At 61.7% G+C, this 114,462-nt stretch carries 105 protein-coding genes (1 of these 105 cut by a window edge); 55 read left to right on the top strand and 50 right to left on the bottom strand.

What is annotated here, in order from left to right; translation table 11 throughout:
- A protein-coding gene (locus HDC32_RS15480; RefSeq protein ID WP_184744611.1) for a hypothetical protein crosses the window boundary here: on the bottom strand, positions 1–50 show its start. It extends 2,140 nt beyond the left edge of the window; 50 of the gene's 2,190 nt are visible here — the first part of the coding sequence; it begins with the start codon at positions 48–50; its stop codon lies off the left edge, out of view.
- Positions 51–280: 230 nt separating this feature from the next.
- Here HDC32_RS15480 and HDC32_RS15475 point away from each other — a divergent pair, with 230 nt between their 5' ends.
- The 4 genes from HDC32_RS15475 to HDC32_RS15460 are packed head-to-tail and all read left to right on the top strand — an operon-like array spanning position 281 to position 5,041.
- Positions 281–1,792: an efflux transporter outer membrane subunit gene (locus HDC32_RS15475; protein WP_184744609.1), complete on the top strand. Its 1,512-nt coding sequence runs from the start codon at positions 281–283 to the stop codon at positions 1,790–1,792.
- A gap of 10 nt (positions 1,793–1,802) precedes the next feature.
- Positions 1,803–3,980: an FUSC family protein gene (locus HDC32_RS15470; RefSeq protein WP_184744607.1), complete on the top strand. Its 2,178-nt coding sequence runs from the start codon at positions 1,803–1,805 to the stop codon at positions 3,978–3,980.
- Positions 3,970–4,170, top strand: a complete 201-nt coding sequence (locus HDC32_RS15465) for a DUF1656 domain-containing protein (protein ID WP_027604741.1) — start codon at positions 3,970–3,972, stop codon at positions 4,168–4,170. The genes HDC32_RS15470 and HDC32_RS15465 overlap by 11 nt, the downstream gene beginning before the upstream one ends.
- A 10-nt stretch (positions 4,171–4,180) precedes the next feature.
- The gene (locus HDC32_RS15460; RefSeq protein WP_167654752.1) at positions 4,181–5,041 is read left to right on the top strand and encodes an HlyD family secretion protein; all 861 of its coding nucleotides are present in this window, start codon (positions 4,181–4,183) and stop codon (positions 5,039–5,041) included.
- Between the two features lie 102 nt (positions 5,042–5,143).
- Here HDC32_RS15460 and HDC32_RS15455 read toward each other — a convergent pair whose 3' ends face one another.
- From HDC32_RS15455 to yaaA, 16 genes are all read right to left on the bottom strand, one after another.
- Positions 5,144–5,545, bottom strand: coding sequence for a nuclear transport factor 2 family protein (locus HDC32_RS15455; RefSeq protein ID WP_145335283.1), 402 nt, complete (start codon positions 5,543–5,545; stop codon positions 5,144–5,146).
- Complete coding sequence (locus tag HDC32_RS15450; RefSeq protein WP_167654753.1) at positions 5,546–6,358, bottom strand: SDR family oxidoreductase; 813 nt, start codon at positions 6,356–6,358, stop codon at positions 5,546–5,548.
- Between the two features lie 14 nt (positions 6,359–6,372).
- Positions 6,373–6,837, bottom strand: a complete 465-nt coding sequence (locus HDC32_RS15445; RefSeq protein ID WP_131698358.1) for a multidrug transporter — start codon at positions 6,835–6,837, stop codon at positions 6,373–6,375.
- A 264-nt stretch (positions 6,838–7,101) separates the two neighbouring features.
- Positions 7,102–8,553, bottom strand: coding sequence for a mannose-1-phosphate guanylyltransferase/mannose-6-phosphate isomerase (locus HDC32_RS15440; RefSeq protein WP_027604735.1), 1,452 nt, complete (start codon positions 8,551–8,553; stop codon positions 7,102–7,104).
- Between the two features lie 149 nt (positions 8,554–8,702).
- A complete protein-coding gene (locus tag HDC32_RS15435; RefSeq protein ID WP_131698357.1) occupies positions 8,703–9,359 on the bottom strand; it encodes an alginate O-acetyltransferase AlgF in 657 nt (218 codons plus the stop codon).
- A 16-nt stretch (positions 9,360–9,375) separates the two neighbouring features.
- Entirely contained in the window at positions 9,376–10,560 is a 1,185-nt protein-coding gene (locus HDC32_RS15430; protein ID WP_145335279.1) for an alginate O-acetyltransferase, read from the bottom strand.
- A gap of 11 nt (positions 10,561–10,571) precedes the next feature.
- Positions 10,572–12,104: an MBOAT family protein gene (locus tag HDC32_RS15425; protein WP_053131362.1), complete on the bottom strand. Its 1,533-nt coding sequence runs from the start codon at positions 12,102–12,104 to the stop codon at positions 10,572–10,574.
- Positions 12,105–12,322: 218 nt separating this feature from the next.
- Positions 12,323–13,432 carry a mannuronate-specific alginate lyase gene (locus HDC32_RS15420; RefSeq protein ID WP_184744605.1) on the bottom strand — a complete coding sequence of 370 codons (1,110 nt, stop codon included), beginning with the start codon at positions 13,430–13,432 and terminating at the stop codon, positions 12,323–12,325.
- A gap of 8 nt (positions 13,433–13,440) precedes the next feature.
- Positions 13,441–14,889: an alginate O-acetyltransferase gene (locus tag HDC32_RS15415; protein WP_131698534.1), complete on the bottom strand. Its 1,449-nt coding sequence runs from the start codon at positions 14,887–14,889 to the stop codon at positions 13,441–13,443.
- Between the two features lie 11 nt (positions 14,890–14,900).
- On the bottom strand, positions 14,901–16,469 hold the full coding sequence (algG, locus tag HDC32_RS15410) for a mannuronan 5-epimerase AlgG (protein WP_184744603.1): 1,569 nt from the start codon (positions 16,467–16,469) through the stop codon (positions 14,901–14,903).
- Positions 16,469–17,956: an alginate export family protein gene (locus HDC32_RS15405; protein WP_131698353.1), complete on the bottom strand. Its 1,488-nt coding sequence runs from the start codon at positions 17,954–17,956 to the stop codon at positions 16,469–16,471. The genes algG and HDC32_RS15405 overlap by 1 nt, the downstream gene beginning before the upstream one ends.
- Entirely contained in the window at positions 17,953–19,344 is a 1,392-nt protein-coding gene (gene algK, locus HDC32_RS15400) for an alginate biosynthesis TPR repeat lipoprotein AlgK (protein WP_184744601.1), read from the bottom strand. The genes HDC32_RS15405 and algK overlap by 4 nt, the downstream gene beginning before the upstream one ends.
- A 2-nt stretch (positions 19,345–19,346) precedes the next feature.
- Entirely contained in the window at positions 19,347–20,513 is a 1,167-nt protein-coding gene (locus HDC32_RS15395) for an alginate biosynthesis protein Alg44 (protein WP_131698351.1), read from the bottom strand.
- A 38-nt stretch (positions 20,514–20,551) separates the two neighbouring features.
- Positions 20,552–22,033, bottom strand: coding sequence for a mannuronan synthase (gene alg8, locus HDC32_RS15390; protein WP_053131348.1), 1,482 nt, complete (start codon positions 22,031–22,033; stop codon positions 20,552–20,554).
- An 83-nt stretch (positions 22,034–22,116) separates the two neighbouring features.
- Positions 22,117–23,433: a nucleotide sugar dehydrogenase gene (locus HDC32_RS15385; RefSeq protein WP_131698349.1), complete on the bottom strand. Its 1,317-nt coding sequence runs from the start codon at positions 23,431–23,433 to the stop codon at positions 22,117–22,119.
- 887 nt (positions 23,434–24,320) lie between these two features.
- The gene (gene yaaA, locus HDC32_RS15380; RefSeq protein ID WP_184744599.1) at positions 24,321–25,100 is read right to left on the bottom strand and encodes a peroxide stress protein YaaA; all 780 of its coding nucleotides are present in this window, start codon (positions 25,098–25,100) and stop codon (positions 24,321–24,323) included.
- 119 nt (positions 25,101–25,219) lie between these two features.
- Here yaaA and HDC32_RS15375 point away from each other — a divergent pair, with 119 nt between their 5' ends.
- From HDC32_RS15375 to moaE, 5 genes are all read left to right on the top strand, one after another.
- Entirely contained in the window at positions 25,220–26,344 is a 1,125-nt protein-coding gene (locus tag HDC32_RS15375) for a polysaccharide deacetylase family protein (RefSeq protein ID WP_145335271.1), read from the top strand.
- A gap of 347 nt (positions 26,345–26,691) precedes the next feature.
- Positions 26,692–28,086: a PhoH family protein gene (locus HDC32_RS15370; protein WP_131698346.1), complete on the top strand. Its 1,395-nt coding sequence runs from the start codon at positions 26,692–26,694 to the stop codon at positions 28,084–28,086.
- A gap of 88 nt (positions 28,087–28,174) precedes the next feature.
- Positions 28,175–28,648, top strand: a complete 474-nt coding sequence (moaC, locus tag HDC32_RS15365) for a cyclic pyranopterin monophosphate synthase MoaC (protein ID WP_131698345.1) — start codon at positions 28,175–28,177, stop codon at positions 28,646–28,648.
- Positions 28,645–28,887: a molybdopterin converting factor subunit 1 gene (moaD, locus tag HDC32_RS15360; RefSeq protein WP_131698344.1), complete on the top strand. Its 243-nt coding sequence runs from the start codon at positions 28,645–28,647 to the stop codon at positions 28,885–28,887. Before moaC ends, moaD begins: the two co-directional genes overlap by 4 nt.
- Positions 28,888–28,889: 2 nt before the next feature.
- Entirely contained in the window at positions 28,890–29,339 is a 450-nt protein-coding gene (gene moaE / locus HDC32_RS15355; RefSeq protein WP_145335269.1) for a molybdopterin synthase catalytic subunit MoaE, read from the top strand.
- A 130-nt stretch (positions 29,340–29,469) separates the two neighbouring features.
- On the opposite strand, the gene rhlB is transcribed toward moaE, so the two are convergent.
- A complete protein-coding gene (gene rhlB, locus HDC32_RS15350; protein ID WP_167654877.1) occupies positions 29,470–30,933 on the bottom strand; it encodes an ATP-dependent RNA helicase RhlB in 1,464 nt (487 codons plus the stop codon).
- Positions 30,934–31,028: 95 nt separating this feature from the next.
- Positions 31,029–31,685 carry an alpha/beta hydrolase gene (locus tag HDC32_RS15345; RefSeq protein ID WP_131698341.1) on the bottom strand — a complete coding sequence of 219 codons (657 nt, stop codon included), beginning with the start codon at positions 31,683–31,685 and terminating at the stop codon, positions 31,029–31,031.
- 345 nt (positions 31,686–32,030) lie between these two features.
- Here HDC32_RS15345 and HDC32_RS15340 point away from each other — a divergent pair, with 345 nt between their 5' ends.
- The 6 genes from HDC32_RS15340 (at position 32,031) to HDC32_RS15315 (ending at position 38,375) form a co-directional block, all read left to right on the top strand.
- On the top strand, positions 32,031–33,062 hold the full coding sequence (locus HDC32_RS15340; protein WP_131698340.1) for an amino acid ABC transporter substrate-binding protein: 1,032 nt from the start codon (positions 32,031–32,033) through the stop codon (positions 33,060–33,062).
- A gap of 72 nt (positions 33,063–33,134) precedes the next feature.
- On the top strand, positions 33,135–34,316 hold the full coding sequence (locus tag HDC32_RS15335; RefSeq protein ID WP_184744597.1) for an amino acid ABC transporter permease: 1,182 nt from the start codon (positions 33,135–33,137) through the stop codon (positions 34,314–34,316).
- A gap of 10 nt (positions 34,317–34,326) precedes the next feature.
- Complete coding sequence (locus HDC32_RS15330) at positions 34,327–35,424, top strand: amino acid ABC transporter permease (protein ID WP_131698338.1); 1,098 nt, start codon at positions 34,327–34,329, stop codon at positions 35,422–35,424.
- 11 nt (positions 35,425–35,435) lie between these two features.
- Positions 35,436–36,200 (top strand): amino acid ABC transporter ATP-binding protein, encoded by a 765-nt coding sequence (locus HDC32_RS15325; protein WP_003171943.1) that lies wholly within the window; start codon positions 35,436–35,438, stop codon positions 36,198–36,200.
- Between the two features lie 260 nt (positions 36,201–36,460).
- A complete protein-coding gene (locus tag HDC32_RS15320) occupies positions 36,461–37,120 on the top strand; it encodes a FadR/GntR family transcriptional regulator (RefSeq protein ID WP_145335262.1) in 660 nt (219 codons plus the stop codon).
- Entirely contained in the window at positions 37,110–38,375 is a 1,266-nt protein-coding gene (locus HDC32_RS15315) for a CynX/NimT family MFS transporter (RefSeq protein ID WP_131698336.1), read from the top strand. The genes HDC32_RS15320 and HDC32_RS15315 overlap by 11 nt, the downstream gene beginning before the upstream one ends.
- Here HDC32_RS15315 and HDC32_RS15310 read toward each other — a convergent pair.
- From HDC32_RS15310 to HDC32_RS15275, 8 genes are all read right to left on the bottom strand, one after another.
- A complete protein-coding gene (locus HDC32_RS15310) occupies positions 38,372–39,019 on the bottom strand; it encodes a DUF1120 domain-containing protein (RefSeq protein WP_131698335.1) in 648 nt (215 codons plus the stop codon). The two genes, HDC32_RS15315 and HDC32_RS15310, sit on opposite strands and share 4 nt — an antisense overlap.
- A 17-nt stretch (positions 39,020–39,036) precedes the next feature.
- The gene (locus tag HDC32_RS15305; protein ID WP_145335260.1) at positions 39,037–40,176 is read right to left on the bottom strand and encodes a DUF1120 domain-containing protein; all 1,140 of its coding nucleotides are present in this window, start codon (positions 40,174–40,176) and stop codon (positions 39,037–39,039) included.
- Positions 40,177–40,187: 11 nt separating this feature from the next.
- Positions 40,188–42,620 carry a fimbria/pilus outer membrane usher protein gene (locus HDC32_RS15300; RefSeq protein WP_184744595.1) on the bottom strand — a complete coding sequence of 811 codons (2,433 nt, stop codon included), beginning with the start codon at positions 42,618–42,620 and terminating at the stop codon, positions 40,188–40,190.
- A gap of 79 nt (positions 42,621–42,699) precedes the next feature.
- Positions 42,700–43,404: a fimbria/pilus chaperone family protein gene (locus tag HDC32_RS15295; RefSeq protein ID WP_184744593.1), complete on the bottom strand. Its 705-nt coding sequence runs from the start codon at positions 43,402–43,404 to the stop codon at positions 42,700–42,702.
- 32 nt (positions 43,405–43,436) lie between these two features.
- On the bottom strand, positions 43,437–44,063 hold the full coding sequence (locus tag HDC32_RS15290; protein WP_184744591.1) for a DUF1120 domain-containing protein: 627 nt from the start codon (positions 44,061–44,063) through the stop codon (positions 43,437–43,439).
- Positions 44,064–44,152: 89 nt separating this feature from the next.
- Positions 44,153–44,773 carry a DUF1120 domain-containing protein gene (locus HDC32_RS15285; protein WP_131698331.1) on the bottom strand — a complete coding sequence of 207 codons (621 nt, stop codon included), beginning with the start codon at positions 44,771–44,773 and terminating at the stop codon, positions 44,153–44,155.
- A gap of 31 nt (positions 44,774–44,804) precedes the next feature.
- On the bottom strand, positions 44,805–45,419 hold the full coding sequence (locus HDC32_RS15280; protein ID WP_131698330.1) for a DUF1120 domain-containing protein: 615 nt from the start codon (positions 45,417–45,419) through the stop codon (positions 44,805–44,807).
- A gap of 42 nt (positions 45,420–45,461) precedes the next feature.
- Positions 45,462–46,088, bottom strand: coding sequence for a DUF1120 domain-containing protein (locus tag HDC32_RS15275; RefSeq protein ID WP_145335255.1), 627 nt, complete (start codon positions 46,086–46,088; stop codon positions 45,462–45,464).
- 629 nt (positions 46,089–46,717) lie between these two features.
- On the opposite strand from HDC32_RS15275, the gene HDC32_RS15270 reads away from it, so the two are divergent.
- The 7 genes from HDC32_RS15270 to dacB all read left to right on the top strand — a co-directional run bounded on the left by HDC32_RS15270 (position 46,718) and on the right by dacB (position 53,878).
- A complete protein-coding gene (locus HDC32_RS15270; RefSeq protein ID WP_145622915.1) occupies positions 46,718–46,966 on the top strand; it encodes a hypothetical protein in 249 nt (82 codons plus the stop codon).
- A 207-nt stretch (positions 46,967–47,173) separates the two neighbouring features.
- Positions 47,174–47,809 (top strand): response regulator transcription factor, encoded by a 636-nt coding sequence (locus HDC32_RS15265; RefSeq protein WP_131698327.1) that lies wholly within the window; start codon positions 47,174–47,176, stop codon positions 47,807–47,809.
- Positions 47,810–47,905: 96 nt separating this feature from the next.
- The gene (locus HDC32_RS15260) at positions 47,906–48,376 is read left to right on the top strand and encodes a nuclear transport factor 2 family protein (protein WP_065938610.1); all 471 of its coding nucleotides are present in this window, start codon (positions 47,906–47,908) and stop codon (positions 48,374–48,376) included.
- A 36-nt stretch (positions 48,377–48,412) separates the two neighbouring features.
- Entirely contained in the window at positions 48,413–48,688 is a 276-nt protein-coding gene (locus tag HDC32_RS15255) for a GIY-YIG nuclease family protein (protein ID WP_090409144.1), read from the top strand.
- Between the two features lie 75 nt (positions 48,689–48,763).
- A complete protein-coding gene (locus tag HDC32_RS15250) occupies positions 48,764–49,699 on the top strand; it encodes a glutathione S-transferase family protein (RefSeq protein WP_131698326.1) in 936 nt (311 codons plus the stop codon).
- 109 nt (positions 49,700–49,808) lie between these two features.
- Positions 49,809–52,226: a TonB-dependent receptor gene (locus tag HDC32_RS15245; RefSeq protein ID WP_184744589.1), complete on the top strand. Its 2,418-nt coding sequence runs from the start codon at positions 49,809–49,811 to the stop codon at positions 52,224–52,226.
- Positions 52,227–52,432: 206 nt separating this feature from the next.
- The gene (dacB, locus tag HDC32_RS15240) at positions 52,433–53,878 is read left to right on the top strand and encodes a D-alanyl-D-alanine carboxypeptidase/D-alanyl-D-alanine-endopeptidase (protein WP_184744587.1); all 1,446 of its coding nucleotides are present in this window, start codon (positions 52,433–52,435) and stop codon (positions 53,876–53,878) included.
- 1 nt (position 53,879) lies between these two features.
- On the opposite strand, the gene HDC32_RS15235 is transcribed toward dacB, so the two are convergent.
- Complete coding sequence (locus tag HDC32_RS15235) at positions 53,880–54,659, bottom strand: IclR family transcriptional regulator (protein ID WP_131698323.1); 780 nt, start codon at positions 54,657–54,659, stop codon at positions 53,880–53,882.
- Positions 54,660–54,779: 120 nt separating this feature from the next.
- Between HDC32_RS15235 and hmgA the strand changes: the two genes are divergently transcribed.
- The 3 genes from hmgA to maiA are packed head-to-tail and all read left to right on the top strand — an operon-like array spanning position 54,780 to position 58,001.
- Positions 54,780–56,063, top strand: a complete 1,284-nt coding sequence (hmgA, locus tag HDC32_RS15230; protein ID WP_184744585.1) for a homogentisate 1,2-dioxygenase — start codon at positions 54,780–54,782, stop codon at positions 56,061–56,063.
- A gap of 3 nt (positions 56,064–56,066) precedes the next feature.
- On the top strand, positions 56,067–57,353 hold the full coding sequence (gene fahA, locus HDC32_RS15225) for a fumarylacetoacetase (protein ID WP_167654766.1): 1,287 nt from the start codon (positions 56,067–56,069) through the stop codon (positions 57,351–57,353).
- Between the two features lie 12 nt (positions 57,354–57,365).
- Positions 57,366–58,001: a maleylacetoacetate isomerase gene (gene maiA, locus HDC32_RS15220; RefSeq protein ID WP_184744583.1), complete on the top strand. Its 636-nt coding sequence runs from the start codon at positions 57,366–57,368 to the stop codon at positions 57,999–58,001.
- A gap of 161 nt (positions 58,002–58,162) precedes the next feature.
- On the opposite strand, the gene HDC32_RS15215 is transcribed toward maiA, so the two are convergent.
- Positions 58,163–58,966 carry a SirB1 family protein gene (locus HDC32_RS15215; RefSeq protein ID WP_131698319.1) on the bottom strand — a complete coding sequence of 268 codons (804 nt, stop codon included), beginning with the start codon at positions 58,964–58,966 and terminating at the stop codon, positions 58,163–58,165.
- 184 nt (positions 58,967–59,150) lie between these two features.
- On the opposite strand from HDC32_RS15215, the gene HDC32_RS15210 reads away from it, so the two are divergent.
- Positions 59,151–60,170: a Glu/Leu/Phe/Val dehydrogenase dimerization domain-containing protein gene (locus HDC32_RS15210; RefSeq protein WP_027604689.1), complete on the top strand. Its 1,020-nt coding sequence runs from the start codon at positions 59,151–59,153 to the stop codon at positions 60,168–60,170.
- Positions 60,171–60,225: 55 nt separating this feature from the next.
- On the opposite strand, the gene HDC32_RS15205 is transcribed toward HDC32_RS15210, so the two are convergent.
- Positions 60,226–60,486 (bottom strand): YebG family protein, encoded by a 261-nt coding sequence (locus tag HDC32_RS15205; protein WP_012722374.1) that lies wholly within the window; start codon positions 60,484–60,486, stop codon positions 60,226–60,228.
- A gap of 248 nt (positions 60,487–60,734) precedes the next feature.
- On the opposite strand from HDC32_RS15205, the gene HDC32_RS15200 reads away from it, so the two are divergent.
- On the top strand, positions 60,735–61,223 hold the full coding sequence (locus tag HDC32_RS15200; RefSeq protein ID WP_027604688.1) for a phosphate-starvation-inducible protein PsiE: 489 nt from the start codon (positions 60,735–60,737) through the stop codon (positions 61,221–61,223).
- Here the strand turns inward: HDC32_RS15200 and HDC32_RS15195 are convergent.
- Together HDC32_RS15195 and HDC32_RS15190 are read right to left on the bottom strand one after the other, a co-directional pair.
- Positions 61,220–61,537 (bottom strand): DUF3509 domain-containing protein, encoded by a 318-nt coding sequence (locus HDC32_RS15195; RefSeq protein ID WP_131698318.1) that lies wholly within the window; start codon positions 61,535–61,537, stop codon positions 61,220–61,222. The genes HDC32_RS15200 and HDC32_RS15195 overlap by 4 nt on opposite strands.
- Positions 61,538–61,874: 337 nt before the next feature.
- Entirely contained in the window at positions 61,875–63,251 is a 1,377-nt protein-coding gene (locus HDC32_RS15190; RefSeq protein ID WP_184744581.1) for an L-serine ammonia-lyase, read from the bottom strand.
- A gap of 137 nt (positions 63,252–63,388) precedes the next feature.
- Between HDC32_RS15190 and HDC32_RS15185 the strand changes: the two genes are divergently transcribed.
- Complete coding sequence (locus tag HDC32_RS15185) at positions 63,389–64,336, top strand: LysR substrate-binding domain-containing protein (protein WP_131698316.1); 948 nt, start codon at positions 63,389–63,391, stop codon at positions 64,334–64,336.
- 213 nt (positions 64,337–64,549) lie between these two features.
- Positions 64,550–64,960: an HPF/RaiA family ribosome-associated protein gene (locus HDC32_RS15180; protein WP_131698315.1), complete on the top strand. Its 411-nt coding sequence runs from the start codon at positions 64,550–64,552 to the stop codon at positions 64,958–64,960.
- Between the two features lie 49 nt (positions 64,961–65,009).
- Here the strand turns inward: HDC32_RS15180 and HDC32_RS15175 are convergent, their stop codons facing one another.
- Entirely contained in the window at positions 65,010–66,521 is a 1,512-nt protein-coding gene (locus HDC32_RS15175; RefSeq protein WP_184744579.1) for an MFS transporter, read from the bottom strand.
- Between the two features lie 104 nt (positions 66,522–66,625).
- Here HDC32_RS15175 and HDC32_RS15170 point away from each other — a divergent pair, with 104 nt between their 5' ends.
- Entirely contained in the window at positions 66,626–67,498 is an 873-nt protein-coding gene (locus HDC32_RS15170; RefSeq protein ID WP_184744577.1) for a LysR family transcriptional regulator, read from the top strand.
- Here the strand turns inward: HDC32_RS15170 and fecA are convergent.
- The 3 genes from fecA to HDC32_RS15155 all read right to left on the bottom strand — a co-directional run bounded on the left by fecA (position 67,495) and on the right by HDC32_RS15155 (position 71,351).
- A complete protein-coding gene (fecA, locus tag HDC32_RS15165) occupies positions 67,495–69,834 on the bottom strand; it encodes a TonB-dependent Fe(3+) dicitrate receptor FecA (RefSeq protein WP_184744575.1) in 2,340 nt (779 codons plus the stop codon). The genes HDC32_RS15170 and fecA overlap by 4 nt on opposite strands.
- A 90-nt stretch (positions 69,835–69,924) precedes the next feature.
- Positions 69,925–70,866 (bottom strand): FecR domain-containing protein, encoded by a 942-nt coding sequence (locus HDC32_RS15160; RefSeq protein WP_184744573.1) that lies wholly within the window; start codon positions 70,864–70,866, stop codon positions 69,925–69,927.
- A complete protein-coding gene (locus tag HDC32_RS15155; RefSeq protein WP_131698310.1) occupies positions 70,863–71,351 on the bottom strand; it encodes a sigma-70 family RNA polymerase sigma factor in 489 nt (162 codons plus the stop codon). Before HDC32_RS15155 ends, HDC32_RS15160 begins: the two co-directional genes overlap by 4 nt.
- Before the next feature lie 183 nt (positions 71,352–71,534).
- On the opposite strand from HDC32_RS15155, the gene HDC32_RS15150 reads away from it, so the two are divergent.
- The 5 genes from HDC32_RS15150 to HDC32_RS15130 are packed head-to-tail and all read left to right on the top strand — an operon-like array spanning position 71,535 to position 75,297.
- Positions 71,535–71,837 (top strand): DUF3649 domain-containing protein, encoded by a 303-nt coding sequence (locus HDC32_RS15150; protein WP_184744571.1) that lies wholly within the window; start codon positions 71,535–71,537, stop codon positions 71,835–71,837.
- Entirely contained in the window at positions 71,834–73,408 is a 1,575-nt protein-coding gene (locus HDC32_RS15145) for a PepSY domain-containing protein (protein ID WP_131698308.1), read from the top strand. Before HDC32_RS15150 ends, HDC32_RS15145 begins: the two co-directional genes overlap by 4 nt.
- A complete protein-coding gene (locus HDC32_RS15140) occupies positions 73,409–73,735 on the top strand; it encodes a DUF3325 domain-containing protein (RefSeq protein ID WP_184744568.1) in 327 nt (108 codons plus the stop codon).
- Positions 73,736–73,744: 9 nt separating this feature from the next.
- Positions 73,745–74,323: an RNA polymerase sigma factor gene (locus HDC32_RS15135; protein WP_131698306.1), complete on the top strand. Its 579-nt coding sequence runs from the start codon at positions 73,745–73,747 to the stop codon at positions 74,321–74,323.
- Positions 74,320–75,297, top strand: a complete 978-nt coding sequence (locus HDC32_RS15130; RefSeq protein ID WP_145335222.1) for a FecR family protein — start codon at positions 74,320–74,322, stop codon at positions 75,295–75,297. The genes HDC32_RS15135 and HDC32_RS15130 overlap by 4 nt, the downstream gene beginning before the upstream one ends.
- Here HDC32_RS15130 and HDC32_RS15125 read toward each other — a convergent pair whose 3' ends face one another.
- Entirely contained in the window at positions 75,298–75,648 is a 351-nt protein-coding gene (locus HDC32_RS15125; protein ID WP_131698304.1) for a glutaredoxin family protein, read from the bottom strand. It abuts the gene before it with no gap.
- Positions 75,648–76,652: a nucleoid-associated protein YejK gene (gene yejK, locus HDC32_RS15120; RefSeq protein WP_131698303.1), complete on the bottom strand. Its 1,005-nt coding sequence runs from the start codon at positions 76,650–76,652 to the stop codon at positions 75,648–75,650. Before yejK ends, HDC32_RS15125 begins: the two co-directional genes overlap by 1 nt.
- A 395-nt stretch (positions 76,653–77,047) precedes the next feature.
- Between yejK and HDC32_RS15115 the strand changes: the two genes are divergently transcribed.
- Positions 77,048–77,329, top strand: coding sequence for an HU family DNA-binding protein (locus HDC32_RS15115; protein ID WP_003188840.1), 282 nt, complete (start codon positions 77,048–77,050; stop codon positions 77,327–77,329).
- A gap of 67 nt (positions 77,330–77,396) precedes the next feature.
- Here the strand turns inward: HDC32_RS15115 and rlmF are convergent, their stop codons facing one another.
- The 5 genes from rlmF to HDC32_RS15090 form a co-directional block, all read right to left on the bottom strand.
- Complete coding sequence (gene rlmF, locus HDC32_RS15110) at positions 77,397–78,413, bottom strand: 23S rRNA (adenine(1618)-N(6))-methyltransferase RlmF (protein ID WP_145335220.1); 1,017 nt, start codon at positions 78,411–78,413, stop codon at positions 77,397–77,399.
- 213 nt (positions 78,414–78,626) lie between these two features.
- The gene (locus tag HDC32_RS15105) at positions 78,627–81,473 is read right to left on the bottom strand and encodes a valine--tRNA ligase (RefSeq protein WP_145335218.1); all 2,847 of its coding nucleotides are present in this window, start codon (positions 81,471–81,473) and stop codon (positions 78,627–78,629) included.
- Positions 81,474–81,623: 150 nt separating this feature from the next.
- Positions 81,624–82,019 (bottom strand): DNA polymerase III subunit chi, encoded by a 396-nt coding sequence (locus tag HDC32_RS15100; protein ID WP_184744566.1) that lies wholly within the window; start codon positions 82,017–82,019, stop codon positions 81,624–81,626.
- A 4-nt stretch (positions 82,020–82,023) separates the two neighbouring features.
- Positions 82,024–82,452 carry a DNA polymerase III subunit chi gene (locus HDC32_RS15095; RefSeq protein ID WP_184744564.1) on the bottom strand — a complete coding sequence of 143 codons (429 nt, stop codon included), beginning with the start codon at positions 82,450–82,452 and terminating at the stop codon, positions 82,024–82,026.
- A 167-nt stretch (positions 82,453–82,619) separates the two neighbouring features.
- Positions 82,620–84,110: a leucyl aminopeptidase gene (locus HDC32_RS15090; protein ID WP_184744562.1), complete on the bottom strand. Its 1,491-nt coding sequence runs from the start codon at positions 84,108–84,110 to the stop codon at positions 82,620–82,622.
- Positions 84,111–84,394: 284 nt separating this feature from the next.
- On the opposite strand from HDC32_RS15090, the gene lptF reads away from it, so the two are divergent.
- The 10 genes from lptF to tadA all read left to right on the top strand — a co-directional run bounded on the left by lptF (position 84,395) and on the right by tadA (position 94,787).
- The gene (gene lptF, locus HDC32_RS15085) at positions 84,395–85,513 is read left to right on the top strand and encodes an LPS export ABC transporter permease LptF (protein WP_184744560.1); all 1,119 of its coding nucleotides are present in this window, start codon (positions 84,395–84,397) and stop codon (positions 85,511–85,513) included.
- Complete coding sequence (lptG, locus tag HDC32_RS15080) at positions 85,506–86,585, top strand: LPS export ABC transporter permease LptG (protein WP_145335212.1); 1,080 nt, start codon at positions 85,506–85,508, stop codon at positions 86,583–86,585. Before lptF ends, lptG begins: the two co-directional genes overlap by 8 nt.
- Before the next feature lie 151 nt (positions 86,586–86,736).
- Positions 86,737–88,536, top strand: a complete 1,800-nt coding sequence (gene lepA / locus HDC32_RS15075) for a translation elongation factor 4 (protein WP_027604664.1) — start codon at positions 86,737–86,739, stop codon at positions 88,534–88,536.
- A 5-nt stretch (positions 88,537–88,541) separates the two neighbouring features.
- Positions 88,542–89,396, top strand: coding sequence for a signal peptidase I (gene lepB, locus HDC32_RS15070; protein WP_131698295.1), 855 nt, complete (start codon positions 88,542–88,544; stop codon positions 89,394–89,396).
- 147 nt (positions 89,397–89,543) lie between these two features.
- Positions 89,544–90,233, top strand: coding sequence for a ribonuclease III (rnc, locus tag HDC32_RS15065; protein WP_027604662.1), 690 nt, complete (start codon positions 89,544–89,546; stop codon positions 90,231–90,233).
- Positions 90,226–91,128, top strand: a complete 903-nt coding sequence (era, locus tag HDC32_RS15060) for a GTPase Era (RefSeq protein ID WP_027604661.1) — start codon at positions 90,226–90,228, stop codon at positions 91,126–91,128. Before rnc ends, era begins: the two co-directional genes overlap by 8 nt.
- Positions 91,129–91,270: 142 nt before the next feature.
- Positions 91,271–91,960 carry a DNA repair protein RecO gene (recO, locus tag HDC32_RS15055; protein ID WP_131698294.1) on the top strand — a complete coding sequence of 230 codons (690 nt, stop codon included), beginning with the start codon at positions 91,271–91,273 and terminating at the stop codon, positions 91,958–91,960.
- Between the two features lie 52 nt (positions 91,961–92,012).
- Positions 92,013–92,756: a pyridoxine 5'-phosphate synthase gene (gene pdxJ / locus HDC32_RS15050; protein WP_131698293.1), complete on the top strand. Its 744-nt coding sequence runs from the start codon at positions 92,013–92,015 to the stop codon at positions 92,754–92,756.
- A 157-nt stretch (positions 92,757–92,913) separates the two neighbouring features.
- Entirely contained in the window at positions 92,914–94,290 is a 1,377-nt protein-coding gene (locus HDC32_RS15045; protein WP_145335210.1) for a multicopper oxidase family protein, read from the top strand.
- A complete protein-coding gene (gene tadA / locus HDC32_RS15040; protein ID WP_131698291.1) occupies positions 94,290–94,787 on the top strand; it encodes a tRNA adenosine(34) deaminase TadA in 498 nt (165 codons plus the stop codon). Before HDC32_RS15045 ends, tadA begins: the two co-directional genes overlap by 1 nt.
- Before the next feature lie 78 nt (positions 94,788–94,865).
- Here the strand turns inward: tadA and cmoB are convergent, their stop codons facing one another.
- From cmoB to HDC32_RS15010, 6 genes are all read right to left on the bottom strand, one after another.
- The gene (gene cmoB / locus HDC32_RS15035; protein ID WP_131698290.1) at positions 94,866–95,822 is read right to left on the bottom strand and encodes a tRNA 5-methoxyuridine(34)/uridine 5-oxyacetic acid(34) synthase CmoB; all 957 of its coding nucleotides are present in this window, start codon (positions 95,820–95,822) and stop codon (positions 94,866–94,868) included.
- Positions 95,819–96,562, bottom strand: a complete 744-nt coding sequence (gene cmoA / locus HDC32_RS15030; RefSeq protein WP_131698289.1) for a carboxy-S-adenosyl-L-methionine synthase CmoA — start codon at positions 96,560–96,562, stop codon at positions 95,819–95,821. Before cmoA ends, cmoB begins: the two co-directional genes overlap by 4 nt.
- Before the next feature lie 35 nt (positions 96,563–96,597).
- Positions 96,598–97,254, bottom strand: a complete 657-nt coding sequence (locus tag HDC32_RS15025; protein ID WP_131698288.1) for a lysoplasmalogenase — start codon at positions 97,252–97,254, stop codon at positions 96,598–96,600.
- 1 nt (position 97,255) lies between these two features.
- Positions 97,256–97,645 carry a protease inhibitor I42 family protein gene (locus HDC32_RS15020; RefSeq protein ID WP_131698287.1) on the bottom strand — a complete coding sequence of 130 codons (390 nt, stop codon included), beginning with the start codon at positions 97,643–97,645 and terminating at the stop codon, positions 97,256–97,258.
- A gap of 190 nt (positions 97,646–97,835) precedes the next feature.
- Positions 97,836–100,256 (bottom strand): endopeptidase La, encoded by a 2,421-nt coding sequence (gene lon / locus HDC32_RS15015; RefSeq protein WP_131697436.1) that lies wholly within the window; start codon positions 100,254–100,256, stop codon positions 97,836–97,838.
- 119 nt (positions 100,257–100,375) lie between these two features.
- Complete coding sequence (locus HDC32_RS15010; protein ID WP_027604651.1) at positions 100,376–101,365, bottom strand: GntR family transcriptional regulator; 990 nt, start codon at positions 101,363–101,365, stop codon at positions 100,376–100,378.
- 336 nt (positions 101,366–101,701) lie between these two features.
- Here HDC32_RS15010 and HDC32_RS15005 point away from each other — a divergent pair, with 336 nt between their 5' ends.
- The 9 genes from HDC32_RS15005 (at position 101,702) to HDC32_RS14965 (ending at position 111,926) form a co-directional block, all read left to right on the top strand.
- A complete protein-coding gene (locus HDC32_RS15005; RefSeq protein ID WP_184744558.1) occupies positions 101,702–103,033 on the top strand; it encodes an amidase in 1,332 nt (443 codons plus the stop codon).
- An 11-nt stretch (positions 103,034–103,044) separates the two neighbouring features.
- Positions 103,045–103,923 carry a polysaccharide deacetylase family protein gene (locus HDC32_RS15000; protein WP_003234086.1) on the top strand — a complete coding sequence of 293 codons (879 nt, stop codon included), beginning with the start codon at positions 103,045–103,047 and terminating at the stop codon, positions 103,921–103,923.
- A 38-nt stretch (positions 103,924–103,961) separates the two neighbouring features.
- Positions 103,962–105,302 carry an MFS transporter gene (locus HDC32_RS14995; RefSeq protein ID WP_065926587.1) on the top strand — a complete coding sequence of 447 codons (1,341 nt, stop codon included), beginning with the start codon at positions 103,962–103,964 and terminating at the stop codon, positions 105,300–105,302.
- 10 nt (positions 105,303–105,312) lie between these two features.
- Positions 105,313–106,074: an SDR family NAD(P)-dependent oxidoreductase gene (locus tag HDC32_RS14990; protein ID WP_145335200.1), complete on the top strand. Its 762-nt coding sequence runs from the start codon at positions 105,313–105,315 to the stop codon at positions 106,072–106,074.
- Between the two features lie 77 nt (positions 106,075–106,151).
- Positions 106,152–106,901 carry an SDR family NAD(P)-dependent oxidoreductase gene (locus HDC32_RS14985; protein WP_184744556.1) on the top strand — a complete coding sequence of 250 codons (750 nt, stop codon included), beginning with the start codon at positions 106,152–106,154 and terminating at the stop codon, positions 106,899–106,901.
- Between the two features lie 13 nt (positions 106,902–106,914).
- Positions 106,915–107,217, top strand: a complete 303-nt coding sequence (locus HDC32_RS14980) for a hypothetical protein (RefSeq protein WP_065938646.1) — start codon at positions 106,915–106,917, stop codon at positions 107,215–107,217.
- A gap of 14 nt (positions 107,218–107,231) precedes the next feature.
- Complete coding sequence (locus tag HDC32_RS14975) at positions 107,232–108,206, top strand: GTP-binding protein (RefSeq protein ID WP_145335196.1); 975 nt, start codon at positions 107,232–107,234, stop codon at positions 108,204–108,206.
- The gene (locus HDC32_RS14970; protein ID WP_184744554.1) at positions 108,203–109,375 is read left to right on the top strand and encodes a PotD/PotF family extracellular solute-binding protein; all 1,173 of its coding nucleotides are present in this window, start codon (positions 108,203–108,205) and stop codon (positions 109,373–109,375) included. Before HDC32_RS14975 ends, HDC32_RS14970 begins: the two co-directional genes overlap by 4 nt.
- 214 nt (positions 109,376–109,589) lie before the next feature.
- Positions 109,590–111,926: a bifunctional diguanylate cyclase/phosphodiesterase gene (locus HDC32_RS14965; RefSeq protein ID WP_184744552.1), complete on the top strand. Its 2,337-nt coding sequence runs from the start codon at positions 109,590–109,592 to the stop codon at positions 111,924–111,926.
- 104 nt (positions 111,927–112,030) lie between these two features.
- On the opposite strand, the gene HDC32_RS14960 is transcribed toward HDC32_RS14965, so the two are convergent.
- A complete protein-coding gene (locus tag HDC32_RS14960; RefSeq protein WP_184744550.1) occupies positions 112,031–114,448 on the bottom strand; it encodes a glucose/quinate/shikimate family membrane-bound PQQ-dependent dehydrogenase in 2,418 nt (805 codons plus the stop codon).
- Positions 114,449–114,462: the final 14 nt, after the last annotated feature.

The following is a 114,462-nucleotide window of genomic DNA, read 5'->3' as shown; positions in this document are numbered from 1 at the left end:
GCATCGACGCTTTCTTGTGTGGACAACCGCGTATTGAGGGCTGAAAGCATGAGGCGCTCCGGGGGCAGTCGGCTGACTACTCTGGTGCCCGGTTACGCGGATCGATGTAGGGCAAGTATGCAGATGCCTGGATAAATATCCGAACCACACGCCCGTCGAACCGGGATTGTCGCTGGAACGGTAATAAAGAATCACAGGAATACCTGCTTATCGTCCTCCGTGCCGCCGCCTAGAATTGCGCCACCTCTCCCCGCAACACCACCTCAGGAATTCGTTCGCCGTGCCGCGTCGCATCAACAGAGAGCTGAAGGCTCTCAGTGTTTGGGCTTTATCGTTAGCAATCAGCGGCTGCATCGGAACCGGAGGAATCGCCCCCCAAGGCCAGGCCCTCAATGCCACTACCCTGGCCACCGACGAAGCGATCCGCAGCGCCGCCCAGGACGCCCACTGGCCCACCGCACAATGGTGGCAGGCCTACGGCGATCCCCAGCTCAACCGCTGGGTCGACCTCGCCACCCAAAGCAGCCCGAGCATGGCCATGGCCGCCGCACGGGTGCGGGAAGCGCGCGCCATGGCCGGGGTTGCCGAGTCGGCCGAGTCGCTGCAGATCAACGGTGATACCACCCTCAAACGCCACAATTGGCCCAAGGATCAGTTCTACGGCCCGGGTGAATTGAGCGGTGCCAACACCTGGGACAACAATGCGTCCCTGGGTTTGAGCTACGCCTTCGACCTGTGGGGCCGCGAAAGCAACGCCACCGAGCGTGCCGTCGACCTGGCCCACATGAGCGCGGCCGAAGCCCGCCAGGCCCAGCTTGAGCTGCAGAACAACGTGGTGCGCGCCTATATCCAGCTGTCGCTGCATTACGCCAACCGCGATATTGTCGCGGCGACCCTGGCCCAGCAACAGCAGATCCTTGACCTGGCCAACAAACGCCTGGACGCCGGCATCGGCACCCATTTCGACGTGAGCCAGGCCGAAACACCGCTGCCGGAAACCCATCGCCAATTGGATGCCCTGGACGAAGAAATCGCCCTGAGCCGCAACCAGTTGGCGGCGTTGGCCGGCAAGGGGCCGGGGGAGGGCGCGACGTTGCAACGTCCGACGCTGTCCCTTGCCGCCCCACTGAAACTGCCCTCGAGCCTGCCCGCGCAATTGCTCGGCCAGCGCCCGGATGTGGTCGCCAGCCGTTGGCAGGTCGCGGCGCAGGCCCGTGGCATCGATGTCGCCCACGCCGGTTTCTACCCTAACGTCGACCTGGTCGGCAGCCTCGGCTACATGGCCACCGGCGGCGGCATGCTGGCGTTTCTCGCCGGCAAGAAATTCAACTACACCGTCGGCCCGGCGATCAGCTTGCCGATCTTCGACGGCGGTCGCCTGCGTGCCGAGCTGGGTGAGGCCAGCGCCGGCTATGACATCGCAGTGGCGCACTACAACCAGACCCTGGTCAATGCGCTCAAGGGTATCAGCGACCAGTTGATCCGCCGCGAGTCCATGGACAAGCAAGCTTCGTTTGCCGCGCAGTCGGTGGCCTCGGCGCAGAAGACCTACGACATCGCGATGATCGCCTACCAGCGCGGCCTCACCGATTACCTCAATGTGCTCAACGCCCAGACCCTGCTGTTTCGCCAACAACAGATCGAGCAACAGGTACAGGCCGCGCGGCTTGGCGCCCATGCCGAACTGGTGACCGCACTGGGTGGCGGCCTCGACGCCGGCAAAGACGTACCGCAAGACGCCAAGACCCTCCCGAGCAAGACCCCGGCGGCGCTTGCCGTGTTTGACCACTGAGTAGGATTTAATGACTCCCTTGCCTGCACCGCTGCGCTGGCTGCATTCCCTTGAGTGGCGCCGTGGTTTTTTTGACTGGGCACGCAGCGACGGCGTGACCTGGGTGTACATCTTCAAGGTGCTGATCGCCGCGTTCCTCACGCTGTGGCTGGCGATGCGCCTGGAACTGCCGCAACCGCGCACCGCGATGATCACCGTATTTATCGTGATGCAACCCCAGAGCGGCCAGGTGTTCGCCAAGAGCTTCTATCGTTTCCTCGGCACCCTGGCGGGGTCGGCGGTGATGGTGTTGTTGATCGCGTTGTTTGCGCAGAACACCGAGTTGTTCCTGGGGGCGCTGGCAATCTGGGTCGGCATTTGCACCGCTGGCGCGACACGCAACCGTAACTTTCGCGCCTACGGCTTCGTGCTCGCGGGGTATACGGCAGCGATGGTCGGCCTGCCGGCCCTGGCCCATCCGGATGGCGCCTTTATGGCGGCGGTATGGCGGGTGCTGGAAATCTCCCTGGGGATCCTGTGTTCCACGTTGGTCAGCGCGGCGATCCTGCCGCAGACGTCCAGTGCCGCGATGCGCAACGCGCTCTATCAGCGTTTTGGTGTGTTCGCGTTGTTTGTCACCGACGGCCTGCGCGGGCGCAGCCAGCGTGAAGGGTTCGAGGCCAGCAACGTGCGCTTTATCGCCGAGGCCGTGGGCCTGGAAGGGCTGCGCAGCCTCACGGTGTTCGAAGACCCGCACATGCGCCGGCGCAACGGCCGGCTCAGTCGCCTCAACAGCGAGTTCATGAGCATCACCACGCGCTTCAATGCCTTGCACCAGTTGCTCGAACGCCTGCGCACGGACTCCGCGGATCATGTGGTGGCGGCGATTAAACCGGGCCTGCAGGACCTGGCCGAAGTGCTCGACGGCTTCTCCGGTCCCGCCCTCACCAGCCCCGATGCCGCACGCCTGGTCAACCAACTCAGCGCCTACAAGGACAGCCTGCCCGCCAAAGTGCGCAGCCTGCGTGCGACCTTCCAGGAGGGCAACCCGAGTGAAGCCGAGCAGCTGGATTTTCACACCGCTTATGAGCTGCTCTACCGCTTCGTCAATGACCTGCACAACTACGCGCAAACCCATGCCTCCCTGGCCGATCACAGCCATGCACGGGAGCAATGGGACGAAACCTTCAGCCCGAAAACCAACTGGCTGGCCTGCGCCGCCTCGGGGATTCGCGCGTCGTTCATCCTGATTGTGCTGGGCAGCTATTGGGTGGCCACGGCCTGGCCCAGCGGCGCCACCATGACCTTGATCGCCGCCGCAACCGTCGGCTTGTCCGCCGCCACACCCAACCCCAAGCGCATGGCGTTCCAGATGGCCTGCGGCACCTTGATCGGCGCGTTGGTGGGCTTTGTCGACATGTTCTTCGTGTTCCCGTGGATCGACGGCTTCCCGCTGCTGTGCGTGATGCTTGCGCCGGTGATCATCCTCGGTGCGTTCCTCGCCTCACGCCCGCAATACGCCGGGGTTGGCGTGGGCTTGCTGATTTTCTTCAGCACCGGCTCGGTGCCGGACAACCTCACCGTCTACAACCCCTACACCTTTATCAACGACTACATCGCCATGATCATTGGCATGCTGGTGTGCGCGGCGGCGGGGGCGATCATCCTGCCGCCCAACAGCCGCTGGCTGTGGCGCCGCCTGGAGCAGGACCTGCGCGAGCAGGTGGTGTATGCCATCAGCGGCAAGCTCAAGGGGTTGGCGTCGAGTTTCGAAAGCCGCACCCGTGACCTGCTGCACCAGGCCTACGGCCTCGCTGTGGGCCAGCCGCAAGTGCAACGCGACTTGCTGCGCTGGATGTTCGTGGTGCTGGAAGTCGGTCACGCGATCATCGAGTTGCGCAAGGAACAGGCGATCCTGCCGGTGCATCCGGCCTATGCCGAATCCCAGCCCTGGCGCCAGGCGATTCGGGTGATGGGCCGCTCGTTGGTGCGACTGTTCCTGCAACCCAGCGCCAGCAACCTGGAGCGTGGCCTGATCGCCGTCGACCACGCGATCAGCCGCGTGCAGGCCACCGACGAACCCTTCGCCCCACACTTCGACACCTCGGCCCTGCGCCGGGTGAAAAGCTACCTGCACTTTATCCGCACCTCGTTGCTGGACCCGCAATCACCGCTGGCGGCCCTCAAAGGAACCCCGAATGCCTCGTGAAATCGCATTCCACGGCATCTATATGCCGACCATGACCCTCATGTTCCTGATCGCGGCCGCGCTGGCCTGGGCCCTGGACCGCTTTCTGGCCGGGTTCGACCTGTACCGTTTTTTCTGGCACCCGGCGTTGCTGCGCCTGAGCCTGTTCGTTTGCCTGTTCGGCGCCCTGGCGCTGACCGTCTACCGTTGAGAATGCCCCGATGAAAAAGTTTTTCAGCCTGCTCGCGACCTTGCTGGTACTGGCTTTGGCGATCTGGATTGGCCGCACGTTGTGGGTGCACTACATGCAAACGCCGTGGACCCGCGACGGCCGGGTGCGCGCCGACATCATCAACGTGGCCGCCGACGTCACCGGCGAAGTGGTCGACGTGCCGGTGCGCGATAACCAGTTGGTGAAAAAGGGCGACCTGCTGATGCAGATCGACCCCGAGCACTACCGCATCGCCGTCAAGCAGGCGCAGTCCCTGGTCGCCTCGCGCAAAGCCACCTGGGAAATGCGCAAGGTCAACGCCCACCGCCGCGCCGACCTCGACGCCTTGGTGATCTCCAAGGAAAACCGCGACGACGCCAGCAACATCGCCGACTCGGCCCTGGCGGATTACCAGCACGCGCTGGCGCAACTCGAAGCGGCCGAACTCAACTTGAAACGCACCCAGGTCGTGGCGGCGGTGGACGGCTACGTCACTAACCTCAACGTGCATCGCGGCGACTACGCACGCATCGGCGAAGCCAAGATGGCCGTGGTCGATATGAACTCGTTCTGGGTCTATGGCTTCTTCGAAGAAACCAAGTTGCCCCATGTGAAGGTGGGTGACAAAGCCGACATGCAGCTGATGAGCGGCGAGACGTTGAAGGGGCACGTAGAAAGCATCTCGCGCGGCATCTACGACCGCGACAACCCGGAGAGTCGTGAGCTGATCGCCGATGTGAACCCGACCTTCAACTGGGTGCGCCTGGCCCAGCGGGTGCCGGTGCGGATTCACATTGATGAAGTGCCGGAGGGGGTGTTGTTGGCAGCGGGGATTACGTGCACGGTGATCGTTAACCAAACGCCGAACTGAAATGTGGGAGGGGGCTTGCTCCCGATTGCTGAGTATCAGTCACTTGATACGTTGACTGAATCACCGCAATCGGGAGCAAGCCCCCTCCCACATTTGACTGAGTCAGGCCTTGATAAATGTTTCATGCAGATGACGCCACAGCAGCGCACCACTGGCCTGTTTCTCAAACACCACGGTCGCCCGGCGATCCGTCCGGGTGCCGCTGGCATCGACCTGATGCTCGCGATAAGTCACCGTGGCCCCGCGTGCATGCCGGTCAATCCCGGTCATTTCACTCAAGGTGATTTTCAACCCGGGGCGCATACCACCCAGGCGAGTGAACAGCGCGTTGACCCCGGCTGCATTGACGCGTGTACCGGTGGCGGGGGCGATCATGCTGAAGTCGGGGGAGAAGCGCGCAAGCAGGCTTTGCAGGGTGCCTTCTGGCGCAACCCCGGCAAACCATTGTTCGATCTCGACGTGGGTCTGGATCACTTCTTCAAAAAAATCGCTGTAGTCGATCATTTACAAACTCCCATTCAAACCAAAGCGTTTTTTCAACACGGCTTCCAATAATCCCTTGGGCAACAACGCCGCCATCAACGGCAACGCCCGGCTGCCATTGCCCGAACGCAACAGGCGCGGCGGCTGTGGTTGTTGCACCGCCTTGAGCACATCCGCTGCAAACACGCTGGCCGGGGTGGGCTTGTCCTGAGAGGCCTGGCTGCGTGCGCGAATGCCCTCGCGCAATGGCCACCACGGCGATTTTTCGTTGATCAACAGCTCGGCCTGGGCGCCGGCGTTTTTTGCAAAGCTTGTATCGATGGCGCCGGGCTGCACTTCCATCACTCGGATACCAAAGGGTGCCAGCTCCATGCGCAATGCATCACTCAACGCATGCACCGCCGCCTTGGAGGCGCAGTAGGCGCCGGCAAACGGGGTGACCAATACGCCGGAAACGCTGCCGATATTCACCACCAGGCCTTTGCTGCGGCGCAGGGCCGGGAACAGCGCCTGGGTCACGCCGACGATGGAAAATACATTGGTCTCGAACTGGCGCTGCATCGCTTCGGTGCCGCCATCGAGCAGCGGGCCCATGGCGCCGTAGCCGGCGTTGTTGATCAGTACATCCAGCTCGCCCAGCTGTTCGGCCAGGCGCTGTAACGCCGCACTGTCATTGACGTCGAGTTCGACGGCATTGAAACCCGCAGCGGCGAGGGCGGTGACGTCTTCCGGGCGGCGGGCGCTGGCCCACACGTTGAAACCGGCGGATTTGAAGGCATCGGCCAGGGCGCGGCCAATACCGCTGGAGCAACCGGTGATGAGTACGTTGGGCATGGATCAGTCCTTTGTCAGTCCGAGAAACTGCCTTGCAGGTGCTCGGCACGAAATTCCAGGGTTTGCGGGCGGTAGCCGGGGCGCAGGGGCGGTGTGGGCAAACAATCGTCCCAGGTGGCGCCGGCCTGCAACTCGCCGGGACCGCGATAGCGTGGAGCGGCGTAGACGTTGTCGGCCAGGTTGACCGTGTCGCCCGGCGCATAGGCGGCGACGCGCCAGCGCAGTTCAGTCAGCGGCACGTCGTTGCCGTTGTTCAGGGTCAGCTTGAGCGGGCGGTCAGCCGGGCATTCCTGCGGGGCGTAGCTGATGCGCAGTTCAAGGCGCGCCAGTTGCGAGGCTTCGCGGCTGTCCAGCCAGACCACCCAGACGGCCACGCAACCCAGGCCTGCCAAGGCAGCCAGGGAAACCGGAAGGGCCTTGGCCGGGTAGCGCAGCAGGAGGATCAGCCAGGTGATGATCAGGAGAACGCCGAAGAACATGGAGACCACCTCGAATAGGGAACGAGCATCCTAACTTAAGCGTAGGTGGGATTGGCTACCTTGAGTGCTGTGGTGGGTGTGCCGGCCTCATCGGGGGCAAGCCCCCTCCCACATTTGAATGTATTCGCAGATCAAAGGTGGGAGGGGGCTTGCCCCCGATGAGGCCGGCACAGCCAGCGCAAAACCCAAACAAAAAGCCCCCACCCAACCCACTGCGGATAGGGGACGCAATGGGCTGGGCGAGGGCTTCTTTTTACGACTGTTTTACTGCGCGATAGTTTTCACCGACACGCCACGTTCAACCGGGGTCGAGCGACCATAGATATCTTCAAACCGCTCGATATCGTCTTCGCCCAGGTAGCTGCCCGATTGCACTTCGATGATCTCCAACGGGATCTTGCCCGGGTTGCGCAGGCGGTGCACCGAAGCGATCGGGATGTAGGTGGACTGGTTCTCGCAGAGCAGGAACACGTTCTCGTCACAGGTGACTTCGGCGGTGCCGCTGACCACGATCCAGTGTTCGGCGCGGTGGTGGTGCATCTGCAGCGACAGGCACGCGCCCGGCTTGACCGAGATGTGCTTGACCTGGAAGCGGCCGCCCATGTCCACCGAGTCGTAGGAGCCCCACGGACGATAGACTTCGCAGTGGTTCTGGGTTTCGCTGCGGCCCTGTTCGTTGAGGGTGTTGACCATCTGCTTGACGCCCTGGACCTTGTCCTTGTGGGCAATCATCATCGCGTCCTTGGTTTCCACCACGACGATGTTTTCCAGGCCGATCACTGACACCAGTTTGCCGTTGCCGTGGATCATGCAGTTCTTGCTGTCCTGGATCACCACGTCGCCCTTGGTGACGTTGCCGTTGGCGTCTTTATCGTTGACCGCCCACAGCGAAGCCCAGCAACCCACGTCGCTCCAACCGGCGCTCAACGGTACTACGCAGGCGCGCTGGGTTTTTTCCATCACGGCGTAGTCGATGGAGTTGTCCGGGCAGCAGGCGAAGGTGGCTTCGTCGAAGGTCACGGTGTCGGCGTCTTGCTGGCTGCGTTCCAGGGTCAGCACGCAGGTGTCGTAGATGTCCGGGTCGTGCTTTTTCAGCTCTTCCAGGAAGCGGCTGGCGCGGAACAGGAACATGCCGCTGTTCCAGAAGTAACCGCCGCTTTTGACGAACTCGACGGCGCGTTTTTCATCGGGTTTTTCCACGAACTGCTGCACGCGGCTCACGCCTTCGGGCAGCAGCGAATCGTTGGTGGACTTGATGTAGCCGTAGCCGGTTTCCGGACGGGTCGCCGGCACGCCGAACAGCACCATCTCGCCACGCTCGGCGGCCACGGTGGCCAGGGCCAGGGCACGTTGCAGGGCTTTTTGGTCGTCGATCACGTGGTCGGCCGGCAGCACCAACATCAGTTCATCACGGCCTTCGTTGACCAGCATCATCGCGGTGAGGGCCACGGCCGGCGCGGTGTTGCGGCCGAAGGGCTCCATCAGGATGCGCTGGCACTCCAGCTTACGGTTGGCCAGTTGCTCGTTGACGATAAAGCGGTGGTCCTTGTTGCAGACCACGATTGGGGAGTCCATGCCTTCGAACACCAGGCGTTCCAGGGTTTGCTGGAACAGCGTGTGCTCGCCGGTCAGGGCCAGGAATTGTTTTGGGAACTGTTTACGGGAAAGCGGCCAAAGACGTGAGCCGCTACCACCGGAAAGGATTACTGGGATCATGTGTTTCTCCTTGAATCAATTTGGGTCAGAGCCTGTGGGAGGGGGCTTGCTCCCGATGGCGGTGATTCAGTCAGTACATCTGTTACTGAACCACCGTATTCGCGAGCAAGTCCGCTCCCACAAGGGGGAGCGTCAATTTCAAAAGCTAATCAGCGGGTCGACACCGGGCGCTTGACCCAAACTGGCGACAAACTCGAACCCGAGCCGGTGACATACAGCACCGCCGCTTCACCACGTTCCAACGCAACCGGCTTCACATCGCCGACTTTCTTGTCACCGTCATACAACGCCAGGCTCACCTTCACCGGGTTGATTTCACGTTCGCCACGGCCTTTGGCGGCCACCGACTTGACCACGTCGGTCTTGCCGTCGGCGGTCTTCAGGGTCAGGGCCTTGTCGCTCAGGTTCTGCACGCGCACCAGGGATTTCTGCTTGTTCTTGAACGGCGGTTCTTCGATCAGCTGCGGCTGGCCGCTGCTGTTGTTGACCAGGGTGTAGTAGTGATCGGCGGCGAGTTTGACCGGCACGGTCTGGCTGCCGATCTTGGCGCTGTAGTCGCCGCCGGGCATGAAGCTGAAGTCGCTGCTGGCCAGTGGGGCCACTTCGTTGAGGTTGGTGCTGCCAACTGTCGCGCTGACTTCCTGATTGGAGGCGTTATAGACGCGTACGAAGCTTGAGCCTTTCGGCGCGACAGGGCCGTACAGGGCGGCGTCACCACCGGCGAAGGCAGACATCGATACAACGCTCATGCCGGCAACCAGTGCCAGGGTCTTGGCGAGACGACGCGGAGTAGTAGTGAAAGTCATGTGAGTTACCTCTCTTTCAGTTTTGCGCCCGGTCGGGCGTCTCGGATTTTGGGTTTTTAGCTGGGGTGTTGATTGCCATGTTTTGTTGGCGCGAACCGGCTTGTTTAAGTTGCGCAACCCACGATGGGTCGGCATCACCGATTTCGTTGTTCACGGGCAGATAACGTTCAGGAAACTCCCAGATCAGCACCTGTGGCGGGCTGTTCTTGAAGTCGTCACTTTTCAGGTAGCTGAGCATCGGCAGGATCGGGCCGTGGCCGTCTTCGGCGTAGCTGACCACGTCGCTGCCAAGGGCTTGCTTGAGGGCGCCGACGAAGTTCCAGTTGGGGTTGGCGCTGTAGCTGGTGCCCACCAGTGCCACCGGGGTTTCGCTGTCGCTGAACAGCGCGTCGTCGCCTTTGGTTTCGGCCAGGTGCGTGACGCGTTTTTGCAGCGGCTCCTTCGGCGGCATCAGGTTTTCGAACAGCGGGTCCAGGGGCAGGAACAGACGCAGGTCGCCTTTATGCGGCTCGGTCTTCTCGGCCTCGGTGACAAAACGCTGCGGCTCGCCGTGGAGCGGGGTCTTATCGGCGATGGTTTGAGCCAACTGCTTAGCGGCGATTTCGGCGCCATCCGGGGTCCAGTGGGTGTCGGTGCGCAGGAACACTTGCTTGCCGCTTAGCTTGGCCTGTTGCAGCGGGCCGAGCAGGTCCGGGGCGATGATCTTATCGGCGGCGACACGGGCGTGGAAGTCCTGGTACAGGTTGGCGTGGATGCTCGCCGGTTTCACTTCACCCAAGTGTTCCGGGTACAGGCGCACCTTGGCCGGCACGATCGCCATCACCAACTGGATGCCCTGGGCCTTGAGCTTCTGGCGTACGCCTTCGACCAGCGCGTAGTTGCCTTCAAGGTTCTGGTCTTCGTTGACGGCGGGGTTGAACTCCTCGTCGCTGTACAGCCAGTGATCGCGGCCCAGCACCACGCCAGGGCGACCTTCATTGAACAGCTTGTAGTCCAGCGCGGCCCAGAGGTTGGTGCCCAATCGCTTGATCGGGAACTCCTCGTCGTAATGGGTCTCGACGGCCTTGGTCCAGCGACCGTTGAGCACGGTCGCGTCGGCGTTGGTGCTGAAGCCCAGGAAGCTGCGCAGCGACCAGGCACCCAGGGCCAGCAGCACCACCAGGAACAGGCCGATATAGAGGACGCGTAATGAACGGGTCATGGTCGGCTCCCTCAGAATTGGAAGTAAAGGAACGGCGAGAAACTCTGCGCCGACAGTTTGAGAATCGACGCCACGAACAGCAGCAGCACCGCAGCGCGCATGGCGTAGCGTGGCCAGTCAGCGGTCCAGTAGGCCGGTTGCACGGCAGCGTCACGACCTACGGTGAAACCTGGCTCGTGGATGCTGCCTGGGTTGTCGCCCGGCACGGCCTTGATCAGGCTCGGGTCGGCCGGCTTGGTTTTCTCGGCAGGGCGGTTGGTGTAGAAGTCGCGCAGGCCGAAGAACGCCAATGTTGCGTACGCCACCACCAGGGTTGCCACTTGCAGGCCGGTGAGGTTGGCGCGGTTGAGTTCCGACAGCGACCACTCGCCAAAGCTGAACATCGCACCGTACATACGGCCGGCGACGTGCAGGTTTTCCGAGCGGAAGATCACCCAGCCCATCACCACCAGCAGGAAAGTGAAAGCCCAGCGGAGGACGTTGAAACTGCGTGGTGCGGTGTTGAGGCCGATGGCTTTTTCAATCGCCAGCCACATGCCGTGCCAGGCACCCCACACGATGTAGGTGATGTTCGCACCGTGCCACAGGCCACCGAGCAGCATGGTCAGGAACAGGTTGCGGTAGGTGGTCAGCGTGCCTTTACGGTTGCCGCCCAGGGTGATGTACAGGTAGTCACGCAGCCAGGTGGACAAGCTGATGTGCCAGCGGCGCCAGAACTCGGTGATCGACTGGCTGATGTACGGCTGCTTGAAGTTTTCCATAAAGCGGAAACCCATCATCAAGCCCAGGCCGATCGCCATGTCGCTGTAGCCGGAGAAGTCGAAGTACAACTGCGCGGTGTAGGCCAGCGCCCCCAGCCAGGCATCGCCGGTGGTGGGGTTTTGCAGGGCGAAGCAGTGGTCGGCCACCACCGCCAGGGTGTCGGCGATGAAGACCTTCTTGATGAAACCTTGCATGAACCGCGTGCAGCCCTCGGAGAACTTGTCGAGGGTGTGGGTGCGGTTATTGAACTGGTCGGCCAGGTCGCGGAAACGCAACACCGGGCCGGCAATCAAGTGCGGGAAGATCGCCACGAACGCCGCGAAGTCGATGAGATTGCGGGTGGCCGGGGTATCGCCACGGTACACGTCGATGATGTAGCTGATGGACTCGAAGATGTAGAACGAGATCCCGATCGGCAGCAGCACGTGGGTGAGGATAAACGGCTCCAGGCCCGCCGACTTCATCATCACGTTGATGCTGTCGACACCGAAGTTGGCGTACTTGAAGTAGCCGAGGATGCACAGGTCGACCACCACGCCGAGCAGCAGCCAGCGCTGGGCCGGCTTAGTGCGCACGCCGGCGGCACCGACCTTGAGGCCGATCCAGTAGTTCCACAGCGTGACGGCCGCAAACAGCGCCAGGAAGTCCACTCGCCACCAGGCGTAGAACACGTAGCTGGCCAACAGCAGCAGCAGGTTGCGATAGCGTTGCCCGCTCAAGTAGTACAAGCCGAGAAAGATCGGCAAGAACAGAAACAGGAACACATTGGACGAGAAAACCATCCCGATCTCTCCATGTTTAACCAACAGTCAAGGGCCAGAGCCCCCCCAAACCCCCCACGAAAAAACGGGGAGGGCGGTACAACATTCCTACTGACGAAACCGGCTCAAAAATGTGGGAGGGGGCTTGCTCCCGATGGCGGTGTAACAGTCGCCATCTGTGTTGAATGACCCCCTGCTATCGGGGGCAAGCCCCCTCCCACATTTTTTACCGAGTTCGCTCAGGAACCTTTGTTGCCTTTTTCATGCGCCGGGTCGTAGACCTTGGTCAGGTCACCCCCGAGGCGGAAGGTCTTGAACGGTTGCATCCCGTGCTTGCGCTCGATCAGATCCGGCGCGCAGGTGTAGAGGGTGCAGAACGGTTCGAGCCAGGCATACTTCATGTCCTCCTTGAGGTCCTTCATATCCTGCTCTTTGCCGTTCTTCTGTTCGAAGATCTCCGGGTCCTTGACCCCGGCCAGCACTTTGTCGCCCAGGCGCTTGAGCGCGCTGTTGTTTTCCTGGCGCAGGTCAACACCGTTGACCAGGGCAAAACTGGCGATCATCGACAGCGGCGGCAGGGCGTAGTTGTGGTACGACAGGGCACGTTGCTGACGTTTCAACTCGTTCGGCAAGAAGCCTTGGTCGTCGACCTGGTTCACGCCGACCTTGTATTCCTTCACGGCCCAATCAAACAGGTCGCGACGGTTGGTGGCGATGGAGGTTGCCATCACCGACCAGGCGGCCCAGTAGGAGTGGTTGTTGGTTTTTTCCAGCGGCAGGTTGTCCCAGTCGCTCACCACCTGATCGGCCAGTTTGTTGAACCAGGCTTCGATCAGTTGCGATTCCTGCTGGTGATTGGCCAACGGGTGCGAGTCGGAGAACTTCAGGCGTACATAGGCCGAAGCCATGCTGCCCAGGGCCCATTTGCGCATGGACTTGCCGGTGTGGTTGAAGTCCTTGGACATCAACGCATCGGCCTTGGCCCAACTGGTCAGCCAGTTGAGCGTGCATTCCAATTGTTCCGGACGACCGTCGCGCATGAACTGCATCACGCGCTTGCTGGTGTCTTTTTCCAGCTTGGTGATGTCGGCGGTGCTGTCGCGAAAGGCTTTTTCCGACTGAACATTCAGCGTGGAACGGGCCTTGTCGGAGCCTTCGTACTTGCTGCGAAATTGCAGCGAGCCGGTGTACGGCGCCGGCATGGCATCGCAGTCATTCTTGAAGTCGCCGGTCTTGAACGCTTCAATCGGTGCGAAGTAGCCCTGGGGCGGACGCAGTGGCGCGGCGGCGTTGGCTGCACCGGCGAAGATCGCCAGGCCCAGCAACGATGGAATCAATAACTTCTGCATAAGTAACCTCATTGCCCGAGTGAGGCAGTCTTCTGACCGCCGCTTGGGAATACGTTGCGTGTGCAAATTTTCGCTTCGACCTTCTGCGCGGCAGCGCCCGCTTCGGGGCCCTGTACTTCGACCGCCAGCAAGTTCTGCGAGGCCCAGTCTTCATCGGTGCGCAGTTCAAAGGCGAAACGCCCGTCTGTATCGGATGTTTCGGGTTTCTCGATCTTGATGTCCTCGTGGCGCCCGTTCATGTACCAGAGGGTGGCTTGCAAGGTTTTCACCGACGGGTCGGCGAAGCGGATATCAACCTGGTGATTGGCGTTACGCAGGTCTTTGTTCGAACTGTTAACCATCAATTCGTTCTTGCCGGGTTTCAAGGTAGTGCTCGCGCTCATCTGCGCGGTCTTGCCTTCGCAGCCGTTGTCGAGCAGCGACATCATCTGGCGGTAGATGGTCTCCTGGTCCAGGCGATACAGCGGCGAGAACTCCCAGATAAGGATTTTCGGCGGGCTCTTCTGGAAATCGTCGCTGCCCAGGTACTGGATCATCGAACCTTCCAGGCCACCGCCGGGGAAGGCGACGTTGAGGATATCGGCGCCGATTTCTTCTTCCAGGAACCCGGCGAAGTTGTAGTTCTTGCCGCTGTGGCTGGTGCCCACCAGGGTGATCTGCGGGTTGCCCGAATCGCCGAACAGGTCGCCATCACCGGCTTCGCCTTTCGGCTCGGTGGTGAACTGGTCCATGTACTGGATCGCGTAGCTGGTGCCGCACAGTTGCCCGGCCATGTTGTGCAGGGTGCCGGTCTTGCCCATGCGCCCGGAGCGCTTGGTCTCGAATTCGCGCTTGGGAATCTCGGCATATTCAGGCATCTGCTTAACCTTGGCCGCGACGATTTTCGCCGTGCGCTGGGCGCCGTATGGGGTCCAGTGCTGGTCGCCGCGGAAGTAGAAGTCGTGGGCTGGCAGTTCGTCCGGCAGTTGCTCGTTGGTCAACGGCGACAGGTCCGGCACCACATAGCCCATCTTGGCGAAACGGCCGAGCATGGTCTTGTAGTTGCCCAGGGCCTTGTCGAAATCGAACGAGGCTTTTTCCGCAGGGTTGAGCTTGTTGCGGTTCACCAGGCCACGGGTCGGCTGGTAGACCACCACCAGTTCCACGCCCTTGGCCTTGAACGCATCGTGTAACTGCTGCATGCGCTTGTAGCCGGAAGGGCTGGTGTCGAATTCGGTGCGCAGGTCTTCCTGGGTACGGAACAGCCAGTCGCCCTGGGCTTGCACCAGGGTGGTGAAGTTCTGCTGGTAGCGCGTGGTGTAGTTCTTCGCGTCGTGGGCGGCCGGGCACAGGCTGCAGCACGGTTCGGCAGTGAAAGTCGGCGCCTTGATTTCGTCGGCGCGCACGCCCTGGCTGGCCGCGAGCAGGCCGAGGGTCAGACCCGAGAGGCTCAGCAGTTTGATCATGTGTGGGTGCATAAGGGTCATCCTCAGTCCTGCATTTCGGTCTGGCGTTCGACAGGGTCGATCAGCACGGCTTTCTGCTGGCGCACCAGCAGGTCGAGAATTTCTTCCTGACGATCGCCCAGCACGCCGGAGAAGCTGATGCCGCTGGATTTGGTCGGCGCCAGCATCGATACGCGGTACAGCTCGATACTCAATGGCGAGTCGATGGACAGCGGCCCGCTGCCGTTACCCGCCAACTCACCGCCGACGACGATCAGCGAGACCTTGGCGTCGAAGGGGTCGAGGGCGATGTCGCGGTCGGTGTCGGTCAAATCCTTGATGTGGCCGTACACGCCGGTCAGGCCGTTGGCCATGGCGGTGTTTTCGTACAGCTTGATGTTCACGCTGTTACGCACGCGGATGCCGTGGCGACGGTTGCTGATCACCTTGTTGCCCCACAACAGGTTGTCGCCGCTCTCATAGAGGGTGATGCCGTCGGTGTGGTTGCGGTAGATCTCGTTGTCGGCAATCAGGTTGTTGACGCTGTTACGGTCGATCACCAGGCCCGAGAGCTTGTTGTCGTAGCTGCGGTTGTTGAAGATGAAGCTGTCGTTCACTTCCCGGGAAATGATGATGCCGTGCTTCTTCTTGGTGCCGTAGACGGTGTTGTCCGCGATGATCAGGCCGTGGGAACGGTCATGGGGGTCAATGCCGTAGACGATATTGTCTTTGTAGGTATTGCCCTTGATCACGAAGCCCGTGGTCTCGTAGCAGTAGAAGCCGTACCACATGTCCGAGAACTCGGAATCGATGATCCAGCCGGTCGGCTCAGGGCGCTTGAGCACCTTGGCCATGTTCGGCGTGTACTGGGAAATACTCACCCCGTACGACTTACTGTTGGCATAGCCGAAGCTGGCCATCTTGGTCTTGGAGATGTAGGTCTCGGTGCCGCCCCAGGCCAGCAGGAACGGGCGGAATTCCTTGGGCGACTTGAACAGCGCCGGGCCATTGGCCTTTTCGTCCCAGCCGGTGACCTTGGTGTCACGCACAAACAGCTGGCCGTCGTTGATCAGGAACGAACCGGCCTGCTGGGACAGGCGCAGCTCCTGGGTGTGTTTATCGATGTCCAGGATGCCCTTGCGGCCGACCACGATCGGCAACTTGGCGAGGAACACGCCCGGCGAGGTTTCGCTGAAGTACTGCTTTGGCACTTTGCCCAGCAGGTCCTTGAGGTTCATGTAACCGTCGTCGACAAAGATCGCCTGGGGAATGCCGTGCTGGCGCACCACCCATTCGGCCATCTTGTTGTCGCCGCCGATAAAGTCCTTGAGGGCGTCTTCCTGCATCATGCGGCGGATGCTGATCTTGCCGGGCTTGGTGCGTACGATCTTCTTTTCCATCGCTGCGGCGGTATAGCCCGACAGGTCCGGCAGGGCAGGCTTGGCCATTTCCAGCGGCGCGGTCGGCGGGCTGGAAATGGTGTAGGTCTTGGCCTGTTGCAGTTCCTTGGCGATGGTCGGCGCCTTGGCCGCCGTATCGGCGAACGCTGTGGCACTGGCCAACAGCATTGCCGCGACGAGTAGGCTTTGAGCATTCATTGCACAGGCTCCCATCAGAATTTCCAGATCACGTCGACAAACGCGCGATGCATGTACGAGTCGACCTGGCTGCCGTAGGCGTCACCCGGTTTGAACACACCTGCACGGAAACGCACCAGAGCCGACGGCTCGTCGATCGACTGGCTGAGCGCGGCCGGCAGCAGGCCGGTCTTGAAGTACTTGGTGACGACCAGGTCCATTTCCTGGCCCAGGTCTTTCTTGCCGTCTTCAAGCGGCAGGGAGGTGCTGGACAGGATCGCGCCGGTCACGTCATCGGTGTTGTTCTGCACCGCGTCGATGCCATTGCTGCCCACCGGCTTGTTGCCGTCGACACGCCAGAACTTGTGGTACACGAGGCTGGCGTCATAGTCCTCACGCAGCTGCCAGGAACCGAACAGGCTCATGGACTGCATGTTGTTCATCTCGCCACGAAACGCTTCGCCGAAACGGTGCAGGCGGGACTGGGTGCCGGTGAAGTTCGAACGGTTGCTTTGCAGTCCGTTCTGCTCGTACTCGGCACTGGCGCGGGCATAGGCCGCACCCACTTGCCATTGCGGGTCCAGACGCAGGCGAATACCCAGATCGGTAGCCCAGCCACTGACGTCATCGCTGCGCTTGGCCTCTGTAGGACGGGTGCCGTCGGCGTTCAAGGCATTGACCGAGTCGCGGTCGCCTTTCATGCCGGTGATGCTGGCCCAGTAGTTGACGGTGTTGGTGTTGCGCCAGTTGTAGGCGTCGCTGTTGGCTTCGATGCCGAGCCAGGTCAGGTCGCCGTTCTCGCGCTTGTCCAGCGAGTCGGTGGCCACACCCGGTTCCGGGTAGTCGAGCTTGCCGTTGTCATGGGTGTGATGGCCACGCAGGCCGATCCACTGGCCTGGCGTCCACTGGTAGGACGCGTCGGCGTAGAGGTGCTGACGGTCCTTGTCCTTGGGCGACAGTTCCTTGAGGTCGGTGCGGTATTCGCTGAAACGTTCGGCGACGCCGACGTTGGCCTTGAGCAGGGTGGTGTCGAAGGTCCAGTTCAGCGCTTCGATGTTGGTGTCGCGCCATTGGCCGTCGTCGTTGCGCAGGCGTTGGCGACCGAGCTTGAGGATCTCGCCGGGGTAGGGCGTGAAGCCGCTGTAGCCGACCCAGAACTCGCGCATGGCCAGGTAGTTTTTCTTGGCCTTGCGGTCGTTGTTGGTGGTTTGCTGGTTTTCGTCATCCGCCGACTGTTGCAGGGTGTCGGTCTCGATGATGTCGCTCGACACGACCGCCTGGCCCATGGCGTAGGCACTCCACGCGCCGCTTTCGCCGTAGATCCACGGGCGCAGGTCGAGGCCGACACCGTTGACGTCGCCGCCTTTCTGGGTGCCGAGGTCGCGGTCATCTTCGGACTGCGCGGTGGCTTTGACTTCCAGGCCGAAGTTCTTGGCTTCGGTCAGCGCAGCCAGGGTCGGGCACGACCACAGCAGGGCGAAAGTCAGGCCGATGCCGGCCTGCACGAATGGATTGAGCTTCATAGGGATTCCTCGCCGTCTTCTTCTTCCAGGGCGTGCAGTTGCAGCGTGCTCTGGGCCAGGGTGCCGCGCGCGGCCAGTTCCTGTTGCACCAGGCGTTGGCCTTGGGCGCGTTGTTCCGGCGTGAGCGGGGCTTCGAGCTGCGTGGCCAGGTCATTGGCCTCTGGCGTGTCCTGGGCTTTAGCCAATTGGCTGAAGACATAGGCATTCAATGGGTCGGGCTTGGTGCCTTTGCCTTGGGAAAACAATTGAGCGATGGCGAAGTCGGCGCTGTTCTGGCCGTTGCGCGCAGCGGTCAGCAGGTGGTCCAGGGCTTTTTGTGAATAGACCTGGCCCAGGTAACCACGACGGTAGATCTGGCCGAGGTAGTAGTCGGCAGCCACTTCGCGGCCCACGGCTTGCTGGAAGTGCGCTTCAGCCGCCTTGGCGTCCGCCGGCACCCACTTGCCTTCGTAGTAGAGCTTGCCCAGCAACAGCTCGGCGCGCGGCTGGTCGGCGGCGCGGCCGTTGTCCAGGTACTTCATCATCTGGTCGACGTCGCCCAGTTCGGGGAAGTCGTAGAGCAGTTGCGCCAGGCTGACCCAGGAAGCCGGGTAGCCGGGGGCGATTTTTTCCAGCAGGGCCTGGGCGGTTTTCTCGTCGGTCTTGCCCAGCGTGGCGTCGCCCAGTACGCGGGCTACGCTGTCGACGCGTTGGGCGGTGACGGTGCCGCGGCTGTAGCCGGCTTCCATCTGCTTGAGCAGTTCGGCCTGTTTTTCCGGCTCGGCTTTTTTCTGGTAGACCGTGGCCAGCTCGACGTAGCAGATATCGGTGGTGTTCAACGCGGCCTTACAGATGCGCTCAACGTCATCCAGATGCTGGTCGTAGGTGTCCTGGGTGCGATACAGCAGCACCTGGGCCAGGCCGGCTTCCGGGTAACCGGCCGCCTGCCACTTGCTGATCTGCTGCTGGGCATTCACGTTGGGGAAGCTGTGCGGGTATTGCAGGTACAGCATCGCCAGCGGGATCAACGTGTTGCCTTGGCCATTGGCAAAGGCTTTTTTCAGCAGGCCTTCGGCTTCATGGTGTTCGGCTTCGGTGGAGCCTGGCTTGGCCACCAGCAGGCGACCGAGACGCGCCTGGGCACGCGGCGAGGTATCCGCCGCGGCACGGTAAGTGGCCTCGGCCTGTTTGATTTGCGCCGGATCGCGGGTGCCTACCTGGATATCGGCCAGGCCCACCTGGGCCTCGCTGTAACCCAGCTCTGCCAGTTGCTGGTAATTCTGCTGCGCGGTGACGGTGTCGCCACGCTTGAGCGCTTCATTGGCCAGGCGTTGGTCGGGCAGGCCGGCGCAACCGGCGAGGGCAATGGCCAGCGCCAGGGGCACGGGCAGGGTTCGAAGGGCGCTCATGATTAAAGACCCGCAGCCATGGCTTTATCGATCAGCCAGTTCAGGGATGGGCCACGGTCGCTGGTCACTTCCACCGGGCGGCCGGCATAGGCGCTGTCCAGCGGGGCGTCAGGCTTGATCTGTACGCGGATGTCGGAGGACAGGTCGGCGCTGTTCAGGCTGGTGCTGCTGACGATGGTGCCGGTGCGGGTCTGCTCTTCGTCGGCCACCTGGAAGCTCACCGGGGTGCCTGGGCGCACGTCACCGAACTGACGATAGGAGAAGCGTGCTTCCACATTGGCCTGGCTGCCGCGTGGCACCAGTTGGAAGATCACGTCGCCTTTGCTGGCGTACTGGCCGTCGGCGACCAGTTGCTGGGCGACCACGCAATCGCACGGCGAGGTGAGGGTGCCGGTCATTTGCTTGCCGAACAGTTCTTCGACCTTGGCCGGTTGCAGCTGGTCTTCGTCCAGGTGGCCCTTGAGCACATCCAGCATGCTGGTGCTGAAGGTCGCCAGTGGCGCACCTTTGGCCGCCACCGCGTCACCTTTGAGCAGGCTTTGCACGGTGCCGTCGCGCGGCATGGTCACGTTCATGCCAGGCACGCTTACCAGGCCCGCCTGGGCGTGGCTGACGAAGTACATGCCGTACACCGACTTGAAGACGAAACCGAAGGCTGCGAGACCCACCAGGAAGATCGCCAGGCTGAACGTCACGGCGCGCAGGCGGCCAAAGGCGCTCATGTTGCTGCCGCCGTCCTTGACCTTGCGCGCCTTGGTGAAGTTGTCGCGTTGCAGGGTCGCCAACACATCACCCATGGTCACGATGTCACCCGACAGGTGCGAGGTGATCAGGTGGCGCAGGGTGGAGATATCCTGGGCGTCGAGGTTCTGGAACTGGCAACCGGTACGGCCGCTCTGGCGGTCGTAGGAGCGGATCTGCAGCTCCACATCCATGGCCAGGCCGAGGTTATCGATGACGAATTGCAGGCGACCCTTGTGCACTTCACCCACGGTCAACGGCTGGGTGGCGGTGAACGCCAGGCCGCCGGCCGAGAGGTCGATCACCCGTGCTTCGGTCTGGGTGCGGTCAGTGTTGAAGAAGCGCAGCTTGGCCGGGATTTTGACCCGGGCATGTTGACGCTGGGCTTCGGATTCGTGGACAACGTTGGCGTTTACTTGGCTGTTCATGACGGTGTAATTCCTTGGTTAATTCAGGCTTGGCAGGGTCAGACCATCATCAGCAACACGGCAACGAAGATGCTGCCGGCGGAGAAGGTCATGGTCCGAGACGACCAGGTGTTGAACCAACGTTGAAAGCTGGCCAAATCGCGGGTCAGTTTGGTGTCCTGGCGTGTCCAGGACTGTTGATCAAGGCGGAAGAACACGTAGATCTTCACCAGCGCGCCCATGATCTGGTTGTAATAGAGAATCACCGGGTAAGCCGGGCCGATCTTGTGGCCGGAGCACGACAGCAGCAGGGTCAGGATCAGGCGGGTGATGCCGATCCACAGCAGGTACGCGAGGATGAACGCGCCGCCGTACTTGAAGGTGGCGATGATTGCCACGGTCAGGCCGAGCAGGGAGGTCCACATCGACACGCGCTGGTCGAACAACACGATGCTGGTGAACAGGCCGAGGCGGCGTACACCCAGGCCGAGGGCTCGAGAGTTCTGGCGCAGGTTGTTGCCGTACCAGCGGAACATCAGTTTGCGGCTGGCCTTGATAAAGCTCTTTTCCGGCGGGTGTTCCACGGTATGGATCGCGGCATCGGGCACATAGAAGGTGTCGTAGCCCAGGCGCATCAAGCTGAACCAGCTGGACTTGTCATCACCGGTGAGGAACTTGAAGCGGCCCAGGCGCCAGTGTTGCAGCGAGTCGCTTTCCACGTCGGCGATAAAGCCCGGGTCAGTCACGACGTTGGCACGGAACACCGACATGCGACCGGTCATGGTCAGTACGCGCTTGGACAGGGCCATGGAGCACATGTTGATGTGGCGTTGGGCAAAGCGCAGCTTGTGCCACTCGCTCATGATGTAGCCGCCGCGCACTTCGCAGAATTCGTTGGTGGTCAGGCCACCGACGTTGCCGAACAGCTGGAACCACGGCACGGTCTTGCGCACCACGCCTTCGGCGAGCACGGTGTCGCCATCGATCACGGCAACCACGGCGCGGTCGTCCGGCAGGTGGCGGGAGATGGCGCGGAAACCGAAGGCCAGGCCGTCGCGTTTGCCGGTACCGGCGATACGCACGAAGTCGAGCTTGACGTGGTCCGGCGGGTTCATGCGTTCCCACAGGCTCTTGACCAGCAGCTCATCGGACATTTCCACCAGCGAGCAGACCACGGTGGTCGGGAAGCCGCATTCGATGGCCTCGCGAATCACCGAGCTGTAGACCTGCGCGGTGGTCAGCGCATCGATACGGAAGCTGGTGACCATCAGGAACACGTGGGACGGGTCCGCAGCCTTGCCCAACTTGCGTACTTTACGGCGCAGGTGCGGGTAGACCACGTACAGGAACAGCATGCCGCGAAAGAAATGCGTAGCACCCATCGAGTAGCGCCAGATACCGACGGCGCCAATCAGGAAAATAAAATTCTTCGACTCGGAGTCGAACGTACTCGCCGGCAACAGCAGGGCGAGACCCATCAGCAGGCTCAGAAAGAACAGCCAGCCGGCGGAGTGGAGCAGTACGTGTTTTAACTTGGACATAAGCGTCATCCGAAGGTGAAGAAGGCTTCGAGCTGCAAGCGCTGGGGATTGATACGCCTGCAGCTCGAAACTTACCGTTGCTGTTACCAGCAAATGCCTTCGGTACGACCGGTCGTGCAGGTCGCCTTGGACATGAAGCCCACCAGGTCGATCACTTGCTTGCCGTGCGGTGCGTTCTGCGCCAGGGAACGGAACTTCTCGTCGCGGTTGCCGAGGATGATCACGTCGGAGTTGTTGATCACGTCATCGAAGTCCGAGTTGAGCAGGGACGACACGTGGGGGATCTTGCCTTCGATGTAGTCCTTGTTCGCGCCGTGGACACGGGCGTACTCGACGTTGCTGTCGTAGATGCTCAGGTCGTAACCCTTGCCGATCAGCATCTCGGCCAGTTCTACCAGCGGGCTTTCGCGCAGGTCGTCGGTACCGGCCTTGAAGCTCAGGCCCAACAGGGCGACTTTGCGTTTGTCGTGGCCGGCGACGATGTCGAAGGCGTTCTGCACCTGGGATTCGTTGCTGCGCATCAGCGAGTTGAGCAGCGGCGCTTCCACGTCCAGGGAGCTGGCGCGGTAGGTCAGGGCGCGAACGTCTTTAGGCAGGCAGGAGCCGCCGAACGCAAAGCCTGGGCGCATGTAGTACTGGGACAGGTTGAGGGTCTTGTCCTGGCAGACCACTTCCATCACTTCGCGACCGTCGACGCCGACTGCCTTGGCAATGTTGCCGATCTCGTTGGCGAAGGTGACCTTGGTGGCGTGCCACACGTTGCAGGTGTACTTGATCATCTCGGCCACAGCGATGTCCTTGCGGATGATCGGTGCGTCGAGTTCTTCGTACAGGGACTGCAGGACATCGCCGGAGGCTTTGTCGAATTCGCCGATGACGGTCATCGGTGGCAGGTCGTAATCGGCGATGGCGGTGGATTCGCGCAGGAATTCCGGGTTGACCGCAACGCCGAAGTCGACGCCGGCTTTCTTGCCGGAGCAGTCTTCGAGGATCGGGATCACCACGTTGGCGACGGTGCCCGGCAACACGGTGCTGCGTACCACGATGGTGTGGCGGGTGGTCTTGTCACGCAGGACAAAACCGATCTCGCGGCATACCGATTCGATGTAGTTGAGTTCCAGGTCGCCGTTTTTCTTACTCGGCGTGCCGACGCAAATCATCGACAGGTCAGTATCACGGATGGCTTCGGCGAAGTTGGTGGTGCCGCGCAGTCGACCGTTTGCGATGCCCTGGCTCAACAGTTCGCCCAGACCCGGCTCGACGATCGGCGATTTGCCGGCGTTGATCAGGTCGATCTTTTCCTTGGAGATGTCTACGCCAACCACTTCGTGGCCACGGGCAGACAGGCAACCGGCACACACTGCGCCAACGTAACCCAAACCAAATATGCTGATGCGCATCGCAATTACCTCTGTATTTAAATCATGCCATTAGATGGCCGGAGTTCATGTTTGCAAACGTCACAAATGCCGCGAAAGTTGGGCGAATAGACGCCGACTTGCCGCGTACAGGCATGTTGAATAACGAGTGACTAACTATTGCACTCAAGTTGTGCGCAACTTGGCCTTGTTATTGGGGCCTGCCCTGAAATGCAGCCAGCCTTCCTGGGAGAAGGGTCTGGCGCCAGTGCCGCAGGGCCTTGATAGAGGCTGTAAGCCTTTAAATATCAACGCCTTGGGGTGTCTCACTGACCCATTAGGGTAAGCACAGCCTTGGCCTTATAGTTCGTGGCAATGGATCCTTATCGCCGCTCTCAACTAATCGGTTGGTAATGTGACCACTGAGTCAAAGTTGAATATGACAACTTCGCTACTTCCGTTGGTCCGCCTTGTAAGTCATCTCCTACAGAAACAGAGAATTTCGTTACCGGTGGTATGAGCGGTGCTTTAGGACGAAGTTCCTGGCCGCTCATCCTGTTTCCGGAAATTTCTTGAAATATAGGCAAAGATGGCACTGGTACTATATTGATAGCACTTGCTATTTGGGCCAGTAGTTACAGGTAGTTGGTGTGCGGGGATAGTTTTGTGCCACTAGTGATTTTAAAAAGTGGTGCCACTACGAAAAAAAATTGGAAATGTCGAGTGAAAGAATTGTTAGGGATGTGTCGGTATATTTTTTGACGTCAAATAAGTGACGATTTTTGGTGTGGAATGCAGGCAAAAATGTGGGAGGGGGCTTGCCCCCGATTGCGTTGTGTCAGTCGACTATGTATCGACTGATGCACTGCCATCGGGGCAAGCCCCCTCCCACATTTGGATTTCATTGTCTGAAAGAGGCTGGTACGGCCTTATTCCGGTGCGTGATCGCGCAAGAACACCAGGTTGTCCGGCTTGGACTGCTCCGCATTGAAGCGGTAGCCCTGCACATCGAACTGCTTGAGCTTGGCCGGATCGTTGATGCGCTCTTCGATCACGAAGCGGCTCATCATGCCTCGGGCCTTTTTTGCGTAGAAGCTGATGATCTTGTACTGGCCGTTCTTCAGGTCCTTGAACTCGGTGTTGATGATCCGCGCGTTCAGGGCCGTGCGCTTGACCGCCGAGAAGTACTCGTTGGAGGCCAGGTTGAGCAGTACGTCGTCGCCTTGTTCGGCCAGGGCTTCGTTCAGCCACTCGCTGATGCGCGTGCCCCAGAAGGCGTACAGGTCCTTGCCACGGGCGTTGGCGAGTTTGGTGCCCATCTCCAGGCGGTACGGCATCATCAGGTCCAAGGGGCGCAGCAGGCCGTACAGGCCCGAGAGCATGCGCAGGTGGTCCTGGGCGTAGCTGAAGTCGGCAGCGGTGAAGGTCTCGGCGTTCAGGCCGGTGTACACGTCGCCCTTGAACGCCAGCAAGGCCTGCTTGGCATTCTCAGGGGTGAAGGCCGGGGTCCAGCTGCCGAAGCGGGCGGCGTTGAGGCCGCCGATCTTGTCGGACACGTGCATCAATTCGCTGATCTGCGCCGGGCTCAGTTCGCGCAGTTGCTCGATCAGCACCTGGGAATGGTCCAGGTACTGCGGCTGGGTAAAGCGCTGGGTCACCGCTGGGGTCTCGAAATCGAGGGTTTTGGCGGGGGAAATCACCATCAGCATGAAGTCGTCTCCTGTAATCGTGCGGGGATTCTAGGGGCTCGGGCGTTTTGACTCCACCTATGATGGCGATAGGCGCGATCCGCTATGATGGCCGGTGACTCTGGAGAGGGAGACCCTGTGTGCGAATAGCGCTTTTGTTGTCGGCTTGCCTGCTGTGCCTGAATGCCCAGGCGGCGCCGGTGGATGTAGCCAGTCTGGATCGTGGTACCTGGCCGGAAAAACTCAGCAGCCCGGCGCTGTTCGATGTGGCTTCGCGTGCGGAAATCCTGATGTTCGCCCACAGCCTGCTGGCCAGTGAATCCCTGGACGAAGCCGCACTCAAGCAGCGCCTGGGCTTGAAGATCATCAACCTGGCGGCCATCGACGACCTGCGCCGCGAGCTTTGGCAGCGCCTGCTGGAGAACTACACCTTTGCCCAGCAGAGCTGCGAAGTCGACGCCTCGTTCTGCTACCTGGTGGAGAGCATGGACGACCTGCGCGAGCAGGCCGGCAAGTTGGCGATCAGCGAAGACTCTTTCTATATAGGCTGGGCAGCCCCCAGCCATGCCTTCCATGAGCGCTATCTGGACGAACTGCTGCGCAAGGCCGCGCTGTTTCCGCAGATCAGCAGCGAAGTTGCGCGCTTTGGCGAGCATGAACGCAATGGCGACGAGTTCAACGACCGCCTCTTCCTGCTGACCTTCGACGGCGGACCGGCGCCGGTCGGCGGCAATACCGACTGGGTCGCCGACTACCTGCGCAAGCAGAAGATGAACGCCACCTTCTTTGCCCTCGGCAGCAGCCTGCAAACCCGTGTGGAGCGCAGTTCCGCCGCGGAGGTGGAGGCGTTGTACCAGGGGCAGTGCGTCGGCACCCAGGGCTGGCAGTACCGTTCCCACAGCCATTGGGTGGACTGGCAAGGCTCCATCACCCGCAGCGCGCAGTTGGTGCAGAACCTGATGCCGGAAAACTACGTGCCGCTGTTCCGCCCGCCTTACGGGCAACGTCGCGCGGACAGCCAGGGGTTTTTCCAGTCGCAGGGCTTGCAGGTGGCGTTATGGGACATCGATTCCCAGGACGAGCCGGGCAAGCTCAAGGCCGATGAGTCGGCGCAGCGGGTGCTGACGTTGATGCTGTTGTGGCGCAAAGGCGTGATTGTGTTTCACGACACCCAGGACAAGGCGCGGGTGGCACTGCCGATGTTGCTGCAGGCAACGGCGCAAAGTGGGCTGGGTTGGCAGGACTGCCGGGAGGCATTTCGTTAAAAAGATGAAGTGCCCGGCCCTGTTGGGCGAGAGGCATTTTTGGGGCAATTTTGTGCGACATTTCGATGCAGGCGGACTTCCGACTTTAACGGTGCATCGGGCACTCGGCTAGTGCTATTCGTCATCCTGAAAAATAAACTTCAAAAAAGCGTCAAAGTGCTTTTTCCTGTCATGGGTTTTGCGGTATTACGAAGTCAGATCGCCGAAACCTGCAACACAGGTGGCGTCTTCCAAGACTCCTCATGTGGGCACTGCGCTTGACGTCACTCAGGTGCAGTCGGTGGTCGAATCGAGGCGCAGCACTGTCGTGGTATTGCGTCGACTGGCTCCCACAAAGGTGACCGAGTATGGATGATCATGGACGCACCCCTTCTTCCGACCAGCCAATCCTTTATGTGCTTGATACCAATGTATTGATCCACGATCCAAACGCACTGCTTAACTTCGAAGAACACCACGTCGCCATCCCGATGATCGTGCTTGAGGAGCTCGACAAACTCAAAAGCGGCCACCACAGCGTGGCTGCCGAATGCCGCCAGGCCATCCGCCTGATCGACAAGACCCTGGGCGAAGCGTCACCCGACGACGTTGAGGTCGGTGTGCCGATCCAACGCGGCAAAAGCGGGCCCAAGGGCTTGCTGTCGATCCTGATGAGCAAGCGCAGCGAGCCCAACAGCCTGCTGCCGGAAAACCTCAACGACAACAAAATCATCAACCAATTGATCGACCTGCACGCTCGCGACAAGGACCTGCGCGTGGTGCTGGTGACCAAAGACATCAATATGCGCCTCAAGGCACGAGCGTGTGGGATCGCCGCCGAGGACTACAGTACCGACCAACTGGTCGATGACGTGTCGATGCTGTCCCGTGGTTATCACATGATGACCGGCTCGTTCTGGGACCGTGTCAGCAAGGTCGAGACCCGTCAGGACCATGGCCGCACCTGGCACCAGGTACAGTTGATCGACAACCTGCCGGCCGTGCATATCAATGAATTCATCGTCGACGAGCAGGGCTTCGTGGGGTGGATCAAAGAGATCCAGGTCGACAAGCTGCTGATCCTCGACCTGCATCAGGAACCCCTGTTGCACCAGGAAGCCTGGGGCCTGAAACCGCGTGACATCTACCAGAGCCTGGCGCTGTATGCGCTGCTCGACCCGGACATCCACCTGGTCAACCTGACGGGTGCTGCCGGTTCCGGTAAAACCATCCTCGCCCTGGCCGCCGCCATTGAGCAGACCATGGTGACCAAGCGCTATCGCCGCATCATCGCCACCCGCTCCGTGCAGGGCCTGGACCAGGAAATCGGCTTCCTGCCCGGCACCGAGGCGGAAAAAATGGAGCCGTGGCTGGGGGCGATCACCGACAACCTCGAAGCCTTGCACATGGATGACGAAAACACCCATGGCAGCGTCGACTACATCCTCAGCAAAGTGCCGTTGCAGTTCAAATCCCTCAACTACATCCGAGGTCGCAGCTTCCAGCAAAGCCTGATTTTGATCGATGAATGCCAGAACCTGACCCCGCACCAGATGAAAACCATCATCACCCGTGCCGGTGCCGGTTCCAAAGTGGTGTGCCTGGGCAACCTGGCACAGATCGACACCCCTTACCTGTCCGCGACCAGCTCCGGGCTGACTTACCTGACGGAACGCTTCAAGGATTTCCCGAACGGCGTGCACATTGCGCTGCAAGGGGTACCTCGCTCGATTCTGGCTGAATACGCCGAATCGCATTTGTAAACGCGGTCAGTGTGGGAGGGGGCTTGCTCCCTCCCACATTTCTTATGCATTGGGTTTACAATCGCTGCTCCTGATCAGGAGTATCCCTGTGCTGACTCATCTCGATTCCCAAGGTCGCGCCCATATGGTCGACGTCACCGACAAGTCCGTGACGTTCCGGGAGGCGGTGGCCGAAGCGCGGGTGCGCATGCTGCCCGAAACCCTGCAAATGATTGTCGACGGCGCCCATCCCAAGGGCGACGTGTTTGCCGTGGCCCGCATTGCCGGGATCCAGGCGGCGAAAAAAACCAGTGATTTGATCCCCCTGTGTCACCCGCTGATGTTGACCGGGGTCAAGGTCGAACTGAGTGCCGAGGGCGCAGACTCGGTGCACATCGTCGCGCGCTGCAAGCTGTCCGGGCAGACCGGCGTGGAGATGGAGGCGTTGACGGCGGCCAGTGTCGCCGCGCTGACCATCTACGACATGTGCAAGGCCGTGGATCGCGGCATGACCATCGAAACCATTCGCCTGCTGGAAAAGCTCGGCGGTAAAAGCGGGCATTTCAAGGCGGATGAACAATGAGCATCAACGTACTGTTTTTCGCGCGTTACAGCGAAAAAATAGGCCTGGATTCACTTGAGATGGAGGGCGACTTCGCCACTGTCGACGCCGTGCGCCAGGCGCTGGCCGCTGATCCGGGCTTTGAAGTGCTCAACGAAACCAGCTTGATGTGTGCTCGCAACCAGGAGTTGTGCGGTCTCGATGAGCCGTTGCAGGCCGGTGATGAAGTTGCGTTCTTCCCGCCCGTGACCGGAGGCTGAACATGGCCATTCGTGTACAGGTCGAACCGTTTGACCCCGGTGCCGAGGTCAACGCGATGCACGCCGCGAATGTGGGCGTGGGCGCGGTGGTGAGTTTTGTCGGCTATGTGCGCGATTTCAACGAGGGCCGAGATGTGTCCGGGATGTTCCTCGAACACTATCCGGGCATGACTGAAAAAGCCCTGGCCAAGATCGGCGTCGAAGCCGAACAACGCTGGCCGCTGCTCAAGCTCGAAGTGCTGCATCGTATCGGTGCGCTGGAGCCGGGTGAGCCGATTGTGTTCGTGGCGGCCGCCAGTGCCCATCGCCAGGCCGCGTTTGATGCCTGTGCGTTTGTGATGGATTACCTGAAAACCCGTGCGCCGTTCTGGAAGAAGGAGAACACCAGCGAAGGTGCGCGTTGGGTGGAAGGTCGGGACAGCGACCACGCTGCAGCGGATCGCTGGAAATAGCCAGCCGAACACAGAACCAAATGTGGGAGGGGGCTTGCTCCCGATGGCGGTGGATCATTCAACAGAGATGTTGAATGTGCCACTGCCATCGGGAGCAAGCCCCCTCCCACATTTTTATCGCATTTAAGCTTTACGGGCGTTTGCGTTCTACAGCCCGCAGCAAGTGCGTCGGCGGTGTCTCGCAGCTGATCTTGCGCCCCAGCAAGGTCTCGATCGACGGCAACTGATACGAGTCATCTTCCCCGGCAAAGCTGATCGACACACCCGCTGCGCCCGCCCGGCCGGTGCGGCCAATACGGTGCACATAGTCGTCCGGCACTTCCGGCAGGGTGAAGTTGATCACGTGGCTGATGCCGTCGATGTGAATCCCGCGCCCGGCCACGTCGGTGGCCACCAGCACGCGAATCTTGCCTTCGCGGAAGCCTTCCAGGGTCTTGATGCGTTTGTGTTGCGGCACGTCGCCGGACAGTTGCGCGGCGTTGACGCCATCGCGCACCAGGCGCTCTTCGATGCGGCGCACTTCGTCCTTGCGGTTGGCGAACACCATCACGCGCTCCCAACCGTTGTCGTTGACCAGGTTATAGAGCAGCTTGTACTTGTCGGCACCGGCCACGGCATAGATGTGCTGTTCGACATTTTCGCTGGCGACGTTCAGCGCCTCGATTTCGACGATGGACGGCTCGGTGGTCCACTGCTTGGCGAGGTTCATCACGTCTTCGGTGAAGGTCGCGGAGAACAGCAGGGTCTGGCGCTCTGCCTTTGGTGGCGTCTGACGAATGATCTGGCGCACTTGTGGGATGAAGCCCATGTCGAGCATGCGGTCGGCTTCGTCCAGCACCATCACTTCGACCATGTCCAGGTGCACATCACCGCGCTGGTTGAAGTCCAGCAGGCGGCCGGGGGTGGCGACCAGGATGTCGCAGTGGCGGGCTTCGAGGTGCTTGAGCTGCTTGTCGAAGTCCATGCCGCCCACGAACGTCATCACGTTGAGGCCGGTGTACTTGGTCAGGTCGGCGGCGTCCTTGGCGATCTGTACCACCAGTTCACGGGTAGGCGCGATGATCAGCGCGCGCGGTTCACCCATGTAGCGCTCTTTCGGCGGCGGCGTTTGCAGCAACTGGGTGATGATCGAGATCAGGAACGCGGCGGTCTTGCCGGTACCGGTCTGGGCGCGGCCGATGGCGTCTTTGCCGGCCAGGGTGAAGCCTAATACCTGCGCCTGGATCGGCGTGCAGTATGGGAACCCCAGGTCCTGGATGGCGTGCATCAGTTCCGGGGCCAGTTTGAAATCGTGGAAGCGGGTTTTGCCTTCCTGAGGCTCGACGACGAAGTCTTCGAGTTTCCACGGGATCACCGGCGGTTTGGGGGCGCGTTCCCGGCGAGGCTTGGGGGCGGGGGCGGCTTGCGTCTCAGGTTTTGCCTGTTCGGGCGGTGTCACCGTCGGCGTCTTTGGCTGGGCGACAGGTGCAGTCCGGCCTGGCTGTTGACCGTCATTGCGGCTGCCGGAGGAGGGGACAGGAGCACTGGGAACAGGCGCGAGCGGCTCAGCCTCGCTTTTGCCGAACATTTTCTTGAGTGCTTTGAGCACGGTGATCTCATTAATTGGTTAAGGAATGTACGCCGGCCAGTGTAATGCAAGAATCGGGCGCGGCGTAGTGCGTCTGTCATACGGCTACATAAACGTGGGTTTCAGCCCAGGCGAGCGGTCAACCAAGTCCCTATATCGTGTATCTCCTGCGGTAACACTTCGTGGCCCATTGGGTATTCCTGCCATGTCACGGTGACACCACGGGTTTTCAGATGCTCGTAGGCGCTGCGGCCCATGGCGTTCTGTACTACCTCGTCGTACTGACCATGCAGGCACAGGGTGGGAATGCGTTGCTGGCTGGCCGACAATTCGAGCTCGTCACTGAAGGTGGGCGCGTAGGTGGAGAGGGCGATTACGCCGCCCAATGGCCCCTCCCAATTCAGGAACGCGGTGTGGAATACCACGGCCCCACCTTGGGAAAAGCCCGCGAGGAAAATCCGCGAAGCGTCTATTCCGGTTCTCTTCTGTGCTTCGATCAGATCGGTCACCATTTTTGCCGACACTTCCAGCTCTTCCAGGCTGATCGAGCGCGCAGGGCTCATGGCCTTGATGTCGTACCAACTGGGCATCTCGTAGCCGCCGTTGATCGTCACTGGGCGGGTCGGTGCCTGGGGCAATACAAAGCGGGTGGACAGCAAGCTTTCCTGCAGCGCCTCGGCCACCGGCAGGAAGTCGTAGCGATCGGCACCCAGGCCATGCAACCAGATTACGCAGGCGTCTGCGGGCTTGGCGGGCTGAAGAATCAAGGGTTCGGTCATGTCTGCTCCATATATGTGCGTGCGCTCCGATTGGGTGCGTCGGAACGGTGCGCGACAGGTTGATCTGTTAAGAGAATGTCGCAAGGGTGAATCTTTTTCCATTGACTAGGGGCTGAAACGACTCAGCCGCCGTTCTGGTACGCGCCTTGCTATGTGTAGGGCGATGTCAGAACTTTCCTGAGACGGTAACACTATCAGTGACTGCCGCTTTCGGGATAGCAGCTGGAATTTCCGCGAAAGCCTCATGCCGCTTGACCCCAAAAAAAGCCAACACGGGTCGATATCGCCTCATAAGGGTGCGCTGAGGTTGGAGCTTCGACACAACAAGAGCAACTGGAGGTTTGAATGAAGGTATTGAAATCCACCCTGGCCATCGTTTCTGCGGCGGCTGTACTGGGTGTCAGTGGTTTCGCCCAGGCTGGCGCTACGCTGGACGCCGTGCAGAAGAAAGGTTTTGTGCAATGTGGCGTGAGTGACGGCTTGCCGGGTTTCTCGGTACCGGATGCCAGCGGCAAGATCCTCGGGATCGATGCTGACGTTTGCCGTGCCGTGGCCGCTGCCGTTTTTGGCGACGCCACCAAGGTCAAATTCAGCCAGTTGAACGCCAAGGAGCGTTTCACCGCGCTTCAGTCCGGCGAAGTCGACATCCTGTCGCGTAACACCACCATGACCAGCTCCCGCGATGCGGGTATGGGCCTGAAATTCCCAGGCTTCATCACTTACTACGACGGCATCGGCTTCCTGGTTAACAGTAAGCTGGGCGTCAAAAGTGCCAAGGAACTGGACGGTGCAACCATCTGCATCCAGGCCGGTACTACCACCGAGCTGAATGTTTCCGACTACTTCCGCGGCAACAACCTCAAGTACACCCCAATCACCTTCGACACCTCCGATGAAAGCGCCAAATCGCTGGAATCCGGTCGTTGCGACGTACTGACCTCCGACAAGTCCCAACTGTTCGCCCAGCGCAGCAAGCTGGCCGCGCCGAAGGACTACGTGGTTCTGCCGGAAACCATCTCCAAGGAGCCACTGGGCCCGGTCGTGCGTAATGGCGACGACGAGTGGCTGGCCATCGTGCGCTGGGTTGGCTACGCCATGCTCAACGCTGAAGAAGCTGGCATCACTTCCAAAAACGTTGAAGCTGAAGCCAAGTCCACCAAGAACCCGGACGTTGCACGTCTGCTCGGTGCTGACGGCGAATACGGCAAAGACCTGAAAGTGAAGAAAGATTGGGTCGTACAGATCGTCAAGCAAGTCGGTAACTACGGTGAAGTGTTCGAGCGCAACCTGGGCAAGAGCACCCCGCTGGAAATCGACCGTGGCCTGAACGCGCTGTGGAACAACGGCGGCATTCAATACGCACCCCCTGTGCGCTGATCGCTGATGGTTCTGTCACCCGGAGGGCCAACCGCCGGGTGATGTTCTGTTCCATTCTTTCCGGGGCACTTCATGCAAAAACAAATCGGCGCACCAAAGCAGAAGCTCAGCTTCAGCGATCCCAAAGTGCGTGCGTGGCTCTTCCAGATCATCACGATTGTGGCGGTGATCTCGTTGGGCTGGTACCTCTTCGACAATACCCAGACCAACCTTCAGCACCGGGGCATTACCTCGGGTTTCGACTTTCTTGAGCGCAGTGCCGGCTTCGGCATCGCGCAGCATCTGATCGACTACACCGAATCGGACAGCTATGCCCGCGTCTTTGTCATCGGCTTGCTCAACACCTTGCTGGTGACCGTGATCGGGGTGGTCCTGGCAACGCTGCTCGGCTTCATCATCGGTGTGGCACGTCTGTCCCCGAACTGGATGATCAACAAGCTGGCGACCGTGTATGTGGAAGTGTTCCGCAACATTCCGCCGCTGCTGCAGATCCTGTTCTGGTACTTCGCGGTGTTCCTGACCATGCCGGGGCCGCGCAACAGCCATAACTTCGGCGACACCTTCTTTGTCAGCAGCCGTGGCCTGAACATGCCGGCAGCGCTGGCCGCTGACGGGTTCTGGCCGTTTGTGGCCAGCATCGTGGTTGCCATCGTGGCAATCGTGCTGATGGCGCGTTGGGCCAACAAGCGCTTTGAAGCGACCGGCGTACCCTTCCATAAGTTCTGGGCGGGCCTGGCGCTGTTTATCGTGATCCCAGCGTTGTGTGCCTTGATCTTCGGCGCGCCGCTGCACTGGGAAATGCCCAAGCTGCAAGGCTTCAACTTTGTCGGCGGCTGGGTACTGATCCCTGAACTGCTGGCGCTGACCCTGGCGCTTACCGTGTACACGGCAGCGTTTATCGCCGAGATCGTGCGTTCGGGCATCAAGTCCGTCAGCCACGGCCAGACCGAAGCTGCGCGCTCCCTGGGCCTGCGTCCTGGGCCGACGCTGCGCAAGGTCATCATCCCGCAAGCCCTGCGGGTGATCATTCCGCCGCTGACCAGCCAGTACCTGAACCTGGCGAAGAACTCGTCGCTGGCCGCCGGTATCGGTTACCCGGAAATGGTTTCGCTGTTTGCCGGCACGGTGCTCAACCAGACCGGCCAGGCCATCGAGGTTATTGCCATCACCATGAGCGTGTACCTGGCGATCAGCATCAGCATTTCCCTGCTGATGAACTGGTACAACAAGCGCATTGCGCTGATCGAGCGGTGAGGAAACGCACATGAGTTCGCATACTTTCAAACCTGATATGCCGCCGCCGAGTAAAGTCTTCGGACCGATGGCCTGGATGCGTGCCAACCTGTTTTCCAGTTGGCTCAATACCCTGCTGACGCTGTTGGCGTTTTACCTGATCTACCTGGTGGTGCCGCCGATCCTGCATTGGGCCATCCTCGATGCCAACTGGGTCGGCACTACTCGCGCCGATTGCACTAAAGAGGGCGCGTGCTGGGTGTTTATCCAACAGCGCTTCGGGCAGTTCATGTACGGCTACTACCCCGGCGACCTGCGCTGGCGTGTAGACCTGACCGTGTGGCTGGCCATTGTCGGCGTGGCACCGTTGTTCATCTCGCGTTTCCCGCGCAAGGCGATTTACGGCCTGGGCTTCCTGGTGTTGTACCCGATCATCGCGTTTTTCCTGCTGCACGGCGGGATATTCGGCTTGACCAACGTGGCCACCAGCCAATGGGGCGGCCTGATGCTGACCCTGGTCATCGCCACCGTCGGCATCGCCGGTGCCTTGCCACTGGGTATTGTGCTGGCGCTGGGACGGCGTTCGAACATGCCGGCGATTCGTGTGGTCTGCGTGACCTTTATCGAGTTCTGGCGCGGCGTGCCGTTGATCACCGTGCTGTTCATGTCCTCGGTGATGCTGCCGTTGTTCCTGCCTGAAGGCATGGGCATCGACAAGCTGCTGCGGGCGTTGATCGGCGTGATCCTGTTCCAGTCGGCCTACGTGGCCGAAGTGGTGCGCGGTGGCTTGCAGGCGATTCCTAAAGGTCAGTACGAAGCGGCCGCGGCGATGGGCCTGGGTTACTGGCGCAGCATGGGCCTGGTGATTCTGCCGCAAGCCCTGAAGATGGTAATCCCGGGCATCGTCAACACGTTTATCGCGTTGTTCAAGGACACCAGCCTGGTGATCATCATCGGTTTGTTCGACCTGCTCAACAGCGTCAAGCAAGCCGCCGCCGACCCTAAATGGTTGGGCATGGCCACCGAAGGCTATGTGTTTGCCGCCTTGGTGTTCTGGATTTTCTGTTTTGGTATGTCGCGCTATTCCATTCATTTGGAACACAAGCTCGACACAGGCCACAAGCGTTAGGAGTTGATGTTATGAGCGAAGCGATCAAACAGCCTGTGAGCCCTGAAGGCATTATCCAGATGCAGGGCGTCAACAAGTGGTACGGCCAGTTCCACGTGTTGAAAGACATCAACCTCAACGTCAAGCAGGGCGAGCGTATCGTGCTGTGCGGCCCGTCGGGTTCGGGCAAGTCCACCACCATTCGCTGCCTCAACCGTCTGGAAGAGCACCAGCAGGGCCGCATCGTGGTCGATGGCGTGGAGCTGACCAACGACCTCAAGCAGATCGAAGCGATTCGCCGCGAAGTCGGCATGGTGTTCCAGCACTTCAACCTGTTCCCGCACCTGACCATCCTGCAGAACTGTACGCTGGCGCCGATGTGGGTGCGCAAGATGCCCAAGCGCAAGGCCGAGGAAATCGCCATGCACTACCTGGAGCGTGTGCGCATCCCGGAGCAGGCCCACAAGTTTCCGGGGCAACTGTCCGGCGGCCAGCAACAGCGTGTGGCGATTGCCCGTGCCCTGTGCATGAAGCCGAAAATCATGCTGTTCGACGAGCCGACCTCGGCCCTCGACCCGGAAATGGTCAAGGAAGTACTCGACACCATGATCGGCCTGGCTGAAGACGGCATGACCATGTTGTGCGTGACCCACGAAATGGGCTTCGCCCGCACCGTGGCCAACCGCGTGATCTTCATGGACAAGGGCGAGATCGTCGAACAGGCGGCGCCGAATGACTTCTTCGACAACCCGCAGAATGACCGGACCAAGCTGTTCTTGAGCCAGATCCTGCATTGATCGATGCTTGAAAAAATAAACCCGGCCTGGCCGGGTTTATTTTTGTCTGTTCAGGAGGCCTTGATCACCGCCAGATCGTAATGAGGTGTGTACTTTTCCATAAGACACCTGCGCTGAATAATTACCCTCTAAGGGTAATTGTACCAATCGAAAATACTGCTCCTTTTCCAGCCTAAGAACCCTAGTGCGTTGCCTTTGTAGGCAACTCTGAATAGGCTGTAGGAAAATTCATCCTATGATTGGACGAAAGCCCGCATCCCATGACTGACATCGCTCCCCTGATCAAACGCTCCCTGGTGGACCAGGCCCTTGAGCAATTGCGCTGGCGCATCAGCGAAGGCAGGTGGGCCGTCGGCGAACGTCTGCCCACCGAGCCGGAGCTGGCCGCCGAGCTGGGCATCAGCCGCAACACCGTGCGCGAAGCCATGCGTGTGTTGGCGTTCTCCGGGTTGATCGAGATCCGCCAGGGCGACGGCAGTTACCTGCGCTCCATGACCGACCCGCTGGGAGCCATGCGCGCGTTATCTCACTGCAGCCTGGAGCAGGCGCAGGAGACGCGGCAGATCCTGGAAGTGGAGGCCATCGGGCTCGCGGCGTTGCGCCGTACCGAAGCCGACCTCACGGGTTTGCACGAGGCACTCAAAGCCAGCGCGGTGCTGTACCACGGTGACCTGGAGGCCTATATCAGCGCCGACCTGGAGTTCCACAAACGCCTGGTGGACGCCGCGCACAACCCGGCATTGAGCGAGCTGTACCAGTACTTTTCCGCCATCGTCGGCGCCCAGTTGCGCCAGACCCTGAACATTTCGCCGCGCCGCCAGGCGGTGTTCGACCTGCATATCGCCCTGCTCGAAGCCGTGGAACACCAGGACGCGGAACGCGCCAAATCCCTTTGCCGGCAGTTGATCAATGAACCCTGAAACCAAACGTACGACCGAGTTGGAAGAGCTGTTGATCGACGCCGAAGCCGATGACGAAGTGGTGCAAGCCAGTCACCCGCTGGTAAGCCGCCCTTGGCTGTTGCTGCTGGGCCTGATCCTGGTGGCGTTGAACCTGCGCCCGGCGTTGTCGAGCGTGGCGCCGTTGCTGGCCGAGGTTTCCAGCAGCCTGGGATTGTCGGCGGCCAAGGCCGGTTTGCTGACCACCTTGCCGGTGTTGTGCCTCGGCTTGTTCGCGCCCATGGCCCCGATCCTGGCCCGGCGGTTTGGCGCCGAGCGAGTGGTGTTGGGGATTTTGCTGAGCCTGGCCGCCGGCATCATCCTGCGCAGTTCGTTTGGCGAAGTGGGGTTGTTCGCCGGCAGCCTGATTGCCGGTGCGAGCATCGGCATCATCGGCGTATTGCTGCCGGGCATCATCAAGCGCGATTTCGCCAGACACGCCGGCGCCATGACCGGTGTGTACACCATGGCCCTGTGTCTGGGCGCAGCGTTGGCCGCTGGCGCCACGGTGCCGCTGAGTCATTACTTCGGCGACCGCTGGACCATTGGCCTGGGCTTCTGGATTCTGCCGGCGTTGGTGGCAGCGTTGTTCTGGTTACCGCAGGTCGGCCAGAAACACGGCGCCCACCAGGTCGCCTACCGAGTGAAGGGCCTGTTGCGTGACCCGTTGGCCTGGCAGGTCACCCTGTACATGGGTCTGCAATCGTCCCTGTCGTACATCGTGTTTGGCTGGCTGCCGTCGATTTTGATCGGTCGTGGCCTGAGTGCCACCGAAGCCGGTTTGGCGTTGTCCGGCTCCATCATCATGCAGTTGTTCAGTTCCCTGGCCGCACCGTGGCTTGCCACGCGCGGCAAGGACCAGCGCCTGGCGATTGTGGTGGTGATGCTGTTCACCCTGGTTGGATTGTTCGGTTGCCTGTATGCACCGCTGGACGGTCTGTGGGGCTGGGCCATTCTGCTCGGCCTGGGGCAGGGCGGCACGTTCAGCCTGGCGCTGACCTTGATCGTGCTGCGCTCGCGTGATTCCCATGTGGCCGCCAACCTGTCGAGCATGGCCCAGGGCTTCGGTTACACCCTCGCGTCCGTCGGTCCATTCGCGGTGGGCCTGGTGCACGACTGGACCGGCGGTTGGTCGGCCATTGGCTGGATCTTCGCGGTGATCGGCGTGGGTGCGATCATCGCCGGGCTGGGCGCGGGGCGGGCGCTGTATGTGCAGGTCAGCAGCGAGAAACGTTAGAGATACACCACCTCCAGCGTCGCCGAGCCGTCGAGCAAGGTGTCGCTGCTCAGGTCCAGGTTCTTCGTGGCGTTGATCACGGTTTCGACCTTGACCGTGCTGATCAGCTCCCGGATCGCTGACGGGCCGGTTGTGCTGCCGGCCGTGTCGGTGAAGCCCAGGTAACTGTTGGCACCTATGTCGATCGTGTTGAGGTCGGCCGTGCGCCAGGCTATGCCACCGGTGGTGGATTCGGTCCCGTAGACCGGCGCGGTGGTGTCGACCTGGGTCTGGCGAGGGTCGAAACTCAAGGAATAGAGACCGATGCGGTTGCCGCTTTTGTCCAGCCCCAGCCCATAGTAAATCTCGCTGTTGACCGTGGCCGTGCCGTCGCGATTGTCGCGCATGCGCAGGGCGAAGCGACTCGGTGCGTTGCAACCGATACTGACTTGCAGCTGCTTGACCGGCAGGCGTGTGCCCTTGTCGACGTTGAGGTCTTGCTGGGACAGCTTGCCGTAGTCGATCACCCCGCCACTGGACAGCAGCGGTGTGCAGGCGGTCGGCGTGATCCGGCCTTTGACGTTAAGGTCCACGGAGGAAGCGGCCAGCGCTGGCTGGGCTGAGCACAGCAGCAGGGCAGAAAAACTCAGGCAGTACGTGTTCACGAGGGAAGCTCCACAGGCTAGAGGTAGATGATTTCGAGAGTGCCGGAACCATTGATCTGCACCACTTGGCGCAGGTCCAGCGATTGCAGGGGGGCCAGGTAAGCCTTGATGCGCAGGGTGCCGGTGAGGTGTTGGATCGCAACGGGCCCCTGGGTGCTGCCGGCCTTGTCGGTAAAGCCCATATAGCTGTTGGCGGCGATAGGGATCTGTCTGGCACTTGCGCTGCTCCAGGCCGTGCCATTGCTGGTGGAGTCGGTGCGATAGAGCGTGCCGTAGGCATCGGCGACAAAGTCTGCCGGGTCAATGTTCACGTAGAAGCGGCCGATCTTGTTCTGGCTGTTATCCCGGTCCAATCCATAAGCGGTTTCATCGGTGCCGCCCGTGGCCGAGCCGTCGCGGTTGTCGTGCATGCGCAAGGCGAAGCGTGCGGGCCCATCACAGCCGACGGAAAATTGCAGCGGGCGGGTGGGCAGCGGGTTTTCGTGGGTGGCGCTCAGGTCCTTGGCCAGCAGCGTGCCGTAATCCACCAGGCCGCCGTTGGACAGCTGCGGTGTGCAGGCGGCGGGCGCAAAGTGGGCGCGCAGGGTCAACTCCCGATAGCGACCGCTCTGGTGGGCGTCGAATGTTCCGGACACTTCCCACGTGGTGGCCTCGCGGACATGGGTGGCCGCCATGTCCGCCCAGGCGCTGAGGCTCAGTTGCAAGGACAGGTGTTTACCCCGTAGCACGGCCCCGCCTTGCACCGGCGCCACGCCATAGCCCGGGCGCCAATTCACTGCGCTACCGATGGCGGCGGGTGGCTGCGCGGCGGCCTGCAGCAACCCCAGCTCAACTGCCCGGCCATCCAGCACGCCATCGCTGACTTCAATTGCATAACTGCCGTGCTCGGTAAATTGCAGGCGTTGTGCGTCGGCCGCCAGGGCCCGATAGAACACACTCATGTCCGTCGTTTCCGGGCAGTTGAGGTTCAGGCTCAAGCGGCGCTCGCCGAGCAGGCGTTGGGGGGCGCTGTCGTTTTGTGCGAGGCGCTTCATCAGGCCGAAGTCCAGCAAAGGTTCGCTGATGTTCAACTGGCACTCGTCGTCGGCCAAGGCGGTGCCGACGAGACTGACGGTCATCAAGACGGCCGTCAGCCATGGGGCGCGGATAAAGGGCATGGCGATCTTCCTCATGAAGGGGTGCAGCGTGCGGGCGCGGTTTCGAAATACACCAGAGGGTCGCCCTTGGGCGGTAACTCGAACTGCAGTCGGCAGCGCGTCAATCCCGGCGCGCTGACCCACAACCCTGATTGCTCCAGGACGTTGGGTAGAAACACTTGGCCACTGTCTTGGACCAGGGTCACGAACTCGCCCGCATCGGTACTGACGGAGGCACCACGGGGCAGCAGTGCACCGTGTTCGGTGCGTACGGTGAGCAACACCCGACGAGTCAATGTCACGGCAAAATCGACCCGATCCACTGCACCACGCCCGGCCGAGATCATCGCCAGGCCGTTGTTGATATCGGCATTGCGCGGCAGTGAACGGGGCTGTACTTCAACCGGGCTGCGGCCATAGGCGCTCACGTGGGGAACCACGGCCTGGCCTTGCCAATCGGTCCAGAGCGGGCCGCTGGGGGTACTCAGTTTTACGCCGCTCATCTCGCCCACCGAGACCAGGGCGAAGGTGTCACGCACCGGATACGGCGACAACGTCACCCCGGCGCCATGCAGCACCACGCCGCCTCGGGCACTGCCTTGATAGCTTGAGCGTTCGGCATCGGCGCGGCTGTAGCTGAAGTCGAGTTGGCTGTAGCGGGGCAGTGCCGAAAGACCGAGGGTGGTCTCCACCTGTTGGTCACGGGTGTCATGTTCGGCGCTGACGCGGTAGCTCAGTTGATCGTCGATCTGTTCATTCAACCCCACACCGGTGCGATGTTCGCCGCCCGAGTTGCGTACCCAGGCTCGCACTCGACGGCTCTCGCCCAGGGGCAGGCTGACATTCAGGTAGACGGCATTGTCCTGCTGCTGGCGTCCGCCCATCTGCCATTCGGCACTCGCCGACAGCGATACACCGCCGACGTTCGTGCCCCACGACGCCAGGCCGCGGCTGCTGGTGTTGCCGTCAAAATTGCTGGAGCGCGAAACCCCGGCACTGAATGCGCCCAGCCATGGGTGGGACCAGCCCAGCGTGGCGCTTTGTTGGTCGCGATAACGGGAGCGTCGTTGCTGGGTAGATTCAGGCGCGTAGGTCGCTTCCTCCAGCTCGCGATAACCCGGTGAACGCCAGGAGTTGGCGGCGCTGAACGACCATTGATCATTCAAGCGCTGGGACCATGACAGGTCGGTTTGCACGCCACGTACGGCGTGCGGCGCCTGGGTGTCGGCAACCTGGGTGGACAGTTGGACCTGGCTGTCCAACCATGGCAGCCAGCCCAGGCTCACACCCGCAGCCCGGTATTCGCTGGACGCCAGCACGCCGCTGCCCAAGGACAGCTGCGGGTGCACGGCACCGGTCCAGCCCGCGCTGACCACCCAAGGCTCGTCGCCTTGGCCGTCGCCGATATTGCGCACCCGTCCCGCCGCCATCGAGTACCCGGGCGCCGCCATCCCAAGGCCGAGCATGGCCGCCGGGACGGTGAAGCGGCGCTCGCCACCGCTGCTTTCCTTGACCGTGACTTCGACGTCAGAGCGTGAGTTCAGGCGCCGTACATCGGTCAGCGAAAACGGCCCGGCCGGAACCACCGTGGAATGAATCAACGCACCGTTCTGTCGCACCTCGACTTGCGCCGGGCTGTTGGCGATACCGTCGATGGTCGCGCCCTGGCCTTGTTCTTGAAGGGCCTGTTCGGTGAGGACCTGGACCCCGGTGATCTGCGCACCGGACAACACCGGGTTGTAGAGGTTGATTTGCCCCGCTTGCAGCACCGCCTGATGGCTGGCGAAGGTACGCTGGGCGTAGGCCTCCAGGTGCGTACTGCGTGAGAGGCCATCCTGCCAGGTCTGTACCTGGCGGCTGCGTACGACCCAGTCGCCGGCGTTGAACCCGACCTGGGTATTGGCCGAACCGAACTGGCTGTTGTCGTCACCGAAGCGGTTATAAAAACCGGTGAGGTCGTAATTGAGCAGGCCGGCAAAACCACCGGTTTCGTACCCTGAGACGTCCTGCTGCAGCGGTCGTAGCGCTTCAGTCGGTACCACCAGCGACACCGTGAGCGTGGCGGGGTCCGGTTCCACCAGGGTTTGCGGGTACTGGTCGAGAAAGGCGTGGCAGCGCTCGCTGTCGTCGGGAATGATCAGGTTGGCGAGATCCAGCAACGCACGGTCGAAACACAAGGCACCGTCTTGATCAAAGCCGACCTCCAGTCGCCCGCGGCGCTGGCCATTGACCAGCAGGCTCACGGCATGCCGTCCTGCGGCAAAACGCGGGGCGTCCAGCAGCAGGTTGGCGAGCGTCGGATCAATTCCACGTTGGTGCAAGGTGGTGGCATCAAAGCTCGGTCGTTCATCCGCCCAGGCCTTGGTGGGCAGCAGTGCGCACGCCAACAGTATCGTCGGCAGTGCAAAACGGGGTGGCCTGTCGGGCAGGGCTTCGCCGTCACGGTAACTCAATACTGTTTTCACGAAAGGCACTCGAAGGGTGTGGTGACGGTCAGTGAGCCGTCACTTCGTGATACAGGCGCCTGGACGCCCGGGGTTTTCGTCAGAAGGTGAGGGGCGCTTCATAAGCGCCTACGGCAAAGCCATAGACCGTTGCCGGCTGCAACCGGACTGTACTGGCCGCACCGCCGGTGGCTGCAATGCTCAGGTGTTCCCCGGGCAACACATAGGTGCGCGGCAACATCGCTCGACCATTGCCAGGCAACAGGCGCAGTTCCTGGGCCAGTCGCACCACATAAGGGGTGTCGTTACGCACCTGCAACGTACCGCCGTTGAGTGACCAGGTCAGGCCGGTCCAGGGCGTGCGGTTGGGGGCGAGCCCTTTGGGGTGAATGATGACGGGCAGGTTCTGACGTACCGTCACGCCGACCCGCGCGTGTCCGGCTTCGGTCGCCGATCGGCCTTGGGGCATGCCTTCGAAAATCACGCGCTTGAGCCGTTGGGTGTGCAGCGGTTGGGGGCTTTGCAAAATGAACCGCACCAGTTGCGATTTGGACGGCTCCACCCGCGACAGCGGCGGAGTCACCACCAGCAGCGGCTCGGGGTCTTCGGGAATGTCTTCCAGCGTGACGTGGAGCAGGGCCAGTTGGCTGTCGGTGTTAGTGACCGACACGGCGGCTTCACCCTCGGCTTCGTGAACGATCACGACGGAGGTGTCCGGGACCATGCCGTCAGCCTGTGCACCCGTGGCAAGCAGCAGCGTCAGGGCCAAGAAGCAGGTGGCGGTGTTGAACAATGTCGTCGTCATGACGGGGTTTTCCATTGGGGCTGTGTGAAAAATCAGAGGTAACGAAGATCCAGCACGATGGAGCCATCGAGGGGAACTTCCTGATTCAGGGTCAGGTACTGGGCAAAGTTGATGGCGGTGTCGATGCGCAACTGAGCGCGCAGTTGGCCGATAAAGTCGGGCTGGCGATCACCGAGCGGCGCAAAGCCCATGTAGGCTTTGGGGTAGGCATTGGGCTCCGGGGCCCAGGTTTCACCACTATCGTTGGAGGCCAGCACCTGTAGGGACTGCGCGTCGCCTACCGGGTTTTGATAAGACACTGCCACGGATCCCAGGCGCTCCTGCGGGGCGTGGGGGTTTTTGCCCAGGCCGTAGAACGATCCGGGCGCCAGTGAAGACTCCACTCGGTTATCAAGCCCCACCAAGGTGAACAGCATTGGTCGGCTGCACTGCACATTCAGCTCCAGCACGCGGCTGGGCAGGGCGGTGAACTCGCTGGCGTTGAGCGTATGGGAGGGGATTTTCCCGTGGTCGACCCTACCCTCGTCTGACAGCGTGACGTGACAGGCATCCGGGGTCAGGCGGCCGGTTACGGTGAGGTCGACAGCGGATGCAGCGAAGACCGGATGAGTGGTTGTCAGCAAGAGCAAAACCGCCGGCAGGCGAGGGAGCGTGTTCATGGGAAGGCGCCACGTGTCGAGGTGAATGCGGGCGATACGAAAAATACGCCCAGGCCTGCGAATCACGCCAGGCATGGGCGCCCATGGGCTTACAGGTACTTCACTTCAAGGGTGGCCGAACCGTCGAGGGTGACCTCGTTGCTCAGGTCCAGGCCATCGGTGCGGGCGATAGAGGTATCCACCACCAGCTCCGTCACCAGTTCCTTGACCGAGGCCGGCTGTGTGGCGTCATCCATCGTGGCGACCGACATATACAACCCTGCATCCCAGAGTTTTTCGCTGTACCAGGTATTGCCACCGTCCCCGGAGGCAATGGTTTGCATCGGCGTACCGTCGGCGACGGCATTGCGCAGCGTCAGTTGAAACCAGCCGAGTTTCTGGGTGCCGTTGATCAGGCCCAGGCCGTAGTCGGAGGTGGATATCGATGACCCGGCACGGTTGTCGACGGAGTGCAGGGCAAATTGAATCGGCGCATCGCAGGTTACCGCCATGGTCATGACGTGAGTCCCGATGTGCGTGGCGTTATCCGGGCGCAGGTCTTTGGCGGAAATCTTGCCGTGGTCGATGACCCCGCCGCTGGTCAGGTTGGGTGTGCAGGCACTGGGCACGATCAGGCCCTTGACCGTCAGGTCTACGGTGGAGGCCGCATAGGTGGAAGCGCAGGTCAGCAGCATCAGGCTGGTGGCGACGGTACTGAGCAGTATCTTCATGGTGATCGAACTCCTTTCGCTAAGAGGGTGGTTACAAGTACTTGAGCTGGACCGTGGCGTGCCCGTCGATGGGGACTTCGTCCAGCAGGGTCAAGGTGTCGGCAGGGGCGACATGGGTATACAGGCGGATCTCGGCGTCAAAGTCCCGAACGGCGATAGGCAGCCGCTGATCGCCGATTGCCACGGCCGTCAGTTTCATGTGATTGAGCTGATTGGTCGGCTCCCAAGTCACACCGCCATCGCTTGAAGTAATGATGGTTGCGGCGATGCCATCCGCCACCGGTGTGTACAGGTGAAAGGCGGTGCCGCCGAGCTTTTCATCGTTTGGCGTCATACCCAGGCCATGCCAATGATCGTGGTTGGCCGACGAGCCAGTGCGGTTATCAATGGTATTGAGGGTGAAAAATGTCGGCCCTTCGCAGCGCACACTCAATTGCATGCTTTGGTTGGGCAGCACGGTGTGTTGCTCTGCATTGAGCGACTTGGCCGACATCTTCCCGAATTCGATCACACCGCCACCGGAGACCAGTGGGGCACAGGCACTGGGAGTGATGCTGCCTTTGACTGTCAGGTCGGTGGTGCTGGCGGCAAACGCTGGCGGAGTGAACAGCAGCATCAGCATGAGCCGCGAGGCTAGAGCGTTCATAGGCATGGTTTCCTTGTCAGGAGGGTTCAACGGATCGTCGGGTTACAGGTACTTCACTTCCAGGGTCGCCGAGCCGTCCAGAGCGACTTCGTCGGTCAGGGTCAGGGTGTTTGCCGGGGCGATCCAGGTGTTGAACAAGACTTCCACGGAGGCATTTTCGAGGGGGTGGGGCAAGTAACCGACATCCGGAACGAAGCTGCCGAATGCAATCAATCGGTTCGGCTCGACGTAGTCATCGTCCCATTGCATCCGCCATGCGCCGTCGCGAAATTGCAGCATATCGGACGGGATATCGGCGACCGGGTTACGCACGATCACGACATACAAGCCGAGTTTTTCCGTGCCGTTGATCAGTCCCAGCCCGTAGCCTGCGATGTTGCTGTTGGACGATGTCCCGGCCCGGTTATCGACTGGATTGATCGCAAACAGAGTCTGGGCCTCGCAGTTCACCGTCAACTGAAGGGTTTTGTCTTCAAGTCGTGTCGTTCCGTCCTGATTCAAGTCTTTGGCCGAGATCTTCCCGAAGTCGACCGTACCCGGCAGTGTGAGGGTGCAGGCGCTTGGAGTGATCAGGCCCTTGACGGTCAGGTCCACGCTGCTGGCGGCAAAGGTGGATGTAGCACTGGTGAGCAACAGGGCGGCGCTCAACAGGATTAGGGACTTGCTCATTTCTATACGTTCCACTACAGGGCTGGCTGATAAAGCGCGCGCACGGCATCGTCCGGTCTTTCGGCGAAGGCGGCGAGCAAGGCGGCGGGTTGTATTTGGTCAGGGCCGCTTAAGTCAGCGAGACCATTCCCTCTTTGCGGGGTGGCGGCAATTTAGCCGGGGGGCGGGATGGGGGAAATACAACTATTACGACAATCGAAGTAACAGGTATTTGGGCGTTAGTTCGTGGGAATTTATGTTCTTAGTCGTAGGAAAACTAGATTTTTCGTAGTTGTTGTATCGTCTTTTTTACATCCTTAGGGATATTCATTGTTGCTTATGACAGTCATATGAGCGCCACGGGAATTTTGCACGCTGTTCGTTGATCTGGCTGTTGCATCTTCCAACCCCACTCAGATGGGTATTGATGAACTCATGGGCTGAACAATCAATGTAAGCGCAGTGAGGTGACCATGGTGACAAGGGTATTTTCCAATCAAGTACCTGTCCTGAAGTTGGCACCCTCGCCCCCACCACCGCTAGTGGAGGCGCCGGCGTGTTGTGCAGGTGCGATCGCGTGGCCGACGCGTGCCCGCCTGATCGACATTTTCGGCAGTGATGAGATGGTGAACCGGGCGCTGGCCAGCCTGATGGATGAAGCACGTGAAGACAACGCGTTGTTGGACCTGGCGCAGGCCCGCGCCGATGCGTCATTGGTGGTGGAGCGATTGCACCGACTGGTGGGCAGCCTGGCGTTCGTCGGGGGCGTTGACCTGGAGCGCCGCGCCGAGCAGTTGATCGCTCGAGTCCAGGCCCGTGGTGTGGTGGCGAACATGCCGCAGTTGCAAGTCTTTCAGCGTAACTTGCGCGTATACATTGCTTATCTAAGCCGGTTATGAATCCTTGGAATAGAGAGTCTTGTAGGATGTTTCCCCTTTGTGTTGGAGGCTTTGTATGTAGGTAGTTTCTTTTTGTTTTGTAGGTATAAGTTTGTCAGCTATCAAACACGGGTCGCGGTCCGGAACGTGTCGCACCGAGTGGTTGTTGACGCGCGAGGACACAGGTATTTTTGCGCCAATTCCAGTTGCCATCATTCGTGGGTATTTATGCTGCGTGTAATTATTGCCGACGATCACCCCATTGTGCGCATCGGGCAACGGGTGGTGATTGAGGCGGGCGGTAGATGCAAAGTGGTCGGTGAGGCCGACGGTCCCGATGAGTTACTCCGGTTGTTGAGTACGGTGGCGTGTGACGTGCTGGTGACTGACTTCGCCATGCCGGGTGGTCAGCAGGCGGACGGCTACGGGTTGCTGGGATTGTTGCGACGCCAGTACCCGAATTTGCCGGTGATTCTGGTCACCATGTTTGCCAATGTGGCGACGTTGCGTGCTTCCTTTGCCCATGGGGCACGGGCGATTGTCGCCAAGAGCGCCTCGGCCAGGGAGCTGCCCACCGCCATCGGTACAGTGATCAAGGGCGAGACATTTGTCAGTGAATGCCTGCGGGCCCAGTTGGTGGAGGCGGGCACCGGAGATCAACTGCAACAGCCGCAGTTATCCAGCAAGGAACGCGAAGTGGTCAGGATGCTGGCCAGCGGCATGACCGTCAGCCAGATTGCGGCCCGGGTCAATCGCAGTATTTCCACGATCAGCAAGCAGAAAAGCACCGCCATGAGCCGGCTGTGCATTTCCACCGACGTGGATCTGTTTGCCTATGCCCGCAGCTGCGGCATGGTGCCGTAGCGCCGGGTGGGTCATTCCCGGTGTAAATGGCGATAGAGTTTTACCGGCGCCCGGACTATCTTGGACGGCTTAAAACCCCTGGTTTGGAACCTGCCCATGAGCGACGCACACAACGCCCTGATCACCGAGTTCTACAGCGCCTTCCAGCGGCTGGATGCCGAGGCCATGGCGGCCTGCTACACCGAGGATGTGCTGTTCAGCGACCCGGCTTTCGGTGAATTGCGCGGGCGTGACGCCGGCGATATGTGGCGCATGCTCACTACCCGGGCCAAGGATTTTTCCCTGACGTTCGACCATGTACGCAGCGATGAAACGACCGGCAGCGCGCACTGGGTCGCGACTTACCTGTTCAGCGCCACCGGCAATACGGTGGTCAACGATATCGGCGCGCGGTTCGTGTTTCGCGATGGCAAGATCTGCGAACACCACGACCACTTCGACCTGTGGCGCTGGTCGCGTCAGGCCCTGGGCCTCAAGGGCCTGTTGCTGGGCTGGTCGCCGGCACTGAAAAACGCCGTGCGTGCCCAGGCACTCAAAGGCCTCAGGGCATTTCAGGCCGGTCGTTGATAAGCTTGGCGCTCTTCTGGTTTGCCGAATCGACCCGTGACTGATCCTTCTGAACCCAAACCCTGGTTTGTGTACCTGGTACGCGCCGCCAATGGCGCGTTGTATTGCGGCATCAGCAATGACCCGGTGCGTCGTTTTGCCTCTCATCAGAGCGGCAAGGGCGCACGGTTTTTCCTGTCCAGCCCGGCGGTCGCGCTGGTGTACACGGAGCAATGCGCGAGCAAAGGCGAGGCGTTGCGTCAGGAACGCTTGATCAAGAAGTTGAAGAAAAGCGCCAAGGAGTGCCTGGCGGCGAGTGGCTCATTGATTTGATTGATGGGTTGCCATCGTCCCCACGCGCGGTGTTGCAGGCTAAGCTAGTGGCTCACTTCGCCAACGGAGCCGGGCATGTCCGAGCTGATCCTGCACCACTACCCGCAGTCCCCATTCGCTGAAAAAGCCCGCCTGTTGCTGGGCTTCAAGGGCTTGTCCTGGCACTCGGTGCATATCTCGCCGGTGATGCCCAAGCCTGACCTGACCGCCCTCACCGGCGGCTATCGCAAGACCCCGGTGTTGCAAGTCGGCGCCGATATCTACTGCGACACCGCGTTGATCGCCCGGCGCCTGGAGCAGGATAAAGCGGCACCGGCGCTGTTTCCCCAAGGCCTGGAACTGGTCACCCAAGGCTTCGCGGCCTGGGCGGATTCGGTGGTGTTTTCCCATGCCGTAGCGCTGGTGTTCCAGCCCGAATCCCTGGCGGTCAAATTTGCCAAGGTACCGCCGGAGCTGCTTCAGGTGCTGGTGGCTGACCGCAGCAAACTGTTCAGCGATGGCACGGCAGCCCGTGTGCAACTCGACCAGGCCAAGCACCAATGGCCGGTCATCATCGGCCGCATTGATCAGCAATTGCAGCACGCGCCTGGGGATTTCCTGTTCGGCGAACCTTCGATTGCCGACTTTGCCCTGGCGCACCCGCTGTGGTTCCTCAAAGGCTCTTCGGTGACGGCGCCGCTGGTGGACGCCTATCCCGCCGTAGTCGCCTGGCTTGACCGCGTGCTGAGCTTCGGCCATGGCACTGCTACCCAGATGAGCGCCGAGCAAGCCCTGGACGTGGCGCGCAATGCCACACCGGCGGCGCTGCCCGAAGCGCTGTTCGAGGACTTGAACGGCTTCAAGCCCGGCCAGCAGGTGAGCATCTCGGCCACTGACTACGGCACCGACCCGGTCGTGGGTGAGCTGTTGTTTGCCGGGCGCGAAGAACTGATCCTGCGCCGCACCGATGAACGCGCCGGCACCGTGCATGTGCATTTCCCACGCTGGGGGTTCCGCATTCAGGCGCAATAAATAAAAATATTTGCCAACAAAGGTGAGGTAAATCGCCCGCCCATCCGTGTAGTGCTTGAAACTGCGATCTATTCGCATTAATGGCGTTTTCTACACGGGTTCTCACAGCATGAAGTCGACGGCGGGCGGTTTGGTTAAACAGTGGCTGGGAGCCTCGGTATTGGCGGTGTCGGGGCTGGCGTTGCTGCCCCTCGGCGTGGCGCAGGCGCAGGAGCAGCAAAGCGCCCAGTTCACCTTTGCCCTGGCAGCCAAGCCGCTGCCCCAGGCCCTGAGCGATTTCAGCCGGGTCACCGGGATCAGCGTGATCTACACCGATGAAGCGCCTTACGGCCTCAGTGCCCCGGCGGTCAGCGGGCAAATGAGTGCCAACCAGGCCCTGCAACGTCTGCTGGGCAACTCCGGCTTCACGTTCCGCCAGATCGACGCCCGCACCTTGGCCCTGGAACCGGTGCCCACCGATGGCGCGCTCAACCTCGGCGCGACCACCATCAGCGGCGTCGGCCAAACCGAGGACAGCACCAGCTACCAGCCCCCGCCCACCAGCTCGGTGATGCGCTCCCGTGCTTTGCTGCTGGAAACCCCGCAAACCGTCAACGTGGTCCCCGCGCAAGTGCTGCGCGACCAGACCCCGCGCAACCTGGATGATGCCCTGGCCAACATCAGCGGCATCACCCAGGCCAATACCCTGGCCAGCACCCAGGACGCGGTGATGCTGCGCGGTTTTGGCGACAACCGTAACGGTTCGATCATGCGCGATGGCATGCCGGTGGTGCAGGGCCGGGCGTTGAATTCAACCGCAGAACGGGTCGAAGTGCTCAAGGGCCCGTCGTCGCTGCTGTATGGCATCCAGGACCCGGGCGGCGTAGTCAATATCGTCAGCAAAAAGCCGCAACTGACCCAGGCCACGTCCCTGACCGTGCGCGGCTCGACCTTCGGCGACGGCAAGAACGGCAGCGGCGGCAACCTCGACACCACCGGCCCCATCGGGGATTCGGGCCTGGCGTATCGCCTGATCGTCGACCATGAAGACGAGGACTACTGGCGTAATTTCGGCACCCATCGCGAGTCACTGGTGGCGCCGTCCCTGGCCTGGTATGGCGATTCAACCAAGTTGTTGTTCGCCTACGAACACCGCGAATTTCTCTCGCCGTTCGACCGCGGCACGGCCATCGACAAGTCCAACCACCCATTGGACATCCCGGCCACTCGCCGTCTGGATGAGCCGTTCAACAACATGGAAGGCCGTTCCGACCTGTACCGCTTTGAAGCCGACCACGACTTGAACGACGACTGGAAAGCCCATTTCGGCTACAGCTGGAACCGTGAGACCTACGACGCCAGCCAGGTGCGCGTCAGCGCGGTGAGCACCAACGGCACCCTGACCCGCAAGATGGACGGCACCCAGGGCGCGATCACCACTGACCGCTTCACCACGGCGAGCCTGGAAGGCAAGGTCAATGTACTGGGCATGCAGCATGACCTGGTGTTCGGCCTGGACGACGAGTACCGCAAGATCTACCGCGCCGACCTGATTCGCCAGAACTCGCGCGGCACCTTCAACTACAACAACCCGGTGTACGGCAACGAAGTCGCGGGCACCAGCGTCAGTGCCGCCGACAGCGCCCAGACCGACCTGTTGCGCAGCGACTCGCTGTTCTTCCAGGACGCGATTCACCTGACCGACCAGTGGATCTTCGTGGCCGGTGCGCGCTATCAGATGTATGACCAGTACGCCGGCAAGGGCGTGCCGTTCAAGGCCAACACCGACGGCAACGGCCAGGCCTGGGTGCCGCGTGCCGGCCTGGTGTATCGCTACACCGATGAGCTGTCGTTCTACGGCAGCTACACCGAGTCGTTCAAACCCAACTCCACCATCGCCCCTTTGCTCGATGGCAGCACGCTGACCGGTGACCTCACGCCTGAGGAATCCAAGTCGTGGGAGTTGGGCGCCAAGCTCGATATCCCGGGGCGCATCACCGCCAGTGCCGCGTTGTTCACTATCGACAAGCGCAATGTGCTGGTGTCGGTAGGCTCGAGTGCGAACACCGTCTACAGCATCGCGGGGCAAGTACGTTCCCGTGGCCTGGAACTGGACGCCACCGGCCAGTTGACCGACAAGTGGAGCCTGATCGGCAGCTACGCCTTTACCGATGCCGAAGACATCAAGGACAACAACCCGGCGCTTGAAGGCAACCGCCTGCAAAACGTGGCCAGGCACACCGGTTCGCTGTCGGTGGCCTACGATTTCGGCAACATTTTCGGCGGCGATCAGTTGCGTGTCGGCACCGGTGCGCGGTATGTCGGCGAGCGCGCAGGCGACGCCGCCAACGACTTCAACCTGCCGGGCTACACCGTGGCGGATGCCTTCGCCACCTACGACACCAGGATCGAGGGGCAGAAGGTCAAATTCCAGGTCAACGTGAAGAACCTGTTCGACCGCGTCTACTACACCTCGGCGGCCAGTCGCTTGTTTGTGTCCATGGGCGATGCGCGGCAGGTGTCGGTGTCCAGCACCCTGGAGTTCTAAACCCCGGCGGGTTCCCTGTGGTGAGCGGGCTTGCCCCGCGTTGGGCTGCGAAGCGGCCCCAAAACAGGTTCTGCGGTGTTCCTGAAAAAACACGGCGGCATTAGTAAGGGCGGCTTCGCCACCCAGCGCGGGGCAAGCCCGCTCGCCACAAAGGTACGGAGCTGTTAGCGTTGCGGCCATTAGTGGCTTTGCGGAACACAGTACCGATGCACTTTGGACGATGGCTACACCTGCTGTGCCTGAGCGTTTTACTGGGCGGCTGCGCGAGTGTTTCGCAGCCTTCCACGCCTTCAACACTGGATCACCTGCTGGCCGATCCGGCCCTCGATGGCGCCACGGTTTCCGTCATGGTGCGCGACGCCCGCAGCGGCAGCACCCTCTATCAACACAATCCGCGCACACGCCTGATCCCGGCCTCCAACCTCAAGTTGCTCACCACCGCTGCGGCGATGGATGTGCTGGGGCCGCAATACCGCTTCTCCACCCAACTGTTGAGCGACGGCACCCGGCAAGGTGAACGTCTTACCGGCAACCTGTACCTGCGCGGCCTCGGCGACCCGACCACGCAGTTCGCCGATTACCAGGCATTGGCCGCCCAGTTGGCCAGCCAGGGCGTGCGCCAGGTGCAAGGCGACCTGGTGTTCGATGACACGTGGTTCGACGCCGAGCGCCTGGGCGTGGATTGGGCCCAGGACGACGAAAGTACCTACTACGGCGCGCAGATTTCGGCGCTGACGGTGTCGCCGAATGCGGATTTTGACGCGGGCACCTTGCTCGTTACGGCGAAGGCTCCCGTCGCACTCGGCCAGCCAGTGAGCGTGGTGGTGAGCCCGTCCACCGACTACGTGCAACTGAGCAACCGCGCTGTCAGTGGCCCCGGCAACAGCTACGGCATCACCCGCCAGCACGGCACCAACCTGCTGCAACTCACCGGCGCGCTCGCACCGGGCAAGCAAAGCCGGCAATGGGTGAGTGTGTGGGAACCGACGCAACTGGTGGCCAATCTGTTTGAGCAGGCCTTGGCGCAGCAGGGCATCCACGTGCTGGGCCGGCGCGTGATCGGTGGCACCAGCCCCGCGACGGCGACGGTGTTGGCGGAGCATCAATCGGCGCCGTTGCAGGGCTTGATCACGCCGCTGCTCAAGCTCTCGAACAACAACATGTCCGAAGCCTTGCTCAAGGCCATGGGCCGCAAAACCGCCAATGCCGGCACGGCGGCCGCGGGCGTGGCAGCGGTGACAGCCTTTATGCAGCGTCAGGGCCTGGACCCGGCGACGTTGAATCAGGTGGACGGTTCGGGTCTATCGCGACGTAATCTGGTGTCGTCACAGAATCTGACCGACCTGTTGTTGGCCACTTCCAAACAACCCTGGTTCGACGCCTGGTACAACGCCTTGCCGATTGCCGGCAATGCCGACCGTATGACCGGCGGCAGCCTGCGATATCGCCTGCGCGGGACGGCTGCCCAAAACAACCTGCACGCCAAGACCGGCTCCATGGCCGGCGTATCATCGTTGAGCGGCTATATCACCGATGCCGACGGACGGCGCCTGGTATTTTCGATGATCAGCAATAACTACGTCAGCGACGCAGCCCCTATCCGCGCCCTCGAAAATCGCCTGGCGCTGGCGCTGTCCCAGTGGCACGACTAGCTCAGGGCTGGTAGCCCATCCGCCAACTCACGGCCCGGGTCGCCGCCAGCAAGCGCTGCGCCGCCGGGCCATCTTCGTCGGCGTGGAACAGCGAGGTGGGACCGACCACGGTCATCACCGCCGCCACTTGCCCGACCGCGTTGAACACCGGCGCCGACAACGCATCCACCCCCGGCATCAGCAGGCCATGCACAAAGTGCAGGCCGCGCTGGCGGATCTGTTCACAGGCCGTGGCGTAGGCCTGGTCGTTGGCGAGGGCATGGGCGGTACCGGCCTGAATTTCACGCTCACGCAACTCGACGGTTTCCCGCGACGGCAGGAAGGCACTGAACACCAGGCCGGTGGATGAACTGAGCAGCGGTAACACCGAACCCAATTGCGTCACCACCGTCACGGCGCGCACGGCCGGTTCGATCTGTACCACGGTTGCGCCCTGGTTGCCCCATACCGCCAGAAAGCAGGTTTCATTCAAATCGTCGCGCAGCTCTGCCAGGGGCATCGCGCCGACTTTCAGCACGTCCATGCTACCCAGCGCGGCCAGGCCTACACGCAACGCTTCGCGCCCCAGGCCGTAATGGTTGGTGGCGGTGTTCTGTTCAGCAAAACCCGAGGCGATCAGCGCCTGTAGATAACGGTGCACCTTGCTCGCCGGCATCTGCACATGGTCGGCCAGCCGCGACAGCGACGTGGAGGGCGACAGTTCGGCCAGGGCCTTGAGGATGTCGGTGCCCACTTCGGCCGAGCGGACTTTCTGTTTACCGGTGTCGCGGGGCTTTTCCATGGAGAGGCGAGAATCCGAGAGATGAATGGGCGTCTTTATAGCTTGACGGTCGACAGTGATCAAATTACGTTATGCGTAACTGGATTACGATAAAAACAACTTCCGCATAGAGGATGATCCATGAACCTCGAATACCTGTCGGGCTTCGGCAATGAATTCGCCAGCGAAGCCTTGCTCGGCGCCTTGCCGGTCGGGCAGAACTCCCCGCAAAAAGCGCCCTACGGGCTGTATACCGAACTGTTTTCCGGCACCGCCTTCACCATGGTGCGCAGCGAAGCCCGCCGCACCTGGCTGTACCGCATCCAACCGTCGGCCAATCACCCGGCGTTTATCAAGCTGGAGCGGCAGCTGGCCGGTGGCCCTTTGGGCGCAGTGACGCCCAATCGCCTGCGCTGGAACCCGTTGGATATTCCGACTGAGCCGACGGACTTTATCGACGGCCTGGTCGGCATGGTGGCCAACGCCGGGTCGGAAAAACCCTCGGGCATCAGCATCTATAGCTACTGCGCTAATCGCTCCATGGACCGTGTGTTCTTCAATGCCGACGGCGAACTGTTGATCGTGCCCGAGCAGGGCCGCCTGCGCATCGCCACCGAATTGGGCGTGCTGGACGTCGAGCCGCTGGAAATTGCGGTGTTGCCCCGTGGCCTCAAATTTCGCGTTGAACTGCTGGATGCACAAGCGCGCGGTTACGTCGCCGAAAACCATGGCGCACCGCTGCGCCTGCCGGACCTGGGGCCTATCGGCAGCAACGGCCTGGCCAATCCGCGTGACTTCCTCACCCCGGTGGCCCACTACGAAGACCTCAAGCAACCGACCACGCTGGTGCAGAAATTCCTCGGTGAACTGTGGGCCTGCGAGCTGGACCATTCACCGCTGAACGTGGTGGCCTGGCACGGCAACAACGTGCCGTACAAATACGACCTGCGCCGTTTCAACACCATTGGCACGGTAAGTTTCGATCACCCCGACCCGTCGATCTTCACTGTATTGACCTCGCCCACCAGCACCCACGGCCTGGCCAACCTCGACTTCGTGATATTCCCGCCGCGCTGGATGGTGGCCGAGAACACCTTCCGTCCGCCGTGGTTCCACCGCAACCTGATGAACGAATACATGGGCTTGATCCAGGGCGCCTACGACGCCAAGGCCGAAGGCTTCCTGCCCGGCGGCGCGTCGCTGCACAGCTGCATGAGCGCCCACGGCCCGGACGGCGAGACCTGCACCAAAGCCATCAACGTGGACCTGGCGCCGCACAAGATCGACAACACCATGGCCTTCATGTTCGAGACCAGCCAGGTGCTGCGTCCGACCCAGTTCGCCCTGGAGTGCCCGCAACTGCAACCTTCTTATGACGCGTGCTGGGCCTCGCTGCCCGCCACCTTCAACCCGAACCGGAGATAACCCATGACGCAGCCAACCCTTACCCGCAGCTGGGTAGCCTCCGCCAACGGTCACCGCGATTTCCCCCTGCAAAACCTGCCGCTGGGGGTGTTCAGCATCAATGGCTCGGCCCCGCGCAGCGGCGTCGCGATTGGCGACGCGATCCTCGACCTGCACGCCGCCCTGGATGAGTTTGAAGGCGAGGCCCGCCAAGCCGTTGAATCCACCGTGGGCGGCCAGTTGAACGCCTTTTTCGAGCTGGGCCGTGGCCCGCGCGTGGCGTTGCGCGAGCGCCTGCTGGAACTGCTGGCGGAGGGCAGCAAACTGCAAACCCGTGAAGCGCAGGTGCTGCACCGCGCCGCCGATTGCCAGATGCACCTGCCGGCGAAGATCAACGACTACACCGACTTCTACGTCGGCATCGAGCACGCGCAGAACGTCGGCAAACTGTTCCGCCCGGATAACCCGCTGCTGCCGAACTACAAGTACGTCCCGATCGGTTATCACGGCCGCGCCTCGACCATTCGCACCTCGGGTGCCGAGGTACGTCGCCCCAAAGGCCAGACCTTGCCGGCCGGCCAGACTGAGCCGAGCTTCGGCCCCTGCGCACGCCTGGACTATGAGCTGGAACTGGGCATCTGGATCGGCCAGGGCAATGCCATGGGCGACTCGATTGCCATTGGCGATGCGGCCGAGCATATCGCCGGTTTCTGCCTGCTCAATGACTGGTCGGCGCGGGACATCCAGGCCTGGGAATACCAGCCGCTGGGGCCGTTCCTGTCGAAGAGCTTCATCACCACCATTTCACCGTGGGTGGTCACGGCCGAAGCCCTGGAACCGTTCCGCAAAGCACAACCAGCGCGGCCCGAAGGCGATCCGCAACCGCTGCCGTACCTGCTGGATAAACGCGATCAGGCGGCCGGCGCCTTCGATATAGAACTGGAAGTACTGCTCACCACGGCGTCGATGCGCGAGCAAAACCTGCCGGCCCATCGTCTGGCCCTGAGCAACAGCCTGCATATGTACTGGACCGTCGCGCAGTTGGTGGCGCACCACAGCGTCAACGGCTGCCAATTGCAGGCCGGCGACCTGTTCGGTTCGGGCACCTTGTCCGGCCCTGAGGCAGGGCAGTTCGGCAGCCTGCTGGAGATGACCGAGGGCGGTAAGAAGGTCATCGAACTGCCTTCCGGCGAAGTGCGCAGGTTCCTTGAAGACGGTGATGAAGTCATTCTGCGCGCCCGTTGCAACCGTGAAGGCTTTGCCTCCATCGGCTTCGGCGAATGCCGTGGCACCGTGGTCGCGGCGCGCTAGGAGGGCAGGGCGATGGAACTCTATACCTACTACCGTTCAACGGCGTCATACCGGGTGCGCATCGCCCTCGCGCTCAAGGGCCTGGATTTCACTGCGGTGCCCGTCAACCTGCTGGTGCCGGCGGGTGGCGCCAATCGCCAGCCCGAATACCTGGCCATCAACCCCCAAGGTCGCGTTCCGGCCTTGCGCACCGATGAGGGCGAGTTGCTGATTCAGTCCGCGACGATCATTGAATATCTGGACGAACGTTATCCACAGGCGCCGCTGCTTTCCAAGGACATGGTCACCCGTGCCCATGAACGCGCGGTGGCGTCGATCATCGGCTGCGATATTCACCCGTTGCACAATTCCAGCACCCAGAACCTGCTGCGTCAGTGGGGGCATGATGACGTGCAGGTGCTGGAGTGGATCGGGCATTGGATCAGCCTGGGGCTGGGTGCGGTGGAGCAGTTGATTGGCGATAAGGGTTATTGCTTTGGCGAGCAGCCGGGGATGGCGGACGCATTCCTGATTCCCCAGTTGTATGCGGCGGAGCGCTTCAAGGTGCCATTGGCGGCTTACCCGCGCATCGGCGGGGTGGCGGCGTTGGCGGCGCAGCATCCGGCATTCATCCAGGCCCATCCTGCCAGCCAACCCGATACGCCTTGAATGATCGTTCCCTCGCGCGGGAACAATAAAAACCTTGATGTTCCTGTTTGCCGGCACCTTCGCCATCGGCATGGCCTGGTTTTACCGATCGATTGAAGAGCAAATTGTCCTGTGGCAAGTCCGCTCGCCACAGGACAATTTGCTGCTGAAAAGTCGTGGGTTCAATGCACCACGAAGTTGGGCGGCAGGTGCCCCAGCCGCTCAGTCAGGCGTAGGCGTTGGATCGGGTCTTCGCTCAGCATCAGCGCGTGTTCGAGGTCGAAGCGCTCGGCGTTGGGGCAGTCCAGGCGCTGATACAGGCTGGCCCGCGCGAGGTAATCGGCAGCGCTGGCATTGCCCAGTTCCAGCACGCGCTCGGCGTCGATCAACGCGGCCAAAGGGTTGTCATTGGCCAGGTGCAACTGGCGCAGGTTGCGGGACAGCCGTTGCAGGATCGAACGGGGTTCGGCGGTGTGCAGGTGGTCGACCTGCAACTTGAGGTTGGGGCCGTACTGGCGTTGCAGCAGCTCGCGGCAATCGTTGGGGTACAGGCGTCGCCCGCCGCAGGGGTCCAGCAGGTGATCGGCACCGGGCACTCGCAACAGGAAGTGGCCGGGGAAGTTGACGCCGACCATGGGGATCCCCAGGCGTCGAGCCAGCTCCATGGCAATCAACCCCAGGGCCAGGGGCTGCCCGCGTTTGCGTTGCAACACCTTGTCCAGCAGGGCGGCGGCGGGGCGCAGCGGGGTGAAGTCATCCTGGGCGAAGCCGAGGTCATTCATGCGTCGCAGCAAGGGCTGCCCCAGTTCGTCCGCCGGCAGCAGGGGCATGCCCTGGTTGACCTGTTGCTCGAGCAATTTCAGGTCCTGCATGATCAACGCTGGTAGCACCGCCGGGTCATGCTCGGCGGCAATCCACAGCGCGGCTTCAAACAGCGCGGGGGGCGAACGTTCCAGGCAGGCGAAAAAGGCTTGGCGGGGATTCATTGCTTTCTCCGGCAGATGCCCCGTTTTAGCCTTGCTGGGAAATTTCGTCCAGTGTCTTGAGAGATATCCTACGTGCTTATGTCGCAGGACCTGCAAAACCGAGCGGCTTATTCCAGCGCACTTCGGCAGTTTTCTGCCGCAAGCCTATACTTGGCGACACAAGAAGTGATTCGGGAGCTCGACGATGTTTGCTCTCATGCACAGCACCCGCCTTGAATCGCTGCACCTGAGCATCGACCCGGTGACGGGGTTGAAGGCGGTTATAGCCATCCACAACAGCCGCCTGGGCCCAGCCCTGGGTGGTTGTCGCTACCTTGCTTACCCCGACGATGAAAGCGCCGTGGCGGACGCCGCGCGCCTGGCCCAAGGCATGAGCTACAAGGCCGCCCTGGCCGGGTTGCCGGTGGGTGGCGGTACGGCGGTGATCCTGCGCCCCGCCCATGTGGAAAACCGTGCGGCACTGTTTGAAGCCTTCGGTCGTTGCATCGAGCAACTCGACGGTCGCTACATCACCGCCACCGACAGCGGCACCTCGGTCGCCGACATGGACTGCATCGCTCAACACACCCGTTTCGTTACCAGCACCACCGCCGCCGGGGACCCTTCGCCCCATGCCGCCATGGGCGTGTTCGCCGGGATCCGCACCACCGCCATGGCCCGTCTGGGCAGCGACAACCTCGAAGGCTTGCGCGTGGCCATCCAGGGCCTGGGCAACGTGGGCTTCGCCCTGGCCGAACAACTGCACGCCGCCGGCGCCGAACTGCTGGTCAGCGACATCGACCACGGCAAGGTGCAACTGGCCATGGAACAGCTCGGCGCGCACCCGATCGCCAACGACGCCTTGCTCAGCACCCCGTGCGACATCCTCGCACCCTGCGGCCTGGGCGCCGTGTTCAACCGCCAGAGCGTCGGCCAGCTACGCTGCGCCGCCGTGGCCGGTTCCGCCAGTGCGCAACTGACCAACCTGCAAGTGGCCGACCAACTCGAAGGCCGCGGCATCCTCTACGCCCCGGACTACGTGATCAACTCCGGTGGCCTGATCTACGTCGCCCTCAAGCACAGCGGCGCCGAACTGCCGACCATCACCGCGCACCTGTCCAACATCGGCACGCGCCTGACCGAAATCTTCGCCCACGCCCAGGCCGAAAAACGCTCCCCGGCACGGGTCGCGGACGAACTGGCCGAGCGTTTGCTCTACAAATAGGCCAGGCATTAAAAAGGCCCTGAATCATGGACTCAGGGCCTGTTCAATTCGGACTTTATTCCGCCGGTGCGTTCAGCAGCTCGGACAACGCGTCCGGTTGGCTCTTGAACGCCTTGGCAAACACATCGCGATTCTTCGCCATGTAGATCCCCGCTTCTTCCACCTGCTGCTCGCTCAGGGACGGCACGGCTTTTTGCAACACTTCTGCGAGCAACTCAGCGAGTTCAAGCATCTTGTCATGACGGTCAGCTTCGGCTTTATCCATGAACAAACGCTCCAGATCTCGGCTGCTGCGGTATACCACTTCGACGGCCATTCACCACCTCACATGCCTTCACGATAGTTGTCTTTTGCGACTACTGTATTTATATACAGCTAAAAGGTTAAGCCAAACTGTGGGGTTTGGGTAGCAGTTTTTTAATGTAGCCCGTAAATACAGGTTAGGCGTGCCTCATGTCACCCCGCCATCATCTTATACCCGCCTCTGGCCTTTTTTCTGCATGCAGAACAACCGTCACGTCCAACCCGCATTATCCGGTCGAACCGACCTAAGGAAGCACCATCGTGAAATTTAATTGGGCCGAAAAGCTGCGCCATCAAGTCCATGGGCTGGCCGAGTCCCTGGGTAACCTGTTTGTCGAGTCGTTCCACTACCTGGCGTTGTTCGCCATCGGTGCGGTGACCGCCTGGGCAGCGGTGATGGAATTTCTGGGGATGCTGGAGAATGGACACATCAAGATCGATGACATCTTGCTGTTGTTCATCTACCTGGAATTGGGCGCGATGGTCGGGATTTATTTCAAGACCAACCACATGCCGGTGCGCTTCCTGATCTACGTGGCGATCACCGCGCTGACGCGTCTGTTGATCTCCAACGTGTCTCACCACAACCCGCCCGACCTCGGCATCATCTACCTGTGCGGCGGGATTCTGCTGTTGGCGTTTGCGATTCTGGTGGTGCGTTACGCGTCGTCGGCGTTCCCGTCGGTGAAGGTCGAAGGCCCGCGTCGCAAGGGCGAGGCGAGCCTGGAAACCGAGAAGGGTGAGCTTTAAAGCCCGACGCTGAAGGGAAGGGCGCGGGCCGGTGGCCGCTGCAACAATTTGTGGCTGTCGCCGTCCGTCATCACCGTCAGGATCTCCATGGCGCTGTGGCCCTGCTCGATGGCAATGCCGAATTGAATGCTTTGCACCAGGCGTTTGAGCCGTTGCGGGTCGTTGCGTTGTTCGGCGCTGATCATGCGTTTGGCCACTACACCCGTCTCATCCGAGAGGGTGAGCATGATGCTTCCGTCGAGCCGTTGGATGCTCAGGTTGACGCGGTATTTTGGGGTGAAGGTGTCGGTGATGATCTGAAAAGGATTGTCCATGGTGCGTTACCGCCTGATAAGAACATGCAGTCATTGACGACCGGTGTCGTGATTAGTTCGCGTTGCCTGACCACCGGCCACTCCGTCGCTGAGGTTGTACAAATTCCGTTTACCTCATGAGCTGTACAGCAAAGGGCGTGCCGTACAGCGATCTGTCAAACAATGAGCGCCTTATGTGGGAGGGGGCTTGCTCCCGATAGCGGTGCATCAGTCAATGAATACTTGGCTGATTCACCGCTATCGGGAGCAAGCCCCCTCCCACATGGGTTCTATGTTGTTATTGAGATCGGTGATCCGTTTCAGGGCAACACGGAAAAAACGATCGCTGACAGCGCAATCAGCACTCCACCCAGCTGACCGCCAGGCCGCCCCGTGACGTTTCTTTGTATTTGTCATGCATGTCGGCGCCGGTATCGCGCATGGTGCGGATCACCCGGTCGAGGGAAATGAAGTGCTTGCCGTCGCCGCGCAGGGCCATTTGCGTGGCGTTGATGGCCTTGACCGCGGCGATGGCATTGCGCTCGATGCACGGCACTTGCACCAGGCCGCCGACTGGGTCGCAGGTCAGGCCGAGGTTGTGTTCCAGGCCGATTTCGGCGGCGTTTTCCAGTTGTTCGGGGCTGGCGCCGAGGATGTCGGCCAAGCCGGCGGCGGCCATGGCGCAGGCTGACCCGACTTCGCCCTGGCAGCCGACTTCGGCACCGGAGATTGAGGCGTTTTTCTTACACAGAATGCCGACGGCTGCGGCGGCCAGGAAGAAATTGACCACATCGTCGTCGGACGCGTCGGCGTTGAACTTCATGTAGTAATGCAGCACCGCCGGGATGATCCCCGCCGCGCCATTGGTCGGCGCGGTGACCATGCGACCGCCCGCGGCATTTTCTTCGTTGACGGCGAGGGCAAACAGGTTGACCCATTCCATGGCCGACAAGGTCGAGGTGATCACATTGGGTTTGCCGATTTCCAGCAGGCTGCGGTGCAGTTTTGCTGCGCGGCGGGGCACGTCCAGGCCACCTGGGAGGATGCCTTCGTCACGCAGGCCTTGTTCCACGCATTCGCGCATCACCGACCAGATATGCAGCAGGCCGCTGCGGATCTGTTCATCGCTGCGCCATGCGCGCTCGTTGGCCATCATCAATTCGGAAACCCGCAGGCCATGCTTGTTGCACAGGGCCAGCAGTTCGACGGCGCTGGAGAACTCGTAAGGCAATTGCACATCGCCGGTCGGTGCAATGCCCGAAGCGGCTTCAGCGGCGTCGATGATGAAACCGCCACCCACCGAATAATAGGTTTGCTCACTCAGCAGGCCGTTGTCGCCGTAGGCCAGCAGGGACATGGCGTTGGGGTGGTAGGGCAGGCTTTCGTCCAGCAGTAGGAGGTCGCTTTGCCAGTTGAAGGCAATTTCATGCTTGCCGGCCAGTAACAAGCGACCGGACTCGCGCAGTTGCTGGATACGCGGGTTGATCGAGGTGGGATCGACCTGATCCGGCCATTCGCCCATCAGGCCCATGACACAGGCGCGGTCGGTGGCGTGGCCGACACCGGTGGCGGACAGCGAGCCATACAGGCGCACTTCGACGCGGCGCGTTTCACCCAGCCATTGCTGGTCGCTCAGGGCTTGGACGAAGGTCGCCGCCGCGCGCATGGGGCCGACGGTATGGGAGCTGGAAGGGCCGATGCCCACCTTGAATAGATCGAAAACACTGATAGCCATGCTAAAGCCTTACAAGCAATGGAGTAGGAATCGCTGCCATGTTTTGTAGGACGAGCGCAGTTGGCTTGATACTGAGCCTCTGGATCAGCACTGACCAACGAATTATCCTAAGATACCCTTTAGCAGGACTAAACCCTATGGCTCGCCCTCTCAATGGCCAGACTTATGTCTGGCTGCACGTGTTTTCCTGCGCTGCACGGCATTTGTCGTTCACCCGCTGCGCCGAAGAACTGCACATCACACCGGGGGCGGTGAGCCAACAAATCCGCCAGTTGGAGGAGCGTCTTGGGTTTCGGCTGTTTCATCGACGAGCGCGGGGGGTGGAGCTGAGTGCCGAGGGCCAGCGCCTGGCGGCAACGGTGGGGGAGGCTTATGGCAGCATCGACGCCGAGTTGCAGCGCCTGGACGCGGGGATGATCAGCGGCACCTTGCGCCTGCGCTCGATCCCGTCGTTCCTGGGCAAGTGGCTGACTCCGCGTTTACCGCGCTTGCAGCAGCGCTTCCCGGATATCCAACTGCGTATGGTTGCCGAGGACAGCAGCATCGCCCTGCACGAAGGTGACTTCGACCTGGCCATCGACCTCAATGACGGCAGCTACCCCGGGTTGTTATCCACAGCCCTGTTGGATGAGCAGATTTTCCCGGTGTGCGCGCCGAGCCTGTTGCGAGGGCGGCCGCCGTTGCACGGCCCAGCCGACCTCGTGCATTTCCCGCTGCTGCACGACATTACCGCCTGGCGTGGGAGTTATGAGTATGCGGAGTGGGAGTTCTATCTGAATGCCATCGGCTACCACGACGCAGACGTACGCCGTGGCCACACCTTCAACCGCAACCACCTGACCATCGAGGCCGCGATTGCCGGTATGGGCGTCGCCATCGCGCGGCGGACGTTGCTGAACGATGAGCTGGAACGCGGCACCTTGATCGTGCCGTTCGGCCTCGCGGTGCCCAACCACAAACGCTATGTGCTGCTGTATGCGCCGGGCGCGCTGAGCCATCCGGGCGTGCGCGCGGTGCATGACTGGCTGGTAGAGGAAGCAGGGATTTTTCGCGCCTTGCACCCGCTGGGAGAGGGGCAATTGTGAGGATCGCAGGGCGTAAGAAGATGTAACTAACTCCCCACCCTAACAGCGTTTTTGCTTGTCGTCAGGGTTAATTTGTAATGTAGGATTTATCTTTGCAAAGGGGTTGAAATGTTTCTCTGGCTGCTCAATTGTGTAATCAAGAGGTCATGGTTTCACCACCCCGGTGTTGCAGTTTGTGACCTCCCGCGAGCTAGCTGAAATAAGGGAAGAACTATGCAAATCCAAGTCAATAGCGATAACCATATTGAAAGCAGCATCCGACTGGAGGAGTGGGTACGTACTACCATTGAGAGCACGCTCGAACGTTATGAAGAAGACCTGACCCGAGTGGAGGTCTACCTGCGGGATGAGAACGGCGACAAGCCCGGTCCCCACGATTTAAGTTGCCGCCTGGAAGCGCGGCCTAAAGGCCATCAAGCGCTTTCGGTGTCCGCCAAGGGCGATACCCTCGAACAGGCGATTGACAGTGCGGCCACCAAGCTCGATCACGCGTTGGAACATCTGTTTGGCAGACTGCAAGGCAAGCCCCGCGCTGCCGCGAAAAACCAGCCAATCAACAAAGTGAACGAAGACGCGCTGGAACAGGAATTCCTGGAAAACGAAAACGCTGTCATCAACGGCTAACTTTTCTCACCCCCTGCAAACGGGCCTGCATCTGCAGGCCCGTTTTCGTTTAGCGGCCGCGTCGGAAAAAATACCGGCTCAACAGCGCCAACCCGCCAGCACCCAACCCGGCAAACAGCATCGCCCAACCGGCGCCGTGGCGCAGTGCCGCCTGGGCGTCGTTGACTGTCAGCCCCATCGACTCGAGTTTTCCTGCGGCAATGTTTTGACTGATAACCGGCCAATCCATTGCCGTGGTGGCGGGCAGCACCTCGGCCAGTTGATGGCTGATCCCCAGCAACAGCACCCACCCCATCAGGGCAATGTTGAGCGCCAGGGTGATCAGCCGCGCACTGAGGTCGATGCCTGAGGCCATGCCCGCGCGGTCCGCCGACACCGAACCAGTGGTGGTGTTGGTGGTGGGCGAGTTGGTCAGCGCCAGGCCTACGCCGGCGATCACGCAACTGAGCAGCACCAGCTCGATACGTGGGTGCTCGGCGCCGTTGACGGCGGCCATGATCAGAAAGCCCGCGCCCATCAGGCCCAGGCCGAGAGGGATGATGCGTTCGGCGCCATAGCGCAGGGCCAGGCGCTCGGCCAGCGGCGGCACCAGCAAGGTCGGCAGGGTGTAGGCGAGCAACGCGGCGCCGGTGGTCAAGGTGTCGTAACCCAGGCCCGCCTGAAAGTACAACGGCAGGTAGATCATGAACGGCCAGAAGCTGAAGTTCATGCCGATCGAACCCATCAACGCGCCGTTGAAACGCTGGATGCGGAACACCGAGAAGTCGAACATCGGGTGCGCACTGCGAAGCTCGACCGTGATGAACAGCAGCAAGCCGAGCACCGACAACGCCGCCCAACCGAGCATGGCCGGTGTGCCGAAGCCGTGCTCGCTGCCTTGGGTGATGAAGTACACCAGGGCAAACACCGACACGGTCAAGGTGAGCATGCCGGCGATGTCTAGGCGACGGGCGGCCGGGTCACGGGACTCCTGCACGCTGATGCGCAGCAGCACCAGGGTGAACAGGGTGAGCGGCACGTGCACGAGGAACACCCAGCGCCAATCCGTCACCGTCAGGATCAATGCGCCGATCATCGGTCCGAAGCCCAGGCCCACGCCGGCAATCACCCCCCATATTGCAAACGCCCGTGCCCGCGCTACCGGTTCGCTGAACAGGTGCGACAGGATGGCGAACTGGCAAATCATCATCGCTCCGGCACCGATGCCCTGGACAAACCGCGCGGTGATCAACAGCGAGGCATCCTCGGCCAGCCCACAGGCCAGCGAGGCCAGGCCAAACACCCACAGGCACAACACCAGCATGCGGCGACGACCAAAGCGATCCGCCAATGTGCCCGCTGCCATCAGCACGCAGGTGCAGGCGAGGGTGTAGGCGTTCATGATCCATTGGGCGTCCTGGAAGCCCGTGCCCAACTCTCGCTCGAGCGTCGGCAGGATCACCGGGACGCTGGAAATCTCCAGGCCGAACATCAGGGCGACGAGGCACACGGCAGTGAGGGCCAGCCCATCCCTGGCGGTACGCGGGCGGCTGGCGGCGGTTAATGTGGCAGCGGGTGGCATGGGATTCTCCTGTGGATGGGTATCGGGGTATTTTCAGGGGAACAGGGTTCGTTATTCGTGATAAGTTTTCTGTTCATAGGGGAATCAAGGGCGACAATAGAGCCATGGCCACACCGCGTTTTGATGGCGTTGAGCTGTTTCTGCACATCGTCGAAAGCGGCAACCTGACTGAGGCCGCCGAACGGCTGAACCTCACACGCTCTGCGGTTGGCAAGGGCCTGGCGCGATTGGAGGCACGCCTGGGCACGTGCCTGCTGCAGCGCTCCACCCGCCGCCAGCGTCTGACCGAGGACGGCCAGGCGTACTACGAGCATTGCCTGCGGGCGTTGGCGGAACTCGAGGCTGCCGAGTCAGTGCTGGAAAGCGGCCGGCAACAGCCACGCGGACGTTTGCGGGCCAGCCTGCCACTGGCGTTCGGGCACCACTACGCGGCCCCGGCATTGTGGGGATTGATGGCGCGTTATCCGGAACTGGAGATCGAGATCAGCTTCGCCGATCGGCTGGTGGACCTGGCACAGGAAGGCTTCGACGTCGCCGTGCGAATCGGCCCGCTGCCCGACACCGACCGCCTCAGTGCTCGTCGCCTGGGCGAGCAGGCCATGGGACTGGCGGCGTCACCGGCGTACTTGCAGCGCGTCGGGCCGATTGAATGCATTGAAGACCTTGCCGACCACCGCGGCATCGCCTATCGCAGTACCACCCCGCAGCGCAATCGCGTGGCCTCGCCGTTAATGATGGACGACCTCCAGGCCGTGGCCGATGCCGCCATCGCGGGCGTCGGCCTGGCCTGGTTACCGAGTTGGTTGATTGCGCATTACGTGCTGCGTGGGCAGTTGGTCGCGGTGTTGCCCGACTATCGCGACCAACCTGCGCCCATCCATGTGATCTGGCCCACGGCTACGCATATGCCGGCCAAGACACGCTGTGCAATCGATGCGTTGGTCGCGGCCACCCCCAGTTGCCTGGCGGGCAGTTAGAACGCGATGGAGGTCTGCACGTACACCGTACGCGGTTCACCAACGTATTTGCCCTTGTTGTTATCGTCGAACGAGCGCGTGAAGTACTGCTTGTTGAAGATGTTCTTCACGCCGACCGCCACGTTCAGATCCGACAGTTGCGGGCCGAAATCATAGGCCGCGCGGCTGCTGAACAGCATGTAGCCGGGGATTCGACCGTTGGCGCCGTCAGCACTTTCTGCCTGAGTGTTGGCGTTGTCGGCGAACTGGCTGCTCTGATAGCTGCTGTCCACATTGAGTTTCCAGCGCCCTTCGGTGTAACCCACGCCAAGGGTGCCCTTGTGCTTGGACGAGAAGGGCACGCGGTTGCCTTTGTTCGGGCCGTCTTCTCGGATGGTGGCGTCGACATAGGCGTAGGTGGCGTACACATCGAAACCGGCCAACGCCGGGCTCAAACCATCGAGGGCGTAGTTGACGCTGGTTTCAATACCCTGGTGGCGCGTCTCGCCGCGGGCGATCACCGAATCGTTGGTCTGGTTGCTTTCATACTGGTTGTCGAAGTTGATCAGGAACGCGCCGATCTCTGCGCGCAAGGTGCCGTCGTCATAGCGGGTACCCAGTTCCCAAGTGCGGGCTTTTTCCGGTTTCACTTCACCGCTGGTCACACGGTTGGGCATCTGGCTGTACTGCACGCTGCCGAATGAACCTTCGGTGTTGGCGTACAGGTTCCAGTCGTCGGTCAGGTGATAGAGCACGTTCAACGCCGGCAGCGCGGTGTTGTAGTCGCCTTTGTATTTGACGTTGGTCAGGTTGTTGCTCTGCTGGGACTCGATCATCTCGTAGCGGATGCCCGGGGTGATGGTCCATTTGCCGATATCAATCCGGTCATCGACGAAGAACGCATTGGCTTCGGTGCCGCCGCGGGTGTCGCGGTCATTGCGGCTGTCGGTGCTGGGGATTTGCTGGTTATTGGCGGAAATCGGCGTGCGGTAGCGCAACTCGTGGCCGGCTTCGTTGATGTAGCGGTAGCCGACGCCCACTTCATGGCTGGTCGGACCGAGGTCGAAGCCTTGGGCGAAACGGGTTTCCACGCCGCGCACCCAGTATTCACGCGGGGACAGCGACAGGAAGGTGCCCTGGTCCAGGTAGCCACTGCGCAGGGTCTTGGTGAAGAAGCTGTTGACGGTGAATTCGCGGCGGTCCTGCTCGTAGCGATAGCCGACGTTGAACATCGTACGGCGGCCCCAGAATTTGTCGTAGGGACGGGTGGACTGATACGGATCGGCCTTGTAGTCCGCGACGTTCAAGCCCCCAGGCATATCGGCCTGGCCTTCGTAGTACTGCGCCATGGCGTTGAAGCTGTTGGCGTCGTCGAGCTGGTATTTGCCTTTGAGGATCAGGTCGTCGATGCGCGTGTTGCTGTTTTCGCGCCAGTCGCCGCCACGGGTGCCGGAATACAAAATCGCGCCGCCCAGGCCATTCTCGGCAGTGCCGCCGGCCAGCAGGTTGCCGGTGGTCTTGAAGCCGTCATGGCTGGAAGACGGGCTGGTTTCGGTCTGCAAGCCACCTTTGACGGTAGGCGCATCCGGGATCGCACGGGTCACGAAGTTGACCACGCCGCCAACGTTCTGCGGGCCGTAGCGCACCGCGCCGCCGCCACGTACCACGTCCACGGCGTCCATGTTGCCCATGCTGATCGGCGCGAAGGACAACTGCGGTTGGCCGTACGGCGCGAAGGGCACCGGGATGCCGTCCATCAGCACCGTTGAGCGCGATGCCAGGCGCGGGTTGAGGCCGCGAATGCCGAAGTTCAGCGCCATATCGTGGCTGCCGGTGCCGTTATTGTCCGGGGCGTTGACGCCGGGGATGCGATTGAGCACGTCCTTGGCCTGGGTAGCGCCCTGGCGTTCGAACTCTTCGCGGCGGATCACGTCACGGGCGCCGGGGTGTTCGAATATATTGGTTTGTGCCGCATCGCCGAGCCAGTCGCCGACCACGCTAGAGGTCGCCAACTCGACAGTCGCCGGCGCTGTTGCCGGTTGCAGGCTGTAGGCATTGTCGCCCTCGGCGCGGGCTTGCAGGCCGGTGCCTTCCAGCAACTTTTGCAGGCCCTCGGCAGCGCTGTAGTTGCCGGACAAACCACGACTCTGCATGCCCGCGGTGACCTCGGAACCGAAGGAAATCAACACGCCGGCTTCGCGGCCAAACTGGTTCAGGGCTGCTTCCAGCGAGCTTGGCGCGATGTGATACGGCTTGGCATCGGCCGCCATCACGCCAGGCAGTACGGTGAAGCTGAGGCTGGCGCCCAGTAGCAGTTGGCGCAAGGTGCGGGCGAGGAGGGTGGGTTGCTGGGGCATGAAGGGCGGTCCTGAGAAGGAAGGATCAAGGTGGCTTTCCTTCTCTGTCACGCGAGGTGCGGAAAACGGCTCACGGTGGCTGAAAATAATTTACGCACGGGCTTGGACGGTCACCCAATAGCGGGTAAAGCGCCGCACTTTTACCGGCAGGCTGACTTCCAGCAGGTCGAGAATGCGTTCGCTGTCGTCCAGCGGGTAGCTGCCGGACAGCAGCAGGTTGGCGACTTGCGGGTCGCAATTGACCTGGCCCCGGCGATAGCGGCCCAGTTCGGCGAGGAAATCTTCCAGGCGCATATGCGCGGCCACCAGCATGCCGTCTGCCCAGGCGCCGCTGTTGGCGTCGGTAGGGCGCGGGGTGTCCCAGCCCTTGCGGGTGAAATTGACTTGGCGCGCCGCTTCGACCGTCAGTGGCAGGCCGCTGTAGCTGTTGGGCATCACGTCGACGCGGCCGTCGAAGACCGCCAGTTGGGTGTGGTCGTTGAACTGGCGCACATTCAGGCGCGCCGCCTGGCTGCTGAGCAGGCCCTGGCCGGTCAGCACCTGCAGCGGCGCGTTGTCGGCAATGCCGGTGAGCAGGATCTCGCCTTCGAGCAGACGGATCAGCCGTTGCCGGCCGTCGAAATGCACATCCACGGCGCTGCCGGTATTGAGCTGCAACTGGCTGCCGTCGGCCAATTGCACCTTGCGCCGTTGCCCGACCGGGCTGCGGTAGTCGGCGCTCAGCGGCGGCAGGATATGTTGCTGGCGCAGGCTCCAGGCGGCGGCCGAACCAGCGCCGAGGATCAGCAACAACTTCAGGGCCTGGCGCCGGCTGCTGGACTTAGGTGCGTTCAACGCCGCGTGGGCGAGGGGCGAGGGCATGCCGCGCAGGCGTTGGTTGACGCGCTGGATATGGTCCCAGGCGCGCTGGTGTTCGCTGTGGGCATTCAGCCATTGCTGCCAGGCCGCTTGCTGGCGTGGGGTGAGCGCGCCTTGCTGCATTTCCATCAGCCAGTGCACGGCCTGTTCGGCAACCTGGGTCGAGACATTCATAGGGCGAAGTAGCAGCGCAGGGCGGCTTTCTGCAGGTGGCGTTTGACGGTGGCGATGGAGATGCCCAGTTCGGCGCCGATCTGCGCATACGTCAGCCCGTCGAGTTGGGCCAGCAGGAACGCGCGTTTGACCAGGGTGGGCAAGCCGTCAAGCAATTGGTCCAGCTCGACCAGGGTTTGCAGGATGATCGCGCGTTCTTCTTCCGATGGCGCTACCTGTTCAGGCATCTGCGCCAATGCGTCGAGGTAGGCGCGCTCCAGGTCCTGGCGGCGGTAGAAGTTGAACAGCACGCGCTTGGCGACCGTGGTGAGGAAGGCGCGGGGCTCGATCAGCGTCGGCGCTTCCCGTGCGGTCAGGACCCGGATGAAGGTGTCCTGCGCCAGGTCCGCAGCGCTTTCCGGGCAGCCGAGCTTGCGTCGCAACCAGCCGGTGAGCCAGTGGTGATGGTCGTTGTAAAGCACTTCGACAGTGTTGGACGGCTGCAACGCGATCTCCCTTTTTTACAGGCCGGCAAACATCGGCATGCTTTAGAGAACAAGAATTGTTCGCATTGTAGGGGGCCGGAAACCGTTCGGCAATGCGTGAAGGCAGGTGTTTCATCCGTTCTGTTTTGCTTATGAGAATATTTATCATTAATATTGCGCGCTGATGAACCTGGCGCCTCCCGCATGAAAAGCAAAACCTCACTGCCCGCCTCCTACCGCCTCGCTGTCACATCGCGGGTGCTCGCCGCTGTGGTCGGCGGTTACTTGATGGCGTCCCTGGCCAGCATCTGCCTGGCGCTGTGGATGCCGACCTCCCGCGCCGATGCGGTGATCACCGGGATGATGAGTTCGTTTGTGTTCTACCTGTTGGCGGTGCTGTGGTGCTTTGCCTGTCGTACGGCATGGCGCGCCTGGTGTGGCGTGATGCTGCCGAGTGCGGCGTTTGCGACCCTGGCGGGCGTAGGCTTTTGGATGGCACGCACATGAAAGAGGGCTTTCGCCAGGCCATGGCCTGGTTGCACACCTGGGCCGGGCTGATCTTTGGCTGGCTGCTGTTTGCGATTTTCCTGACGGGCACCCTGGCCTATTTCAAGGATGAGATCACTCACTGGATGCAACCCGAGGTACAGGCCCATCCCCTGGATGACGCGCGCAGTCTGAGTGTCGCCCAGGACTACCTGCAGAAGGTCGCACCCACGGCCGCACGCTGGTTCATCACCCTGCCGGATAGCCGCGACCCTGGCCTGTCAGTAATGTGGCAAGACAAAGTCGACCCCGGCAAACGCGGCAATTTCATTCAGAAAACCCTCGATCCCGTGAGCGGGCAAGCCGTAGAGGCCCGGGAAAGCATGGGCGGGGATTTCTTCTACCGCTTCCACTTCCAGCTGCAAATGCCGTATCCCTGGGGCCGCTGGCTGTCGACCATTGCAGCGATGGTGATGTTCGTGGCGTTGATCACCGGCATCATCACCCACAAGAAAATCTTCAAGGACTTCTTCACCTTCCGCCCCCGCAAGGGCCAGCGCTCCTGGCTCGACGGGCATAACGCGGTGGGTGTGCTGGTGCTGCCGTTTCACTTGATGATCACCTACAGCAGCCTGGTGATTTTCATGAGCATGGTGATGCCGGCGCCGATCGTGGCCTCCTATGGCAACGACACTCGGGCCTTCTTCAATGACGTGTTCCCCGCCACCAACAACGCACCGGCGCTGGGTCAGCCAGGCCAATTGCTGTCATTGGTGCCGATGTACGAGCAGGCGAGGGCGCAGTGGGCGGGTGGACATGTCGGGCGGCTGGCGGTGAACAACCCGAGTGATGTAAACGCCTCGGTCAACGTGTTCCGTGCCGGCTCCGACCGCGTGGTGCATGATTTCGGCAGTACCGTGTCGTTCAACGGCAACACCGGCGAGCTGCTGCGGGTCAGTGGCGAACAATCGCTGCCGGCGGCGATCGGCGGCAGCTTCTATGGCCTGCACATGGGCCATTTCGCCGGCCCGGTGCTGCGCTGGTTGTACTTTATCTGCGGCCTGGCGGGCACGGCGATGATCGGTACGGGGCTGGTGATCTGGCTCGGCAAGCGTCAACTCAAGCATGCAAAATCCGCGGTGATGCCGTTTGAACTGCGGCTGGTGGAAGTGCTGAACATCGCCAGCATGTCCGGGTTGTTGATCGCCATTGCAGCGTTCTTCTGGGCCAACCGTTTATTGCCGGTGAGCTTCGCCGAGCGCTCCGATTGGGAAGTGCAGGCCTTCTTTATCGCCTGGGGCCTGAGCCTGCTGCATGCGATCCTGCGCCGGGGCCGCCAGGGTTGGGTTGAACAATTGAGCTTCGCAGCACTGCTGTTTGTCGCAATCCCGTTGCTCAATGCCCTGACCACCTCGCAGCACCTGGGCACGTCACTGGCAACGGGCGACTGGGCCATGGCCGGCTTCGACCTGACCTGCCTGGCCAGCGGCGTGTTCCTCGCCTGGGCGGCCTGGAAGATGCAACACCGCAAGGCCTCGCAGCCCAAGGCCGAGCGGGCGCGGCCGCTCCACCTCAAGCAGGAGGCGAACTGAATGCTCCTTGCGCTGCTGATGTGTTACGCCGGGTTCACCGCCTTATGCCTGTCCACCGACCGCCACCACGGCGAACTGCTGCACAGCAAGCCATCGCCTCGGCGGCGTTTTGCTTTGCGCGTCATCGGTTGGCTGCTGCTGACCGTCGCGATCTGGCCCGCAGTGGCTAGTGCCGGTTGGGGCCAGGGCCTGGTGGAGTGGTGCGCGGTGTTGATGCTCAGCGCCCTGTTGCTGGTGCTGTTGTTGCCGTATCGGCCAAGGCTGGCCTTGATCCTGGCAGGCGTCGGCCTGCTGGCCAGCCCCGTTGCGGCCTTCGCTGTTTTCTGAGCCCCTGCCATGATGATCAGCACGCCACCCGATTCCCAGGACAGCCCGCAGACTGACGCGGCGGGTGGGCGCGCGCATTTTCTGCAAGTGTTCTTGTCCCAGCGTTCGCAGATGGAAGCGTTGGTGAGCCGACGTGTAGGGTGCCGCGCCACGGCGGCCGACCTGGTGCAGGACCTGTTCCTGCGCTTTTGGCGTCGGCCATTGGTGCAGGTCGAAGAACTCAGCACCTACCTGCTGCGTTGCGCCGGCAATATCGCCATCGACCACCTGCGCAGCGAAGGCGCGCGGGTACGCAGCAGTGAAGGCTGGCTGCCGGAGCAGCAGGATAACCAGGGTTCCGAACCCCAGGCGGCGCTCGAGGCGGGCAACGACCTGCGGCATGTCGAAGCCGCCCTGCGCAGCCTGCCGGAGCGCACCCGGCAGATCTTCCTGCTCAACCGCATTCACGGGCGTAAGTACGCGCAAATCGCCAAGGCCATGGGCCTGTCCCAAAGCGCCGTGGAAAAACATATGATGCGTGCCCTTGAAGCCTGCAAAGCCAGCCTTCGCGAACCATCGCCATCGCGCACGCCAGGGAAAGCACCGTGAATCTGACCCCCACGCCTGACCAGGAACAAGCCGCGCTGGCCTGGCTGAGCCTGTTGCACGACCAGCCCAGCAGTGGCGACCAGGCCACTTTCAGCCGCTGGCTGAGGGCTGATCCTGCGCACGTCGAAGCGTATGCCCAGGCCCAGGTGCTCTGGGAGTTGAGCGAAGTGGCGGCACGCCAACTGGCGGATGAGGACGCGCTGGCATTGCAGGGCTACCTCAATGCGATGAACACACCGAAGCGCTCGCGGGTGGTGCGCTGGTCCGGCGCTTTGGCCGTGGCGGCGTGCCTGGTGTTGATGGTGTCCATGGGCGCCGGTTGGCAGCCTTCGCGTTGGATCGATGACTTCGGCGCCGATTACGTGACCGCACCGGGTGAAGTGAAGACCTTCACCCTGGCCGATCAGTCCCAGGTCACGCTGGATGCGGACAGTGCAATTGCCGTGGACTTCAGCCACGGTGAGCGGCATATCCAATTGCGTCGCGGTGCAGGGTTTTTCAACGTCACCCACACCGGCGAGTCCTTTGTGGTCGAGGCGGGCAGCGGCGAAGCGCGGGTGCTGGGTACGCAGTTCGAAGTGCGCCTGCAACCGGCAGGGGCCGAGGTGACGGTGTTGTCGGGGCGGGTCGGCGTGACCGCGTCGAAACAGGGCCAGCAGCACATTCTGACGGCGGGCCAGCAAGTGGCCTACGCCGATGGCAGCGCCGATCCCCTGCACGCGGTCGACAGCGAATCTCGCCTGGCTTGGCGGGATGGCTGGCTCAACTACTACAAGGCGCCGCTGGCCGACGTGGTCAAGGACCTGTCGCGTTACTACCCTGGCCGCATCCTGCTGCTCAACGAAGCGATGGGTGCCAGGCGCGTCAGCGGCAGCTTCCCTAGCAAGGACCCGCAGGCGGTGCTCAACGCCTTGCAAGCGGTGTTGGGGTTCGAGCAGCACAGTCTGTTGGGGCGGGTGATCGTTGTGCGCTGATTACTTCAGCGCGGCCATGATCGCGTCAGGGTTGTAGTCGCGAATCAGCGTGCCATTCACATCCACAAACGGAATCCCGCCACCGCCCAGCGCCTCATACGCCTTGCGCGCCTGGGCGTCCTTCTCGATATCGAAGGCCTGGTACGGAATGCCCTTCTGGTCGAGGAAGCGGCGGATCTGCTTGCAGTAGCCACACCACTCGGTGGCGTACAGCGCCACCCGCGCCGAGGCTCGCGTCTGCTCCGGCACCACCTGGGAGGGGTTGAACAGCCGCTCGATCTTGCCCCAGTTCTGGATAACCACCACCACCAGCAACACCAGCAGGACTTTCTTGAGGACCCCGCCGAGCATCAGTTACGGCGCTTGAGCTGGTCGGTCAGTTGGGTCGGCAGGCCCTTGATGATCAGGGTACCGGCGGCTTCGTCGTACTCGATCTTGTCGCCCAGCAAGTGCGCTTCAAAACTGATCGACAAGCCCTCTGCGCGGCCGGTGAAGCGGCGGAACTGGTTGAGGGTGCGTTTATCGGCCGGGATTTCCGGCGACAGGCCGTAGTCCTTGTTGCGGATATGGTCGTAGAACGCCTTGGGCCGATCTTCATCGATCAACCCCGACAATTCTTCAAGGCCCATGGGTTCGCCGAGCTTGGCCTGGCTGCTGGCGTAATCGACCAGGGTCTTGGTTTTTTCGCGGGCGGATTCGTCCGGCAAATCTTCGCTTTCGACGAAGTCGCTGAAGGCCTTGAGCAGGGTGCGCGTCTCGCCCGGGCCGTCGACGCCTTCCTGGCAGCCGATGAAGTCGCGGAAGTACTCCGAGACCTTCTTGCCGTTCTTGCCTTTGATAAACGAGATGTACTGCTTGGATTGCTTGTTGTTCTGCCACTCGGACACGTTGATACGCGCTGCCAGGTGCAGTTGGCCCAGGTCCAGGTGACGGGACGGGGTCACGTCCAGCTCATCGGTCACTGCCACGCCTTCGCTGTGGTGCAGCAAGGCGATGGCCAGGTAGTCGGTCATGCCTTGCTGGTAGTGGGCAAACAGCACGTGGCCGCCGGTGGAGAGGTTGGACTCTTCCATCAGCTTCTGCAGGTGCTCGACGGCGGTGCGGCTGAACGTGGTGAAATCCTGGCCACCCTCGAAATAGTCCTTCAACCAGCCGCTGAACGGGTGCGCGCCGGATTCGGCGTGGAAGAAACCCCAGGCCTTGCCTTGTTTGGCGTTGTAGCTCTCGTTGAGGTCGGCAAGCATGTTCTCGATGGCGGCCGACTCGGCAAGCTCGGAGTCGCGGGCGTGGAGAACTGCAGGTGTGCCGTCGGGTTTTTTGTCGATCAGGTGGACGATGCAATGACGGATCGGCATAGGCTTCTCGGCTGGTTGAAGGGGAGCGGTTGGCCTCCCCGAAAAGTCGCCCAGTGTACCGCACCCATTGGCCAAGACGTGCTTCGAAGGCGTTTTGGGTGCCTTCCGACGGGGCATATGCCTTTTTTTCACGGTTTAGAGCGATAAAGCTGACCAAATGGGTAGGTAGAGGCGGATATTTCCCCGTCTCTGTGCTAGTTTTGCCCCGTCTTACGCCAAGTCTCGGCGATAAGCGTGCATTCAGCATCTGTCAGGTCGAACCAATCCCCGTTTCAAGCATCTATAACCCCGATCTCCGTGGTTATAGCCGGGGGTGCCAGGCCGTGAAGGTCGGGCTCGACGGCTGACACTGCACTCTGCAATCCATATGAATTTGATAGGGAAGGAACACCACAATGGCTATTACTAAAGACCAACTGATCGCTGACCTGGCTGAAGCAGTAGACGCACCGAAAACCACCGTGCGCGCTCTGCTGGACCAACTGAGCCAAGTTGTTGCTGATCAGCTGGAAAACGGCGGCGAAATCACTCTGCCAGGCGTTGGCAAACTGAAAGTGACCGAGCGTCCTGCCCGTACTGGCCGTAACCCTTCGACTGGCGCTGCCATCGAAATCGCTGCCAAGAAAGTTATCAAGCTGGTTGTGGCCAAAGGCCTGACCGACGCTGTTAACAAGTAAGACGCAGCAAAAAAAACCGTGCTTCGGAGCGATCCGGGCACGGTTTTTTGTTGCCTGCGATTTGTCTCTATCGCACCCAGCGCTGGCGCCAGATCTGCTGCTCGTTCTTGGTCTGGAAAGTCCAGGCCACGAAACGGCTCTGCTTCTGGCCCTGGGACATTTCCACCACCTGGCTTTCCAGCACGCCGGCTTTTTTCAGGGCGGTCTCGATCGCGGGCAAGTTTGACGCTTTTGACACCAGGGTGCTGAACCACAACACCTTGTGGGCAAAGTGCGCGCTCTCGGCGATCAACTGCGTCACGAAGCGTGCTTCACCGCCTTCACACCACAACTCGGCCGATTGACCACCGAAGTTCAGCACCGGCAATTTGCGCTTGGGATCGGCCCTGCCCAAGGCGCGCCACTTGCGCTCGCTGCCCTTGGTGGCTTCGTCCATGGACGCATGGAACGGCGGGTTGCACATGGTCAGGTCAAAACGCTCACCCGGCTCCAGCAGGCCCAGCAGGATGTGCTTGGGGTTTTCCTGCTGGCGCAACTGGATGACCTTGCTCAGGTCGTTGGATTGCACGATGGCCTTGGCGGCGGCCACGGCGATAGGATCGACCTCCGAGCCGAGGAAGTTCCAGCGATACTCCATATAGCCAATCAGCGGGTAGACGCAGTTGGCGCCCATGCCGATGTCCAGCACCTTGACGATTGAACCACGCGGGATCTTGCCATCGTTGACACTGGCCAGCAGGTCGGCGAGGAAGTGCACATAGTCGGCACGTCCCGGCACCGGCGGGCACAGGTAATCCTGCGGGATATCCCAATGCTGGATGCCATAGAACGACTTGAGCAGCGCCCGGTTGAACACCCGCACCGCGTCCGGGCTGGCGAAGTCGATGCTCTCTTTGCCATAGGGGTTGATGATCACGAATTGCGCCAGTTCCGGCGTGGTCTTGATCAGCGCCTGGAAGTCGTAACGGCCTGTGTGGCGGTTGCGTGGGTGCAGGGTAGCCTCTTTGCGCGGCGCGACGGATTTGGCCGTGGCTGCGGTTTTAGGCTTCTTGCGTGGAGGTTTGGGCGTAGTGGGGGCGGTCATGATGATTCTGGTGTTGGCTCAAAGTGGCGGCCATTGTCACACATTCCCGAGGATAACTCGGTCAAATGTGGGAGGGGGCTTGCTCCCGATAGCGGTGTGGCAGTCAAAAATGCTGGGACTGATACACCGCTATCGGGAGCAAGCCCCCTCCCACATTGGCCGCAAGCACAAAAAAAGAGACCCGAAGGTCTCTTTTTTCACACGGATTGCCCCTTACAGGCTGGAAATCCGCGCATGTTGCTCGGCCAGTTTGCCCAGGGCCTGTTCGGCCTCGGCCAGCTTGGCGCGTTCTTTGTCGATCACTTCAGCCGGTGCCTTGTCGACGAATGCCGCGTTGGACAGCTTGCCGCCCACCCGCGCCACTTCACCTTGCAGGCGCAGGATTTCCTTGTCGAGACGGGCCAGTTCCGCGCCCTTGTCGATCAAGCCGGCCATCGGCACCAGCACTTCCATGTCGCCGACCAATGCGGTCGCCGACAGTGGCGCTTCGACGCCCTCAGCCAGTACGGTGATCGATTCCAGCTTCGCCAGCTTCTTGAGCAGCGCATCGTTCTCGGTCAGACGACGCTGGTCTTCGGCGCTGGCGTTCTTCACGAACACCGCCAGAGGCTTGCCCGGGCCGATGTTCATTTCGGCGCGGATGTTGCGCGTGCCGAGCATCAGGGTCTTGAGCCATTCGATATCGCTTTCGGCCGCCTCATCGATGCGTGCTTCGTTGGCCACCGGCCAAGGTTGCAGCATGATGGTCTTGCCTTCGATACCGGCCAGCGGCGCCAGGCGCTGCCAGATTTCTTCGGTGATGAACGGCATGAACGGATGCGCCAGGCGCAGCGCCACTTCGAGCACGCGCACCAGGGTGCGACGGGTACCGCGCTGGCGTTCGATCGGCGCGTTTTCGTCCCACAGCACGGGCTTGGACAGTTCCAGGTACCAGTCGCAATACTGGTTCCAGATGAACTCGTACAAGGCTTGTGCGGCCAGGTCGAAACGGAACTGGTCGAGTTGGCGGGTCACTTCGGCTTCGGTGCGCTGCAACTGCGAGATGATCCAGCGATCGGCCAGGCTCAGTTCAACGGCTTCGCCGTTCTGGCCGCAGTCTTCGCCTTTATCCAGCACGTAGCGCGCGGCGTTCCAGATCTTGTTGCAGAAGTTGCGATAGCCTTCGACGCGGCCCATGTCGAACTTGATGTCGCGACCGGTGGACGCCAGCGAGCAGAAGGTGAAGCGCAGCGCGTCGGTGCCATAGCTGGCAATGCCGTCGGCGAATTCGTCGCGGGTCTGCTTCTCGATCTTCTTCGCCAGTTTCGGCTGCATCAGGCCCGAGGTGCGTTTCTGCACCAGGGTTTCCAGGTCGATGCCGTCGATGATGTCCAGCGGGTCCAGGACGTTGCCCTTGGACTTGGACATCTTCTGGCCTTGGCCATCACGCACCAGGCCGTGCACGTACACGGTCTTGAACGGTACCTGCGGGGTGCCGTCTTCATTCTTCACCAAGTGCATGGTGAGCATGATCATCCGGGCAACCCAGAAGAAAATGATGTCGAAGCCGGTGACCAGCACGTCGGTGGAGTGGAATTTTTTCAGGAACTCGGTCTGTTGCGGCCAACCCAGGGTGGAGAACGTCCACAGGCCCGAGCTGAACCAGGTGTCGAGTACGTCGTTGTCCTGCTGCAGCGCGACGTCCGGACCCAGATTGTTCTTGGCGCGTACTTCGGCTTCGTCGCGGCCGACATAGACCTTGCCCGACTCGTCGTACCAGGCCGGAATGCGATGGCCCCACCACAGCTGACGGCTGATGCACCAATCCTGGATGTCACGCATCCACGAGAAGTACATGTTTTCGTACTGTTTAGGCACGAACTGGATACGGCCGTCTTCCACAGCCGCGATTGCCGGCTCGGCCAGCGGCTTGGTGGACACGTACCATTGGTCGGTCAGCCACGGCTCGATGATGGTGCCGGAACGGTCGCCCTTCGGCACTTTCAGGCCGTGGTCGTCAACGCTGACCAGCAGGCCGGCGGCGTCGAAGGCAGCAACGATCTGCTTACGCGCTTCGAAACGGTCAAGGCCGGCGTATTCGGCCGGGATCTTGCCGTCGATGCTGTCGTTCAGCGTACCGTCCAGGTTGAACACCTGGCAGGCCGGCAATACGGCGGCGTTCTTGTCGAAGATGTTGAGCAGCGGCAGGTTGTGGCGCTTGCCGACTTCGTAGTCGTTGAAATCGTGGGCCGGGGTGATTTTCACGCAGCCGGTGCCGAATTCAGGGTCGCAGTAGTCGTCCGCGATGATCGGGATGCGGCGGCCTACCAACGGCAGCTCGACGAACTTGCCGATCAGTGCCTGGTAGCGCTCGTCGTTCGGGTTAACCGCTACGGCGGCGTCGCCGAGCATGGTTTCCGGACGGGTGGTCGCGACGATCAGGTAGTCGTTGCCTTCAGCGGTCTTGGCGCCGTCGGCCAGCGGGTACTTGAGGTTCCACAGGAAACCTTTCTCGTCGTGGTTTTCCACTTCAAGGTCGGAAATCGCCGTGTGCAACTTGGTGTCCCAGTTGACCAGGCGCTTGCCACGGTAGATCAGGCCGTCTTCATGCAGGCGCACGAAGGCTTCTTTCACCGACTCCGACAGGCCGTCGTCCATGGTGAAGCGCTCACGGCTCCAATCGACGGACGAACCGAGGCGACGGATCTGACGGCTGATGTTGCCGCCGGACTGGTCTTTCCATTCCCAGATTTTTTCCAGGAATTTCTCGCGACCCAGGTCGTGACGGTTTTGGCCGGAGGCTTCGAGTTGGCGCTCCACCAGCATCTGGGTGGCGATACCGGCGTGGTCGGTACCCGGTTGCCACAGGGTGTTGCGGCCCTGCATGCGGCGGAAGCGAATCAGGGCATCCATGATCGCGTTGTTGAAGCCATGGCCCATGTGCAGGCTGCCAGTGACGTTCGGTGGCGGAATCATGATGGTGTAGGACTCGCCCGCGCCTTGCGGAGCGAAATAGTTCTCGGACTCCCAGGTGTTGTACCAGGAAGTTTCAATAGCGTGCGGCTGGTAGGTCTTATCCATGCGCGGCGGGACCCTAGTTGGCATTTATTCAGGAAAGCCGGCAAGTATAACGGGGGATAGAGCGCAGGGCGAGGCGAAGGCGGGCTTAAGGTGCAGGCAATCAAATGAGGGAGGGACCAGCCCCCTCCCACAGGGGATCTGATGGACGGTTTAAGACTGGTACTGGCTGAGCAGCCGCTCCATCCGCGCATCCATCCGGCGCTTGATCTCGGTTTCGATATGGGGGGCAAAGTCGTCGATCACGTCTTGCATGATCAATTGCGCAGCGGCACGCAGTTCGTTGTCCAGGTGCAGCAGCAGGGCGTCGGGGCCCTTTTCAGCGGGCGCAGGGCCAGTGTCCACGACGACGGGGGCTTCGACGACCGGCTCCGGTGCAGCCTGCTTGCTACCGACCATGTCGAACAACAGCGGAATCTGTACCTCGCCATCGGCCTGTTCGGTCAGCAGCGGCGGTTGCAAGTCATCATCACCCAGCAACTGACGGATCGACTCGAGGTCGTCCAGCAGGTGGTCATCTTTTTTTGTCGGGTTGGAAGTGTCCATCATGTACTCAAAGTCGTTGTAGCCGGTGATCTTGCAAAGGATAGCCCTGTTCGCGGTAGAAACGGAAACTCTCCCGCGCGGCCTGACGAATAGCCGGATCCTCCACCACCACTTCCGCCACACGGGCGAAGGCCTTGGCAAACGGCGGTACTTTCAGGTCCAGGTTAACCAGCAGGTCATGGTGATCGCCGCAACTGTCGCCCAAACCCAGGACAACCTGGCCTTCGGGTTCGGATTCTGCGGGGCCGTGGGGCACGAAGCTTTCGCCCTTGAAGCGCCACAGGCGGGCGTCGAGTTCATCGCGTTGGGTGGCATCGCTGCAATGCAGGTAGATGCGGTGGCCCATGCGCCAGGCTTTTTCGGTGAGTTTGCAGGCAAAGTCCAGGCGCGCGAGTGGATCGGCGCTGGGCAATATATAGAAGTCGACTTGGGGCATAGCGGTTCCTGGGCTGCCGCGCCTGCCGCCGTCATAATGTAGGAGCGAGCTTGCTCGCGAAGAACCTGAGAACAATGCGCTCATCCAGGATGAACGCGTTATCGTTGACGCTCTTCGCGAGCAAGCTCGCTCCTACAGTTGACCGCGGCAGGCAGCCGGGCAGGTGTTTAGGCTTTGGCGCGGTCCAGCAGGTATTGGGTCAGCAGTGGCACCGGACGGCCGGTGGCACCTTTGTCCTTGCCGCCGCTGGTCCAGGCAGTGCCGGCGATGTCCAGGTGCGCCCAGTTGAAGTTCTTGGCAAAGCGCGACAGGAAGCACGCTGCGGTGATGGTGCCGGCTTTCGGGCCACCGATGTTGGCGATGTCGGCGAACGGGCTGTCCAGCTGTTCCTGGTACTCATCGAACAGCGGCAGTTGCCAGGCGCGGTCGTCGGCGGCCTTGCCTGCGCTGAGCAGTTGCTCGATCAACTCGTCGTTATTGCCCAGCAGGCCCGAGGTGTGGGAACCCAGGGCAACGATGCAGGCGCCGGTCAGGGTGGCGATGTCGATCACGGCTTGCGGCTTGAAGCGCTCGGCGTAGGTCAGGGCATCGCACAGCACCAGGCGGCCTTCGGCGTCGGTGTTGAGGATTTCCACGGTCTGGCCACTGAGGGTGGTGACGATGTCGCCCGGACGGGCAGCGCCGCCGCTCGGCATGTTCTCGGCGCAGGCCAGGATGCACACCAGGTTGATCGGCAGCTTCAGCTCCAGCACGGCACGCAGGGTACCGAACACGCTGGCGGCGCCGCCCATGTCGTACTTCATCTCGTCCATGCCCAGGCCCGGCTTGAGGCTGATGCCGCCGGTGTCGAAGGTGATGCCTTTACCGACGAGGGCGTAAGGTTTCTCGGACTTCTTGCCGCCGTTGTATTGCATCACGATCAGGCGTGGCGGCTGGTCGCTGCCCTGGCCCACGGCATAGAACGAGCCCATGCCCAGTTCCTTGATCTTCTTCTCGTCCAGCACTTCGACTTTCAGGCCCTTGAACTCTTTACCCAATGCCTTGGCTTGTTCGCCCAGGTAGGTTGGGTGGCAGATGTTCGGCGGCAGGTTGCCCAAATCGCGGGTGAACGACATGCCATTGGCGATGGCCTGGGCGTGGGTCACGGCGCGCTCGACTTCAGCCTGGGCGGCCTTGATGGTCAGCAGGGTGATTTTCTTCAGGGCGCGGGGTTCGGCTTTCTGGCTCTTGAACTGGTCGAAGAGGTAGCCGCCGTCCACCAGGGTTTCGGCCAGCAGGCGGGCCTTGCCGTAGCTGTCACGGCCTTTTACAACGATTTCATCGAGTGCCAGCGCTGCATCGCTGCCGCCCAGGCCCTTGAGGGTGTTGAGGATACCGCTGATGATCTTGCGGAACGGGCGGTCGCCCAGTTCAGCGTCCTTGCCCACGCCCACCAGCAATACGCGTTCGGCTTTCAGGTTAGGCAGGCTTTGCAGCAGCAGGCTCTGGCCGACTTTACCGGCCAGGTCGCCGCGCTTGAGGACCGCGCTGATGGCGCCGCCGCTGAGTTCGTCGAGTTGCTTGGCGGCCACGCCGAGCTTGCGGCCTTCGCCGATGGCGACCACGAGGGTGGCGGTTTTCAACGTTTCGGGGCTAACGCTTTTTACAACCAATTCCATTTTCGGGTCCCTTATAAAGGTCTGAGAGCCTTGCGTCTGTACGCAGGCTTTAAAGCTTGGCAGCCGTGTAAACCGCCAGCGACAAAGGCCGCAGTTTGAACCTCGCCGACGGAGCCTGACAACCCTTGGCGTACGCTTTGTAGGTGCGCGTGAGGTTGCGCAGTGACAGGCGCGGTCAATCACAGGATAATGCGCCATCTTTTTAGCCGGCCCGGTGTAAACGGGCTGACTCGGTATGCTTGCTTGTTTGGCCGCCTTAGCCTGACAACCCTGGAGTGTCTGGTTTGATCGTCTTCCGTTATCTGTCCCGCGAAGTCCTGTTGACCCTGAGTGCCGTGAGTGCGGTTCTGCTGGTCATCATCATGAGTGGTCGTTTCGTCAAATACCTGGCCCAGGCTGCCTCCGGCGCCCTGGACCCAGGCTCGCTGTTCCTGATCATGGGCTTTCGCCTGCCGGGGTTCTTGCAACTGATCCTGCCGCTGGGCCTGTTCCTTGGGATCCTGCTGGCCTACGGCCGCTTGTACCTTGAAAGTGAAATGACCGTGCTCTCGGCCACCGGCATGAGCCAGCAGCGTCTGCTGGGCATGACCATGATTCCGGCGGCCGGCGTTGCGCTGATCGTGGCCTGGTTGAGCCTGAGCCTGGCTCCCCAGGGCGCCATGCAGTTCCAGCTGGTGCTGAACAAACAGGACGCGATGACCGAGTTCGACACCCTCGAGCCGGGCCGTTTCCAGGCGCTCAATGACGGCTCACGGGTGACTTACACGGAAACCCTGACCGACGACCGCGCCAACCTGGGCGGCGTGTTCATCTCCGAGAAGCGTTTTGGCCAAGACAAGAAAGACCGTGGCATTTCCGTGCTGGTGGCTGATTCGGGTCGCCAGGAAGTGCGCCCTGACGGTAGCCGCTACCTGATTCTGGAAAATGGCTATCGATACGATGGCAGTCCAGGCATGGCCGACTATCGCGCGATCAAGTACGACACCTATGGTGTGATGCTGGCCCGCCCGGACATCAGCGACGAAGTCACCGATCGCGACGCCATCCCCACGAAGGACCTGCTCGGCAGCAAGGAACTGCGCTCCATTGCCGAGCTGCAATGGCGGATTTCCCTGCCGCTGCTGGTGTTTATCGTGACCCTCATGGCCGTGCCGCTGTCGCGCGTCAACCCGCGCCAGGGCCGTTTCCTCAAGCTGTTGCCGGCGATCCTGCTGTATATGGCTTACCTCACTATCCTGATTTCCGTCCGTGGCTCCCTGGAGAAAGGCAAGCTGTCGCCGACCCTGGGCCTGTGGTGGGTACACGGAATGTTCCTGCTGATCGGCCTGGGGCTGCTTTATTGGGAGCCTATTCGTTTGAAAATGATGAGCCGTCGTGGCCAGAAGGAGTTGGCTCGTGGCTAAGCTCGATCGCTACATAGGTAGCAGCGTCCTGATCGCCATCCTGGCGGTACTGGGCATCATCCTGGGCCTGGCCTCGTTGTTCGCTTTCATCGATGAAGTCGGCAACGTCAGCGACACCTACACCGTGTGGGACGTACTCAGCTACGTTGCACTTACCGCGCCGCGTCGTCTCTACGACATGATGCCGATGGCCGCGCTGATCGGCTGCCTGATCGGCCTGGGCAGCCTGGCCAGCAACAGCGAACTGACCATCATGCGCGCCGCCGGGGTGTCCATCGGTCGTATCGTCTGGGCGGTCATGAAGCCAATGTTGCTGCTGATGCTGTGCAGCGTGCTGATCGGTGAATACGTAGCGCCGCCGGCCGAAACCACCGCCCAGGCCAATCGCGCCCTGGCCCAGGGCTCGGGCGATGCACAGAGCGCCAAACATGGCCTGTGGCACCGTCAGGGTGATGAGTTCATCCACATCAACGCCGTACAACCGGGCGGACTGCTGATCGGTGTGACGCGCTACACGTTCGATAAGGAACGTCACATGCTGTCGTCCAGCTTCGCCAAACGCGCGCAGTACAGCGACGAAAAGTGGCAATTGACCGACATCACCACGACTTACTTCCGCAATGTCGGCCAAGGCACCAAGGCCAGCACCGAAGTGATCAACGTACCAAGTGAAGAGTGGGACATCGCCCTCAAGCCGGAACTGCTCAATACGGTGGTGATGATCCCCGAAAGCCTGCCGATCTCCGGGCTGTGGGGTTATATCCACTACCTGAAGGACCAAGGCTTGAATAACGGTCGTTACTGGCTGGCATTTTGGGTCAAGGTGTTACAACCGGTGGTGACCGCGGCACTGGTATTGATGGCGATCTCGTTCATCTTCGGTCCGTTGCGCTCCGTAACCCTCGGCCAGCGCGTGTTTACCGGGGTGCTGGTGGGTTTCACCTTCCGCATCGCCCAGGACCTGCTCGGCCCGTCGAGCCTGGTGTTCGGGTTCTCGCCACTGTTTGCGGTGCTGGTGCCGACGACCATCTGCGCCCTGGCTGGGTTCTGGCTGCTGCGCCGGGCCGGCTGATACCGCAGTGATGCATAAAAAATGCCCCACTCGAATGAGTGGGGCATTTTTGTTCTGGTCAGCAAAGATGACGCCTGGCCTGAGCATCAGGTACAATTCCCGGCTATTTTTCAGCGGGCAATCTGCCTGCAGCCTTTTTGAGTGTTGATCCGTGAGTGATTTGAGTCATATCCGCAATTTCTCCATCATCGCCCACATTGACCATGGTAAGTCGACGCTGGCCGATCGATTCATCCAGATGTGCGGCGGCCTTGCCGAGCGTGAAATGGAAGCCCAGGTGCTGGACTCCATGGACCTCGAACGCGAGCGCGGGATCACCATCAAGGCCCACAGCGTTACCCTGTACTACACCGCCAAAGACGGTATCAAGTACCAATTGAACTTCATTGACACCCCGGGCCACGTTGACTTCACCTACGAAGTCAGCCGCTCCCTGGCGGCCTGCGAAGGTGCGCTGCTGGTGGTGGACGCGGGCCAGGGCGTTGAAGCCCAGTCCGTGGCCAACTGCTACACCGCCATCGAGCAAGGCCTGGAAGTCATGCCGGTACTGAACAAGATCGACCTGCCACAGGCCGATCCGGACCGGGTAAAGGAAGAAATCGAAAAAATCATCGGCATTGACGCCACCGACGCCGTCGAGTGCAGCGCCAAGACCGGCCTGGGCGTCGACGAAGTGCTCGAGCGCCTGGTCAAGACCATTCCAGCCCCCACCGGCAACTACGAAGATCCGCTGCAAGCGTTGATCATCGACTCCTGGTTCGACAACTACCTGGGGGTTGTCTCCCTGGTACGCGTGCGTCACGGCCGTGTGAAGAAGGGCGACAAGATCCTGGTCAAGTCCACCGGCAAGATCCACCTGGTGGACAGCGTCGGTGTATTCAACCCCAAGCACACCGCGACCACTGATCTGAAAGCCGGCGAAGTAGGCTTCATTATCGCCGGTATCAAGGACATTCACGGTGCACCGGTGGGTGACACCCTGACCTTGAGCTCCACCCCTGACGTCGACGTGCTGCCGGGCTTCAAACGCATCCAGCCGCAGGTCTACGCCGGCCTGTTCCCGGTCAGTTCCGACGACTTCGAAGACTTCCGCGAAGCCCTGCAAAAGCTGACCCTCAACGACTCGTCGTTGCAGTACACCCCGGAAAGCTCCGACGCCCTGGGCTTCGGCTTCCGCTGCGGCTTCCTCGGCATGCTGCACATGGAAATCATCCAGGAGCGCCTGGAGCGCGAGTACGACCTGGACCTGATTACCACGGCTCCGACGGTTATTTTCGAGCTGTTGCTCAAAAACGGTGAAACGATTTACGTCGACAACCCGTCCAAGCTCCCAGACCTGTCTTCCATCGAAGACATGCGCGAACCGATCGTGCGGGCCAATATTCTTGTGCCGCAGGAACACCTGGGCAACGTCATTACCCTGTGTATCGAAAAGCGTGGCGTGCAGCACGACATGCTGTTCCTCGGTACCCAGGTGCAAGTGACCTACGATTTGCCGATGAACGAAGTGGTCCTGGACTTCTTTGACCGTCTCAAATCCACCAGTCGCGGCTATGCTTCGCTGGATTACCATTTCGACCGTTACCAATCGGCTAATCTGGTGAAACTGGATGTGTTGATCAACGGCGACAAGGTCGATGCCCTGGCACTGATCGTGCACAAGGACAACGCGCACTACAAAGGTCGCCAGCTGACTGAAAAGATGAAAGAACTGATTCCGCGCCAGATGTTCGACGTCGCGATCCAGGCCGCCATTGGCGGGCAGATCATTGCGCGAACCTCCGTCAAGGCTCTCAGAAAGAACGTACTGGCCAAATGCTACGGTGGCGACGTCAGCCGTAAGCGCAAGCTGCTTGAGAAGCAAAAGGCCGGTAAAAAACGCATGAAGCAAGTGGGCAACGTGGAAATTCCACAAGAAGCCTTCCTTGCGGTGCTCAGGTTGGATAGTTAGGTCCTATGTCGCTAAATTTCCCGCTGTTGCTGGTCATCGCCGTTGCCGTTTGCGGTCTCCTGGCGTTGCTCGATCTGGTGTTCTTCGCCCCGCGTCGGCGGGCGGCTATCGCGTCCTATCAGGGCAGCGTCAGCCAGCCCGATGGCCTGGTGATCGAGAAGCTGAACAAAGAGCCCTTGCTGGTTGAATACGGCAAGTCGTTCTTTCCGGTGTTGTTCATCGTGCTGGTGCTGCGTTCGTTCCTGGTGGAGCCGTTTCAGATCCCGTCGGGCTCGATGAAACCTACCCTGGACGTGGGTGACTTCATCCTGGTGAACAAGTTCTCCTACGGGATTCGCCTGCCGGTGATCGACAAGAAGGTCATCGAAGTCGGTGACCCGCAGCGCGGCGATGTGATGGTGTTCCGCTACCCAAGCGACCCGAACGTCAACTACATCAAGCGTGTGGTGGGCCTGCCGGGCGACGTGATTCGCTACACCAGCGAGAAGCGTCTGTTGATCAATGGCGAGTCAGTGGCCGAGAAGTTGATCGGTTCCGAACCGAACAGCCTGGGCAGTGCCGAGCTGTACCAGGAAAAACTCGGGGCGGTAGAGCACGAAATCCGCAAGGAAATGAGCCGCTACCGCGCCATGCCTGATGGCGAGTGGAAAGTGCCGGCCGGGCACTATTTCATGATGGGCGACAACCGCGACAACTCCAATGACAGTCGCTATTGGGATGACCCCAGCATTCCCAAGGATCTGCTGGGCATGGTTCCCGACCAGAATATCGTCGGCAAGGCCTTTGCGGTCTGGATGAGCTGGCCGGAACCCAAGCTCAGCCACCTGCCGAACTTCTCGCGGGTCGGGCTGATCAAGTAATACAAGCGGCGCTGTGAACACAGCGCCGAATGCTTTTCTGGGGCTTGGACATTTTCCGTCCCCGTGCAATACCAACCAGGATTTGAATTTGAACACTGCGTCAATCGTCGATGGCCGCCGGTGCCACCACACAGATATGGGTAAACCGTGACCGTTTCTCTAAGTCGTCTCGAGCGCCAGCTCGGCTACACCTTCAAGGATCAGGAATTGATGGTCCTTGCCCTCACACACCGCAGCTTTGCAGGGCGTAATAACGAACGCCTGGAATTTCTCGGTGATGCCATCCTCAATTTCGTCGCCGGTGAAGCCCTCTTCGAGCGCTTTCCCCAAGCCCGTGAAGGTCAGCTGTCGCGTTTGCGCGCACGGCTGGTAAAGGGCGAGACCCTGGCCGTACTGGCCCGTGGTTTTGGTCTGGGTGAGTACCTGCGCCTCGGCTCCGGTGAGTTGAAGAGCGGTGGGTTCCGCCGTGAGTCGATCCTGGCCGATGCGCTTGAGGCGTTGATCGGTGCGATCTACCTCGATGCAGGCATGGAAGCGGCCAAGGAGCGCGTCACCGCGTGGCTGACCTCCGAGATCGAAAGCCTCACGCTGGTCGACACCAACAAGGATCCGAAGACCCGCCTGCAGGAATTCCTGCAATCGCGCGGTTGTGACCTGCCACGCTACGAAGTGGTGGATATCCAGGGTGAGCCCCATTGCCGCGTGTTCTTCGTGGAATGTGAAATCACCTTACTGAATGAAAAAAGCCGAGGTCAGGGTGTGAGCCGTCGTATTGCCGAACAGGTAGCGGCCGCTGCAGCACTGATTGCTCTGGGCGTGGAGAATGGCCATGACTGATTCAACCGCAACACGCTGTGGCTATGTTGCCATCGTCGGCCGCCCGAACGTGGGCAAGTCCACGCTGCTGAACCATATCCTCGGCCAGAAGCTTGCAATCACCTCGCGCAAGCCGCAGACCACCCGCCACAACATGCTGGGCATCAAGACCGAAGGCAGCGTGCAAGCGGTGTATGTCGACACCCCGGGTATGCACAAAGGCGGTGAAAAAGCCCTCAACCGCTACATGAACAAGACCGCTTCGGCGGCGTTGAAAGACGTCGACGTGGTGATCTTCGTGGTCGACCGCACCAAGTGGACAGACGAAGACCAGATGGTCCTCGAGCGTGTGCAGTACGTCACCGGGCCTTTGATCGTCGCGTTGAACAAGACCGACCGTATCGAAGACAAAGCCGAGCTGATGCCGCACCTGAGCTGGTTGCAGGAGCAACTGCCGAACGCGCAGATCATGCCGATCTCGGCCCAGCACGGTCACAACCTCGAAGCCCTGGAGCGCGTGATCGCCGGCTACCTGCCGGAGAACGAGCACTTCTTCCCGGAAGACCAGATCACCGACCGCAGCAGCCGTTTCCTCGCCGCCGAACTGGTGCGTGAGAAAATCATGCGCCAGATGGGCGCCGAGCTGCCGTACCAGATCACCGTCGAAATCGAAGAGTTCAAGCAGCAGGGCAAGACCCTGCATATCCATGCGCTGATCCTCGTCGAACGTGACGGCCAGAAGAAAATCATCATTGGCGACAAGGGCGAGCGCATCAAGCGCATCGGCACCGAAGCGCGCAAGGACATGGAATTGCTGTTCGATTCCAAGATCATGCTCAACCTGTGGGTGAAGGTGAAGGGTGGTTGGTCCGATGACGAGCGCGCTCTGCGTTCCCTCGGTTACGGCGACCTGTAAGAACACCGCAGGGCAAAAAATGTGGGAGGGGGCTTGCTCCCGATGGCGGTGAGTCAGTTAATAAATAAGTGACTGACACACTGCCATCGGGGGCAAGCCCCCTCCCACATTAGGTTTGTGTTGTTTTCAAGATAGAGAACCCATGTCCCAATCCCAACCCCCCAGCCAACTCGCCTACGTCCTGCACAGCCGCGCCTACCGTGAGACCAGCGCGCTGGTGGATTTCCTCACGCCGCAAGGCCGCCTGCGCGCGGTGTTGCGTAGCGCGCGGGGCAAGGCGGGGACATTGGCGCGGCCCTTCGTGGCATTGGATGTGGAGTTTCGCGGCAAGGGCGAGCTGAAAAACGTCGGCCGCCTGGAAAGCGTCGGCACTTCCGCCTGGCTCAATGGCGATGCACTGTTCAGCGGCCTCTACCTCAATGAATTGCTGATCCGCCTGTTGCCCGCCGAAGACCCGCACCCGGCTGTCTTCGATCACTACGCCGCCACCTTGCTGGCCCTGGCAGAAGGCCGCCCCCTGGAGCCGCTGCTGCGCGCCTTCGAATGGCGCCTGCTCGACGACCTGGGCTACGGTTTTGAACTGAACAACGACCTGCATGGCGAGCCCATCGCCGCCGACGGCATGTACCGCCTGCAAGTGGATGCGGGCCTGGAGCGTGTGTACCTGCTGCAACCGGGCCTGTTCCAGGGTACCGAGCTGCTGGCCATGAGCGAGGCCGACTGGAGCGCACCCGGTGCGTTGTCCGCCGCCAAGCGCCTGATGCGCCAGGCCCTGGCTGTGCACTTGGGCGGTCGGCCGCTAGTCAGTCGCGAGTTGTTTCGAAAGCCCTGACATCCCCGTGTATGCTGTGCAGCGTTTCTTTCCCCTTTTCAGGAGCGCTTCCGTGACCACCAGCAATCGCATTCTTCTTGGCGTCAACATCGACCACGTCGCTACCCTGCGCCAGGCCCGGGGCACTCGTTACCCTGACCCGGTCAAGGCCGCGCTGGACGCCGAAGAAGCGGGCGCCGACGGCATCACCGTGCACCTGCGCGAAGACCGCCGTCACATCCAGGAGCGCGATGTGCTGCTGCTCAAGGACGTGCTGCAAACCCGCATGAACTTTGAGATGGGCGTCACCGAAGAAATGATGGCCTTCGCCGAGCGCATCCGCCCGGCGCACATCTGCCTGGTCCCGGAAACCCGCCAGGAACTGACCACCGAAGGCGGCCTCGACGTAGCCGGCCAGGAAGCGCGGATCAAGGCTGCGGTGGAGCGCCTGTCGAAGATCGGCAGCGAAGTGTCGCTGTTCATCGACGCCGACGAGCGCCAGATCGAAGCGTCCCGCCGTGTCGGCGCGCCGGCCATCGAACTGCACACCGGCCGTTACGCCGACGCCACCACACCGACCGACGTGGCGGATGAACTGCAGCGCATCATTGACGGTGTGAACTGCGGCCTTAATGAAGGCCTGATCGTCAACGCCGGCCACGGCCTGCATTACCACAACGTCGAAGCGGTGGCTGCGATCAAGGGCATCAACGAGCTGAACATCGGCCATGCGCTGGTGGCTCATGCGCTGTTCGTCGGTTTCAAAGGCGCTGTGGCCGAGATGAAAGCCCTGATCCTGGCGGCCGCCAAGCGCTGACCGCAGATTCACCTGTAGGAGCGAGCAAGCTCGCTCCTACAGGTGTGCGCCGTCTTTGTGTCATGCGGCAATGCGAAGCCTTACTGTTTAGCCAATGCAGGTGTATCGTATCTGCCCTTTGCAGGCCCTGCGCCTGCGGCAGATACGTGAGGTTGTTGTGTCCCGATCCTTTTCCCGTCGACAAATCCTGGGTGGTCTTGCAGGCCTGGCCGTAGTGGGCGTCGGTGCCGGTGGCGCCTACCGCTACTGGCTGGGGAAGGTCGCCGAAGCCGAAGCGGGGCACGATTACGAACTGATCGCCGCGCCGCTCGATGTAGAGCTGGTGCCGGGGCACAAGACCGAAGCCTGGGCCTTCGGCCCTTCGGCACCTGGCACCGAGTTGCGCGTGCGCCAGGGTGAGTGGCTGCGGGTGCGCTTTATCAACCACCTGCCGGTCGCCACCACGATCCACTGGCACGGCATCCGCCTGCCGCTGGAAATGGACGGCGTGCCTTACGTCTCGCAATTGCCGGTGTTACCCGGCGAATACTTCGACTACACATTCCGCGTGCCCGATGCTGGCAGCTACTGGTATCACCCCCATGTGAACAGCAGCGAAGAACTCGGCCGAGGCCTGGTCGGCCCGCTGATCATCGAAGAGCGCGAGCCCACCGGTTTCAAGCACGAACGCACCCTCAGCCTGAAGAGCTGGCACGTGGACGAAGAGGGCGCCTTCGTTGCCTTCAGCATTCCCCGTGAAGCCGCGCGTGGCGGCACGGCCGGGCGCCTGTCGACGATCAATGGCGTATCCCAGGCGGTGATCGACCTGCCCGCCGGGCAGATCACCCGCGTGCGCCTGCTCAACCTCGACAACACCCTGACCTATCGCATCAACATCCCCGACGTCGAAGCGCAGATCTACGCCCTGGACGGCAACCCCGTCGAGCCGCGCCCGCTGGGCAAGGAATACTGGCTGGGCCCGGGCATGCGTATCTGCCTGGCGATCAAGGCGCCGCCGGCGGGCGAAGAACTGTCGATCCGTAACGGCCCGGTGCGCCTGGGCACTTTCCGCTCAGTCGCCAACACCGATGCACCGAGCGAATGGCCCCCGGCATTGCCCGCCAACCCGATTGCCGAGCCGGACCTGGCCAATGCGGAGAAACTCAACTTCAATTTCGAGTGGGTCGGCTCCGTATCGGTGGATAACGGCAAGCCGCCGAGCCTGTGGCAGATCAACGGCCAGGCCTGGGACATCACCGACAAGACCTGCGCCGACCGACCGATTGCCAAGCTGGAAAAAGGCAAGAGCTACATTTTCGAATTGAAAAACATGACCCAGTACCAGCACCCGATCCACCTGCACGGCATGAGCTTCAAGGTGATCGCCTCGAACCGCCACAAGGTGATCCCGTATTTCACCGACACTTACCTGCTGGGCAAGAACGAACGCGCCCGCGTGGCATTGGTGGCGGATAACCCTGGGGTGTGGATGTTCCACTGCCACGTGATCGACCACATGGAAACCGGTCTGATGGCCGCCATCGAGGTGGCGTGATGCGCCAGTTTCGCCCCACGGCGATTATCGACCGCAGCCGCGATCAGGATTTCATGCGCGAAGCCCTGGCACTTGCCGCCCAAGGCGCGACGCTGGGCGAAGTGCCGGTGGGCGCGGTGCTGGTGCAGGACGGTGAAATCATCGGTCGCGGCTTCAACTGCCCGATCAGCGGCAATGACCCCAGCGCCCATGCCGAAATGGTCGCTATACGCGCGGCTGCGCAAGCGGTCAGCAACTACCGCCTGCCGGGCAGTACGCTGTACGTGACCCTGGAACCGTGCAGCATGTGCGCCGGCCTGATCGTGCATTCACGCATCGCGCGGGTGGTGTATGGCGCGTTGGAGCCCAAGGCAGGGATCGTGCAAAGCCAGGGGCAGTTTTTTACCCAGGGTTTTCTGAACCATCGGGTGTTGTTTGAAGGCGGTGTGCTGGCGGAGGAGTGCGGCACGGTGTTGAGCGAATTTTTCAAGGCACGCCGGGCCAAGCCCCCGCTCTAAAAAAACTGATGAGCAAATGTGGGAGGGGGCTTGCCCCCTCCCACATTTGGATCTCTGTTGTTTCCGGGAGATTAGCGGTTACTTCTTGGCGATGATGACCGCCCGCATCGGCGCCGGCAGCCCTTCAATCGTCTTGCTGTGATCCTGCGGATCGAGGAAGTCGCTGAGGGACTGATACTTCATCCACGCCGTCCCGCGCTGTTCCTCCACCGTAGTCACGCTCACATCCACACACCTCACATCACTGAACCCGGCACGCCGCAGCCACAGCATCAATGCCGGTACCGACGGCAGGAACCACACGTTACGCATCTGCGCATAACGGTCTTCCGGCACCAGCACCTGTTGCTGGTCGCCTTCCACCACCAGGGTTTCCAGGACCAGTTCGCCGCCCTTGACCAGGGTGTCCTTCAGCGCCAGCAGATGCTCGATCGGCGAGCGACGGTGATAGAACACACCCATGGAAAACACTGTGTCGAAGCCTTCCAGGTTCGCCGGCAGGTCTTCAAACGGAAACGGCAGGTGCCAGGCCTTGGGTTCAGACAGGTAACGCTGTACGGCTTGGAACTGGCAGAAGAACAGCCAGTTCGGGTCGACGCCAATCACGCTGTCGGCCCCGGCGCCGAGCATGCGCCACATGTAGTAACCGTTGCCGCAACCGACATCGAGAATGCGCTTGCCCTTCAGGTCCAGGTGCGGGGCCACACGCGACCACTTCCAGTCCGAGCGCCATTCGGTGTCCACATGCACACCGAACAGGTGGAACGGGCCCTTGCGCCACGGGCTCAAGCCCATCAGCGCGGTGTGCATCTGCGCGCGGGTGGCATCGTCGCAATCGGTGTCCAGCACCAAGCCATTGAGCAAGTCGACTTCGCTGGGCTGGATCTTTGGCAGCGCGTCCAGGGCACTCTGCCAACGCTCCAGGTCGCCATGACCCTTTTCCATCTTGCTATCGAGCTGCGCTTGCAGGCCTTGGGCCCATACAGCCAGAGGGGTGCCGACCAGATGGCGGGCGAGGGGGGACAGATCAATCATGGCAAGGCAATCAACGAGGCAAAGTTAAGACACTGGAACCACGGCACGACTTTCGAGAACCCGGCCGCCAGCAGGCGTTCGCGGTGTTCTTCGAGGCTGTCGGGCTTCATGACGTTTTCGATGGCGCTACGCTTCTGGGCGATCTCCAGTTCGCTGTAGCCGTTGGCGCGTTTGAACGCGATATGCAGGTCGGTGAGCAGTGCCTGTTCTTCAAGGTCATTGAAACGCAGCTTTTCCGAAAGGATCAATGCACCGCCTGGCAGCAATGACTGGCGGATACGCCCGAGCAACGCCAGGCGCTCATCCGGGGCGATGAATTGCAGGGTGAAGTTCAACGCCACCACCGAGGCCGGTTGGAACTGCAGCGCGAGGATATCGCCGTCGATTACCTCGACCGGCAGCAGCTCCTGGAACATCGAGTCCTGGCCATTGAGGTATTCGCGGCAGCGCTCGACCATGGCCGCCGAGTTATCCACAGCGATCACTCGGCAACCGTCCGTGCGCACATGGCGACGTAAGGCCTGGGTCACCGCACCCAGGGACGAGCCCAGGTCGTAGAGCACGCTGTTCGGTTGGGCAAATTGCGCCGCGAGCACGCCGAGGTTTTCGACAATCGTCGGGTAACCAGGCACCGAGCGCTTGATCATGTCCGGGAACACCCGCACCACGTCCTCGTTAAAGGCGAAGTCCGGCACCTGGGGCAGGGGCTGGGCGAATAGGCGATCGGGTTCTTTGCTCACGGTTGTTCCGGCGACGAGGGGGAAAGGCCGGCATTTTAGCCAAGTTGGTCAGCGGATGCGCGGGTTGTCTGATGGAAAGCCGAAGCCGTGATTCCCCATTGGCCGAGCCAGTAAGTTGTGATCAACAAATACGGCGCGGCCTCGAACGACAGCACAAACCGATTGATGCCGATCAGCGTGTCGGAAAATACAAACGACACCGCCCCCGCCGCCGCCAGCAGCGCCGAGCGTTTCGGCACATCGCTGCCCAGGCGTGCCAGCGCGCGCCAAAGCATGGCGCTGATCACCAGTGCGTAAACCACCACCGGTATCAGCAGTTCACCGAGGCCGTGGGAGATCAGGATGCTCAGCAGGATCGCGCCCACGCCCAGCGCCAATACCAACGGCAACAGCGCCAAGCGGCGGCAGTCGCTGAAATAGGCTTTGAGATAGGCCAGGTGCGCAAACAGGAAGGCGCCGAGGCCGAAGATAAACAGGTCGCCCGGCCAGGCGAGCAATACATCGCCGACCAGGGAAAAAATCAGCCCGAGGCTGATCCAGCGTCGATAGTCAGTAGGCGGCGCATCATGCAGCCAGCCCAGCAGCGCCAGTACCGGCAGCGGCTTGACCAGCAGGCACAGCAACGTGGCATGGGTGCTCAGGCCGTAGATAAAGGTGCCTGCGCCCATCAGCGCAAGAATCAGCCATGGCATATCAGTTCACCGTAATGGCGCAGTCGAAGGTCTCGGCGGGCTCGGCTTCCGGTTCCCAGGGTTGCTGGGAGGTCAGGCGCAAACGACCCTGGCCGGCCGTGAAAGCCTGGAAGCGCCAGGTGGACTGGCCTCCGCCACCGACCACACCGGATTCCGAGCTGCTGTACACCTCGGGGCTCAGTGCGCGCAGTACGCCGCCGGCGGAATCCTGGATGGCCCAGCGATAACCCGTGGTTGGGTTGCTTGGCAGGGTGAGGATCAGGTTTTGCCCGGTTTTGAGTTGCAGCGGACAAGCGCCCTGTTCTTCCACGGTGACGTTTTGCTTCGGCGCACTGGCGCAGGCGGCGAGCAGGCAAAGGCTCAGGGGGAGAAGCAGGCGGGCAGCGGTCATGGGGGCTCCGTTGTTTGGCGACGAAGACCGAGCATAACCGAAGATAAGACAGGGTGTTACAAGCAGGATACAGGTTGCGGCCACTCACGCCATCGGGTTCAAGCCCCCTCCCACATGTTGATGTGTGAACACATTCAAGTGTGGGAGGGGGCTTGCCCCCGATGAGGCCAGTTCAGGCGCTAGCGCTCTATCAGAACAACACCTTCGCCACATCCGCAAAGCGTTTGGCAAAGTGCACGGTCATGCCTTCCTTCAGGTACTCCGGCAACTCTTCAAAACTGCCACGGTTCGGCTCCGGCAGAATCAGTTCGTGAATCTTCTGGCGCCGCGCCGCAATCACCTTTTCACGCACCCCGCCAATTGGCAGCACATGCCCGGTCAACGTCAGTTCGCCAGTCATGGCCACGCCTTTTTTCGGCGCTTGATTGCGGGCCAGGGACAGCAGTGCGCTGGCCATGGTCACCCCGGCGCTCGGGCCGTCCTTCGGCGTGGCGCCTTCCGGTACGTGCAAGTGCACGAAAGCTTCGTCGAAGAACTTCGGATCGCCGCCAAACGACTTCAAGTTGGAGCTGATATAGCTGTAGGCGATTTCGGCGGACTCTTTCATCACCTCACCCAACTGCCCGGTCAGCTTGAAGCCGCGATTGAGGGTGTGGATGCGGGTCGCCTCGATCGGCAGGGTCGCGCCACCCATGCTGGTCCAGGCCAGGCCGGTGATCACACCGGTACCGGACAGCACCTGCTCGTTGCGGAACACCGGCATGCCGAGGGAGCTTTCCAGGTCCTTGTTGCCGATCTTGATCACCGAGTTCGGCGCGTCCAGCAGCTTGACTACCGCCTTGCGCACCAGTTTGCCCAGCTGTTTCTCCAGCTGGCGCACCCCGGCCTCGCGGGCGTACCCGTCGATCAGTGCGCGCAGGGCGCCGTCGCTGATGCTCAGGCTGTTTTTCGAAACGCCGGCTTTTTCCAGCTGTTTTGGCCACAGGTGGCGTTTGGCGATCGCGACTTTTTCTTCGGTGATATAGCCCGATAGGCGAATCACTTCCATACGGTCCAGCAGTGGGCCGGGGATCGAGTCCAGGGTGTTGGCGGTGCACACGAACAGCACCTTGGACAGGTCCAGGCGCAGGTCCAGGTAGTGGTCGAGGAATTCGACGTTCTGCTCCGGGTCGAGGGTTTCGAGCAGCGCCGAGGCCGGGTCACCCTGGTAGCTCTGGCCCATTTTGTCGATCTCGTCGAGCATGATCACCGGGTTCATCACCTCCACGTCCTTGAGCGCCTGCACCAGCTTGCCCGGCATGGCGCCGATGTAGGTGCGGCGATGGCCCTTGATCTCGGCCTCGTCGCGCATGCCGCCGACGCTGAAGCGATAGAACGGCCGCCCGAGGGACTCGGCGATGGATTTGCCCACGCTGGTCTTGCCCACGCCCGGCGGGCCCACCAGCAGCACGATGGAGCCGGCGACTTCGCCTTTATAGGCGCCCACCGCAAGGAATTCGAGAATGCGGCTCTTGATGTCATCCAGGCCGGCATGGTGCTTGTCCAGCACCTTGCGCGCGTGTTTGAGGTCGAGTTTGTCCTCGCCATACACGCCCCATGGCACCGAGGTGGCCCAGTCCAGGTAATTGCGCGTCACCGCGTATTCCGGTGAGCCGGTTTCGAGGATCGACAGTTTGTTCAGTTCTTCATCGATACGTTTTTTCGCCTGGGCCGGCAGCACCTTGCCCTCCAGGCGTTGCTCGAACTGTTCGACGTCGGCGCTGCGGTCGTCCTTGGTCAGGCCCAGTTCCTGCTGGATGACCTTGAGCTGTTCCTTGAGGAAGAACTCGCGCTGGTGCTCGCCGATCTTGCGGTTCACCTCGGCGGAGAGTTCTTTTTGCAGGCGCGCGACTTCCACCTCCTTGCGCAGCATCGGCAGGACTTTTTCCATGCGTTTGAGCATTGGCACGCAGTCCAGCACTTCCTGCAGCTCATTACCGGTGGCCGACGTGAGGGCGGCGGCGAAGTCGGTGAGGGGCGACGGGTCGTTGGGGCTGAAGCGGTTGAGGTAGTTCTTCAGCTCTTCGCTGTACAGCGGGTTGAGCGGCAGCAGTTCCTTGATCGCATTGATCAGCGCCATGCCGTAGGCCTTGACCTCGTCGGTCGGATCGCTTGGCTGGTGCGGGTATTCGACTTCCACCAGATACGGTGGGCGGTGGTGCTTGAGCCAGGTTTTGATCCGCACGCGGGTCAGGCCCTGGGCGACGAATTGCAGCTTGCCGTTTTCGCGGCTGGCGTGGTGCACCTTCACCAGGGTGCCGTACAGCGGCAGGGCGGAGGTGTCGAAATGGCGTGGGTCTTCCGGTGGCGTGTCCATGAAGAACAGGGCGAGGGAGTGGTGGTCGGATTTGCTCACCAGCTCCAGGGTCTCGGCCCACGGCTCTTCGTTGACGATCACCGGCAGCACTTGCGCCGGGAAGAACGGCCGATTGTGGATCGGGATGATGTAGACCTTGTCCGGCAGGTTTTGCCCAGGCAGGGCCAGGCCGGTATTGGACGAAGGGGTTTCAGCGTTTTCGGGGTCGGCGTAATCGTTGAGGTCGTAATCAGGGAATTCTTGCTGGTCGCTCATGGGGCACCTGCATAAGGAAGTATGCAGGTTAGATGGGGCGGGGTAGCAGTGGTTTCAATGGTGGGGGTGAGATAGCAACATATTGCATGAAATTACTGCGGCGACTTGGTCAATGTGGGTCAGCTGATTTTGTGGAGGTAGGCGGGGAGTGGCTGTTCTGGCAGCACCGACAGCACTTTCAGACGCTGCAACATCCGCTGCCGCGCCCGCTGCAAATGCTCGCGCAGGTTCAACGCGGCCGCATCGAATGCGCCATGCAGCAGCAGTTCCAGAATCAAGCGATGTTCGGCGAGCATCGCCGGATCAGCGCCGATCCCCAGCAATCGGTAAAAAATCCGGCTGATAATCATCGGGCTCTGGCCTTGGCGAATCAGCGCGGCAATCTTGCGGTTTTGCAGGCCGGCCAGGCAGCGCTGGTGCAGGTCCTCTTCGATCTGCTCGATGGCTTCCAGGCTGCACTGCGGGCTGTCCTGGGCATCCAGCACGCGCTGCAGCATGGCTTCAAGCATGTCGCGGTCGAGGTTCGGGGCACTTTGGCGCAGGGCTTCGGGTTCCAGGCAGGCGCGCAGTTCGTAATCCTCGGTGACCTCCCGCGCGGTCAGTGGCCCCGCCAGCCATTGGGAATAGGGCTCTTTTTCCACCAGGCCACGGTCGCGCAGGCGCATCAGCGCCTCACGCACCACCGCGCGGCTGACGCCATAGTGGTCGGCGGCGGCCTGTTCATCCAGGCGGTAATGGCCAAAGGCGATGCAGGTGGACAGCGCCGCGCCGATTTCCTCGACGATGCGCTCGCCCAGCGGCCGGGTGTCCACCAGTTCGGCCTCGCCATTGAGGCCCAGGTGCGCATGGCTCAGGGGCAGGCGCAGCGGTTCCATGGCCAGGCCTTCGGGGTTAATCAGGTAACCCCGGCCGTTGAAACGGCAGATCAAGCCCTCAGCGTGCAGCAGGTCCAGCGCCTTGCGCACCGGCACGCGGCTGGTGCCGAACAGTTCGGCCAGGGGCGCTTCCAGCAATACCAGGCCATGGCGGGCGGTGCCGTTGACGATCGCGTCGCGCAACACCTGGTGAATCATCGCGTAACGGGAGGCCGAGGCGGACACTGCTTTCATCGATTTCTCAAAGGCATGTAGGACGGTGGCCGGGGATTCTCTCATAAGTTGCGCCTGTCACTCTGCGCCACGTCGGTGGCACTTTTTTGGGGCCTTGAATGTAGGAATGTTACTTTTCTGCACCAAAATGTACTTATTAATAAAAGGTACATTATTTCATCGGAGGCGCTTCGCAAGCGTGGCGCAAGGTTTTTTTCCATCGAGCAACACCATCTATCCCGTAGCTCTGGGTAAAAATGCGTAATCGCGTCAAGAGCGCTACGCAGAGACTGGCACGAAAGCTGCCTTTGTAAAATGTACATTTTATGAATATGTACGTTTTATGAGGTTTCCCTGATGTCAGACGCCACTTCACTGGCCGAGGATTTCGCCAGCGGTCGCAGCGACCCGGTGCAAGTCCTTGAGCAGGCACTCGATCAAGCGAGCCGCTCGACCAGCGTATTTATTTCCCTGACCGCCGAGCGCGCCCGCCGTGAAGCCGAAGCGTCCGCCGCCCGTTGGCGTGCCGGCCAGCCCTTGAGCGTGTTCGACGGCGTACCCCTGGCCTGGAAAGACCTGTTCGATGTGGCCGGCAGCATCACCACCGCGGGCGCCGCCTACCGCCGTACTGCGCCCGCCGCGTTGCTCGACGCCCCCAGTGTGGGCCTGTTGTGCCGTGCCGGGATGGTCAGCGTCGGCAAGACCAACCTCAGCGAACTGGCCTATTCCGGGTTGGGCCTGAACCCGCATTTCGGTACGCCGCACAATCCCCATGGCACGGACCAGGCGCGCATTCCCGGCGGCTCGTCGTCCGGGTCGGCGGTGGCGGTCGCGGCCGGTATCGTGCCGATCGCCATGGGCACCGACACCGCCGGTTCCATCCGCATTCCGGCGGCGCTCAACGGATTGGTGGGGTACCGCAGCAGCAGCCGACGCTACAGCCGCGACGGTGTGTTTCCCTTGGCCCACTCCCTCGACAGCCTCGGTCCGTTGACGCGCAGCGTGCGCGATGCCTTGGCCATCGACGACCTGCTCCATGGCCGTACCCAGCAGCACAGTGCCCGCCGCCTGAAAGGGCAGCGTTTTGTGTTGGAACAGGGCGTGCTGGCCGACGTGGAGCCTGCCGTGCGCAACAACCTGCTGCGCGCCGTTGAGCGACTGAAGGCGGAAGGCGCGCTGATTGAAGAGCGTGAAAGCCCCCCGTTCCAGGCCACCCTGGACCTCATCAAGCACCAAGGCTGGCTCGGCGCGTTCGAAGCCTTCGCCCTGCACCAGGCCCTGCTCGACAGCACTGATGCCGAGCACCTCGACCCCCGCGTGCGCCGCCGCCTTGAAGCCGCGCGCGGATTGCCGGCCAGCCAACTGATCCACCTGACCGAGGCGCGTCGCCGCCTGCAACAGCAACTGCTCGACGACCTCGACGGCGCGATCCTGATCACCCCCACCGTCGCCCATGTCGCCCCGGCGTTGGCACCGCTTGAAGCCGACGACGAACTGTTCGTCAAAACCAACCTCGCCACCCTGCGCCTGACCATGCCCGGCAGCTTTCTCGACATGCCAGGCGTCAGCTTACCCAGTGGCCGTGATGCCCAGGGCCTGCCCACCGGGCTGCTGCTCAGCGCCCCGACAGGAGAAGACGCGCGGCTGTTGCGCGCGGCCTTATCCGTCGAATCCGTACTCAACATTTAAGGAGACACACCATGGCTAAAGACATCCTCTGTGCATTTGGCGTCGACGTCGACGCCGTCGCTGGCTGGCTCGGTTCCTATGGCGGCGAAGACTCGCCCGACGACATCTCCCGCGGCCTGTTCGCTGGTGAAATCGGTGCGCCGCGCCTGCTCAAACTGTTCGAACGCTACGGCCTGCGCACCACCTGGTTTATCCCCGGCCACTCGATGGAAACCTTCCCCGAGCAGATGAAGGCCGTGGCCGACGCCGGTCACGAAATCGGCGTGCATGGCTACAGCCACGAAAACCCGATTGCGATGACCGCCGAGCAGGAAGAAATCGTCCTCGACAAGTCCATCGAACTGATCACCCAAGTCACCGGCAAGCGTCCCACCGGCTACGTTGCGCCGTGGTGGGAATTCAGCAAGGTCACCAACGAGCTGCTGCTGAAGAAAGGCATCAAGTACGACCACAGCCTGATGCACAACGACTTCCACCCCTACTACGTGCGCAAGGGCGACAGCTGGACCAAGATCGACTACAGCCAGCACCCCGACACCTGGATGAAACCCCTGGTGCGCGGTGAAGAAACCGACCTGGTGGAGATCCCGGCCAACTGGTACCTCGACGACCTGCCGCCGATGATGTTCATCAAGAAAGCCCCCAACAGCCACGGTTTCGTCAACCCGCGTCACCTCGAAGAAATGTGGCGCGACCAGTTCGACTGGGTCTACCGCGAGCACGAACACGCGGTGTTCACCATGACCATCCACCCCGACGTGTCCGGCCGCCCGCAAGTGCTGCTGATGCTCGAGCGCTTGATCGAACACATCCAGAGCCATGCCGGCGTGCGCTTCGTCACCTTCGACGAAATCGCCGACGACTTTATCCGCCGCCAACCGCGTACCTGATCCCAACCCAAGCAGCCCCCACCTCCCGAGGCGCGATTATGTCCATCTACAACAAGCTTGACCTGACTGGCTGGAAACCCCGGCAACTGACGTCCCAGGAAGTGCGCTTCGCCACCTGGATCGCGTTTTTCGCCTGGGTGTTTGCGGTGTATGACTTCATCCTGTTCGGCACCTTGCTGCCGGAGATCGGCCGGCACTTTGGCTGGGGTGAAGTGGAGCAAGCTGAAATCGCGACTTGGGTGGCGGTGGGTACCGCCGTCGTCGCCTTGGCCATCGGGCCGATCGTCGACAAGCTGGGGCGGCGCAAAGGGATTATTTTCACCGTGGCCGGTTCCGCACTGTGCTCGGCACTGACCGCCATTGGCGGGGCGTGGGGCAAGTCGCCGCTGATTCTGATCCGTTCGCTGGGCGGCCTGGGGTATGCCGAAGAAACCGTCAACGCCACCTATCTGACCGAGTTGTATGGTGCGTCAGAAGACCCGCGACTGACCAAGCGTCGCGGCTTCATCTACAGCCTGGTGCAGGGCGGCTGGCCGGTCGGTGCGTTGATCGCCGCCGGTTTGACCGCGCTGTTGCTGCCGATCATCGGCTGGCAGGGTTGCTTCATCTTCGCCGCGATCCCCGCGGTGGTGATCGCGATCATGGCGCGCAAGCTCAAGGAGAGCCCGCAGTTCCAGATCCACCAGCGCATCAGCCAACTGCGTAAAAGCGGCGCGGTGAAAGAAGCGCAAAACGTTGCCGTGACCTACGGCGTGGACTACGACGAACACAGCAAGGCCGGTCTCAAGGCGGCCTTCCGTGGCCCGGCCCGTCGCGCCACGCTGGTGATCGGCGCTGCGCTGCTGCTCAACTGGGCAGCGATCCAGGTGTTCAGCGTGCTCGGCACTTCGGTGATCGTCAGCGTGCACCACATCTCGTTCGAGAACTCGCTGATCATCCTCGTGCTGTCGAACCTGGTGGGTTACTGCGGCTACCTCAGCCACGGCTGGATGGGCGACAAGATCGGCCGTCGTAACGTCATCGGCCTGGGTTGGATGCTCGGCGGCCTGGCGTTTGCCGGCATGCTGTTTGGTCCGAGCAATATGCCGATGGTGGTCGGGCTGTACAGCCTGGGCCTGTTCTTCCTGATCGGGCCGTACTCGGCGGCGCTGTTCTTTATCAGTGAAAGTTTCCCCACCAGCATCCGCGCCACCGGCGGCGCGATCATCCATGCCATGGGCCCGATTGGTGCCGTGGTCGCAGGTTTTGGTGCGACCCAGGTGTTGTCCGCCGGCAGTGACTGGCAGACCGCCGCGCTGTGGTTCGGCGCGCTGCCGTGCTTCTTGTCCGGCGCGCTGATGTTTGCCGCCCGCCATGTGCGTCCGGAAACCGTTCAGTAAGGAGAATGTGATGAGCCGTAAAGTTGCGCTGATTACCGGTGCCGCCAGTGGCATTGGCCAAGCCCTCGCCGTGGCCTATGCACGCAGCGGCGTCGCGGTGGTGGGCGGGTATTATCCGGCCGATCCCCACGACCCGAGCACCACCGTGTCGCAGGTGGAGGAGGCGGGGGGCGAGTGCCTGATGTTACCGCTGGACGTGGGCGATACCGCCTCGGTGGACGCCCTCGCCGAACAGGCGGTACAGCATTTCGGCCGGCTGGATTACGCGGTGGCCAACGCCGGTTTGCTGCGCCGTGCGCCGCTGCTGGAAATGACCGATGAGTTATGGAACGAGATGCTCAATGTCGACCTCACGGGGGTGATGCGCACCTTCCGCGCGGCGACGCGGCATATGAACGAAGGCGGCGCGCTGGTGGCGATCTCTTCGATTGCCGGCGGCGTGTATGGCTGGCAGGAACACAGCCATTACGCCGCAGCCAAGGCTGGTGTGCCGGGGTTGTGCCGCTCGCTGGCGGTGGAGTTGGCGCCCCTGGGCATTCGCTGCAATGCGGTGATCCCGGGGTTGATCGAGACACCGCAATCGCTGGATGCGAAGAACTCCCTCGGCCCGGAAGGCCTGGCCAAGGCCGCGCGGGCGATTCCGCTGGGGCGGGTAGGGCGCGCAGATGAAGTGGCGTCGCTGGTGCAGTTCTTGACCAGTGAGGCGTCGAGTTATTTGACCGGGCAGAGCATCGTCATCGACGGCGGCCTGACCGTGCGCTGGCCTGACTGACTGATGTACTTGATCCAAATGTGGGAGGGGGCAAGCCCCCTCCCACATTGGAAGTGGAATTTTTCAGGAGTTTTTGCATGAACCAACTGACCAGCCGCCGCGCCGTGATCACCGGTGCCGGCAGCGGCATCGGTGCCGCCATCGCCCGCGCCTACGCCGTTGAAGGCGCGCGTCTGCTATTGGCCGACCGCAACGCCGCCAGCCTCGCCGAAACCGCAATCACCTGCCGCAACCTCGGCGCCGAAGTGGTCGAGTGCGTGGCCGATGTCGGCACGGTCGAAGGTGCCCAGGCCAGTGTCGACCGTTGCGTCGAACACTTCGGCGGCATCGATATCCTGGTCAACAATGCCGGGATGCTTACCCAGGCGCGTTGCGTCGACCTGTCCATCGAGATGTGGAACGACATGCTGCGCGTCGACCTCACCAGCGTGTTCGTCGCCAGCCAGCGCGCCTTGCCGCATATGCTCGCGCAGGGCTGGGGACGGATCATCAACGTGGCGTCGCAACTGGGCATCAAGGGCGGCGCCGAACTGACCCACTACGCGGCCGCCAAGGCCGGGGTGATCGGCTTTACCAAATCCCTGGCGTTGGAAGTGGCCAAGGATAACGTGCTGGTCAACGCCATCGCCCCCGGCCCGATCGAGACGCCGTTAGTGGGCGGCATCAGTGACGATTGGAAGCGCGCCAAGGCCAAGGAGCTGCCCTTGGGGCGCTTCGGCCTGGCGGACGAAGTGGCGCCCACCGCTGTGCTGCTGGCCAGTGAGCCGGGTGGCAACCTGTTCGTCGGCCAGACCCTGGGCCCGAACTCCGGCGATGTCATGCCATGAGTGAGGTGTAGCCATGTGCGGACTCTGCGGATTGCTCGGCGAAGACCTGCACTGGAGCGACCCCCTGGGCGATGAACTGCCCCGGCGCCGCGAACGCCTGCGCCGTATCGCTGCGATCAACCAGGTGCTGGCGGTGTTCCGACTCAAGGTCGAAGACTTCCAGGGCGCCTCCTATCTGCTGTTGGGCGCCACCGGCAAACAGGCACTGGCAAGCGGGCTGGATCAACTCTGGCAGGCAGCTGAAACCATGCTCGGCCGGCCGCTGGATCCCCTTGACCCGCGTCTACTTGACCATCTGGAAAACACCCCATTGTAGGGCCGGAGGTAAATATGAGCATTGCTCTAAATGTGATCACCGGCTTCCTCGGCAGCGGCAAAACCACCTTGCTTCAGCGCCTGCTGCAAGGTGAAAGCCTGGGTGACACCGCACTGCTGATCAACGAATTCGGCGACATCGGCATCGATCATCTGCTGGTGGAAGAAGTCGCGCCTAATACCGTGCTGTTGCCCAGCGGCTGCATCTGCTGCTCCATCCGTGGCGAGCTCAAGGACGCGTTGCTCGGTCTGTTGCAACGTCGCGAGCGTGGCGAAATTCCCGCGTTCAAACGGGTGATCCTCGAGACCACCGGCCTGGCTGACCCGGCCCCGATCCTCGCCACCTTGAACAACGACGTGCAACTGCGCGGGCGTTTTCATATCGGCCTGGTGGTGACGCTGGTCGACGCCAGCCACGCCGCGTTGCAGGAGCGCCTGCACCCGGAATGGCTGGCCCAGGTCGCGGCGGCAGACCGTTTGCTGCTGAGCAAGACTGATCTTGTGGATGACTGCGAACCGCTGCGTGCGCACCTGCAGGCGCTCAACGCCGGTACGCCGATCCTCGATACCCACGCCATCCACAGCGGCGACCAACTGTTGCTCGGTGAAGGCCTGCGCAGTGCCGAACCCGCCATGGAAGTCAGCCGCTGGCAATTGCATCAGACCACCAGCGCCAGCCATGGGGCAGCCCAAGTGTGCAGTATGACCTTCGACCAGCCGCTGGACTGGGTCGGCTTCGGGGTGTGGTTGTCGATGCTGTTAAGATGCCATGGCGAACGAATCCTTCGCGTCAAAGGACTGCTCAACGTGAACGCCAGTAACGCCCCCATCGTCATTCATGGCGTGCAGCATTGCCTGCATGCTCCGGTCCATCTGCCTGCGTGGCCAGGCACCGACCGGCAATCGCGCCTGGTGTTTATCCTGCGTGGCCTCGATCCTGCGTTGCTGCAGCGTTCCTTTGAAGTGTTCTCACGGCGGTTCGCCGGATGATCACCTTACGGGTGCTCGGCACCTCGGTCACTTTGCTCGAATGCCTGCGGGTGCGCGCCGAACAGGAACTGGGGATTCGCCTGGTGTACCAGGTGCACGACGTCGAACAGGCCCAGCGCATCGCGGTGATGCAGCCCGACAGTTATGACCTGTACGACCAATGGTTTCACAACGTCGACTTCGTGTGGCCGGCCCGGGCGATCCAGCCCATCGACACGCGGCGTATCGCGCTGTGGCACGAGATCAACGACCTGCCCAAGCGCGGTCGGCTGTCGCCCAGCGACCGCCTGGGCAGCGGCAGCGTACCCAGCGAGCGCCTATTCGTTCAGCACGACGGCGGCCTTGGCAGCACCGTCACCGAACGCATCAGCATGCTGCCTCTGACCCACAATGCCGACAGCTTCGCCTACCGCCCCGAGCGCCTGCCCGAGGGGTTTTGCCACGGTAACGAAAGCTGGGGCTGGCTGCTGGACCCGGCGTGGCGCGCACGCACGGCGCTGCAGAGCGATGCCGCCATCGGCGCCCTGGATGCTGCGCTGGCCGTGCAGGGCGCGGGGCTGGCGCGCTTTAACGACATCGGCAATATGAGCATCGAAGAGATCGACGTGCTCGCCGATATTCTGGTGCGCAAGCAGAAGGAAGGACATTTCGCCGCGTTCTGGTCCGACGATGAAGAGGCGGCGCAACTGATGCTCAGCCCTAGCATCGATATTCAGAGCTTGTGGTCGCCGACCCTGATGCGCCTGCACCGCGCCGGGGTGAAATACCGCCTGGCGGTCCCCCGCGAAGGCTATCGCGCCTGGTTCGGCGGCTTGTCATTGTCGCGCCATGCCCAGGGCCCGGTGCTGGATGCGGCGTATGCGTACCTCAATTGGTGGTTGTCCGGCTGGCCGGGTGCGGTGATGGCGCGCCAGGGTTACTACATCGGCAATCCGGCGCGCAGCCGCGATCACCTCAGCAGTGCCGAGTGGGATTACTGGTACGCCGGCAGGCCTGCGCGGGAAGAGTTGCCCGGCAGTGATGGGTTGCCGTTGATCGATATCGGCGAGGTGCGCGATGGCGGCTCCTATGAGCAGCGCATGGGGCATATCGCGGTGTGGAATTCGGTCATGGATGAGCACAACTATCTGGTGCGGCGTTGGGGGGACTTCATGCGCGCCCGCGGCTGAATAAGCGGGTATGGCCAAGGGGTTGTCGCCAATAAAGTGACGGTGAAAACCCCGTTTTTATTCGGTGCGCTTCTGCTCTGTCCCAGCTAATCTGCTAAGACAAAATTTCCAGTCTAAATGGATGTTTTTTTGACGGCGGGTCTGGGCGTAGGGAATGCACATGACTAAGGGACGCGGCGGCAGAGAGAGGCGAACGCTGCCGGAGGGCACTGCCATGACATGGCGCCATACCTTTCAAACCCGCATCGCCGGGGTGTTGGCGCTGTTGCTGCTGGTGGTGGTCGCCGCGACCTATTTCGCCGTCAAGAGCGCCACCCGCCGAGCCGTGGAGAATCAGGCACAAGTCCAACTGAAAACCGGAACCCAGGTATTCGAGCGTCTGCTGGACCTGCGCGGGCGGCGCCTGCGATACGGGCTCGACTGGCTCGCCGGCGATGGCCCGTTCAAGCAGGCCGTGGCCGCGGGCAAGCCTGCGCCGATCCTGGCGGCACTGCGTCGCCACGGCACCGGCATCCGTTCCAGCGAAGTGTTTGTGCTGGGCCTGGACGGCAAGGTCATGGTCAGCACGCTCCCCATCCTCACCCGCGGCCAGCGGTTCCCCTATGACGTCGCCTTGCGTCATGCGCGGCGCAATGGCCTGCAAATGTTGATCGTGGCCCTGGACGGGCGGCCTTACCTGCTGGTGCAGGATGAGGTGCGCGACCCGTTGCCCATCGCGCGCATCGTGATGGGCTTTGCCATGGACCAACTGTTCGCCTATGAACTGCGCTCCATGAGCAACCTGGAAGTGTCGTTCCTCAGTGTGCAGGACGGCACGCCCGGCCCGCTGTTCAGCACCCAGCCCGACGCGTACCAGGCCACTGCCCTCAGCCTGCTGCACGGCGCACCGCTCAACCCTGAGGCGCAGATCCATGTGTTTCACGGTCAGCGCGTGCTCAGCCGAGTGCTGGCGTTGGCCAACACTGGCGAGGGTGATGAAGTGCGTGTATTGCTTCAGAGCCCGCTGGACCATGCACTGGAATCCTTTGCGCCGCTGGACCGGCAGTTTCTCGGGATTGCCCTGGCGGTGCTGCTGGTGTCGTTGGCCGGCGCGCTGTTCCTGGCGCGGCGGGTCTCGCGCCCGCTCAACGCACTCGTGGAGGCGGCCGGGCGCATCGGGGCCGGTGATTACCGCACGCCGGTGCGGGTACGCAGCCACGATGAATTCGGTTTGCTGGCCCGCGCCTTCAATGCCATGCAAAGCGGCATCGCCGTGCGCGAACGGCAACTGGCCCATAACGCTTTGCATGACTCCCTCACCGGCCTGCCCAACCGTGCCCTGGCCATGGAGCGCCTGGGCAGTGCGATCAGTGCGCGGCGGCCGGTGGTGTTGCTGTACCTGGGGATCGAGAACTACCGCGTTATCAACGAGGGCTTCGGTCCCGAGGGTGTGGATGAAATGCTGCGCGAAGCCAGCCGCTGCCTGTCCATGAGCCTGCTGGCCAGCGACACGGCGGCGCGCATCACCGGCAGCGAGTTTTTGCTGTTGCTGGAAAACACCGAGGTCGACCGTGCCGTGGCCCGCGCCGACCGCCTCTACGCGCTGCTTACCGAACCCCAGCGCATCGGCAATGACGAAGTGCGCCACGAAGTCAGCATCGGTATCGCCGCTTACCCCGCCGATGGTCAGCACGTTGAAGAACTGATCAGCCGCGCCGCTATCGCTCGCCATGATGCGGCGACGCTGCCGGGCTATCTGCAGATCTACCAGCAGGACCGCGACCTCGCCCACCAGCGCCAGATCACCCTGATCCGCGACCTGCGCCGGGCCGTCGTCGAAGGCGAGTTGTACCTGTGCTACCAGCCCAAGCTCGACCTCAAGCACGGCGACGTGTGCCAGGCCGAAGCCCTGCTGCGCTGGCAGCATCCCACCCTGGGGCTGGTGTCGCCCGCCGAATTCATCCCCCTGGCCGAGCGCACCGGCAGCATGGGCGGGCTGACCCAGTGGGTGATCGAAGAAGCCATCCGCCAGATCGGTGAGTGGTCGCAGCGCGGCATGCACATTCAGTTGTCGTTGAATATCTCGGTGGATGACTTGGTCGATGACGACCTGGCGATCCGTGTCACCACCCTGCTGATGCAGTACGGCGTGGCGGCCAAGCAGCTGATTTTCGAGATCACCGAAAGCGCGATCATGCACAACCCGCAACAAGCCTTGAGCGTGCTGGAGCAACTGCGCGGGTGTGGCATCAGCCTGTCGGTGGATGACTTCGGTACCGGCTACTCGTCGCTGGCGCAACTGCAGCGCCTGCCGGTGCAGGAGTTGAAGATCGACCAATCCTTCGTGCGCAACCTCGACAGCACCAGCGGTGACGGCGTGATCGTGCGTTCGACCATCGAAATGAGCCACAACCTGGGGCTCAAGGTGGTGGCCGAAGGCGTGGAATTCGAGCCCAGCCTCAAGCTGCTCAAGCTTTGGAACTGCGACACTGCCCAGGGCTACCTGATCAGCCGGCCGCTCAATGCCATGGCGTTCGAGATGTGGATGCGGCGTGAACGGACACCGCTCTAACGACGGGTGCAGTCCATCGCCCCTCCCGGATGTTGATCTTCATTGCTTATGAAAAAGGCGGCTACCTGTGAGGGTAGCCGCCTTTGTTTTGCCGCCGATAACGCTTAATCCGGCAGTTTAAACGCCATCACGTAGTCACCCTGTTTGGTCCCCAGGGAACCATGACCACCCGCCACGACCAGCACGTACTGCTTGCCGTCCTTGCCGGTGTAGGTCATCGGTGTGGTTTGCGCGCCGGCCGGCAGGCGGCCTTCCCACAGTTGCTTGCCGTTTTTCACGTCGTAGGCACGCAGGTACTGGTCGAGGGTACCGCTGAGGAACGACACGCCACCGGCGGTGGTGAAGGTGCCGCCCAGGCTCGGTACGCCCATGGTCAGGGGAACCGGGACCGGCGAGCTGTCACGCACGGTGCCGTTCTTGTGCATCCAGATGGTCTGGTGGGTGGTCAGGTCGACCGCGGCCACGTAACCCCATGCCGGTGCCTGGCACGGCAGGCCCAGGGGCGACAGCAGGGCTTCGAGGATCACGCCGTACGGCGCGCCTTTGTTCGGCTGCACGCCTTCGGTTTCGCTGACGCGTGGGCCTTGCTTGGCGATATCGGCCGCCGGGATCAGCTTGGATTTGAACGCCATGTAGCTCGGGTTCACGAAGGCGATCTGGCGTACCGGGTCGACGGAAATGCCACCCCAGTCGAACACGCCGAAGTTACCTGGGTAAACGATCGAACCTTGCAGCGAAGGCGGGGTGAAAGCACCGTCGTAGCGCATGGATTTGAAATCGATACGGCACAGCATCTGGTCGAACGGCGTCACGCCCCACATGTCACGCTCTTTGAGCGGCGGTGGCATGAAGTTCAGTTCGGACTTCGGTTGGGTCGGGGAAGTACGGTCACCCGCGACTGCACCTTGCGGCACGGCCACTTCGTGGATCGGCACGACCGGCTGGCCGGTGGCGCGGTCCAGTACGTAGATGCTGCCTTGCTTGGTCGACGCCATCACCGCCTGCTTCACGCCGGCTTCGGTCTTGATGTCGATCAGCGACGGCTGGCCGCCAACGTCCATGTCCCACAGGTCATGGTGAGTGAACTGGAAGGTCCACTTCACGTGGCCGCTGTCGATGTCCAAAGCGGTGAGGCCCGCTGCGTACTTCTCGGAATCGTCGGTACGGTCGCCGCCGTATTGGTCAGGCATCTGGTTGCCCATCGGCAGGTAGAGCATGCCGAGTTTTTCATCCACGGCGAACATGGACCACATGTTCGGCGAGTTGCGGGTGTAGGTCTTGCCCTCGGCCAACGGGGTGGTGTCGTCCGGGTTGCCGCTGTCCCAGTTCCACACCAGCTTGCCGGTGTGTACGTCGAACGCGCGGATCACGCCGCTGGGCTCGTCGGTGGAGACGTTATCGGTGACGTGGCCACCAATCACCACCAGGTTTTTGGTCACGGCCGGTGGCGAAGTGGAGTAGTAACCGCCGGGGGCGAAGCTGCCGATATTGGCACGCAGGTCGACCTGGCCTTTGTCACCGAAGTCTTCGCACATCTTGCCGGTGTCGGCGTTCAGGGCGATCAGGCGGGTGTCGGCGGTCGGTACGAAGATGCGTTTCGGGCAGGCGTTCGGCGCGGCAGCCGGGCTGGCGCTGCCGGTCGGGCTCTGCTCGGAAGCGTAGGCGGCGTCATCGTGATACGACACGCCACGGCAGGTCATGTGTGCCCAACCCTTGAAGTTCTCGGCGCCCTGGCTGCTGATCTTCGGATCGAAGCGCCAGATTTCCTTGCCGGTGTCCGGGTCCAGCGCGATCACCTGGCTGTGCGGCGTGCACACGTAGAGCATGCCGTTGACTTTCAGCGGGGTGTTTTCTGCGGTGGTTTCACCCGGATCGTTCGGGCCTGGGATGTCGCCGGTGCGATAGGTCCACGCCGGTACCAGCTTGTGCGCGTTTTCCGGGGTGATCTGCGCCAATGGCGAGTAGCGATCACCGTAGGCCGAGCGGCCATAGGAATTCCAATCGCCATCCGTCTGGGACGGTGCGGCGCTGGCCATGCCCGGTACCGCGTCGCGGTCCAGTTGGCCGGTCTTGACCATTTCACCGGGGGTGGTGAATTGGCTGGCAAGGGCAGTAGCACCGGCCAGCACCACGGCCACGCTCAGCGCTCCAGTGCCCAGCGGGGCAGGTTGGCCACGCAGCAATGGACGGCGAAACCACGGGAGCAGCATGACGATGCCCAGGGCGAACAGCAGCGCCAGGCGCGGCACCAACTGCCACCAATCCAGGCCGACTTCCCACAGGGCCCACACGGTGCTGGCGAACAGCACCAGCGCGTACAGGCCCAGCGCGGCGCGGCGGGTGGCCAGCAGCAACAGGCCGGTCAGGGTGATGCCGATACCGGCCAGCAGGTAATACAGCGACCCGCCGAGCAGGCTCAGCTTGATACCACCGGCCAGCAGGGCCAGCCCCATGATCAGCAGCAAGACGCCTAGCAGCCTTGGGAGCAGGCGGCTTGGACTTGAAGCACCGTCAGTGCTCATAGTTGTGTTTCTCC

Origin of the sequence: Pseudomonas sp. JAI120 (assembly GCF_014207255.1) — a bacterium.
Taxonomy (GTDB): Bacteria; Pseudomonadota; Gammaproteobacteria; order Pseudomonadales; family Pseudomonadaceae; genus Aquipseudomonas.
Note: the sequence above shows the minus strand (reverse complement) of the source record. Positions and strands in the feature narration are given on the sequence as shown.

What these genes read in the sequence shown, in the direction of transcription:
- HDC32_RS15470 (WP_184744607.1), top strand. Translation starts at nt 1,803, where the DNA reads ATGACTCCCTTGCCTGCACCGCTGCGCTGGCTGCATTCCCTTGAGTGG.
- HDC32_RS15465 (WP_027604741.1), top strand. Translation starts at nt 3,970, where the DNA reads ATGCCTCGTGAAATCGCATTCCACGGCATCTATATGCCGACCATGACC.
- HDC32_RS15460 (WP_167654752.1), top strand. Translation starts at nt 4,181, where the DNA reads ATGAAAAAGTTTTTCAGCCTGCTCGCGACCTTGCTGGTACTGGCTTTG.
- HDC32_RS15455 (WP_145335283.1), bottom strand. Translation starts at nt 5,545, where the DNA reads ATGATCGACTACAGCGATTTTTTTGAAGAAGTGATCCAGACCCACGTC.
- HDC32_RS15450 (WP_167654753.1), bottom strand. Translation starts at nt 6,358, where the DNA reads ATGCCCAACGTACTCATCACCGGTTGCTCCAGCGGTATTGGCCGCGCC.
- HDC32_RS15445 (WP_131698358.1), bottom strand. Translation starts at nt 6,837, where the DNA reads ATGTTCTTCGGCGTTCTCCTGATCATCACCTGGCTGATCCTCCTGCTG.
- HDC32_RS15440 (WP_027604735.1), bottom strand. Translation starts at nt 8,553, where the DNA reads ATGATCCCAGTAATCCTTTCCGGTGGTAGCGGCTCACGTCTTTGGCCG.
- HDC32_RS15435 (WP_131698357.1), bottom strand. Translation starts at nt 9,359, where the DNA reads ATGACTTTCACTACTACTCCGCGTCGTCTCGCCAAGACCCTGGCACTG.
- HDC32_RS15430 (WP_145335279.1), bottom strand. Translation starts at nt 10,560, where the DNA reads ATGACCCGTTCATTACGCGTCCTCTATATCGGCCTGTTCCTGGTGGTG.
- HDC32_RS15425 (WP_053131362.1), bottom strand. Translation starts at nt 12,104, where the DNA reads ATGGTTTTCTCGTCCAATGTGTTCCTGTTTCTGTTCTTGCCGATCTTT.
- HDC32_RS15420 (WP_184744605.1), bottom strand. Translation starts at nt 13,432, where the DNA reads ATGCAGAAGTTATTGATTCCATCGTTGCTGGGCCTGGCGATCTTCGCC.
- HDC32_RS15415 (WP_131698534.1), bottom strand. Translation starts at nt 14,889, where the DNA reads ATGCACCCACACATGATCAAACTGCTGAGCCTCTCGGGTCTGACCCTC.
- algG (WP_184744603.1), bottom strand. Translation starts at nt 16,469, where the DNA reads ATGGGAGCCTGTGCAATGAATGCTCAAAGCCTACTCGTCGCGGCAATG.
- HDC32_RS15405 (WP_131698353.1), bottom strand. Translation starts at nt 17,956, where the DNA reads ATGAAGCTCAATCCATTCGTGCAGGCCGGCATCGGCCTGACTTTCGCC.
- algK (WP_184744601.1), bottom strand. Translation starts at nt 19,344, where the DNA reads ATGAGCGCCCTTCGAACCCTGCCCGTGCCCCTGGCGCTGGCCATTGCC.
- HDC32_RS15395 (WP_131698351.1), bottom strand. Translation starts at nt 20,513, where the DNA reads ATGAACAGCCAAGTAAACGCCAACGTTGTCCACGAATCCGAAGCCCAG.
- alg8 (WP_053131348.1), bottom strand. Translation starts at nt 22,033, where the DNA reads ATGTCCAAGTTAAAACACGTACTGCTCCACTCCGCCGGCTGGCTGTTC.
- HDC32_RS15385 (WP_131698349.1), bottom strand. Translation starts at nt 23,433, where the DNA reads ATGCGCATCAGCATATTTGGTTTGGGTTACGTTGGCGCAGTGTGTGCC.
- yaaA (WP_184744599.1), bottom strand. Translation starts at nt 25,100, where the DNA reads ATGCTGATGGTGATTTCCCCCGCCAAAACCCTCGATTTCGAGACCCCA.
- HDC32_RS15370 (WP_131698346.1), top strand. Translation starts at nt 26,692, where the DNA reads ATGGATGATCATGGACGCACCCCTTCTTCCGACCAGCCAATCCTTTAT.
- moaD (WP_131698344.1), top strand. Translation starts at nt 28,645, where the DNA reads ATGAGCATCAACGTACTGTTTTTCGCGCGTTACAGCGAAAAAATAGGC.
- moaE (WP_145335269.1), top strand. Translation starts at nt 28,890, where the DNA reads ATGGCCATTCGTGTACAGGTCGAACCGTTTGACCCCGGTGCCGAGGTC.
- HDC32_RS15345 (WP_131698341.1), bottom strand. Translation starts at nt 31,685, where the DNA reads ATGACCGAACCCTTGATTCTTCAGCCCGCCAAGCCCGCAGACGCCTGC.
- HDC32_RS15340 (WP_131698340.1), top strand. Translation starts at nt 32,031, where the DNA reads ATGAAGGTATTGAAATCCACCCTGGCCATCGTTTCTGCGGCGGCTGTA.
- HDC32_RS15335 (WP_184744597.1), top strand. Translation starts at nt 33,135, where the DNA reads ATGCAAAAACAAATCGGCGCACCAAAGCAGAAGCTCAGCTTCAGCGAT.
- HDC32_RS15330 (WP_131698338.1), top strand. Translation starts at nt 34,327, where the DNA reads ATGAGTTCGCATACTTTCAAACCTGATATGCCGCCGCCGAGTAAAGTC.
- HDC32_RS15325 (WP_003171943.1), top strand. Translation starts at nt 35,436, where the DNA reads ATGAGCGAAGCGATCAAACAGCCTGTGAGCCCTGAAGGCATTATCCAG.
- HDC32_RS15320 (WP_145335262.1), top strand. Translation starts at nt 36,461, where the DNA reads ATGACTGACATCGCTCCCCTGATCAAACGCTCCCTGGTGGACCAGGCC.
- HDC32_RS15315 (WP_131698336.1), top strand. Translation starts at nt 37,110, where the DNA reads ATGAACCCTGAAACCAAACGTACGACCGAGTTGGAAGAGCTGTTGATC.
- HDC32_RS15305 (WP_145335260.1), bottom strand. Translation starts at nt 40,176, where the DNA reads ATGCCCTTTATCCGCGCCCCATGGCTGACGGCCGTCTTGATGACCGTC.
- HDC32_RS15295 (WP_184744593.1), bottom strand. Translation starts at nt 43,404, where the DNA reads ATGACGACGACATTGTTCAACACCGCCACCTGCTTCTTGGCCCTGACG.
- HDC32_RS15290 (WP_184744591.1), bottom strand. Translation starts at nt 44,063, where the DNA reads ATGAACACGCTCCCTCGCCTGCCGGCGGTTTTGCTCTTGCTGACAACC.
- HDC32_RS15285 (WP_131698331.1), bottom strand. Translation starts at nt 44,773, where the DNA reads ATGAAGATACTGCTCAGTACCGTCGCCACCAGCCTGATGCTGCTGACC.
- HDC32_RS15280 (WP_131698330.1), bottom strand. Translation starts at nt 45,419, where the DNA reads ATGAACGCTCTAGCCTCGCGGCTCATGCTGATGCTGCTGTTCACTCCG.
- HDC32_RS15275 (WP_145335255.1), bottom strand. Translation starts at nt 46,088, where the DNA reads ATGAGCAAGTCCCTAATCCTGTTGAGCGCCGCCCTGTTGCTCACCAGT.
- HDC32_RS15270 (WP_145622915.1), top strand. Translation starts at nt 46,718, where the DNA reads ATGGATGAAGCACGTGAAGACAACGCGTTGTTGGACCTGGCGCAGGCC.
- HDC32_RS15265 (WP_131698327.1), top strand. Translation starts at nt 47,174, where the DNA reads ATGCTGCGTGTAATTATTGCCGACGATCACCCCATTGTGCGCATCGGG.
- HDC32_RS15260 (WP_065938610.1), top strand. Translation starts at nt 47,906, where the DNA reads ATGAGCGACGCACACAACGCCCTGATCACCGAGTTCTACAGCGCCTTC.
- HDC32_RS15250 (WP_131698326.1), top strand. Translation starts at nt 48,764, where the DNA reads ATGTCCGAGCTGATCCTGCACCACTACCCGCAGTCCCCATTCGCTGAA.
- HDC32_RS15245 (WP_184744589.1), top strand. Translation starts at nt 49,809, where the DNA reads ATGAAGTCGACGGCGGGCGGTTTGGTTAAACAGTGGCTGGGAGCCTCG.
- dacB (WP_184744587.1), top strand. Translation starts at nt 52,433, where the DNA reads ATGCACTTTGGACGATGGCTACACCTGCTGTGCCTGAGCGTTTTACTG.
- HDC32_RS15235 (WP_131698323.1), bottom strand. Translation starts at nt 54,659, where the DNA reads ATGGAAAAGCCCCGCGACACCGGTAAACAGAAAGTCCGCTCGGCCGAA.
- hmgA (WP_184744585.1), top strand. Translation starts at nt 54,780, where the DNA reads ATGAACCTCGAATACCTGTCGGGCTTCGGCAATGAATTCGCCAGCGAA.
- fahA (WP_167654766.1), top strand. Translation starts at nt 56,067, where the DNA reads ATGACGCAGCCAACCCTTACCCGCAGCTGGGTAGCCTCCGCCAACGGT.
- maiA (WP_184744583.1), top strand. Translation starts at nt 57,366, where the DNA reads ATGGAACTCTATACCTACTACCGTTCAACGGCGTCATACCGGGTGCGC.
- HDC32_RS15215 (WP_131698319.1), bottom strand. Translation starts at nt 58,966, where the DNA reads ATGAATCCCCGCCAAGCCTTTTTCGCCTGCCTGGAACGTTCGCCCCCC.
- HDC32_RS15210 (WP_027604689.1), top strand. Translation starts at nt 59,151, where the DNA reads ATGTTTGCTCTCATGCACAGCACCCGCCTTGAATCGCTGCACCTGAGC.
- HDC32_RS15205 (WP_012722374.1), bottom strand. Translation starts at nt 60,486, where the DNA reads ATGGCCGTCGAAGTGGTATACCGCAGCAGCCGAGATCTGGAGCGTTTG.
- HDC32_RS15195 (WP_131698318.1), bottom strand. Translation starts at nt 61,537, where the DNA reads ATGGACAATCCTTTTCAGATCATCACCGACACCTTCACCCCAAAATAC.
- HDC32_RS15190 (WP_184744581.1), bottom strand. Translation starts at nt 63,251, where the DNA reads ATGGCTATCAGTGTTTTCGATCTATTCAAGGTGGGCATCGGCCCTTCC.
- HDC32_RS15185 (WP_131698316.1), top strand. Translation starts at nt 63,389, where the DNA reads ATGGCTCGCCCTCTCAATGGCCAGACTTATGTCTGGCTGCACGTGTTT.
- HDC32_RS15180 (WP_131698315.1), top strand. Translation starts at nt 64,550, where the DNA reads ATGCAAATCCAAGTCAATAGCGATAACCATATTGAAAGCAGCATCCGA.
- HDC32_RS15175 (WP_184744579.1), bottom strand. Translation starts at nt 66,521, where the DNA reads ATGCCACCCGCTGCCACATTAACCGCCGCCAGCCGCCCGCGTACCGCC.
- HDC32_RS15170 (WP_184744577.1), top strand. Translation starts at nt 66,626, where the DNA reads ATGGCCACACCGCGTTTTGATGGCGTTGAGCTGTTTCTGCACATCGTC.
- fecA (WP_184744575.1), bottom strand. Translation starts at nt 69,834, where the DNA reads ATGCCCCAGCAACCCACCCTCCTCGCCCGCACCTTGCGCCAACTGCTA.
- HDC32_RS15160 (WP_184744573.1), bottom strand. Translation starts at nt 70,866, where the DNA reads ATGAATGTCTCGACCCAGGTTGCCGAACAGGCCGTGCACTGGCTGATG.
- HDC32_RS15150 (WP_184744571.1), top strand. Translation starts at nt 71,535, where the DNA reads ATGAAAAGCAAAACCTCACTGCCCGCCTCCTACCGCCTCGCTGTCACA.
- HDC32_RS15145 (WP_131698308.1), top strand. Translation starts at nt 71,834, where the DNA reads ATGAAAGAGGGCTTTCGCCAGGCCATGGCCTGGTTGCACACCTGGGCC.
- HDC32_RS15140 (WP_184744568.1), top strand. Translation starts at nt 73,409, where the DNA reads ATGCTCCTTGCGCTGCTGATGTGTTACGCCGGGTTCACCGCCTTATGC.
- HDC32_RS15135 (WP_131698306.1), top strand. Translation starts at nt 73,745, where the DNA reads ATGATGATCAGCACGCCACCCGATTCCCAGGACAGCCCGCAGACTGAC.
- HDC32_RS15125 (WP_131698304.1), bottom strand. Translation starts at nt 75,648, where the DNA reads ATGCTCGGCGGGGTCCTCAAGAAAGTCCTGCTGGTGTTGCTGGTGGTG.
- yejK (WP_131698303.1), bottom strand. Translation starts at nt 76,652, where the DNA reads ATGCCGATCCGTCATTGCATCGTCCACCTGATCGACAAAAAACCCGAC.
- HDC32_RS15115 (WP_003188840.1), top strand. Translation starts at nt 77,048, where the DNA reads ATGGCTATTACTAAAGACCAACTGATCGCTGACCTGGCTGAAGCAGTA.
- rlmF (WP_145335220.1), bottom strand. Translation starts at nt 78,413, where the DNA reads ATGACCGCCCCCACTACGCCCAAACCTCCACGCAAGAAGCCTAAAACC.
- HDC32_RS15105 (WP_145335218.1), bottom strand. Translation starts at nt 81,473, where the DNA reads ATGGATAAGACCTACCAGCCGCACGCTATTGAAACTTCCTGGTACAAC.
- HDC32_RS15100 (WP_184744566.1), bottom strand. Translation starts at nt 82,019, where the DNA reads ATGATGGACACTTCCAACCCGACAAAAAAAGATGACCACCTGCTGGAC.
- HDC32_RS15095 (WP_184744564.1), bottom strand. Translation starts at nt 82,452, where the DNA reads ATGCCCCAAGTCGACTTCTATATATTGCCCAGCGCCGATCCACTCGCG.
- HDC32_RS15090 (WP_184744562.1), bottom strand. Translation starts at nt 84,110, where the DNA reads ATGGAATTGGTTGTAAAAAGCGTTAGCCCCGAAACGTTGAAAACCGCC.
- lepB (WP_131698295.1), top strand. Translation starts at nt 88,542, where the DNA reads ATGTCGCTAAATTTCCCGCTGTTGCTGGTCATCGCCGTTGCCGTTTGC.
- era (WP_027604661.1), top strand. Translation starts at nt 90,226, where the DNA reads ATGACTGATTCAACCGCAACACGCTGTGGCTATGTTGCCATCGTCGGC.
- recO (WP_131698294.1), top strand. Translation starts at nt 91,271, where the DNA reads ATGTCCCAATCCCAACCCCCCAGCCAACTCGCCTACGTCCTGCACAGC.
- tadA (WP_131698291.1), top strand. Translation starts at nt 94,290, where the DNA reads ATGCGCCAGTTTCGCCCCACGGCGATTATCGACCGCAGCCGCGATCAG.
- cmoB (WP_131698290.1), bottom strand. Translation starts at nt 95,822, where the DNA reads ATGATTGATCTGTCCCCCCTCGCCCGCCATCTGGTCGGCACCCCTCTG.
- HDC32_RS15025 (WP_131698288.1), bottom strand. Translation starts at nt 97,254, where the DNA reads ATGCCATGGCTGATTCTTGCGCTGATGGGCGCAGGCACCTTTATCTAC.
- HDC32_RS15020 (WP_131698287.1), bottom strand. Translation starts at nt 97,645, where the DNA reads ATGACCGCTGCCCGCCTGCTTCTCCCCCTGAGCCTTTGCCTGCTCGCC.
- lon (WP_131697436.1), bottom strand. Translation starts at nt 100,256, where the DNA reads ATGAGCGACCAGCAAGAATTCCCTGATTACGACCTCAACGATTACGCC.
- HDC32_RS15010 (WP_027604651.1), bottom strand. Translation starts at nt 101,365, where the DNA reads ATGAAAGCAGTGTCCGCCTCGGCCTCCCGTTACGCGATGATTCACCAG.
- HDC32_RS15005 (WP_184744558.1), top strand. Translation starts at nt 101,702, where the DNA reads ATGTCAGACGCCACTTCACTGGCCGAGGATTTCGCCAGCGGTCGCAGC.
- HDC32_RS15000 (WP_003234086.1), top strand. Translation starts at nt 103,045, where the DNA reads ATGGCTAAAGACATCCTCTGTGCATTTGGCGTCGACGTCGACGCCGTC.
- HDC32_RS14995 (WP_065926587.1), top strand. Translation starts at nt 103,962, where the DNA reads ATGTCCATCTACAACAAGCTTGACCTGACTGGCTGGAAACCCCGGCAA.
- HDC32_RS14990 (WP_145335200.1), top strand. Translation starts at nt 105,313, where the DNA reads ATGAGCCGTAAAGTTGCGCTGATTACCGGTGCCGCCAGTGGCATTGGC.
- HDC32_RS14985 (WP_184744556.1), top strand. Translation starts at nt 106,152, where the DNA reads ATGAACCAACTGACCAGCCGCCGCGCCGTGATCACCGGTGCCGGCAGC.
- HDC32_RS14980 (WP_065938646.1), top strand. Translation starts at nt 106,915, where the DNA reads ATGTGCGGACTCTGCGGATTGCTCGGCGAAGACCTGCACTGGAGCGAC.
- HDC32_RS14975 (WP_145335196.1), top strand. Translation starts at nt 107,232, where the DNA reads ATGAGCATTGCTCTAAATGTGATCACCGGCTTCCTCGGCAGCGGCAAA.
- HDC32_RS14970 (WP_184744554.1), top strand. Translation starts at nt 108,203, where the DNA reads ATGATCACCTTACGGGTGCTCGGCACCTCGGTCACTTTGCTCGAATGC.
- HDC32_RS14965 (WP_184744552.1), top strand. Translation starts at nt 109,590, where the DNA reads ATGACATGGCGCCATACCTTTCAAACCCGCATCGCCGGGGTGTTGGCG.
- HDC32_RS14960 (WP_184744550.1), bottom strand. Translation starts at nt 114,448, where the DNA reads ATGAGCACTGACGGTGCTTCAAGTCCAAGCCGCCTGCTCCCAAGGCTG.